The 112,988-nt window shown below is 71.9% G+C and carries 106 protein-coding genes, 1 tRNA gene and 4 pseudogenes (2 of these 111 running past the window's edge); 55 read left to right on the forward strand and 56 right to left on the reverse strand.

Going from position 1 to position 112,988, the window contains the following annotated elements; translation table 11 throughout:
• Positions 1–129 carry the 3' end of a hypothetical protein gene (locus ABD340_RS07890; RefSeq protein WP_344587927.1) on the forward strand. It extends 765 nt beyond the left edge of the window, so 129 of the gene's 894 nt are visible here — the last part of the coding sequence; its start codon lies beyond the left edge, outside the window; the stop codon is at positions 127–129.
• A 128-nt stretch (positions 130–257) separates the two neighbouring features.
• Here ABD340_RS07890 and ABD340_RS07895 read toward each other — a convergent pair whose 3' ends face one another.
• Positions 258–974, reverse strand: a complete 717-nt coding sequence (locus tag ABD340_RS07895) for a helix-turn-helix domain-containing protein (RefSeq protein WP_344587928.1) — start codon at positions 972–974, stop codon at positions 258–260.
• Between the two features lie 71 nt (positions 975–1,045).
• Here ABD340_RS07895 and ABD340_RS07900 point away from each other — a divergent pair, with 71 nt between their 5' ends.
• Entirely contained in the window at positions 1,046–1,600 is a 555-nt protein-coding gene (locus ABD340_RS07900; RefSeq protein WP_344587929.1) for a type 1 glutamine amidotransferase domain-containing protein, read from the forward strand.
• A gap of 119 nt (positions 1,601–1,719) precedes the next feature.
• Complete coding sequence (gene pyk, locus ABD340_RS07905; protein ID WP_344587930.1) at positions 1,720–3,159, forward strand: pyruvate kinase; 1,440 nt, start codon at positions 1,720–1,722, stop codon at positions 3,157–3,159.
• 138 nt (positions 3,160–3,297) lie between these two features.
• Here pyk and ABD340_RS07910 read toward each other — a convergent pair whose 3' ends face one another.
• Positions 3,298–4,080 (reverse strand): helix-turn-helix domain-containing protein, encoded by a 783-nt coding sequence (locus ABD340_RS07910; protein ID WP_344587931.1) that lies wholly within the window; start codon positions 4,078–4,080, stop codon positions 3,298–3,300.
• 61 nt (positions 4,081–4,141) lie between these two features.
• A tRNA-Leu gene (locus tag ABD340_RS07915) sits at positions 4,142–4,216 on the reverse strand.
• Between the two features lie 104 nt (positions 4,217–4,320).
• Between ABD340_RS07915 and ABD340_RS07920 the strand changes: the two genes are divergently transcribed.
• The 6 genes from ABD340_RS07920 (at position 4,321) to ABD340_RS07945 (ending at position 10,432) form a co-directional block, all read left to right on the forward strand.
• Positions 4,321–4,938 (forward strand): ANTAR domain-containing response regulator, encoded by a 618-nt coding sequence (locus tag ABD340_RS07920; RefSeq protein ID WP_344587932.1) that lies wholly within the window; start codon positions 4,321–4,323, stop codon positions 4,936–4,938.
• A 349-nt stretch (positions 4,939–5,287) separates the two neighbouring features.
• Positions 5,288–6,460, forward strand: a complete 1,173-nt coding sequence (locus ABD340_RS07925; protein ID WP_344587933.1) for a branched-chain amino acid ABC transporter substrate-binding protein — start codon at positions 5,288–5,290, stop codon at positions 6,458–6,460.
• Positions 6,461–6,569: 109 nt separating this feature from the next.
• Complete coding sequence (locus ABD340_RS07930; RefSeq protein ID WP_344587934.1) at positions 6,570–7,535, forward strand: branched-chain amino acid ABC transporter permease; 966 nt, start codon at positions 6,570–6,572, stop codon at positions 7,533–7,535.
• Positions 7,532–8,704, forward strand: coding sequence for a branched-chain amino acid ABC transporter permease (locus ABD340_RS07935; protein ID WP_344587935.1), 1,173 nt, complete (start codon positions 7,532–7,534; stop codon positions 8,702–8,704). The genes ABD340_RS07930 and ABD340_RS07935 overlap by 4 nt, the downstream gene beginning before the upstream one ends.
• A gap of 251 nt (positions 8,705–8,955) precedes the next feature.
• Complete coding sequence (locus ABD340_RS07940; RefSeq protein WP_344588091.1) at positions 8,956–9,696, forward strand: ABC transporter ATP-binding protein; 741 nt, start codon at positions 8,956–8,958, stop codon at positions 9,694–9,696.
• On the forward strand, positions 9,686–10,432 hold the full coding sequence (locus ABD340_RS07945) for an ABC transporter ATP-binding protein (RefSeq protein ID WP_344587936.1): 747 nt from the start codon (positions 9,686–9,688) through the stop codon (positions 10,430–10,432). Before ABD340_RS07940 ends, ABD340_RS07945 begins: the two co-directional genes overlap by 11 nt.
• 73 nt (positions 10,433–10,505) lie before the next feature.
• Here the strand turns inward: ABD340_RS07945 and ABD340_RS07950 are convergent, their stop codons facing one another.
• Complete coding sequence (locus tag ABD340_RS07950) at positions 10,506–11,054, reverse strand: DUF4352 domain-containing protein (protein WP_344587937.1); 549 nt, start codon at positions 11,052–11,054, stop codon at positions 10,506–10,508.
• 251 nt (positions 11,055–11,305) lie between these two features.
• Complete coding sequence (locus ABD340_RS07955; RefSeq protein ID WP_344587938.1) at positions 11,306–11,740, reverse strand: PaaI family thioesterase; 435 nt, start codon at positions 11,738–11,740, stop codon at positions 11,306–11,308.
• Between the two features lie 44 nt (positions 11,741–11,784).
• Here ABD340_RS07955 and polA point away from each other — a divergent pair, with 44 nt between their 5' ends.
• From polA to coaE, 6 genes are all read left to right on the forward strand, one after another.
• Positions 11,785–14,496, forward strand: coding sequence for a DNA polymerase I (gene polA, locus ABD340_RS07960; RefSeq protein ID WP_344587939.1), 2,712 nt, complete (start codon positions 11,785–11,787; stop codon positions 14,494–14,496).
• A 290-nt stretch (positions 14,497–14,786) separates the two neighbouring features.
• Positions 14,787–15,911, forward strand: coding sequence for a polysaccharide deacetylase family protein (locus tag ABD340_RS07965; protein ID WP_344587940.1), 1,125 nt, complete (start codon positions 14,787–14,789; stop codon positions 15,909–15,911).
• 256 nt (positions 15,912–16,167) lie between these two features.
• A complete protein-coding gene (rpsA, locus tag ABD340_RS07970) occupies positions 16,168–17,640 on the forward strand; it encodes a 30S ribosomal protein S1 (RefSeq protein WP_344587941.1) in 1,473 nt (490 codons plus the stop codon).
• Positions 17,641–18,338: 698 nt separating this feature from the next.
• Entirely contained in the window at positions 18,339–20,297 is a 1,959-nt protein-coding gene (locus ABD340_RS07975) for an endonuclease/exonuclease/phosphatase family protein (RefSeq protein WP_344587942.1), read from the forward strand.
• Positions 20,294–20,785 (forward strand): GNAT family N-acetyltransferase, encoded by a 492-nt coding sequence (locus ABD340_RS07980; RefSeq protein ID WP_344587943.1) that lies wholly within the window; start codon positions 20,294–20,296, stop codon positions 20,783–20,785. The genes ABD340_RS07975 and ABD340_RS07980 overlap by 4 nt, the downstream gene beginning before the upstream one ends.
• A 27-nt stretch (positions 20,786–20,812) precedes the next feature.
• The gene (coaE, locus tag ABD340_RS07985; protein ID WP_344587944.1) at positions 20,813–21,433 is read left to right on the forward strand and encodes a dephospho-CoA kinase; all 621 of its coding nucleotides are present in this window, start codon (positions 20,813–20,815) and stop codon (positions 21,431–21,433) included.
• A 275-nt stretch (positions 21,434–21,708) separates the two neighbouring features.
• Here the strand turns inward: coaE and ABD340_RS07990 are convergent, their stop codons facing one another.
• Positions 21,709–21,843: a hypothetical protein gene (locus ABD340_RS07990; protein WP_344587945.1), complete on the reverse strand. Its 135-nt coding sequence runs from the start codon at positions 21,841–21,843 to the stop codon at positions 21,709–21,711.
• Between the two features lie 144 nt (positions 21,844–21,987).
• On the opposite strand from ABD340_RS07990, the gene ABD340_RS07995 reads away from it, so the two are divergent.
• Positions 21,988–22,680 carry a hypothetical protein gene (locus ABD340_RS07995; protein WP_344587946.1) on the forward strand — a complete coding sequence of 231 codons (693 nt, stop codon included), beginning with the start codon at positions 21,988–21,990 and terminating at the stop codon, positions 22,678–22,680.
• On the opposite strand, the gene ABD340_RS08000 is transcribed toward ABD340_RS07995, so the two are convergent.
• A complete protein-coding gene (locus ABD340_RS08000) occupies positions 22,677–28,565 on the reverse strand; it encodes a WD40 domain-containing protein (protein ID WP_344587947.1) in 5,889 nt (1,962 codons plus the stop codon). The genes ABD340_RS07995 and ABD340_RS08000 overlap by 4 nt on opposite strands.
• A gap of 91 nt (positions 28,566–28,656) precedes the next feature.
• Here ABD340_RS08000 and ABD340_RS08005 point away from each other — a divergent pair, with 91 nt between their 5' ends.
• On the forward strand, positions 28,657–29,889 hold the full coding sequence (locus ABD340_RS08005; RefSeq protein WP_344587948.1) for an ArsB/NhaD family transporter: 1,233 nt from the start codon (positions 28,657–28,659) through the stop codon (positions 29,887–29,889).
• 30 nt (positions 29,890–29,919) lie between these two features.
• Here the strand turns inward: ABD340_RS08005 and ABD340_RS08010 are convergent, their stop codons facing one another.
• From ABD340_RS08010 to ABD340_RS08020, 3 genes are read right to left on the reverse strand one after another with little or no spacing between them, the layout of a single operon-like run.
• Positions 29,920–30,825: an inositol monophosphatase family protein gene (locus ABD340_RS08010; RefSeq protein ID WP_344587949.1), complete on the reverse strand. Its 906-nt coding sequence runs from the start codon at positions 30,823–30,825 to the stop codon at positions 29,920–29,922.
• On the reverse strand, positions 30,822–31,559 hold the full coding sequence (locus ABD340_RS08015; RefSeq protein ID WP_344587950.1) for a hypothetical protein: 738 nt from the start codon (positions 31,557–31,559) through the stop codon (positions 30,822–30,824). Before ABD340_RS08015 ends, ABD340_RS08010 begins: the two co-directional genes overlap by 4 nt.
• A 33-nt stretch (positions 31,560–31,592) precedes the next feature.
• Complete coding sequence (locus tag ABD340_RS08020; protein WP_344587951.1) at positions 31,593–32,606, reverse strand: hypothetical protein; 1,014 nt, start codon at positions 32,604–32,606, stop codon at positions 31,593–31,595.
• 161 nt (positions 32,607–32,767) lie between these two features.
• Between ABD340_RS08020 and ABD340_RS08025 the strand changes: the two genes are divergently transcribed.
• Complete coding sequence (locus tag ABD340_RS08025) at positions 32,768–33,922, forward strand: sensor histidine kinase (RefSeq protein ID WP_344587953.1); 1,155 nt, start codon at positions 32,768–32,770, stop codon at positions 33,920–33,922.
• Positions 33,923–34,054: 132 nt separating this feature from the next.
• A complete protein-coding gene (gene uvrB, locus ABD340_RS08030; protein WP_344587954.1) occupies positions 34,055–36,172 on the forward strand; it encodes an excinuclease ABC subunit UvrB in 2,118 nt (705 codons plus the stop codon).
• A gap of 163 nt (positions 36,173–36,335) precedes the next feature.
• Here the strand turns inward: uvrB and ABD340_RS08035 are convergent, their stop codons facing one another.
• Positions 36,336–36,902: a TetR/AcrR family transcriptional regulator gene (locus ABD340_RS08035; protein ID WP_344587955.1), complete on the reverse strand. Its 567-nt coding sequence runs from the start codon at positions 36,900–36,902 to the stop codon at positions 36,336–36,338.
• Positions 36,902–37,327 (reverse strand): VOC family protein, encoded by a 426-nt coding sequence (locus ABD340_RS08040; RefSeq protein WP_344587956.1) that lies wholly within the window; start codon positions 37,325–37,327, stop codon positions 36,902–36,904. The genes ABD340_RS08035 and ABD340_RS08040 overlap by 1 nt, the downstream gene beginning before the upstream one ends.
• Positions 37,328–37,538: 211 nt before the next feature.
• Here ABD340_RS08040 and ABD340_RS08045 point away from each other — a divergent pair, with 211 nt between their 5' ends.
• Positions 37,539–38,447: a tetratricopeptide repeat protein gene (locus ABD340_RS08045; protein WP_344587957.1), complete on the forward strand. Its 909-nt coding sequence runs from the start codon at positions 37,539–37,541 to the stop codon at positions 38,445–38,447.
• Positions 38,448–38,458: 11 nt separating this feature from the next.
• On the opposite strand, the gene ABD340_RS08050 is transcribed toward ABD340_RS08045, so the two are convergent.
• Complete coding sequence (locus ABD340_RS08050) at positions 38,459–38,737, reverse strand: hypothetical protein (RefSeq protein ID WP_344587959.1); 279 nt, start codon at positions 38,735–38,737, stop codon at positions 38,459–38,461.
• A complete protein-coding gene (locus ABD340_RS08055) occupies positions 38,716–39,072 on the reverse strand; it encodes a protein kinase domain-containing protein (protein ID WP_344587960.1) in 357 nt (118 codons plus the stop codon). The genes ABD340_RS08050 and ABD340_RS08055 overlap by 22 nt, the downstream gene beginning before the upstream one ends.
• 99 nt (positions 39,073–39,171) lie before the next feature.
• Here ABD340_RS08055 and ABD340_RS08060 point away from each other — a divergent pair, with 99 nt between their 5' ends.
• Complete coding sequence (locus ABD340_RS08060; protein WP_344587962.1) at positions 39,172–39,606, forward strand: hypothetical protein; 435 nt, start codon at positions 39,172–39,174, stop codon at positions 39,604–39,606.
• A gap of 26 nt (positions 39,607–39,632) precedes the next feature.
• On the opposite strand, the gene ABD340_RS08065 is transcribed toward ABD340_RS08060, so the two are convergent.
• Entirely contained in the window at positions 39,633–40,643 is a 1,011-nt protein-coding gene (locus tag ABD340_RS08065) for a helix-turn-helix domain-containing protein (RefSeq protein ID WP_344587963.1), read from the reverse strand.
• A 71-nt stretch (positions 40,644–40,714) separates the two neighbouring features.
• Between ABD340_RS08065 and ABD340_RS08070 the strand changes: the two genes are divergently transcribed.
• On the forward strand, positions 40,715–41,173 hold the full coding sequence (locus ABD340_RS08070; RefSeq protein WP_344587964.1) for a rhodanese-like domain-containing protein: 459 nt from the start codon (positions 40,715–40,717) through the stop codon (positions 41,171–41,173).
• 196 nt (positions 41,174–41,369) lie between these two features.
• On the opposite strand, the gene ABD340_RS08075 is transcribed toward ABD340_RS08070, so the two are convergent.
• The 4 genes from ABD340_RS08075 to ABD340_RS08090 all read right to left on the reverse strand — a co-directional run bounded on the left by ABD340_RS08075 (position 41,370) and on the right by ABD340_RS08090 (position 43,749).
• Positions 41,370–41,801, reverse strand: a complete 432-nt coding sequence (locus ABD340_RS08075) for an SgcJ/EcaC family oxidoreductase (RefSeq protein ID WP_344587966.1) — start codon at positions 41,799–41,801, stop codon at positions 41,370–41,372.
• A 104-nt stretch (positions 41,802–41,905) separates the two neighbouring features.
• Positions 41,906–42,628 carry a hypothetical protein gene (locus ABD340_RS08080; protein ID WP_344587967.1) on the reverse strand — a complete coding sequence of 241 codons (723 nt, stop codon included), beginning with the start codon at positions 42,626–42,628 and terminating at the stop codon, positions 41,906–41,908.
• Positions 42,629–42,703: 75 nt separating this feature from the next.
• On the reverse strand, positions 42,704–42,898 hold the full coding sequence (locus ABD340_RS08085) for a DUF397 domain-containing protein (RefSeq protein ID WP_344587968.1): 195 nt from the start codon (positions 42,896–42,898) through the stop codon (positions 42,704–42,706).
• Positions 42,895–43,749, reverse strand: a complete 855-nt coding sequence (locus tag ABD340_RS08090; RefSeq protein ID WP_344587969.1) for a helix-turn-helix domain-containing protein — start codon at positions 43,747–43,749, stop codon at positions 42,895–42,897. Before ABD340_RS08090 ends, ABD340_RS08085 begins: the two co-directional genes overlap by 4 nt.
• A 156-nt stretch (positions 43,750–43,905) precedes the next feature.
• Here ABD340_RS08090 and ABD340_RS08095 point away from each other — a divergent pair, with 156 nt between their 5' ends.
• Both ABD340_RS08095 and ABD340_RS08100 read left to right on the forward strand, forming a co-directional pair.
• On the forward strand, positions 43,906–44,160 hold the full coding sequence (locus ABD340_RS08095; RefSeq protein ID WP_344587970.1) for a hypothetical protein: 255 nt from the start codon (positions 43,906–43,908) through the stop codon (positions 44,158–44,160).
• A 74-nt stretch (positions 44,161–44,234) separates the two neighbouring features.
• Positions 44,235–45,155, forward strand: a complete 921-nt coding sequence (locus tag ABD340_RS08100; protein WP_344587971.1) for a GNAT family N-acetyltransferase — start codon at positions 44,235–44,237, stop codon at positions 45,153–45,155.
• A 169-nt stretch (positions 45,156–45,324) separates the two neighbouring features.
• Here the strand turns inward: ABD340_RS08100 and ABD340_RS08105 are convergent, their stop codons facing one another.
• Positions 45,325–45,708 carry a peptidase inhibitor family I36 protein gene (locus ABD340_RS08105; RefSeq protein WP_344587972.1) on the reverse strand — a complete coding sequence of 128 codons (384 nt, stop codon included), beginning with the start codon at positions 45,706–45,708 and terminating at the stop codon, positions 45,325–45,327.
• Between the two features lie 326 nt (positions 45,709–46,034).
• On the opposite strand from ABD340_RS08105, the pseudogene ABD340_RS08110 reads away from it, so the two are divergent.
• Positions 46,035–46,439: pseudogene (locus tag ABD340_RS08110) on the forward strand (DedA family protein); the annotation flags it as partial.
• A 114-nt stretch (positions 46,440–46,553) separates the two neighbouring features.
• Here the strand turns inward: ABD340_RS08110 and ABD340_RS08115 are convergent.
• Complete coding sequence (locus ABD340_RS08115) at positions 46,554–47,123, reverse strand: DUF4126 domain-containing protein (RefSeq protein WP_344587973.1); 570 nt, start codon at positions 47,121–47,123, stop codon at positions 46,554–46,556.
• A 123-nt stretch (positions 47,124–47,246) separates the two neighbouring features.
• Between ABD340_RS08115 and ABD340_RS08120 the strand changes: the two genes are divergently transcribed.
• Positions 47,247–48,278: an SGNH/GDSL hydrolase family protein gene (locus tag ABD340_RS08120; protein WP_344587974.1), complete on the forward strand. Its 1,032-nt coding sequence runs from the start codon at positions 47,247–47,249 to the stop codon at positions 48,276–48,278.
• Here ABD340_RS08120 and ABD340_RS08125 read toward each other — a convergent pair.
• From ABD340_RS08125 to ABD340_RS08135, 3 genes are read right to left on the reverse strand one after another with little or no spacing between them, the layout of a single operon-like run.
• A complete protein-coding gene (locus ABD340_RS08125) occupies positions 48,262–49,410 on the reverse strand; it encodes an NAD(P)H-dependent flavin oxidoreductase (RefSeq protein WP_344587975.1) in 1,149 nt (382 codons plus the stop codon). The two genes, ABD340_RS08120 and ABD340_RS08125, sit on opposite strands and share 17 nt — an antisense overlap.
• Before the next feature lie 13 nt (positions 49,411–49,423).
• A complete protein-coding gene (locus tag ABD340_RS08130; protein ID WP_344587976.1) occupies positions 49,424–49,825 on the reverse strand; it encodes a Zn-ribbon domain-containing OB-fold protein in 402 nt (133 codons plus the stop codon).
• Positions 49,826–49,828: 3 nt separating this feature from the next.
• Positions 49,829–50,989, reverse strand: a complete 1,161-nt coding sequence (locus ABD340_RS08135; RefSeq protein ID WP_344587977.1) for a thiolase family protein — start codon at positions 50,987–50,989, stop codon at positions 49,829–49,831.
• Positions 50,990–51,128: 139 nt separating this feature from the next.
• On the opposite strand from ABD340_RS08135, the gene ABD340_RS08140 reads away from it, so the two are divergent.
• The gene (locus ABD340_RS08140; protein ID WP_344587978.1) at positions 51,129–52,394 is read left to right on the forward strand and encodes an MFS transporter; all 1,266 of its coding nucleotides are present in this window, start codon (positions 51,129–51,131) and stop codon (positions 52,392–52,394) included.
• A gap of 67 nt (positions 52,395–52,461) precedes the next feature.
• Here the strand turns inward: ABD340_RS08140 and ehuA are convergent, their stop codons facing one another.
• The 9 genes and pseudogenes from ehuA to pip all read right to left on the reverse strand — a co-directional run bounded on the left by ehuA (position 52,462) and on the right by pip (position 60,467).
• Complete coding sequence (ehuA, locus tag ABD340_RS08145; RefSeq protein ID WP_344587979.1) at positions 52,462–53,334, reverse strand: ectoine/hydroxyectoine ABC transporter ATP-binding protein EhuA; 873 nt, start codon at positions 53,332–53,334, stop codon at positions 52,462–52,464.
• Positions 53,321–53,975: pseudogene (ehuD, locus tag ABD340_RS08150) on the reverse strand (ectoine/hydroxyectoine ABC transporter permease subunit EhuD). Before ehuD ends, ehuA begins: the two are co-directional and overlap by 14 nt.
• Entirely contained in the window at positions 53,975–54,679 is a 705-nt protein-coding gene (gene ehuC / locus ABD340_RS08155; protein WP_344587980.1) for an ectoine/hydroxyectoine ABC transporter permease subunit EhuC, read from the reverse strand. The pseudogene ehuD and the gene ehuC overlap by 1 nt, the downstream one beginning before the upstream one ends.
• 3 nt (positions 54,680–54,682) lie before the next feature.
• A complete protein-coding gene (ehuB, locus tag ABD340_RS08160) occupies positions 54,683–55,576 on the reverse strand; it encodes an ectoine/hydroxyectoine ABC transporter substrate-binding protein EhuB (protein ID WP_344587981.1) in 894 nt (297 codons plus the stop codon).
• Positions 55,577–55,712: 136 nt separating this feature from the next.
• On the reverse strand, positions 55,713–56,621 hold the full coding sequence (thpD, locus tag ABD340_RS08165; protein WP_344587982.1) for an ectoine hydroxylase: 909 nt from the start codon (positions 56,619–56,621) through the stop codon (positions 55,713–55,715).
• Positions 56,618–57,019, reverse strand: a complete 402-nt coding sequence (locus tag ABD340_RS08170; protein WP_344587984.1) for an ectoine synthase — start codon at positions 57,017–57,019, stop codon at positions 56,618–56,620. The genes thpD and ABD340_RS08170 overlap by 4 nt, the downstream gene beginning before the upstream one ends.
• Positions 57,020–57,082: 63 nt before the next feature.
• On the reverse strand, positions 57,083–58,345 hold the full coding sequence (gene ectB, locus ABD340_RS08175; RefSeq protein ID WP_344587985.1) for a diaminobutyrate--2-oxoglutarate transaminase: 1,263 nt from the start codon (positions 58,343–58,345) through the stop codon (positions 57,083–57,085).
• A gap of 141 nt (positions 58,346–58,486) precedes the next feature.
• Complete coding sequence (ectA, locus tag ABD340_RS08180) at positions 58,487–59,095, reverse strand: diaminobutyrate acetyltransferase (RefSeq protein ID WP_344587986.1); 609 nt, start codon at positions 59,093–59,095, stop codon at positions 58,487–58,489.
• Positions 59,096–59,495: 400 nt separating this feature from the next.
• On the reverse strand, positions 59,496–60,467 hold the full coding sequence (gene pip / locus ABD340_RS08185) for a prolyl aminopeptidase (protein ID WP_344587987.1): 972 nt from the start codon (positions 60,465–60,467) through the stop codon (positions 59,496–59,498).
• Between the two features lie 335 nt (positions 60,468–60,802).
• Between pip and ABD340_RS08190 the strand changes: the two genes are divergently transcribed.
• From ABD340_RS08190 to ABD340_RS08210, 5 genes are all read left to right on the forward strand, one after another.
• Positions 60,803–62,341: a coiled-coil domain-containing protein gene (locus tag ABD340_RS08190; RefSeq protein WP_344587988.1), complete on the forward strand. Its 1,539-nt coding sequence runs from the start codon at positions 60,803–60,805 to the stop codon at positions 62,339–62,341.
• Between the two features lie 255 nt (positions 62,342–62,596).
• Positions 62,597–64,282 carry a CTP synthase gene (gene pyrG, locus ABD340_RS08195; protein WP_344587989.1) on the forward strand — a complete coding sequence of 562 codons (1,686 nt, stop codon included), beginning with the start codon at positions 62,597–62,599 and terminating at the stop codon, positions 64,280–64,282.
• Complete coding sequence (locus ABD340_RS08200) at positions 64,279–64,932, forward strand: NUDIX domain-containing protein (protein ID WP_344587990.1); 654 nt, start codon at positions 64,279–64,281, stop codon at positions 64,930–64,932. Before pyrG ends, ABD340_RS08200 begins: the two co-directional genes overlap by 4 nt.
• 76 nt (positions 64,933–65,008) lie before the next feature.
• Entirely contained in the window at positions 65,009–66,088 is a 1,080-nt protein-coding gene (gene xerD / locus ABD340_RS08205) for a site-specific tyrosine recombinase XerD (protein ID WP_344587991.1), read from the forward strand.
• Between the two features lie 181 nt (positions 66,089–66,269).
• Positions 66,270–67,145, forward strand: coding sequence for a ParA family protein (locus ABD340_RS08210; RefSeq protein ID WP_344588092.1), 876 nt, complete (start codon positions 66,270–66,272; stop codon positions 67,143–67,145).
• A 35-nt stretch (positions 67,146–67,180) separates the two neighbouring features.
• On the opposite strand, the gene ABD340_RS08215 is transcribed toward ABD340_RS08210, so the two are convergent.
• A complete protein-coding gene (locus tag ABD340_RS08215; protein WP_344587992.1) occupies positions 67,181–69,571 on the reverse strand; it encodes a serine/threonine-protein kinase in 2,391 nt (796 codons plus the stop codon).
• Between the two features lie 192 nt (positions 69,572–69,763).
• Here ABD340_RS08215 and ABD340_RS08220 point away from each other — a divergent pair, with 192 nt between their 5' ends.
• The 8 genes from ABD340_RS08220 (at position 69,764) to ABD340_RS08255 (ending at position 76,108) form a co-directional block, all read left to right on the forward strand.
• Positions 69,764–70,660: a segregation and condensation protein A gene (locus ABD340_RS08220; RefSeq protein ID WP_344587993.1), complete on the forward strand. Its 897-nt coding sequence runs from the start codon at positions 69,764–69,766 to the stop codon at positions 70,658–70,660.
• Positions 70,653–71,228: an SMC-Scp complex subunit ScpB gene (gene scpB / locus ABD340_RS08225; protein WP_344587994.1), complete on the forward strand. Its 576-nt coding sequence runs from the start codon at positions 70,653–70,655 to the stop codon at positions 71,226–71,228. The genes ABD340_RS08220 and scpB overlap by 8 nt, the downstream gene beginning before the upstream one ends.
• 14 nt (positions 71,229–71,242) lie before the next feature.
• A complete protein-coding gene (locus ABD340_RS08230; protein WP_344587995.1) occupies positions 71,243–71,956 on the forward strand; it encodes a pseudouridine synthase in 714 nt (237 codons plus the stop codon).
• A 33-nt stretch (positions 71,957–71,989) separates the two neighbouring features.
• Positions 71,990–72,352, forward strand: a complete 363-nt coding sequence (aroH, locus tag ABD340_RS08235) for a chorismate mutase (RefSeq protein WP_344587996.1) — start codon at positions 71,990–71,992, stop codon at positions 72,350–72,352.
• A gap of 51 nt (positions 72,353–72,403) precedes the next feature.
• Positions 72,404–73,507, forward strand: a complete 1,104-nt coding sequence (locus ABD340_RS08240) for a prephenate dehydrogenase (RefSeq protein ID WP_344587997.1) — start codon at positions 72,404–72,406, stop codon at positions 73,505–73,507.
• A 178-nt stretch (positions 73,508–73,685) separates the two neighbouring features.
• Positions 73,686–74,369 (forward strand): (d)CMP kinase, encoded by a 684-nt coding sequence (gene cmk / locus ABD340_RS08245; RefSeq protein WP_344588093.1) that lies wholly within the window; start codon positions 73,686–73,688, stop codon positions 74,367–74,369.
• 52 nt (positions 74,370–74,421) lie between these two features.
• Positions 74,422–75,771 carry a ribosome biogenesis GTPase Der gene (gene der, locus ABD340_RS08250; protein WP_344588095.1) on the forward strand — a complete coding sequence of 450 codons (1,350 nt, stop codon included), beginning with the start codon at positions 74,422–74,424 and terminating at the stop codon, positions 75,769–75,771.
• A gap of 133 nt (positions 75,772–75,904) precedes the next feature.
• Positions 75,905–76,108 carry a hypothetical protein gene (locus tag ABD340_RS08255; RefSeq protein ID WP_344587998.1) on the forward strand — a complete coding sequence of 68 codons (204 nt, stop codon included), beginning with the start codon at positions 75,905–75,907 and terminating at the stop codon, positions 76,106–76,108.
• A gap of 28 nt (positions 76,109–76,136) precedes the next feature.
• On the opposite strand, the gene ABD340_RS08260 is transcribed toward ABD340_RS08255, so the two are convergent.
• Positions 76,137–76,847, reverse strand: coding sequence for a hypothetical protein (locus ABD340_RS08260; protein ID WP_344587999.1), 711 nt, complete (start codon positions 76,845–76,847; stop codon positions 76,137–76,139).
• A gap of 100 nt (positions 76,848–76,947) precedes the next feature.
• Between ABD340_RS08260 and ABD340_RS08265 the strand changes: the two genes are divergently transcribed.
• From ABD340_RS08265 to ABD340_RS08285, 5 genes and pseudogenes are all read left to right on the forward strand, one after another.
• Complete coding sequence (locus ABD340_RS08265; protein ID WP_344588000.1) at positions 76,948–78,102, forward strand: nucleoside 2-deoxyribosyltransferase domain-containing protein; 1,155 nt, start codon at positions 76,948–76,950, stop codon at positions 78,100–78,102.
• 73 nt (positions 78,103–78,175) lie between these two features.
• A pseudogene (locus ABD340_RS08270) lies at positions 78,176–78,271 on the forward strand (MerR family transcriptional regulator); the annotation flags it as partial.
• On the forward strand, positions 78,271–79,071 hold the full coding sequence (locus ABD340_RS08275) for an ABC transporter permease (RefSeq protein WP_344588001.1): 801 nt from the start codon (positions 78,271–78,273) through the stop codon (positions 79,069–79,071). The pseudogene ABD340_RS08270 and the gene ABD340_RS08275, both read left to right, overlap by 1 nt.
• A 10-nt stretch (positions 79,072–79,081) precedes the next feature.
• Entirely contained in the window at positions 79,082–80,134 is a 1,053-nt protein-coding gene (locus tag ABD340_RS08280) for an ABC transporter ATP-binding protein (RefSeq protein ID WP_344588003.1), read from the forward strand.
• A gap of 185 nt (positions 80,135–80,319) precedes the next feature.
• A complete protein-coding gene (locus ABD340_RS08285) occupies positions 80,320–82,152 on the forward strand; it encodes a phosphoenolpyruvate carboxykinase (GTP) (RefSeq protein ID WP_344588004.1) in 1,833 nt (610 codons plus the stop codon).
• Positions 82,153–82,233: 81 nt separating this feature from the next.
• On the opposite strand, the gene ABD340_RS08290 is transcribed toward ABD340_RS08285, so the two are convergent.
• Positions 82,234–83,097, reverse strand: coding sequence for a GNAT family N-acetyltransferase (locus tag ABD340_RS08290; RefSeq protein ID WP_344588005.1), 864 nt, complete (start codon positions 83,095–83,097; stop codon positions 82,234–82,236).
• 131 nt (positions 83,098–83,228) lie between these two features.
• Between ABD340_RS08290 and ABD340_RS08295 the strand changes: the two genes are divergently transcribed.
• Entirely contained in the window at positions 83,229–83,825 is a 597-nt protein-coding gene (locus tag ABD340_RS08295) for an HdeD family acid-resistance protein (protein ID WP_344588006.1), read from the forward strand.
• 62 nt (positions 83,826–83,887) lie between these two features.
• A pseudogene (gene soxR, locus ABD340_RS08300) lies at positions 83,888–84,358 on the forward strand (redox-sensitive transcriptional activator SoxR); the annotation flags it as partial.
• Positions 84,359–84,540: 182 nt separating this feature from the next.
• Here the strand turns inward: soxR and ABD340_RS08305 are convergent.
• Positions 84,541–86,973 carry a glycoside hydrolase family 65 protein gene (locus ABD340_RS08305; protein ID WP_344588007.1) on the reverse strand — a complete coding sequence of 811 codons (2,433 nt, stop codon included), beginning with the start codon at positions 86,971–86,973 and terminating at the stop codon, positions 84,541–84,543.
• Positions 86,970–87,746 carry a beta-phosphoglucomutase family hydrolase gene (locus ABD340_RS08310; protein WP_344588008.1) on the reverse strand — a complete coding sequence of 259 codons (777 nt, stop codon included), beginning with the start codon at positions 87,744–87,746 and terminating at the stop codon, positions 86,970–86,972. Before ABD340_RS08310 ends, ABD340_RS08305 begins: the two co-directional genes overlap by 4 nt.
• A 126-nt stretch (positions 87,747–87,872) precedes the next feature.
• Between ABD340_RS08310 and gndA the strand changes: the two genes are divergently transcribed.
• On the forward strand, positions 87,873–89,312 hold the full coding sequence (gene gndA, locus ABD340_RS08315) for an NADP-dependent phosphogluconate dehydrogenase (RefSeq protein ID WP_344588009.1): 1,440 nt from the start codon (positions 87,873–87,875) through the stop codon (positions 89,310–89,312).
• Between the two features lie 55 nt (positions 89,313–89,367).
• Here the strand turns inward: gndA and ABD340_RS08320 are convergent, their stop codons facing one another.
• Positions 89,368–91,071, reverse strand: coding sequence for a hypothetical protein (locus tag ABD340_RS08320; protein WP_344588011.1), 1,704 nt, complete (start codon positions 91,069–91,071; stop codon positions 89,368–89,370).
• 93 nt (positions 91,072–91,164) lie between these two features.
• On the opposite strand from ABD340_RS08320, the gene ABD340_RS08325 reads away from it, so the two are divergent.
• Both ABD340_RS08325 and ABD340_RS08330 read left to right on the forward strand, forming a co-directional pair.
• Positions 91,165–93,678 (forward strand): DEAD/DEAH box helicase, encoded by a 2,514-nt coding sequence (locus tag ABD340_RS08325; protein WP_344588012.1) that lies wholly within the window; start codon positions 91,165–91,167, stop codon positions 93,676–93,678.
• Positions 93,679–93,764: 86 nt separating this feature from the next.
• A complete protein-coding gene (locus ABD340_RS08330; protein ID WP_344588013.1) occupies positions 93,765–94,565 on the forward strand; it encodes a carbon-nitrogen hydrolase family protein in 801 nt (266 codons plus the stop codon).
• A gap of 33 nt (positions 94,566–94,598) precedes the next feature.
• Here the strand turns inward: ABD340_RS08330 and ABD340_RS08335 are convergent, their stop codons facing one another.
• Both ABD340_RS08335 and ABD340_RS08340 read right to left on the reverse strand, forming a co-directional pair.
• Positions 94,599–95,114, reverse strand: a complete 516-nt coding sequence (locus ABD340_RS08335) for a cupin domain-containing protein (RefSeq protein ID WP_344588014.1) — start codon at positions 95,112–95,114, stop codon at positions 94,599–94,601.
• A gap of 34 nt (positions 95,115–95,148) precedes the next feature.
• The gene (locus tag ABD340_RS08340) at positions 95,149–95,523 is read right to left on the reverse strand and encodes a VOC family protein (RefSeq protein ID WP_344588015.1); all 375 of its coding nucleotides are present in this window, start codon (positions 95,521–95,523) and stop codon (positions 95,149–95,151) included.
• A gap of 148 nt (positions 95,524–95,671) precedes the next feature.
• Here ABD340_RS08340 and ABD340_RS08345 point away from each other — a divergent pair, with 148 nt between their 5' ends.
• Together ABD340_RS08345 and ABD340_RS08350 are read left to right on the forward strand one after the other, a co-directional pair.
• Positions 95,672–96,544 carry a helix-turn-helix domain-containing protein gene (locus ABD340_RS08345; RefSeq protein WP_344588017.1) on the forward strand — a complete coding sequence of 291 codons (873 nt, stop codon included), beginning with the start codon at positions 95,672–95,674 and terminating at the stop codon, positions 96,542–96,544.
• Between the two features lie 96 nt (positions 96,545–96,640).
• On the forward strand, positions 96,641–97,432 hold the full coding sequence (locus ABD340_RS08350) for an SAM-dependent methyltransferase (RefSeq protein WP_344588097.1): 792 nt from the start codon (positions 96,641–96,643) through the stop codon (positions 97,430–97,432).
• Between the two features lie 9 nt (positions 97,433–97,441).
• Here the strand turns inward: ABD340_RS08350 and ABD340_RS08355 are convergent, their stop codons facing one another.
• From ABD340_RS08355 to ABD340_RS08375, 5 genes are all read right to left on the reverse strand, one after another.
• On the reverse strand, positions 97,442–98,491 hold the full coding sequence (locus ABD340_RS08355; protein ID WP_344588018.1) for an NAD-dependent epimerase/dehydratase family protein: 1,050 nt from the start codon (positions 98,489–98,491) through the stop codon (positions 97,442–97,444).
• 191 nt (positions 98,492–98,682) lie between these two features.
• Positions 98,683–99,225: a Clp protease N-terminal domain-containing protein gene (locus ABD340_RS08360; protein ID WP_344588019.1), complete on the reverse strand. Its 543-nt coding sequence runs from the start codon at positions 99,223–99,225 to the stop codon at positions 98,683–98,685.
• Positions 99,226–99,232: 7 nt separating this feature from the next.
• A complete protein-coding gene (locus tag ABD340_RS08365) occupies positions 99,233–99,466 on the reverse strand; it encodes a helix-turn-helix domain-containing protein (protein WP_344588020.1) in 234 nt (77 codons plus the stop codon).
• A 58-nt stretch (positions 99,467–99,524) separates the two neighbouring features.
• Positions 99,525–100,544 carry a CNNM domain-containing protein gene (locus ABD340_RS08370; RefSeq protein ID WP_344588021.1) on the reverse strand — a complete coding sequence of 340 codons (1,020 nt, stop codon included), beginning with the start codon at positions 100,542–100,544 and terminating at the stop codon, positions 99,525–99,527.
• A gap of 7 nt (positions 100,545–100,551) precedes the next feature.
• Positions 100,552–101,889 carry a hemolysin family protein gene (locus ABD340_RS08375; protein ID WP_344588022.1) on the reverse strand — a complete coding sequence of 446 codons (1,338 nt, stop codon included), beginning with the start codon at positions 101,887–101,889 and terminating at the stop codon, positions 100,552–100,554.
• Between the two features lie 124 nt (positions 101,890–102,013).
• On the opposite strand from ABD340_RS08375, the gene ABD340_RS08380 reads away from it, so the two are divergent.
• The 3 genes from ABD340_RS08380 to ABD340_RS08390 all read left to right on the forward strand — a co-directional run bounded on the left by ABD340_RS08380 (position 102,014) and on the right by ABD340_RS08390 (position 105,596).
• Positions 102,014–102,973: an MBL fold metallo-hydrolase gene (locus ABD340_RS08380; protein WP_344588023.1), complete on the forward strand. Its 960-nt coding sequence runs from the start codon at positions 102,014–102,016 to the stop codon at positions 102,971–102,973.
• A 15-nt stretch (positions 102,974–102,988) separates the two neighbouring features.
• A complete protein-coding gene (locus tag ABD340_RS08385) occupies positions 102,989–104,551 on the forward strand; it encodes an FAD-dependent oxidoreductase (protein ID WP_344588024.1) in 1,563 nt (520 codons plus the stop codon).
• A 64-nt stretch (positions 104,552–104,615) separates the two neighbouring features.
• On the forward strand, positions 104,616–105,596 hold the full coding sequence (locus ABD340_RS08390) for a hypothetical protein (protein WP_344588025.1): 981 nt from the start codon (positions 104,616–104,618) through the stop codon (positions 105,594–105,596).
• A 19-nt stretch (positions 105,597–105,615) separates the two neighbouring features.
• Here the strand turns inward: ABD340_RS08390 and ABD340_RS08395 are convergent, their stop codons facing one another.
• From ABD340_RS08395 to ABD340_RS08440, 10 genes are all read right to left on the reverse strand, one after another.
• Positions 105,616–106,452, reverse strand: a complete 837-nt coding sequence (locus ABD340_RS08395) for an acyl-CoA thioesterase (RefSeq protein ID WP_344588026.1) — start codon at positions 106,450–106,452, stop codon at positions 105,616–105,618.
• A gap of 57 nt (positions 106,453–106,509) precedes the next feature.
• Entirely contained in the window at positions 106,510–107,271 is a 762-nt protein-coding gene (locus tag ABD340_RS08400) for a DeoR/GlpR family DNA-binding transcription regulator (protein WP_344588099.1), read from the reverse strand.
• A gap of 110 nt (positions 107,272–107,381) precedes the next feature.
• Entirely contained in the window at positions 107,382–107,675 is a 294-nt protein-coding gene (locus tag ABD340_RS08405; RefSeq protein ID WP_344588027.1) for an HPr family phosphocarrier protein, read from the reverse strand.
• A gap of 50 nt (positions 107,676–107,725) precedes the next feature.
• Positions 107,726–108,766, reverse strand: a complete 1,041-nt coding sequence (locus ABD340_RS08410) for a zinc-dependent dehydrogenase (RefSeq protein WP_344588028.1) — start codon at positions 108,764–108,766, stop codon at positions 107,726–107,728.
• On the reverse strand, positions 108,763–109,242 hold the full coding sequence (locus ABD340_RS08415) for a PTS mannitol transporter subunit IIA (RefSeq protein ID WP_344588029.1): 480 nt from the start codon (positions 109,240–109,242) through the stop codon (positions 108,763–108,765). Before ABD340_RS08415 ends, ABD340_RS08410 begins: the two co-directional genes overlap by 4 nt.
• Positions 109,235–109,549, reverse strand: coding sequence for a PTS lactose transporter subunit IIB (locus ABD340_RS08420; protein ID WP_344588031.1), 315 nt, complete (start codon positions 109,547–109,549; stop codon positions 109,235–109,237). The genes ABD340_RS08415 and ABD340_RS08420 overlap by 8 nt, the downstream gene beginning before the upstream one ends.
• Before the next feature lie 39 nt (positions 109,550–109,588).
• Entirely contained in the window at positions 109,589–110,797 is a 1,209-nt protein-coding gene (mtlA, locus tag ABD340_RS08425) for a mannitol-specific PTS transporter subunit IIC (protein WP_344588032.1), read from the reverse strand.
• A gap of 46 nt (positions 110,798–110,843) precedes the next feature.
• Positions 110,844–111,782, reverse strand: coding sequence for a 1-phosphofructokinase (gene pfkB / locus ABD340_RS08430; RefSeq protein ID WP_344588033.1), 939 nt, complete (start codon positions 111,780–111,782; stop codon positions 110,844–110,846).
• A 288-nt stretch (positions 111,783–112,070) separates the two neighbouring features.
• Complete coding sequence (locus tag ABD340_RS08435) at positions 112,071–112,586, reverse strand: HU family DNA-binding protein (RefSeq protein WP_344588034.1); 516 nt, start codon at positions 112,584–112,586, stop codon at positions 112,071–112,073.
• Positions 112,587–112,699: 113 nt separating this feature from the next.
• Positions 112,700–112,988 carry the 3' end of a PucR-like N-terminal domain-containing protein gene (locus tag ABD340_RS08440; RefSeq protein ID WP_344588035.1) on the reverse strand. The gene runs 926 nt beyond the window's last position, so the window shows 289 of its 1,215 coding nt (coding positions 927–1,215); the start codon falls outside the window, past its right edge; its stop codon occupies positions 112,700–112,702.

Raw genomic sequence — 112,988 nt, forward strand, 5'->3', positions numbered from 1 at the left:
AGGCTCGACGACGGCGGCTGGACGGTCGGCTTCCCGTTCTTCACGCCCGTCACCGAACCCGAATGGCGTGGGTACGTCACCGTCGAACGGCTCAAGACCCTCCGCGCCTACGGGAGGCTCGAACCCTGAAAGCCGAGGACGTCGGCAGGGCTCCGCCCTCAACGGCCGCGAGCCGCTCGCTGAGCCGCCGCGGCCTGCCGGCCGCCCCTCGGGTCTGACAAAGTCTGATAGGCGTTGTAAGGCCGTTTCAGCGCGCCCTAGAGCAGCTCCCGGATCGTCGCCCCGGACAATCCGCGCACCTCATTGGCCATATGGGCCTGATCTGCATAGCCCGCGGCATACGCCACGTCCGCGAGCGGCCGGCCCGCCCGCGCCAGCGCCAGCGCCCGCTGGAAACGCAGGATCCGCTGCAACGTCTTGGGGCCGTACCCGAACGCGGCGAGCGCACGCCTGCGCAACTGCCGCTCGCTCACGCCCAGCCCCTCGGCCACCGCGCGCACCGACGCCCCTTCCAGACGCGCCATCAGACCCGGCACGAGCGGATCGGGCCCCTCCGTCATACGAGCGCGCACCGCACCCGCGAGCACCGCGGCACGGTCCCCTGCGTCCACCAGCGCCTCGCCCAGGCGATCCGCGTCCGCGCCCCACAGTTCCCGCAACGGCACCCTGCCGTCCCGCATCGCGTCCGCGGGCACGCCCAGCACCGGCGGCGCCGTTCCGGGACGCAGCCGCACGCCCACCAGCAGCTCGCCCGGCTCCAGCCTCGCCGGCATCGGCCCGGTGTCGGGCCCCGCCACCATCACCTCCGCGCGGCGCGCCCACCAGATCACGTCCACGCACCCGTCCGGCACCACGCGCTGCACCAGCGGCGCAGGCGCCCCGGCCGGATGCCCATGCGTCCACAGGCACGCGAAAACCGTCCCCGGCGGCGCAGCCGACTCGCGATAACGCAGGGCGTCCATGCCTTCCTGCATACCACCCGCCTGGACGGGCAGTCCCCCCAATGAAGACCCCAAGAGGGACCAAAGAGGGAGAGGACACCGACATGGCCACCGACCTGAAGGGAAAGAGCATCGCGTTCCTGGTCGCGCCCGAGGGCACCGAACAGGTCGAGCTCACCGAACCCTGGCACGCCGTCGAGCACGCCGGCGGGCAGGCCCGCCTGGTCTCCACCCAATCCGGCCGCATCCAAGGCTTCCACCACCTCGACAAGGCCGACCACTTCGACATCGACACCACCGTCGACGTCTCCGACCACACCGAGTTCGACGGCCTCGTCCTCCCGGGCGGCGTCGCCAACCCCGACTTCCTGCGCATCCAGCCCAAGGCCGTCGCCTTCGTCAAGGGCTTCTTCGACGCCGGCAAGCCCGTCGCCGCCATCTGCCACGCCCCCTGGACGCTCATCGAGGCCGACGTGGTGCGCGGCCGCCGGCTCACCTCCTGGCCCAGCCTCCGGACCGACCTGCGCAACGCCGCCGCCGACTGGGTCGACGAGGAGGTCGTCACCTGCCGGAACGGCCCCAACACGCTCGTCACCAGCCGCAAGCCCGACGACCTCAAGGCGTTCTGCCAGGCCGCCGTGGAGATCTTCAAGGGCTGAGCCGGAGCGCCCGCGGAACCCGTGGTCTAGACCCTTGAGCTAGACCACCGGGTTAATCTTTCGCGACCGTATCCTGCATGAATATCCGTACTGGCAGGTAACTAAGTAGCGTTGTGCGCGTGACCCGTCGAGCGAAGATCGTCAGCACCATCGGCCCCGCCTGCTCCAGCGACGAGCGGATCCACGCCCTCGTCGAGTCCGGCGTCGACGTCGCCCGGCTCAACATGAGCCATGGTGAGCACGCCGGCCACGAAGAGGTCTACCACCGGATCCGGGCCGCCTCCACCGCCACCGGCCGCGGCGTCGGCATCCTCGCCGACCTCCAGGGCCCCAAGATCCGCATCGGGCGGTTCCCGGACGGGCCGGTACGGCTCACCCTCGGCGACGAGTTCACCATCACCACCGAGGACGTCCCCGGCACCCGCAAGGAGGTCTCCACCACCTACGAGGGCCTCCCCGGCGACGTCGGCGCCGGCGACACCGTCCTCATCGACGACGGCCGCGTCGCCCTGCGCGTCCTGGAGGTCGACGGCCCCCGCGTCCGCACCACCGTCGAGGTCGGCGGCATGGTCTCCGACAACAAGGGGCTCAACCTCCCCGGCGTCCCGGTCAGCGTCCCCGCCCTCACCGACAAGGACGAGGCCGACCTGCGCTGGGCGCTGCGCCTCGGCGTCGACATGGTCGCGCTCTCCTTCGTCCGCACCCCCGCCGACGCCGACATCTGCTACCAGATCATGGAGGAGGAGGGCGTCCGCGTCCCGCTGATCGGCAAGATCGAGAAGCCGCAGGCCGTCGACCTCCTGCCCGAGATCGTCGCCGCCTTCGACGGCATCATGGTCGCCCGCGGCGACCTCGGCGTCGAACTGCCCCTCGAGCAGGTCCCGATCGTCCAGAAGCGCGCCATCGAGCTCTGCCGCGAGAAGGCCCGCCCGGTCATCGTCGCCACCCAGATGCTCGAATCCATGATCTCCGCGCCCCGTCCCACCCGCGCCGAGACCTCCGACGTCGCCAACGCCGTCTTCGAGGGCGCCGACGCCGTCATGCTCTCCGGCGAGACCAGCGTCGGCCAGTACCCGATCGAGTCGGTGCAGACCATGAGCCGCATCGTCTCCACCGCCGAGAAGGCCGCCCTGCAGGCCACCCACACCCTCGACCGCATGCCCGAGACCGTCGGCGGCGCCATCGCCCGCGCCGCCGCCGAGGTCGGCGCCATCATCGAGGCCGAGGCCCTGGTCGCCTTCACCATGTCCGGCGAGACCGCGCGCCGCCTGTCCCGCTACCGCTCCCCGATCCCGCTGCTGGCCTTCACCTCCGTCCCCGCCGTCCGGGGCCGGCTCGCCCACGTGTGGGGCGTGGAGACGCACATCGTCCCGTTCGCCAACCACACCGACGAGATGGTCCGCCAGGTCGAGCAGGGCCTGCTGGAGTCGGGACGCTGCCAGAAGGGCGACAAGGTCGTGATCGTCGCGGGCTCCCCGCCCGGAACCCCGGGCTCCACCAACGCCCTGCGCGTCCACCGGATCGGCGACGCCATAGCCCAGGCCGCCGCCACCTCCTGACCGCACCCTCCTCCGGGACGGCCTCGGCCGCCCCAGAGGAGGCGCTCCGTTGCGGTAGAAAACTGCCACGATGGACGTCCCCGATGCCACGCGGACTCGGGGCATCGTCCGCACACTTCGGTCGGGCGCTCCTCCCGGTCAGTGCTTCGGGCCGACGAACTCGTCCAGCCGAGCGACCGCGTCGCGCTTGGCGATGGAGATGTTCTTGCGGTTCATCTGCGTCCAGGGGATGCCGAGGCGGTCAAGAGCGTCGGTGAAGAGCCGCTGGATGTCGGACGACACATTGGTGAAGTTGTAACGGGGGTACTCGTACCAGTGATCCCCGTCCTTGAGCTTGCGCCGCACCCGATTCGTCCCGCGCCAGCCGTCCGAGTGGAGCAGGCCGCGGACGAACTCTTCGCTGAACTCATCGACGATCTCTTGCTGCCAACCCGCCAGCTCGATCTTCCGCGTGTGCTTCATGCCGGGCCCATGCTGCGGAAACAGGCACGTCCAGTGCTTGGAGTGGCTGTTGACCTCGGTACATCCTTCGCGGGGGATGAAGCGGATCTTGTTTTCGGGGCGTACCGCGCGGATTGAGTCCGCGCATTCTTGCATCAAGCCGGGCCAGGCGTTCGCGCAGATCACCCGGAGGGCCCACACACTCTTCGCGGGATCGCCGACAGGGCTGATGCAGCCGTCGCCGAGGTAGAGGCCCAGAAGGTGGGAGTATGCGCCGGGTGGGTCGGGCGGACGTGGTAGTTCGGCGCAGCGAGGGCAATCTCTGGGGCCACCCACATAGAGGTCACGGCCTTGCTCGACCCTCAACCGCCATTCGCGGATCGCGTAGCGGGAGACACCGGTTCGGCGGCTCACCTCGCTGAGGGTGAGCCCTTGGTCGAGCATGACCAGAACGCGGTTGCGCATCGTGATGTCGTACATGCGCAGAGTGTTGCAGCGGGGGATGACAAAATCGCCGCCCAGTGGGGGCGGGGTCGCCTTGTGCCCCGGGTGGGACTCGAACCCACACTTTACGGTGTTTGAGACCGCTCCCTACTGCCTATTGGGGTACCGGGGCTGGGTATCTAACTTGGGATGAATCGTACATCCCGGCCGTGAAGCGTCCATCGATTTTCAGCGGTGGACCTGACCGAGACCAGGGTAGCGGGTCCCGGTAGTCTCGTGGGCGTGACGGAGAGCGCTCGGCGAGTTGTGATCGCAGAAGACGAGGCCCTGATCCGGCTGGATCTCAAGGAGATGCTGCAGGAGGACGGCTACGACGTCGTCGGCGAGGCCGGGGACGGGGAGGCCGCCGTCCGGCTGGCCGCCGAGCAGCGACCCGATCTGGTCATCCTGGACGTCAAGATGCCCATCCTGGACGGCATCTCGGCGGCCGAGCGGATCTCCGCCGAGCGGATCGCGCCCGTGGTCATCCTCACCGCGTTCTCCCAGCGCGAGCTCGTCCAGCGGGCCACCGAGGCCGGGGCCATGGCCTACCTCGTCAAGCCGTTCAGCAAGACCGACCTGGCGCCCGCGATCGAGATGGCGGTCAGCCGTTACACCGAGCTGCGCGCGCTGGAGGCCGAGGTCGCCGACCTCCAGGACCGGCTGGAGACGCGCAAGGTCGTGGACCGCGCCAAGGGGCTGCTGCAGCAGGCCAACGGTTGGAGCGAGCCGGAGGCGTTCCGGTGGATCCAGAAGACGTCGATGGACCGCCGGCTGACGATGCGCGCGGTCGCCGACGCGGTCGTGGCGGGCGCGCTCGGCAAGCCGGGCGGTGAAGGGTCCGCTCCGTCCTGACCTGGCCGCGAAAGTGCCGTTCTCTGGTGATAACGGGACCGTGCTGTGATCGGGCCGTGACCGCGTCGCGCCGCCCGCAGGGGGGTCCGTGGACGCCCGGGCGCGCCGGTCGCCTTCTCGGCAGGAGTGTTCACCCTCCGTGATCGTCCCTGGCCGGGACCGGATTCGATGAGCACGGAGCCGTAACGAACGAGTAACCCTTCTGCCCGGGGGTGCTGATCTCGGACGGCCTGACGGTGTACGACAGACCTGCTCCCTGACTGACCGGTTTCTCCAGAAGAGACACCGGGCGTCGGGGCATGACTCGTACCCGATCCCCTCCCGGATCCGGATGGAAAGGTTGGGCACCTTGCGGCGCAACATGATGAGGCTTACCGGTGCGGTGGCGGTGAGCGCGATGCTGACGCTCGGCGCCGCCGCGTGCGGCAGTGGCGACGACGGCTCGGGTAGTGGCAACGAGGTCACGATCGGGATGATGGGTGACCTCACCGGTGAGAACTCCGGCCTGGTGATCCCGCCCAAGAACGGCGCTCAGCTGGCGATCGACCAGTACAACGCGACCAACCCCAAGGTCAAGATCAAGCTGAAGACCTATGACAGCCAGGGCAAGCCGGAGCAGGCGACCACCCTGGTGCAGGGCGCGATCAAGAACGACAAGATCGCGGGCCTGATCGGCCCGGCGTTCTCCGGCGAGTCGCAGAGCACCGGCCCCATCCTGGAGGAGGCCAAGGTCCCGAGCGTGTCGCCGTCGGCGACCCAGATCACGCTCGCGGAGAAGAACTGGAAGTTCTGGCACCGCGTGGTGGCGGACGACGCCGTGCAGAGCGCCGGCGCCGGCGAGTTCATCATGAACCAGCTGAAGGCCAAGAAGGTCTACACGGTCCACGACAACCAGGACTACGGCAAGGGCCTGGCCGACAGCATCGGCAAGGCGGTGACGGCTAAGGGCGCCCAGGTCCAGACCGACCCGGTGGACGACAAGGCCACCGACTACTCCTCCACCGTCAACAAGATCAAGCAGTTCAACCCGGACGTGGTCTACTACGGCGGCTACTACTCGGTCGCGGGCCGGCTGTTCAAGCAGCTGCGCGAGGCGGGCGTCAAGGCCAAGCTGATGTCGGGCGACGGCTCCCTGGCGACCGGCCTGATCGAGGGCGCGGGCCAGCAGAACGCGCAGGGCGCGATGCTCAGCTGCGGCTGCCTGATCGACGAGTCGGGCACGACCAACGCCAAGGCGAAGAAGTTCGCCGCCGACTACCAGGCCAAGTTCAACACCCCGGTGGCGATCTACTCCGGTGAGGGCTTCGACGCGGCCAGCGCGTTCATCGAGGCGGTCAAGGCCGGCAACACCGAGCCGGAGAAGATCAACCAGTTCCTCTCCTCGGTCAGCTTCGAGGGCGTCGGCAAGCCGATCAAGTTCGCCCCCAACGGCGAGCTCGCCTCCCAGGACATCTACGTGTACCAGGTGAAGGACAACAAGCTGCCGCTGCTCGGCAACACCAAGGAGGCCAAGGTCGAGTAGGGGACGGTCTCGCCTTCTCGACCATCGCGCGCCTCCACGAGGCGCCCTGTAGGCGCGGGAGCGGGAGCGCCGGGTGCGCTCCCGCTCCTTTTCACAAAGGCGACCAAAGGTGTTCGACGACTTCATTAGTACTTTCTGGCCGTACACCATCGACGGCCTGGCGCTCGGGGCGATCTACGCCCTGGTGGCGCTCGGCTACACGATGGTCTACGGCGTGCTGCGGCTCATCAACTTCGCCCACGCAGAGATCTGGATGGTGGGGACGTTCGCGGCCCTGGGCACCGTCCAGCTGATGGGCGTGTCCAGCGTGGGCGGGTTCGCCCTCATCGGTGTGGTGGTGGTGATGGCGGTGGTGGCCGCCGCGGTCTCCGGCGGCAGCGCGATGTTGCTGGAGATGGTGGCCTACCGTCCGCTGCGCAAGAAGGGCGCCTCCCGGCTGGCGGCGCTGATCTCGGCGATCGGCGCCTCGATCTTCCTGCAGCAGCTGTTCGCCACGGTGATCATCCCGAGGGTGTTCGGCAAGTCCGAGGCGCAGGGCAAGCTGCCGGTGGACGAGCACTTCGTGCAGCGCACCGACGTCATCGACATCGGGCCGATCGTGATCAGCAACGACAAGTTGATCGTGTTCCTCGGCGCGGTGCTGATGATGGTCGCGCTGGACCAGTTCGTGAACCGGACCAAGCTCGGCCGCGGGATCCGCTCGACCGCGCAGGACCCCGAGACCGCGGTGCTGATGGGCGTCAACATCGACCGGGTGGTGTCGGCGACGTTCCTGGTCGGCGGCGCGATGGCCGGTGTGGCGGCGGCGCTGTACTTCCTGCGTTTCGAGCAGGCGTGGTACTTCGCGGGCTTCCTGCTCGGCATCAAGGCGTTCACGGCGGCGGTGCTCGGCGGGATCGGCAACATCCGCGGGGCGCTGGTCGGCGGGTTCGCCCTCGGGCTGTTCGAGATGTACGGCTCGAGCATCTTCGGTTCGCAGTGGCGGGACGTCGTCGCGTTCTCCGTGCTGATCCTGGTTCTCATGTTCCGTCCCACCGGAATCCTCGGTGAGTCTCTCCAGCAGGCGCGCGCATGAACCTCAAGAAGAATGATGGCAAGGGCGCCCTCGGCGGCGGCCTCGGGACGGCGCTGGACACGGTCCGGGACCGGTGGGCGGTGGCGCCCGGTCCGGTTCGGTGGCTGGTGTACGCGCTGCTGATCGTCGGCGCGCTGCTCCTGCCGAGCGAGTCGATCGGCTCGTTCATGGCGCCGTCGGGCGCGGACTGGTCGAGCATGCTGAGCGACCAGATCGGGATCTACATCCTGCTGGCGCTGGGCCTGAACGTGGTCGTCGGCATGGCGGGCCTGCTGGACCTGGGCTACGTGGCGTTCTACGCGGTCGGCGGGTACACGATCGGCATCTTCGGCACCAAGTACGGCTGGAGCTTCTGGGAGGTGCTGGTCCTCGCGATCCTGCTGTCGGCGCTGTCCGGGGTGATCCTGGGCGGGCCGACGCTGCGGCTGCGCGGCGACTACCTGGCGATCGTGACGCTGGGTTTCGGTGAGATCGTCAAGAAGACCGTGAACAACAGCGACTACGTCAACGGGCCCCGGGGCATCCAGGGGATCCCGCGTCCGCCGTCGCTGTCGGAGTTCGAGATCCTCGGCGTGCAGCCGTTGAAGTACGGGTTCCTGGACTCGCGGCCGTACTACTACCTGCTGGTGTTCTTCATCGTGGTCACGATCGTCTTCGTGAAGCGGCTGGAGCACAGCCGGGTGGGCCGGTCGTGGGCGGCGATCCGGGAGGACGAGGACGCCGCCGAGTTGATGGGCGTGCCGACGTTCCGGTTCAAGCTGGCCGCGTTCGCGATCGGCGCGGCGATCGGCGGCAGCGGCGGCGTGGTGTTCGCGGCCAAGCAGACCTCGATCAATCCGGAGAACTTCGTGTTCCTGGTGTCGGCGCTGATCCTGGCGTCGGTGGTGCTGGGCGGTTCGGGCAACATGCCGGGCGTGATCCTGGGCGCGTTCGTGCTGGCCTGGCTGCCCGAGCGGCTGCGGCTGTCGGAGGACTACCGGATGCTGCTGTTCGGCGCCGCGCTGGTGATCATGATGGCGGTCCGTCCGGAGGGGCTGTGGCCGTCGCGGCAGCGCAAGGCGGAGCTGGCCGAGGGCACCGGAGGAATGGGCAGTATGGGAGCCGAGGTGGCCGGTCCCGGCGGGACCGGTGGCGGCGCGGCCGGTTCGGCCACGGAGGTGGGCAAGTGAGCGCGGACGAGAGGCCGGAGGCGGAGCCGGACGAGACCGCCGCGGACGCGACCGCCGCGGACGCGACCGCCGCGGACGCGACCGCCGCGGACGCGACCGGCACGGAGAAGGCCGGCACGGAGAAGGCCGGCACGGAGAAGGCCGGCACGGAGAAGGCCGCCGCGGCCCCGGCCGCCGGCGGCGGGACCGCCCGGGAGACGGGCGCCGAGGGCGTGGCGGGTGAGCCGGTGCTCGACCTGCGCAAGGTGACGATGCGCTTCGGCGGCGTCGTGGCGCTGAACCAGGTCGAGTTGACGATCGGCCAGGGCGAGATCTTCGCGCTTATCGGCCCCAACGGGGCGGGCAAGACCACGGTGTTCAACGTGACCACCGGCGTCTACCGTCCCACCGAGGGGCAGGTCGTCTTCGGCGGCAGGCGCATCGACGGCAAGAAGCGATTCGCGGTGACCAAGCTCGGCGTGGCCCGCACGTTCCAGAACGTGCGGCTGTTCCAGAACATGACGGCGCTGGAGAACGTGCTGGTGGGAGCCGACGCGCACCACCGCACGGGCTTCGTCGGGGCGGGCCTGGGCCTGCCCTGGCATCGCAAGGAGGAGCGCGAGGGCAGGGAGAAGGCCCGTGAGCTGCTGGAGTTCGTGGGCATCCCGCACCGGGTGGAGGAGGCGGCCAAGAACCTGCCGTACGGCGACCAGCGGCGGCTGGAGATCGCCCGGGCGCTGGCCACCGATCCGCGGCTGCTGCTGCTCGACGAGCCCGCGGCGGGCATGAACCCCGCGGAGAAGATCGCGTTGCAGGAGCTCATCCGCAAGATCCGCGACTCGGGCCGGACCGTGCTGCTGATCGAGCACGACATGGGCCTGGTGATGGGGATCAGCGACCGGATCGCGGTGCTGGACTTCGGGCAGAAGATCGCCGAGGGCCGGCCGGCCGACGTGCAGAACGACCCGCGGGTCATCGAGGCGTACCTGGGGGCTCCGGCCGATGCTTCTTGAGATCAGGGACATCCACGTCCACTACGGCAAGATCGCGGCGCTCAAGGGCGTCTCGGTCGAGGTCGGCGCCGGTGAGATCGTCACGCTGATCGGCGCCAACGGTGCGGGGAAGACGACCACGCTCAAGACGATCTCGGGGCTGCGGCCGCTGTCGTCGGGTTCGATCGTGTTCGACGGCGCGGACATCAGCCGGACCCCCGGCCACAAGCGCGTGCTCGCGGGGATCGGCCAGGCGCCCGAGGGCCGGGGGATCTTCCCCGGCATGTCGGTGGAGGAGAACCTCCTCATGGGCGCCTATGCCCGGAAGGGGGACTTCAGCGCCGAGCTCAAGGAGGCCTACGAGCTGTTCCCGCGCCTAGGTGAGCGCAAGGGCCAGGCGGGCGGCACGATGTCGGGCGGCGAGCAGCAGATGCTGGCGATCGGGCGGGCCCTGATGGCCAAGCCCAAGGTGCTGCTGCTGGACGAGCCGTCGATGGGTCTGGCGCCCAAGCTGGTGCAGCAGATCTTCTCGATCATCCAGGAGATCAACCGGCGCGGCACCACGGTGCTGCTGGTGGAGCAGAACGCGCAGCAGGCGTTGCAGATCGCGCATCGGGCGTACGTTCTCGAGACCGGGCGGGTGGTCAAGGCGGCGCCGGCGGCCGAGCTGCTGGACGATCCGGAGGTCCGCGCGGCCTACCTGGGCGGCGACCTGGGCGAGGCGGCGGCGGGCGTGGACGACGACGCGTCCCGCTGAGCGGGCCCGTGCCGGACGCGCGTCGCCGTCCGGCACGGGCCCCGGCCCGGTGCGGCTCCCACGGGGAGTCCGTCTAGGGGAGCTCGATCTCGGCGCCGGGCGGGTCGGAGACCGCGCCGACCGGGGGCGAGCCGAACAGGCGCACGCCCTTTACCGGGGTGTTCCCGGGGACGTCGTACCAGAGGTCGAACTCGGCGCGCATCGCGGCGCCCACCGACAGCCGTTCCGGCTGCCGCTTGATCATGGTGGCGCTCATGTCGGGGACGTGCGCGCGGCCGTCGGTGGTGAGGAGCACCTGCTTCCAGGTGTCGAAGACCTGGATGTCGCGGCCCCGGTTGACGGCCAGCAGCCGTACCCGGACGTACCTGCCCTTGGAACGTCTGTCGGCGTGGGTGCCGAGGATCTCGCGGATGCCGTCCCGGTAGCCGAGGACGGTGAACTCCAGGTCGGCGCTGCGGCCCGTCCGGCCGCGGATGGCCTGTTCGCCGTCGCGAACGCGTTCGGGCGGTACGGCGTAGACGGGCGCGGGGTCGGGCTCGGAGGCGGAGCAGGCCGGCAGCGCGGCCGCCGCCAGCGCCGCGGCGGCGCAGCCGGCCCTGAGGCGTGCGATCGCCGGTCTCATGGCCCGAACGTAAGGCGGTCCGCCGCGCCGGTGAACGGCGTGACCGGATCCGGGCACCCGGGCAGGCGGATACGCGGACGTACAGAGGCCCAGGACCACCTTTGGGGCCGCGCGAACCTTCCCCGGACACGCACGTTGTCTACTCGGTGATCCCGGGCCGTTCCCAGGCACGTTACCGACCGTTCGCCGTCCGACGCAAAGAAAGTCCGATATTCGGTGCAAACCCCACCAAAATCCTGGAACGCTCCTGGTCAGGCCGTCGAGGGCTTGTCGCGGAGCATGCAGGTGATCCTGGCCGTGCAGACCCGGCGGTCCCGGTCATCGCTGATCACGACGTCGTAGGTGGCGAGCGTCCGCCCGCCGTGCGCCCGGGTGGCGACCCCGGTGACCCAGCCCGCCTCGGCCGCGCGGTGGTGGGTGGCGCTGATCTCGATGCCCATCGCGATCCGTTCCGGCCCGGCGTGCAGCGCCGAGCCGACCGACCCCAGGGACTCGGCGAGCACGCAGGACGCCCCGCCGTGCAGCAGCCCGTACGGCTGGGTGTTGCCCTTGACCGGCATCCGGCCGACCACCCGCTCCGGCGAGGCCTCCAGGTACTCGATCCCCATCGCCTCCGCCAGATCGCCGTACGCCCCGCCGCCGGCGCTCTCCACCACCGCGGCGAGATCCCGCTGCTCCTCGGTCATCAAGCCTCCCTCGAACTGTCGTACGCGCAGACTAGAGTCCTGGTGTGGCGACCACAGCAACGACCCCTGACAAGAATGACCGGCTTCTCCTGCTCGACGGCCACTCGCTGGCCTACCGCGCGTTCTTCGCGCTGCCCGTGGAGAACTTCAGCACCACCGACGGCCAGCCCACCAACGCGGTGTACGGCTTCACCTCGATGCTGATCAACGTGCTGCGCGACGAGGAGCCCACCCATATCGCGGTGGCCTTCGACCGCTCCGAGCCCACCTTCCGGCACGAGCAGTACGTCGAGTACAAGGCCGGCCGGCAGAAGACGCCCGACGAGTTCCGCAGCCAGGTCAGCCTGATCTTCGAGGTGCTCGACGCGCTGCGCGTCCCGCGGCTGTCGGTGGCCGGCTTCGAGGCCGACGACATCATCGCCACGCTGTCGGTCCAGGCCACAGAGGCCGGTATGAAGACCCTGATCGTGACCGGCGACCGGGACGCCTTCCAGCTGGTCAACGACGACGTCACCATCCTCTACCCGGTCCGCGGCGTCTCCGAGCTGGCCCGGATGGACCCGGCCGCCGTCCAGGCCAAGTACGGGGTGCCGCCCGAGCGCTACCGCGAGCTGGCGGCGCTGGTGGGGGAGACCAGCGACAACCTGCCCGGGGTGCCCGGCGTCGGCCCCAAGACCGCCGCCAAGTGGCTCACCAAGTACGACGGCCTCGACGCGCTGGTCGAGCAGGTCGAGGAGATCAAGGGCAAGGCCGGCGACAACCTGCGCGAGCACCTCGGCCAGGTGCTGCGCAACCACCAGATCAACAAGCTCGACTGCGAGGTCGGGCTGGAGCTGGCGCCGCCGCAGCTGTCGATGGGCCAGTGGGACCGCGAAGAGATCCACACCCTGTTCGACTCGCTGCAGTTCCGGGTGCTGCGCGAGCGGCTGTACGCCACGCTGTCGCCCGCCGAGCCGGAGGCCGACGAGGGCTTCGAGGTCGACCGGCAGCGGCTGGAGCCCGGCGCCCTGGCCTCCTGGCTGGACGACAACACCGGGCCCGGGCACCGCACCGGCGTGGCCCTCACCGGCTCCTGGGGGCGCGGCACCGGCGAGGTCACCGCCATCGCGCTCGCCTCCACGCGGCCCGGGGAGTCCGGCACGCCCGCCGTCCACCTCGACCCGGCCGCGCTGAACGAGGACGACGAGCGGGCCCTGGCCGCCTGGCTGGCCGACGAGTCCCTGCCCAAGGCGCTGCACGAGGCCAAGGGGCCGATCCTGGCGCTGGCCGCCCGCGGCATGGAGCTGCGCGGCCTGACCAGCGACACCGCGCTGGCCGCCTACCTCGCCCTGCCCGGCCAGCGCACCTTCGACCTGGCCGACCTCGTCCTGCGCTACCTGCACCGCGAGCTGCGCGCCGAGGCCGACGACTCCGGCCAGCTCACCATCGACGGGTCCGGCGAGGAGGAGGCCGCCGACGACCTGGCCGTGCGCGCCCGCGCCGTCGCCGAGCTGGCCGACATCCTCGACCAGGACCTGGAGAAGCGCGGCGCCACCCGGCTGCTGCGCGAGGTCGAGCTGCCGCTGGTGGGCGTCCTGGCCGACATGGAGCGCGCCGGGATCGCCGTCGACGCCGAGCGGCTGGCCTCGCTGGAGGCGACCCTGGCCGGCCAGGAGAAGGAGCAGGAGCAGCTCGCCCACGCGGCCGTCGGGCGCGAGTTCAACCTGGGCTCTCCCAAGCAGGTCCAGCAGGTGCTGTTCGACGAGCTCGGGCTGCCCAAGACCAAGCGCACCAAGACCGGCTACACCACCGACTCCGAGGCCCTCACCAACCTGGCCGCCAAGGACCCGCACCCCGTCCTCGACCACATCCTGCGCTGGCGCGAGGTGTCCAAGCTCAAGAGCATCGTGGCCTCGCTGATCCCGATGGCCGACGACGCCGGGCGCATCCACACCACGTTCAACCAGATGGTCGCCGCGACCGGCCGGCTGTCGTCCACCGACCCCAACCTGCAGAACATCCCGATCCGCACCGCCGAGGGCCGCCAGATCCGCGAGGGGTTCGTGGTCGGCCCCGGCTACGAGTCGCTGCTCACCGCCGACTACAGCCAGATCGAGCTGCGGATCATGGCGCACCTGTCGGAGGACGAGGCCCTCCTGGAGGCGTTCCGGGCCAAGGCCGACTTCCACACCATCACCGCCTCCCGCGTGTTCGGCCTGCCGCCCGAGCAGATCGACCCCGAGCTGCGCGCCCGGATCAAGGCGATGAACTACGGCCTCGCCTACGGCCTGTCGGCCTACGGGCTCTCCCAGCAGCTGCGCATCTCGCCCGACGAGGCGCGCGGCCTGATGGAGGAGTACTTCCAGCAGTTCGGCGGCGTCCGCGACTACCTGCGCGACGTCGTCGCCAAGGCCCGCCAGGACGGCTACACCGAGACCATCCTCGGCCGCCGCCGCTACCTGCCCGACCTCAACTCCGACAACCGCCAGCGCCGCGAGATGGCCGAGCGGATGGCGCTGAACGCCCCCGTCCAGGGTTCGGCCGCCGACATCGTCAAGGTCGCCAGCCTCAACGTCGACCGCGCCCTGCGCGAGCACGGCCTGCGCTCCCGCATGCTCCTGCAGGTGCACGACGAGCTGGTGTTCGAGGTCGCCGCGGGCGAGCAGGGCACGCTGGAGTCCCTGATCCGCGAGCAGATGGCCGGCGCCTACGAGCTCCGCGCCCCCCTGGAGGTGTCCATGGGCACCGGCCAGACCTGGCAGGACGCCGCCCACTGATCCGCGCCCGCGGGTGCTCGGGCAGAGCGTGATGCAAGGCTTGTTGGGGTTCGTCCCCGGGCCGCCGAGACGGCTTCCGCGATGGTCGTGAGAGGTGTTCGCGGCCAGGGGGCCAGCCGCCACGCGGGCCGCTCGGTCAAGGCGTGGATTGATCATGGTCATCGGGCGGTTTCAGTGGGCGCGATACCGGGTTGTGGGAGATCATGTCCGGGTACGGCGAGTCCTGTCCGCTTGGTTCCGGGGCGCCGTGCGCCGTTTCGGCTCTGTTGGCGCTGATCGACGGGAGACCCGTGCCACTCCTACACAAGATCGCCGCAGCTGTCGTGGTCGTCGCCGTGGCCCTCGGGCTCTGGCTGCCGGACGAACGGCCGGGTGCGCCGAGCGCCGGCGCGGCCCGCGCGGGAGACAGGGAACCGGTGCCGGTGGGCCCGGCCGGCAAGGCGCGCCCGGGCGAGCGGCCCGGCGCGTCGCAGCCCGGGCCGCGCCCCACCGCCGCGGCTTCGGCCGTCGGCACGGTCGGCCCGGCGACGCCCGCCGCCGCGGCCGCCAGCGCCAACGAGCTCGGCCAGGTCCCGGTGCTCATGTACCACCGGATCGTCGCCAAGCCCACCCTGACCCTGGACCGCACGATCAAGGAGTTCCGCGAGGAGCTGGTGCGGCTGGCCACGGGCGGGTACGTGCCGATCACCGCCGGCGAGTTCGTCAGCGGCCGGATCAACGTGCCCGCGGGCAAGCACCCCGTCGTGCTGACCTTCGACGACAGCACGCCCGAGCAGTTCGCGCTCGACCCGCAGGGGCGGCCCAAGCCCGACACGGCGGTGGGGATCCTCCAGGACGTCGCCCGACAGTACCCGGGGTTCCGGCCCACCGCGACGTTCTACCTGAACAAGGAGCTGTTCGGCCTCGCCGGGCAGGAGGCCGCGGGGCTGCGGTGGCTGCAGCAGAACGGGTTCGAGCTCGGCAACCACACGCTGACCCACAAGGACCTCTCCCAGCTGTCCAAGAAGGACGTGCAGAAGGAGATCGGCGACATCGAGGCCAAGATCGTCTCCTTGACCGGGCGGAACACCACGACGCTGGCCTACCCCTTCGGGTCCGAGCCCGACAAGCGGTCGTGGGCGGAGAAGAAGGACGGCTCCTACTCCTTCCAGGGCGTCTTCCTGGCGGGATGGAAACCCTCAGAATCGCCCTACGCCGAGGACTTCGACCGGCTGGCCATCGCCCGTGTACGCTCGGAGGGCAAGATCAAGGAGAATGACTGCACGCGGTTCTGCTCCACCGCCTGGCTCGAGGAGCTGGAGAAGAACCCGGCGACGCGGTACACCTCGGACGGTGATCCGAACACGATCACCTTCCCGCGGTCGGAGGAGGACCGGCTGGCCAAGCGACTGCGCGGGAACGGGCGGATCTACTGAGCCCACCGCGGGCGCCGGGCCGGAGGCGCCGGGCGTACCGATTGACCACGCGGTCTCGGTCCCATATGCTGATCGCTGCGCTGTGGGCTTGTGCGCGCTTCGGACGGAGCAAGCTCGCGCTCGGTCAGGTCGACATCGGTTTCTCTGACGCGGCGGTCCCCGCCTCGTTCCTTTTTCCGGTCTTCGGCAGGGCGGATAACGGCCCTCCGCGCAGTACAGGCAACTACGCATGTCCGTATCCGGAGCCAGCCGACACATGACGAGCAGCACCGAGGCAACCTCGACCACCCCGCAGGTAGCGGTCAACGACATCGGGTCCGAGGAAGCCTTCCTCGCAGCGATCGACGAGACCATCAAGTACTTCAACGACGGCGACATTGTAGAAGGCACTGTCGTCAAGGTCGATCGTGACGAGGTCCTCCTCGACATCGGCTACAAGACCGAGGGCGTCATCCCCTCGCGCGAGCTGTCCATCAAGCACGACGTCGACCCGAACGAGGTCGTGACCGTCGGCGATCACGTCGAAGCCCTGGTCCTCCAGAAGGAGGACAAGGAGGGTCGGCTGATCCTGTCCAAGAAGCGCGCCCAGTACGAGCGCGCCTGGGGCACGATCGAGAAGATCAAGGACGAGGACGGCATCGTCACCGGCACGGTCATCGAGGTCGTCAAGGGCGGCCTCATCCTCGACATCGGCCTGCGCGGCTTCCTGCCCGCCTCGCTGGTGGAGATGCGCCGGGTGCGCGACCTGCAGCCGTACGTCGGCCGCGAGCTCGAGGCCAAGATCATCGAGCTGGACAAGAACCGCAACAACGTGGTGCTGTCCCGCCGCGCCTGGCTGGAGCAGACGCAGAGCGAGGTCCGCCAGACCTTCCTCAACACCCTGCAGAAGGGCCAGGTCCGCAAGGGCGTCGTCTCCTCGATCGTCAACTTCGGCGCGTTCGTCGACCTTGGCGGCGTGGACGGCCTGGTGCACGTCTCCGAGCTGTCCTGGAAGCACATCGACCACCCCTCCGAGGTCGTCGAGGTCGGCCAGGAGGTCACCGTCGAGGTCCTGGACGTCGACATGGAGCGCGAGCGGGTCTCGCTGTCGCTCAAGGCGACCCAGGAAGACCCGTGGCAGCAGTTCGCCCGCACCCACCAGATCGGCCAGGTCGTGCCGGGCCGCGTCACCAAGCTGGTGCCGTTCGGCGCGTTCGTCCGGGTCGAGGAGGGCATCGAGGGCCTGGTGCACATCTCCGAGCTGGCCGAGCGCCACGTGGAGATCCCCGAGCAGGTCGTCCAGGTCGGCGACGAGATCTTCGTGAAGATCATCGACATCGACCTCGACCGGCGCCGGATCAGCCTGTCGCTCAAGCAGGCCAACGAGAGCGCCGCGGGCATCGAGGAAGAGGACTTCGACCCGACGCTCTACGGCATGCCCGCCGAGTACGACGAGCAGGGGAACTACAAGTACCCCGAGGGCTTCGACTCCGAGACCGGCGAGTGGCTCGAGGGCTACGACACCCAGCGCGAGACCTGGGAGCGGCAGTACGCCGAGGCCCGGTCCCGCTTCGACGCCCACCGCAAGCAGATCGAGGAGGCCCGCAAGGCCGAGGCGGAGGCCGACACCACCGCCCCGTCCGGCGAGACCTCCTACTCTGGCGGCGGCGGCGAGGAGACCTCCGGCGGGGCCCTGGCCACCGACGAGGCCTTGGCCGCGCTCCGCGAGAAGCTGTCCGGCGGTCAGTGATCCGGACCGCCGCCCGGCGGTGACCGCCCCCGGGCGCGGTCAGCACTGAGGCGCACGCCTTCACGGTCGCGCGCCGTCCCATGAGGGACGGCGCGCGACCGCTGTTTGCGCCACCCGACCACCGAGAGGGCCCACCGCCGAACCGCGCGTCGCGATGCGTTCGCCCCGTAGGCCGGTTCCGCGACCGCGGGGCGCAGGGCGATGATCGCCGGCGGCGAGTCCGGCCGGGTCGGCGACCGCTGTTCTGACGTCGCGGGCACGAGGCTGATGATCAGATGGGCGGCACGCCCGCACGGGTGTGTTCCCGGCCACGGCGCGCTGCGTTCGCTACCGGCTCGCTCGTGTGACGGTGAATGATCGACGACGGCCGGGCGGGTTCCAGTCGGCCGCCGCGACGCGTGTCGCGCGTGTTCGGGGAGATCGTGCCGCGCCGGGGCCGTCCGGGCTCTAGGCTCTGGGACGGGGCTGGGGCCTGGAGCCTGTCCAGGACCGCTCCAGAGCCGATCCAGAGCCGCCATGGACCCGCCGGGGCCGTGCGTCCGCACGGTCTGCGGTACGGTCCGGGAGGTTTGTCCGGACCTGGCGTGAGTTCTGGGAGGTTGCGCGACGCGCGGCCCCGACGCTCGTCTCGCCGCCCGGTACGCGCGATCATTGGGTCGGCTCGCTCGTTCCGCTCGTCCCCGGGAGCATCCGTTCAATTGGCCAGCACAGATACCAGCACAGGAATAAGCAGCAGGACCGGCGAACCGGCCGGGCCGCCCATCGTCCCGCAGGGGCCGGCGCGGCTCGCGCTGATCGCGGTCACGGTGGCGGTGCTCGCGCAGACCCTGCGCTTCGCGCTGCCCCAGTACGACCACTTCGCCGACCAAGCGGGCACCGCTGTCGCGGGCGCCGTGCTGCTGGCGGTCTATCTCGCGGGTCTGACCGGCCCGCTGATCCGGCGCGCCGCCGGGCCGCGCGGCCTGCTGCTGGCCGGGGTCGGCGGGCTGCTGGCCGTCCGGCTGCTGGCGCAGGCGCTGACCCCGCAGACCTGGCTGGCGCTCGTGGGCACCGCCGTCGGCATGATCGCGGTGGGCGCGCTGTACGAGGGCGCCCGCGGCCTGTCGGGTGTGGGCTTCGCCACCGCCACGGTCGCGGGCCTGTCGATCGACGGCGCGGTGCGGATGGCGTTCGCGACGTGGGACGCCTCGTGGCGCTCGGGGATCGCCCCGTGGCTGGCCTGCCTGCTGTTCGTCGGCCTGGGCGCCGCGGCCCTGTACCGGGAGCTGTCCTCGGGGGCGGTGGCGCCGCCGGGGGTCTCGTGGCGGGACGCGTTCGGCGCGGCCGCGTTCGGGCCGTTCCTGGCGTTGCAGGTGCTGGTGCTGTCCAGTCCGGCGTTCGTGGCGTCTTCCGGCTGGCAGTCGCTCACCGGCGCGCACGTGGTGATCGTGATCGGGCAGGGGCTGGCGCTGGCGTTCCTGGCGTCCGGGCTGGCGGTGCGGGCGGTGCCCGGCGGTGTGTGCGTGCTGGGCGGGACGCTGCTGGGCGTGGGCGCCGGGGCGATCGCCGGAACGTACGCGGTCGCCGGCATCGAGGTCGTCCCGGTCGTGATCGTCGGCCAGGTGCTGTCGGCGTGGCTGCTGGCGGTGGCGTGCCGGGCTCCGCTGCGCCGGGCGGGGGCCGGCGGGCCGGTGTGGCGGGTCGACGTGGGCGCCGCGACCGGCGGCCTGCTGGTCGGGCTGATCCTGGTGTCGTACCAGGTGAGCGCGATGGAGCCGCTGCCGTTCCCGAACAACCTGCTGCCCGGCCTGGCGGGCGTGCTGCTCGGCGCGCTGGCCGCGATCGCCGCCGCCCGGGGCGGGCCGCTGCCGGCCCGGGCGCCGCTGCGGGCGCTGACGGCGGGCGCCGCCGCGCTGGCCCTGCTGCTCGGCACGGCGGTCTTCACCGTGGCCGGGCCGGACGGCGAGGCCAAGGCGGCCCCGGCGAACGGCCGGATCCGGGTGGTCAGCTACAACGTCCACGACGCCGTGGGCCCGACCGGGCGCCTGAACCCGGAGGCGATCGCGTCGACGATCGAGGCGCAGCGCCCGGACGTGGTGCTGCTGCAGGAGGCCGGGCGCGGCTCGCTGCTGTCCGGGACGACCGACGTGGGGGTGTGGCTGTCGCGGCGGCTCGGGATGAAGCTGCTGTGGGGGCCGGCCGCCGACGGGCAGTTCGGCAACGCGATCCTGACCTCGCTGCCGGTGGAGCGGTCGGGGACGGGCCGCATGCCCAAGGGCGACTGGTCGCAGATCCGCGGCTACGTGTGGGCGCGTGTCCGGGTCGGTGCGAAGACGCTGGACGTGTGGTCGACGCACCTGGAGGGCGGTTCCGACCAGGGGGACGAGCGCGCCCGGGAGGTCGCGGGGCTGCTGCGGGCCTGGGGCGGCGCGCCCCGGACGATCATCGCCGGCGACTTCAACGCCGAGCCGGGCAGCGCGGAGATCTCGCGGATGCTGGACGGCACCGAGCTGCGCAGCGCCGCGCCGAGCGGGGACCCGTCGCCGACCACCGGGGACGGCCGCCGGGTCGACTGGATCTTCGGCACCGACGATCTGCTGTTCGGCGACTACGACGTGCCGCGGACGCCGGCGTCCGACCACTATCCGGTCACGGTGACCGTCCGGATCGGGCGGTGAGCGGACCGGAGGTCTCGATCGAGCGGGCCGGCCCCGACGACGCGGGCGAGATCCTGACCGTGCAGCGCGCGGCGCACGTGACCGAGGCCCAGCTCTACGGCGACCCGTTCATCCCGCCGCTGGTCGAGTCGTTCGACCAGGTGCGCAAGGTGCTGGCGGGTGACGCGGTGGTGCTCAAAGCAATGGCGGGACGGCGCCTGGTGGGCGCCGTCCGCGCCCGGTTCAGCGACCACACCTGCCTGGTGGGCCGCCTGGTGGTGGCGCCCGACATGCAGGGCCGCGGCATCGGGGAGCGGCTCATGCGGGCGCTCGAGGACGAGGTCGCGGACCGCGCCGACGCGTGCGTGCTGTTCACCGGCCACCTGGGCGAGGACGACCTCCGGCTCTACCGGCGGCTGGGTTACAAGGAGACCCATCGGGAACGGGTCGCGGCCCATCTCACCCTCGTGCACATGCGCAAGGCCCTCGCGCCCCCGGCCGAAGGCTGACCCTCCGCCGCCGCTACTGTTGTGCCCGTGCTGAAAGTGGGACTTACCGGTGGCATCGGGTCGGGCAAGAGCGAGGTGTCGTCGCGGCTGCGCGGGCACGGCGCCGTGGTCATCGACGCCGACCGGATCGCGCGCGAGGTGGTCGAGCCCGGGACGCCCGGCCTGGCCGCCGTCGTGGCCGAGTTCGGCGAGGAGGTCCTGCTGCCCGACGGCGGGCTGGACCGTCCCAAGGTCGGCTCGATCGTCTTCGCCGACCCCCAGCGGCTGACGGCGCTGAACGGGATCGTCCACCCGCTGGTGGGGGAGCGGACACGGGAGCTGATGGAGGCCGCGCCCGGGGACGCCGTCGTCGTCTTCGACGTGCCGCTGCTGGCCGAGAACGGCCTGGGCGAGATGTACGACGTGGTCGTGGTCGTGGACGCCCCGGTCGAGACCCAGCTGGAGCGGCTGACGTCCCGGCGCGGCATGACCGAGGAGGACGCCCGCTCCCGGATCGCCGCCCAGGCGTCCCGCGCGGACCGCCGCGCGATCGCCGACCGCGTCATCGACAACTCCGGCTCCCTGGACGACCTGAAGTCCCAGGTCGACACCCTTTGGGAAGACCTCACCCACCGCGCCGAAACCGCTGAAGCAACACCAGAGCGGTAAACAGGACGTCGATCCCGCCGAACTGCGCGGCGGCGTCCTTGAGCGCCTGGGTGAGCGCGTCGCGGTCGAGCACGTCCGCGGGGAACGCGGCGGCGGTGATGCCCTCGGCGGTGAGCCGGCCGGCGAGGCCGTCGAGTTTGGCGCGGTTGCGGGAGATCAGAGCGAGTCGAAGCCGTGCGAGCCGAAGGTGCGGGCAATGGCCAGGCCCAGCTGGGGGCCGGCTCCGACGATGGCGATGCTGGTCACAGCGATCCTTTCGTGGCCGGTGGGGCCGGTCAGGCGGTGGTGGCGACGGTGACCGCGATCTTGCCGAGGGTGCCGGCGCCCGCGGCGCCCAGGTCGAACCCGTTGACCGACGACGCGGCCACCTTCACCAGCAGCTCACCTGCCTGCGGTACGGGAGGCTTCACCTCGGTCACCTCGACGGTGGGTCCGCGGCGAGCATGGGCGTGTCGGGGATGATGGTGGTTTGAGGGCGAGACTGCGTGGAGGTCGGGATGCGGGTGGCTTGGGCTACCGAGTTGGGAGATCCTCGGCGGGGGAACGAGGACTTCGTGGCGGCGGCGCCGGGAGCCGTTGTGGTCCTGGACGGGTGCGGGCTGCCGCTGGGGACCGATCTCGGCTGCGCGCACGGCACCGCCTGGTACGCCCGCTCGCTCGGCACGCGGCTGCTCTCAAGGCTCGTGGACGGCCTGGGAGACGCGCCCCAGGCCCGACCCCCGGTCGGGCCCCCGGAAGGCGTGCACCGGCCGGATGAGCGGCCTCTGGTGGGGCGCCTGGCGGGGGCCATCGCGGATGTGGCGGCGTCGCATCGGGCGACGTGCGATCTGGGGTACCGGACGACGCCCGCCGCGACCGTGCTGGCGCTGCGGGTGCGCGGCGATCTCGTCGACTACCTCGTCCTGGCCGACTCGACGCTGCTGCTGGACGGCCCAGACGGGCTTCAAGAGATCACTGGCGGCCCGTACTACGCCGCGGCGGATCCGGGTGCGGCGCAGTACGCGATCACCGGCACGGTGCCGCTGGACGGCCTGCGGGGCGCCTATCTGATGACCGACGGCGCGACCCGGCTGGCCGACCTGTTCGGACTGGCCGACTGGCGCGGGCTGGCGCAGACGGTCGAGAAGCAGGGGCCGACCGCGCTGATCGCCCGTACGCGGGAGGCCGAGCGCACCGACCCGCGGGCCATGCGCTGGCCGCGGAGCAAGCCGCACGACGACGCGACCGTCGCCCACTGCGTGTTCTAGAAATCGGCGTCCAGGGGGATCTGGCGCACATCCTGTAGGTGGGCGTCCAGTTCGCCTGGCTCGAAGCGGCACATTCCTATGGCGTACCAGAATTCCCCTGCCGTGTTCCCCTCCCGCTTGTATCGGCCTTCGGGGGAGATGGCGGCCCACCCTTCGGAGAGGCCGAGAAGGGTCGCGCGATGGGTCGGGGCGGTCTGCCCATTGACGTTCCAGAGGACGACCGTTCCATCGTCGCCGGCGCTTGCGAGCAGTGTCCCGTCCGGGCTGAACTCCACAGACCAGACCCGCCGTGTGTGGCCGGGCAGGGTGTGCAGGTGGTGGCCCGTGCGGGCGTTCCACAGCCGGACGACCAGGTCGTCGCCCGCCGTGGCGAGCAGGGTGCCGTCCGGGCTGAACGCGCACGTCCACAGGCGCCCGGCATGGCGCGTGAGGGAGTGCAGGGTGGTGCCGGAGGAGACGTCCCACAAGCGGGCGGTGCCGTCGTTGCTCGCGCTGGCCAGGACGTCGCCGGAAGGGGCGAACGTCACCCGGTACACCCGGTCGGTGTGGCCGCGCAGTTCGCTGTGCAACGTGCCGTTCCGGGCGTCCCAGATGCGTACCAGGCCGTCGTCGCAGCCGGTGGCGACCCGGCCGCCGTCGGGGCTGAAGTCGATGGAGCGGACCCGGCCGCGGTGGTCGGCGAGATTGACGATCTCGCGGCCGGTGGTCCAGTACCACAGCCGCACGCTGTCGTCGTCGTTGGCGGTGGCCAGCACGTCCCCGTCCGGGCTGAATGCCTGCGCCCACACGTGGTCGGTCTCGACGTTCAGCTCGCGTTCGAACGTGCCGGTGCCGGCCTGCCACAGGTGCACGCCGCCGTCGTTGGTGGCGGTGGCGAGCTGGGCCCCGGCGGGGTTGAACGCGGCGGAGGTGAGGTTGTCGGCGACGCCGCGCAGCTCGCGCACCAGGCGGCCGGTGCGCGGCTCCCAGAGGCGGACGAGGCCGTCGTTGCCGCTGGTGGCCAGCAGGCCGCCCTCGGGGCTGAAGACCGCGCAGGTGGCTCGCCTGCCGTGGCCGCGCAGGACGGTGCGGCACTGCCCGGTCTCGGCGTCCCACAGCCGGGCGGTGCCGTCGTTGCTGCTGGTGGCCAGCTGGGCGCCGTCGGGGCGGAAGGCGAACGGCCACACCGCGCCGCGGTGCCCGGCCAGCTCCAGCCGCTGCCGTCCCGTCCCGGGGTCCCACAGCCGTACCGCGCCGGCGCTGTCGGCGGTGGCCAGGCGGCCGCCGTCGGGGCTGAAGGACGCCTGGTAGATGGCGCCGCCGTGGCCCGGCAGGGTCAGCTTGTGGCGCGCGTCCTCCCACAGCCGGACGGAGCCGTCGGTGTCGCCGGTGACCATCAGGCGGCCTTCGGGGTGGAAGGCGATGGCGTAGACGCGTCCGGTGTGGCCGAGCAGCTCTTCGCGGATCTCGCCCGTGCGGATGTCCCACAGCCGTACGACGCCCGCCTCGTCGCCGGCCGCCAGGAACGATCCGTCAGGGTGGAACACGGCGCGGAACACCGCGCCGCTGTGCCCGGTTAGGGTGCGGTGCAGGTCGCCGGTCGTCAGGTCCCATACGCGTAGCGTTCCGCTCGCGTCGCCCGTCACCATGAGGGACGCGCCAGGGTCGAAGACCGCCGTGTACACGGGGGCGGTGTGGCCGGCCAGTTCGTGGCGCAGGTCGCCGGTCGCGGAGTCCCAGATGCGGATCGTGCCGTCCGCCGCCCCTGCCGCGATGAGGGGATCGGGGCCCGGCCCCACGACGACGGGCCAGACGCCTTCGGGGTGGACGGTGAGCGTGTGCGCGCTGCGTCCCGTAGCCAGATCCCACAGGCGGACCGTTCCGTCCGCGGCGCCTGTGGCGAGCATGTTGCCCCGTGCGTCGAACGCCACCGCGTAGGCGCGGTCGCGGTGGCCTTGGAGCGTCCGTAGGGGAGTGCCGGTGACGGCGTCGCAGATGATGACGCCGCCGTCCTCGCCTCCGACCGCCAGGACCGACCCGCCGGGGCTGTAGGCGAGCGGCTGGGGGAGTCTGCTGGTCTGGAAATGGAACCCGTACGGTACGCCGATGGCCGCTGGGGTCACCTGGATGTCGATCGGGCGTCCCGGGGCGATGGCGGCCTCGCGCAGCTCCGGGGCGTGGGCGATGCGGTCGGGGAGCGTGGCGGCGATGAGCGCGGCCCTCGTCCAGCGGCTCCCTTCCAGTTCGGCGTCCCGCAGGTCGGCGCGGGCCAGCCGGGCCCGGGACAGGTCGGCGCCGCGCAGGTCGGCGCCCGTCAGCCGCGCCTCGTCCAGCCGCGCCCCCGCCAGCGAGGCGTCGCGCAGCACAGCCCGCGACAGGTTGGCGCCGACCAGTTGCGCGTCGGTGAGGTCGGCGCCGGTGAGGTCGACCTCTTGCAGGTCGCGGTAGGACAGGTCCTCGCCCTGCAGCCGGGCGCCGCGCAGGTCGGTGCGCGCGGGCGTGCGCAACCGGGTCGTGATCTTGATGGCGTTGGCGCGGGCGACGTCGTCGGCCGCCGGATCGGCCAGCACCTGCGCGACCCACTCCTGGCAGGCCCGGGTGTCGGCCAGGTCGCACAGGAAGTCGACGGTGAGCTGGGACAGCGCGCGATGGGTCAGCGGCCCCGGAGTGCGGCCCTCGGCGAACTGCGCGGCGATGTGCCGTGCCACCAGCCACTCCATCACCGAGCCGTGGATGAACCCGAACAGACCGTCTTCGGTACGGACCAGCAGGCTCCCCGCGCCCATCGCATGCGTCACCTGGTGCGACGACATGCGCCCGTCGGCGAGGTCGCTCAGCGTGCCGGCGACGTCGGCGAGCTCGGCCAGCCTCAGGTACTCCTCGTTGCTCTCCCACAGGCGTAGCGCGAGAGTACCGACCGCCTTCCACATGTCGTCGGCCGTCAGGCCGGAGGGCCCGCCCGTACTGCGGACGCGTTCGGCCTCATAGGCGAGCCAGGACGACAGGATCTCCTCGTAGAGGTCGGCCGGGCTCACCGTCGCGCGCGCTTGAGCGACGGCCCGCAGACGCTCCTCGGGCAGGTCGGCGATGAAACTGAGCATCCGCGGATTACTGGTCAGGCCCAGCAGTTCCCCGATGCTCTCCAGCGCGCGCAACCGCTCCTCGGCGGCCTCCTCGTTCCCGTACCGGCCGACCAGGTACGAACGCACCTGCGACGGCGTGAAGTCCTCCAGGCCCAGGACGCGGCGGTGCGGGAGCACGCCCACCTTCTCGCCCAGCGCCGTCAGCACCTGCGCCTGGGACTTGAAGTGCTGCGTACGGCTGGCCACCACGATCTTCGCCTTGTCCTGCGCCGCCTGCAGCAGCGTGTCCAGGTGGTCGGCCGCCTGGTCGTAGGTGACCCGGGTGACCAGCTCGTCGAACCCGTCGAACAGCAGCACGATGCGGCCCTGCCGCAGCATGTAGTGGAACGCCTTGAGGTCGATCAGCTCTTCGCCGTGGTTGGCCAGGTGCGCGGCGACCAGCCCGTCCACCGAGTGCGCCTTGTCGAGCGCGCGCAGCTCGATGAGGATGGGGATGACGTGCGGCAGCTCGGCCGGGATGCGGCGGGCCAGCTCCCGCAGGGCGAACGTCTTGCCGCGCCCGAAGTCGCCCAACAGCAGCAGGAAGCGCCCATGGTCGGCGGCCAGCAGGCGCAGCATCTTGCCGACGACGTCCTCGTGCACGTCCGAGTCCTGGGGCGTTTCAGGCTCGCCGGACTCGTCCAAGGGACCGGGTTCGTCGCCGGGGGAGCGGGGGGCGGTCATGCGGTCCAGCTCCCGGAACCGCTGCGGGACGTAGAGCGAAGGCGGGTACAGGCCCCCGGCGGCCATGCGCGAGGTCTGGCTCGCCACGTATTCCGACAGGTCGAGAAGGCCCTGGAACTCGGTGAGGCTGCGCACCCGTATGCCGCGGCGCAGTGCGTCCTCGCGCAGTGAACGGGCCGGGGGCGGGCCCAGGTAGACCAGCTCCGAGCCGTAGTCGGCGCCGTCGGCGTGAACGTGCCGTACGAAGGCGTCCACATCGGCCTCCGTCACCTGCCCCACGTGCGCGCCTATGCGGTACTGGCGCACGAACCCGTCCTCCATATGGGCGAGCAGGAGGTGCGGTGGATCGGCGTCGATACGGCGGATGTTGGCCTTTTCGAAACGGGTCTCGCACGCTTCGGAAATACGGTCGAGAAGGCGCTCCGTGGGATCCGGCGCGGGATCGACCGGACCGCCCCCGTTCCCGGAAGGGCCTTCCCCCAGCTCGGGGGTCGGCCCTACGGGGCGTTCCGGCTCGGTTTCCTGCGGTGGGGCCGGGAACGTGCCAATGGCCTTCGTCCAGGTCGCGTCCAGCCGTTCGGGCCCGCGCCGCGCCGCGTCCTGCGCGGTCCACCGTTCCAGGCCGTCGCGCTTCAGGACGAGCACCTGGTGCCTGCCCGCCCCCAGAGCGGGCACCGACGGCACTCCGGACGGCATCAGCGGGATCGCGCCGAATTCCGACTCCGTCCCTTGGAAGAACAGGTTGACATGCCCTCCGAGAAGGGAGTCCACGGTGTCGGCATCACGCAGCACCCCCGGCTCCCCGGGAATGAGGCCGTGCTCCAGCGCCCCCAGCCGCAGCCAGCCTTCGCCCTCGAAATGGCGCAGCCGTTCGGTGAACCATGCGGCCTGGGCTTGGCCTACCTGCCCGTACCGGTCCTCAGGGCGATGCGACTGCGGCAAGGTCGAGTTGAACCCCGCCACCACCACCTTCAGGTCCGGGACGGGGAAGAGCGTCCACGGCTGGGCGCTGTCGAAGATGAGCGAGTCCAGGCCCTGGTAGAACTCCTTGAACAGCCCCGAGAAATGCCGCCACTTGGGCCAGTACGGGGGCTGGGGGTCGATGTCGTCGGCCTCGCAACTGGAGAAGTACGCCTGGCACGCGGCACGGGTCACGTCATGGGTGCCGGGCACGACCACGACACGCTGCGCCTCCAACCCCAGCAGCGCGCGCAGGTTCGTCAGGAACGACAGGGCCTCGGTGAACTCCTTGCGGCTTCCCGAATGCGTCAGGTTGCCCGTGACCACCAGCAGCTCCGGCCGGGGCACGCCCGCGTCCGCCAGAAGCGTCACCTCGCTCCAGATGCGGTTCTGCAACTCCGTGGCGGTGGTGGGCTCGTCCGGCTCGGCGAGCGTACGGCCGAAGCGCGGCCCCGACACGTGCAGCACGCTCAGCGTCTCGCGCGGCCCCTCCCCAGCACCCGCCCCTGCGGGGAAGGCCGGCGCCACCACAGGCGCACGGCGCACAGGACGCTCCCCGGTGGGCTCGGGCAGCCGTGCTGAACGCTCCCCATCATGGGCAGGGTCGTCGACCTGCTCGACCCGTCCGGGCAACGCGGGCCGCCTGGTGGATGACCCGCCCCCGCCGGGGAAACCCGGACCGTGCGACGGTCGCGCGTGCCCTGCGAGCGCATCCTCGATGCGCCGCATCAGCAGCGCGCGCGCTTGGTCGGCGTCCTCGATCCCCACCAGGTCGACGTAGGTGATGGTGGACAGGAGCCCGTCGATGTCGCAGTCCTCGACCCTGACCGTGACCAGCTTGTTGGCGGGGTCGTCCGGGTCGGCCCGCAGCGCCGCCATCCACTCCAGGCGGCCGTACCGCGAACGCAGGTAGTTGCGCGACAGCACCGCCACCACGACCTTGGCTTCCGACAGCCCGCGGTCCATGAAGTCGATGAAGTTCGTCCCCGCCACGAAATCCCAGGCCTGCATCATCGTCCGGTGCCCCGCGGCCTCCAACTGCCAGGCGATCCACGACGCCCAGCGCTCGTCGGCCGGCGAGTAGCTGATGAAGAGGTCGGTCGGGCGCTCCTGCCTGAGGGGGTCACCGGGGGGAGTCATACGCCTTAGTATCGCGCTCCCCGGGTCATCCTTGTGGGGACGACTCCCACGCCCCGGACGGCGCGTCGGGCGGCGCGCGGGCTGTGGGATCATGGCGCGCGTGGTAGCGATCGGCCAGACCCTCCGCCGGCTGTATCTCGCCGCGGGCGTGCTGGACTGGATCCGCGTCGGGCTCCTGCTCCTCGGCCTGCTCTTCGTCGCCTCCGGGGCGCTGCCCGCGCACGAGGCCGAGGCCAGCGTCCGGCGGATCGGGCCGATGCTGGTCTTCCTGTTCGCCGTCATCGTGCTGGCCGAGCTGACCAAAGAGGCCGGCGTCTTCGACGTCATCGCCGAACGGGTGGCGCGCGCCGGGCGCGGCGGCTACGGCGCTCTGTTCCTGCTCTGCGTGGCCTTCGCGTCCCTCACGACCGTCTTTCTCAACCTCGACACCACCGCGGTGCTGCTGACCCCCGTCATGCTCGCCCTGGCGGCACGCACCGGTATCGCGGCTCTGCCGCTCGCCATGACGACCGTGTGGCTGGCCAACACCGCGAGCCTCCTGCTGCCGGTGTCCAACCTGACCAACCTCCTGGCCTCCGACCGCGTGGCACTGGAGACACCCGCGTTCGCCGAACGGATGTGGGCGCCGCATCTGGCCTCCCTGGCCGTCACAATGGCGCTGCTATGGGTCTTCTACTGGCGGCGTGGCGCGCGTGGGGCCGACCGGTACGAGCCGCCCGCGCCTACGCCGATCCAAGACCCGGTGTTGTTCGCCGCGACGGGTTTGGCCTGCCTGGTGTTCATCGGGGCCGTCCTGGCAGGGGCTGAGACGGGTTGGGAAATCGCCATAGCGGCAAGCGTCTCGGCCGTCATCGCAGTGGTCGCCTTCGCCGTGCGCGACTCCTCCCATCTGCGGCCCACGCTCATCCCCTGGCAACTGCTGGTCTTCGTCACCGGGCTGTTCCTGGTGGTGCCGACGTTGAGCCGGTACGGGCTCGACACGGTGATGCGCGGGCTCATCGGAGGCGAGGACGGTACGGGAGGAGCGTTCCGCGCCGTCTTCTCCGGGGCCGGCCTGTCCAACGTGCTCAACAACCTTCCCGCCTACGTGGCGGGGGAGGCCGTGGTCCCCACCGGCAACCACGACCAGCTCCTGGCACTTCTCATCGGTACCAACGTGGGACCGGTCATCACCCCGTGGGGGTCGCTGGCCACGCTGCTGTGGTTCGAGTGGTGCCGCCGCAGGAACGTGCCCGTGCCCATGCGCAGGTTCGTCCTCACCGGGGCCGTTCTGGGCGTGCTGGGATGCGTCGCCTCGACCGGAGCCCTGCTCCTCACAGGTTGACGCCCGGGTGCCCCTCGACAGGCCGTGCGGCTACCAGGCGACGCGCAGTACGCCTTCTGGGCCCGCCTCCCGGGCCAGGCGCGACGCTTTTCCGGTCGTTTCCAGGAGGGTGTCCAAGAACGCCGGACGGGCGGCGACGAAGCTGAGCTCGTCGGGGGAACGGTCGATCCCCGGTTCGTAGGGGGAGCCGTCGAGCGCCCGCAACTCCGCCCCAGCCTCCGCCGCAAGGATCGCACCGGCGGGAAGGTCCACCACCTCCGGCCGGTAGCCGACGATGCCGTCGATATCGCCTCGCGCCAGCATCACCCACGCCACCAGTGGCGCCCACAACTGCAGCAGGCGCCCGCTACTGGCCTCCAGCATCGACCTAAGGGGAAAGGCCACCGGGTCACAGCGGCCCACCTTGTGCCCCTGCGTCCACGCGAACACGGGGTTCTCCTTGCGGCCGGGGCGGATCCGCCCGTTCAGCGCCAACGGGGCACCGGACGGGTCCTGCGCGCCCTCGTCCCGGATCGCCGACCACGTCCGCCCGCTCACCGGGTCGTGCACGACGCCCAGTACCGGGACCGAGCCGGCGCACAACGCCAGGCCCACCGCGTACACCGGCATCCCGATCGCGACGTTGTTGGTGCCGTCCAGAGGGTCCACCAGCCACACCAGGCCGCCGTCACCGCCGTCGCCCTCGCCCGCGGTCACGCCGGACTCCTCGGCGATGACCCGGTGCCCGGGATAGGACTCCCGCAGGCGGCGCAGGATCAGCGACTCGGCGGCCACGTCCAGATCGGTCACCACGTCCCCGGCCGGATCCTTCAGCCGCACGTCCAACGGCCCGTCCATGCGAGCGCGCAGCAGCGCTCCGGCCTCCTCGGCGGCTCGCACCGCCACCCGCCGCGCGGCGGACAGATCGACCGCGGCCGCCGGGGTGCGCGGGCTCATCGGGGACGCTCCGGCCGGCACCCCGCGAGCGTATCCGGATCCGCCGCGCCGCCCGGGTCGGGCAGGACGCGGTGGGCGGCTTCGAGACGGCGGGCCGAGCGCCGCGCCGCCTTCGCCGCCTCATCGGGATCGCAGCGCATCCTGCGGATCTGGTGCGAGGGGGCGTCCAACGGGCCCAGCGACAGGTTGCCGCCGTTCTCGTCCTGCCGTCCCAGCGCCACCGTCGCCGCGTCCGGGCCGCCCGCGATGCAGGTGCTGTGGAACACCCCCGCGGGCAGCGTGTAGACGGCCCCGGTGCCGTGCGCGCCGACGTCGCCCGGCGCGTAGCTGACCGTGCGAGCGGTGGCCTTCAACTCGTCCACCTCACCTCTGCTGACGACCTCGAAGACCCTGTGCGTGGCGCCGTCCGCCCCGGACGGGGGGACATCGGCCACACGCGCGCGGGTGTTGCGCACCTCGCCGTACAACACGAAGCTCACCAGCTCCCAGCTATGGCAGTGCACCCCGGAGGTCGTCGCCGCGACCGGCTCCACCTCCGGGGACCAGATGTGCAGGCAGACGCCCAGTTCGCCGGTCCGTTCCACCGGCAGGCACAGGAAACCCAAAGGATGCCGCACCGCGTCCACGGACACGCGGCCCTCGGCGATGCCGCCGAGCACCCGCCGCGCCCACCGCGGAACGGTCGTCGCCGCCGTGCCCGCGGCGATCTCCCCGTAGATGTCGGCGTAACGCATGTCCCGCCATCCGTCGTCGGCTCGGTCGTCGGCTTATTCGTAGGGGTCCTTGGCGCGCAGCGCCTTGCGGATGATCTCGATCACGTCCCGGTCGGTGTACTCGGACGCCAGCTCGATCCTGATCACATCGAAGAGCTTGCGCACCTCCTCCACGGTCGGCTCGTCGTCCAGCGGCGCCAGCCGGGCCTGCTCCACCGGCACCCGCCGCGCCTGGTCCAGGCTGGTCTGCAGCTCCGCGCTGACCCAGCCGTAGTAGAACTTGCCGCTGTCGACCACCAGCGCCTCGCCGCGCGGGTCGTCGCGGGTCACCACCACCCGGGACGCCGACAGGTCGTACCGCAGCGTCGTCATCGTCCGGGACAGGCCGATGTCGATGTCGAGCATCCCGAACCGCTGCTTGTGCCAGCATGCCGCGAGGATGGTCGCGTACGCCTCCTTGCGGGTGCGCTCCAGCGTCCACGGCTCGCCCGTGGCGTCCGTGCCCTCGGCCACCGACCGCCTGTGCCGCGCATAGTCCTCGCACACGGTCACGTTGGCGGGATCGATGATCTCCATGCGGAACAGCAGGGTGCGCCTCTCCCGGCGCGCCGCGGCCACGCACTCGGGCAGCGTCTTGGCCCTGATGTAGGTCCCGGTCCCTCCTTTGAAGAACCAGCGGTCGGTGCTGCGCCGGGCCTCCGCCAACACCTGCGCCACCTGCGCGCCGCCGATGACCTGCACGACCGAGGTCTCCTCCAGCGCGCGCTTGGTGTCGGCCACCACGCCCTCGAAGGAGTCGATCCGTTCCACCTTCTCGCTCAGCCCGTCCAGCGTGGCCGACGACGACCGCAGCGTGTCCCTGATCTCGTTCTCGACCGGCGTCCTGCGCGCCCGGTCGCGCAGCACCGAGGTGGCGAGCAGGCCCACCACCGCCAGCACCGCACTGTTGGTGATCTCGTCCTCGTTGGGGAGCTGGACGCCCAGGCCCAGCGCGGCGGCCACGATGGCCAGGACCAGGGCGATGACGGCGTCGGCGTTCTTCCCGGCCCAGGTGGCGAAGCGGGTCATCGTAGGCGTAATCCCCGTCCTTGTCGGCGTCGTCATCGTAACCAGCGTGCGTGCGAGGGGCCACCTTACGGGAAGGGCCTCCATCCCCTTGCGCGCAAGGGTTCGCGCCCTTTGGTGACGGCCCGTCATGGAGATCCCTACCAGCGCTATAAGCTCAGTCCATGACCGTGCGGGGCTGGTGGTCGGCACTGTGGCCGACACGACGCTCGCGTGCCCTTGACATCTCCCTGGCCCTCTGCCTGGGCGCGTCCGACGCCATCTGGCTGTACTTCGTGCCACAGGATTTCTACCTGCCGCCATGGGAGGTCTCGGCCGCCAGCGCCGTCCTCGGCCTTGCCCTCATCGTCCGGCGCCGCCACCCCGTGGGCCTGGCCCTTTTCGGGATCGTCTTCAGCGCGGTCACGGGCGGCGGGGGTTTCGCGGCGCTGGTCCAGCTCTATTCGCTGGGCGCCTATGCCGCGTCACGGCGGACGGTCATCACGCTCGCCCTTGCCGGCTACGCCGTGTTCCTCATCGCCCCGGGTCCCACGGCGTCGGAGGAGTCGCTCATTTTGCAAGCGACCGTGGGGTTCGCGTTCACCGCGCCCCCGGTGCTGCTGGGCCTCTACATGGGCACCCGCAAGCAGTTGTTCGCCTCACTGCAGGAACGTGCCGAACGCCTGGAGCGCGAACAGCACCTCCTGGCCGAGCGGGCACGCGCGGAGGAACGCACCCGGATCGCCCGCGAGATGCACGACGTCGTGGCCAACCGGGTCAGCGTCATGGTCGTCCACGCCGGTGCCCTGAAGGCCATCGCCGTCCGCGACCCGGCCCGCGCCGCGGAGACCGCCGCCGTCATCGGCGACATGGGCCGGCAGGCGCTGGAGGAGCTCCGCCAGGTCATCGGCGTGCTGCGGCAGGGCGAGGAGGCGCTGCCGCAGAGCTCGCCCACCCTGTCGGAGATCCGCGAGCTGATCGGGCAGTCCAGCGCGGCGGGGCTCAGCGTGGACCTGTCGGTCGAGGGCGAGGAGCTGCCGATGCCCGCCACCGTCGGCCGCACCCTGTACCGGCTGGTTCAGGAGGCGCTGACCAACGTCCACAAGCACGCCGGGGACGCCGACACCGCGATCGCGCTGAGCCTGGTCCCCGAGGCCGTCGAGGTCGTGATCCGCAATGAGCCGCCCCGTGGCGCCCCCGGGCACGGGCTGCCCAGCGGGGGGAACGGCCTGCTCGGGCTGCGTGAGCGGGTCACCGGCCTGGGCGGCACCTTCGAGGCCGGGCCGCATCCCCACGGAGGCTTCGCCGTCCGCGCCCGGCTGCCGCTGCCCGCCACCTGACCCGCAAGATCGGCCCCGGACCCGGCTGACCTGCGGAAATAAAGGGACGGCCGAGATTGTCACTACCCCTGCATACAGTGGGGGAAGCGGGTCGTCCCGGACCCGCCGGTTCGAGCAGGGAAGAGGCGAGGGATGCGGCCGATCACGGATCTACGGCGCCGGGTGGCGCCGTTCGAGGTGGTCACCGAGATGACGCCGTCCGGTGACCAGCCGCAGGCCATCGCCGAGCTGGGCGAGCGGATCGGCCGCGGCGACAAGGACGCGGTGCTGCTGGGCGCCACCGGCACCGGCAAGACCGCCACGATCGCCTGGCTGGTGGAGAAGCTGCAGCGGCCCGTGCTGGTCATGCAGCCGAACAAGACGCTGGCCGCCCAGTTCGCCAACGAGCTGCGCGAGATGATGCCGGCCAACGCCGTCGAGTACTTCGTCTCCTACTACGACTACTACCAGCCCGAGGCCTACATCCCGCAGACCGACACCTACATCGAGAAGGACTCCTCGATCAACGACGAGGTCGACCGGTTGCGGCACTCGGCCACCAACTCGCTGCTGACCCGCCGCGACACCGTCGTGGTCGCCTCCGTCTCCTGCATCTACGGCCTGGGCACCCCGCAGGAGTACGTCGACCGCATGGTCCAGCTGCGCGTCGGCCAGGAGATCGAACGCGACGAGCTGCTCCGGCAGCTGGTCGGCATGCAGTACACCCGCAACGACCTGGCCTTCACCCGCGGCACCTTCCGGGTCCGCGGCGACACCGTGGAGATCATCCCGCAGTACGAGGAGCTCGCCGTCCGGATCGAGATGTTCGGCGACGAGATCGAGAAGCTGGCCACCCTGCACCCGCTCACCGGCGAGGTGATCACCGAGGACGAGGAGCTCTACGTCTTCCCCGCCTCCCACTACGTCGCCGGCCCCGAGCGGATGGAGCGGGCGATCCGCGGCATCGAGGCCGAACTGGAGGAGACCCTCGCCACCATGGAGGCGCGGGGCAAGCTGCTGGAGGCGCAGCGGCTGCGCATGCGCACCACCTACGACATCGAGATGATGCGCCAGGTCGGCACCTGCTCGGGCATCGAGAACTACTCGCGCCACATCGACGGCCGCGAGGCCGGGTCGGCGCCCAACACCCTCCTGGACTTCTTCCCCGAGGACTTCCTGCTGGTCATCGACGAGTCGCACCAGACCGTCCCGCAGATCGGCGCGATGTACGAGGGCGACGCCTCCCGGAAGCGGATGCTGGTCGAGCACGGCTTCCGGCTCCCCTCGGCGATCGACAACCGCCCGCTGAAGTGGGAGGAGTTCCTGGAGCGCATCGGCCAGTCGGTCTACCTGTCGGCCACGCCCGGGAACTACGAGCTGAACCGGGTCGGCGGCGACGTCGTCGAGCAGGTCATCCGCCCCACCGGCCTGGTCGACCCGGAGATCGTCGTCAAGTCCACCAAGGGCCAGATCGACGACCTCATCCACGAGATCCGGCTGCGCACCGAGAAGGACGAGCGGGTCCTGGTCACCACCCTCACCAAGAAGATGGCCGAGGACCTCACCGACTACCTGCTGGAGCTGGGCATCCAGGTCCGCTACCTGCACAGCGAGGTCGACACGCTGCGCCGCATCGAGCTGCTGCGCGAGCTGCGGGCCGGCGAGTTCGACGTGCTGGTCGGCATCAACCTGCTGCGCGAGGGCCTCGACCTGCCCGAGGTGTCCCTGGTCGCCATCCTCGACGCCGACAAGGAGGGCTTCCTGCGCTCGGAGACCTCCCTGATCCAGACCATCGGCCGCGCCGCCCGCAACGTCTCCGGCCAGGTCCACATGTACGCCGACAGGGTGACGCCGTCCATGGAGCGGGCGATCGAGGAGACCAACCGCCGCCGCGCCAAGCAGGTCGCCTACAACACCGAGCACGGCATCGAGCCCACGGCGCTGCGCAAGCGGATCGCCGACATCCTCGACTCCCTGGCCCGCGAGGACGCCGACACCGAGACCCTGATCGGCGGCGCCGGCCGCCAGCAGAGCCGCGGCAAGGCCCCCGTCCCCGGCCTGGCCTCCCGCACGAGGGAAGCCGGCCGGCACGCCGCCGACCTGGTCGGCGAACGCCCCCGCGAGGAGATGGAGGCCCTGATCGAGCAGATGACCGACCAGATGCACCAGGCCGCCACCGACCTCCAGTTCGAACTCGCCGCCCGCCTCCGCGACGAGATCAAGGAACTCAAACGCGAACTGAGAGACATGAAGGAAGCCGGCGTCCGCTGACGAAGAGCCGCCTGCGGACCGGCCGCGCCGTCCCCCGGGACCGGTGCCAGGAGCCGTCGCGGTGGCGGTCATCCGGTGCGGCCGGGTCGCCGAACCGGCCCTGCCGGCCGACCGCGGAGGGAAGCAGCCGCTCCCGCCGCGCCCTCCCGAATCGGCCTGTGAGTCAGGTGCGCAGGCCGGCGAGGACGGCGTCCACGCACTGCTCCGCGAGCCGCCGCGTCAGCGGCAGATGGCCGAAGAGGACCCGGTAGTACAGCGGGGCCGCCAGCGCGTCGAGGACGAAGTCCATGTCGAAGTCCGCGCGGATCTCGCCGCGGCCGGCGGCCGCGCGCAGCGTGGCGGCGGTGGTGGCGCGCCTGGGGTGGAACACCTGGTCCAGGAACCGTTCCGACAGTTCGGGGTCGGCGGCCAGATCCGCCACCAGCGCCGGCAGGACGCGGCCCAGCGGCGTCCCGGCCAGCGAGTCCACGACCGTCGTGATGCCCGTGACCAGGTCCGCGCGCAGGTCGCCGGTGTCGGGGGTCGGGTCCAGCCCGAGCCTGGCGGCCACCGCGTCGACCACCAGGTGCCGCTTGGACGGCCAGCGCCGGTACACCGCCGGCCGGTGCACCCCGGCGCGCTGGGCGACGGCGCCCATCGACAGCGCGGCGTAGCCGGTCTCGCCGAGCAGTTCGACGGTGGCGTCCAGCACCGCGCGGTCGATGCGCGCGTCCCGGGTGCGTCCGGGCATCAGAAGACCGGCTTGGGTACCAGCACGACGCGCCAGCCGTCGGGATCGGCGAAGGTCAGGGCGCCGTTCGCGGCCCAGTAGGGGTTCTCCGCCGGGACCGGTTCGTGGCCGGCCGCCGCGAGCCGTTCCACCGTGTCGTACATGCGTGCCTCGCCGGCGAAGTACAGCACCAGCAGGTTGTCGTCGGTCGGGGCCGGGCACGGGCTGCCGTCCTCGTGCGAGGTGAACTCCAGGTGGTGGTCCGTGCCGGGCAGGCCGAGCATCACGCCGTCGTAACCGGCGTGGCCGCTGAAGCGGTAGAGCTCGGGCAGGCCCAGCGTGTCCCGGTAGAAGGCGACCACTTCGTCCAGTTTGTCGGTGGGCCGTGCGACCCGTACCTGGGTGACCGCGAGGCCGTCCGGCCACGCGTCCGTCTTCGTTGTCATGACCATAACGGTACACTATGTACCGAAACAAGGGCCCGTGGGGCGGCCCGGATCAAGCCACCCCACGGAAGACGGGCTCCGGTCCTACCGGGGGCCCAGCGGGGCCTCGTCGCTGTGACTGTCACGAGCCCCGCTCGGGTTCCGTGGACCGGACCTCCATGATCGTCCGGGCCTGTTACGTTGAGCGCCGGTATGTCGGCGATGGGAAGGCATGGCGGTGGTGAGGGACGAGGCGGTCCGCAGCGATGCCGTGGAGCAGGCCGGCGAGCTGATGCGGGAGGGCCGGCGCGACGACGCGCGCCGCGAACTGGTGGACGCGTTCGGGTCCGAACTCGTGGCCGACTTCGCGCTCGCCGGGCTGGGGTCGGCCTTCCCCGCGTTCACCGCGGCGCTGGAACGGTTCGGCCCGGACGAGCACGAGGCGGCGGGCAACCTCGGCCTGTGGCTCCACTACCGGCACGCGGAAGCCGGCGACGAGGTCACCGCCCAGGTGATCCTGGAACTGCTCATCGAGCACGGCCATCCGGACGTCGCGGCGCGGGCGATGGTCCCCAGGGCGGTGCACTTCGCCCGGTTCGGGGACCACGAGCGCGCCGAAGACCTGTTCACCCGCGCGATGGACTCCGGCGACGCCGCGTGCTTCGCCCTCGCGGGCTTCTGCATGGGCGAACGCCGTGAGGAGCGCGGCGACGAGGACGGCGCGATCGCCGTGTACCGGCGGGTCCTGGACGCCGGGGACGGGCAGGTGCTGGCCGGCGCCGGTGGACGCCTGGGCGACCTGCTGGCCGACCGCGGCGACGCCGAGGGCGCGCGGGCCGCCTACGAGAGGGCGGCGCTGATCGACCATCCCGACGGCGGCCAGGCGGCCATCTGGCTGATGCAGATGCTGCTGGGGGACCTGAGCGAGGACGAGGTCCGCGCCGCGACCGAGGCGGCGCACCGGACGATCGCCACCTCGCCCAGGCCGGAGGCGGTGGCGTTCGCGTGCAACCTCATCGGCATGGCGGCCAAGGACGCCGGCGACGCCGACGAGGCCCGGCGCTGGCTGAGCCGCGCGGCGGACATGGACCAGCCGATCTCCGAGTTCGCGTCCGAGGCACTGGCCGAACTCCCGCACTGACCTCCGGCCGCTCACGGCGCCTTCAGGCAGGTCGCGCGGTAGTCGAGCGTCGGCAGGGTCGCCTTCCACTCCTGCCGGCTCAGCCCGCCGCAGGTGGTCTGGCACAGCGCCGCGGCCGTCAGCGCCGGGGCGAGTTCGTGTGTGAGGACGTTCCTGCCGTCGGCGGCGCTGTGCAAGGTCCTGCCGCCGGGTCGCCGGGGGAGCGTCCGCAGATCCCAGACGGTGCGCGCCTCGCGGTTGCCCGCCAGCAGCAGGTTCCCGGACGGGCTCAGGTCGATCCCGTCGAACACCGTGGGGCTGTCGCCGGGCTTCCCGATGGGGAGGCGGCCGCGCTCCTTTCCGGCCGCCGTGTCCCGGGAGAGCAGACGTCCGGCTCGGTGTTCAGCACCGCGTGCATCACCTTCGGCAGCGCGTCGCCGCCGAACGGCGCGCGGCCGGCCGCCGCGAACAGGACGGTCGCGCCCCAGGCCCAGATGTCGACCGCGCTCCCGGGGCTGTGCCCGCGGAACACCTCCGGCGCCATGTACCGCGGCGTCCCCTTGATGCCGGTCGCGCTCTGTGACGCGCGACAGTGTGACCGACATAACCGGAGTCGGCAGTGGTCATGCCGCTCGCTCTCGACCATCCGGAAGCCGGGTATGTTCGCCCCCGCGCAGTCCAACGGACGTAACCGGGCGAACGTGGGGGACGGATGGCAGGCGATCGGACCGTTACAGCCGCTGAGGTGCAGGCACGCTGGCGTGCCCGGCAGGCACCGGACGGCGACCTGGTCCTTCTCGGCGACGGCTCCCTGTCCGTGATGGAACTCCAGGTCTACGCAGACCTCGCGCGGTGGGACTGGTGGGAGATCGTCCGGGCGGAGCAGTGGACACCGGCGAACTGGCTCGACGTAGATGTCGCTCTGGCCTCGTGCGATCAGAACGGAAGCCGGGCCCTCGCGGGCGAGTCGTCCGCCCACGGAAGTATCGGCTGGGTGGCACTGACCAGGCTGGACGGCGAGGACACGCTGGAGTGGCTCGCGATCTCACGACATTCCAACCCCTTCTCGTCCGTCGAGCTCGACGACACGACCGTGACCGCGACCAGCACCGCCGGCCAGATCTGGCGCTTCCCGCGCGCCGCGCCCGAACGGGTGAGGATCACCGGGGACCCGGGCTGATAGGGCGCTGAGCGGGTGCCCGCGGGTCAGCCGCCCGGCTCCGGCGGCGGGTTGAAAGAGCCGCCGGGTTCGTCGGCGAATGCGCGGCGGTATCCCGACGGTGTCGTCCGCATCGCACGTACGAAGTGGGAGCGGTAGGTGATCGGGCTGGCGAACCCGACGGTGCGGGCGATCTCCTCGATCGGAGTGGAGGTCTTCTCCAGCAGGGGCAGGCTGGCCTGGATCCGCTGGGCGATCAGCCAGCGGGTCGGGCTGGTGCCGGTGCAGCGTGCGAAGTGACGCAGGAAGGTGCGGGCGGACATGTGCGCGCGGCGGGCGAGGATCTCGACCGTGAGCTCATCTCGCAGGTTGGCCAGCGCCCAGGTCATCGTCCGGGTGATCCGGTCGTCGTCGAGGTCGTGCGGCACCGGGGCTTCGATGAACTGCGCCTGGCCGCCTTCGCGGTGGGGTGGGATGACCAGCCGCCTTGCCACCGCGTTGGCGATGCTCGGCCCGTGGTCGCGGCGTACGAGGTGCAGGCACAGGTCGAGGCCGGCCGCGCTTCCCGCGCTGGTGAGGACCTCTCCGTCGTCGATGTAGAGGACGTCGGGGTTCACCCGCACGAGCGGGTAACGCCGCCGCAGCAGGTCGGCGTGCTGCCAGTGGGTCGTCGCCGGGCGATGGTCCAGCAGGCCGGCGGCGGCCAGCGCGAACGCCCCCGAGCAGATGGACACGATCCGGGCACCCTGGTCGTGCGCCAGGCGGAGGGCGGCGATGAGTTCGGGGGAGCACTCCCCGCGTACGTCGCTCACACCGGGGACGATCACGGTCTGCGCGGCGGCGAACTCCTCCAGGCCGTGCTCGGAGTGGACGGCGGCGCCGCCGATGATGCGTACTGGGCCGGGCCGTTCGGCGCAGACCGTCAGGTGGTACCACGGCACGTCGAGTTCGGGCCTCGGCAGCCCGAACACCTCGGTGACGATCCCGGTCTCGAACGGCGACATGCCCTCATAGGCGAGCACCGCGACCGTCGACCCGGGCTTCGGGAGGACCTGCATGGCGGGATCCTATCGATAGGCGACGTCCACGCCACTTTGGGCTGTCGCGGCGGTCAACGACCATCATCGGCATGTCACGAGTTTCCTCCACCGCTCCGGCTTCGCCCGACGAGGCCGTCCGGCACTTCGCCGCGCGCCTGGCCTTCGAGACCGATGTGTCCGACGTGCACGCCGACCTGCAGGACGAGGTGCCCGGCCTGGTCGTCGTCGACTCCCGCAGCGACGAATCCTGGGAACAGGGCCATCTGCCCGGCGCATTTCACCTGCCGACCGCCCTCGTCACCGAGCGGGCCCACCTCGTCGTCCCCCGGGCCGCCACCGTCGTGACCTATTGCTGGGGCCCGGCGTGCAACGGCGCGACCCGGGCCGCGCTGGCCTTCGCCCAGCTCGGTTACCGGGTGAAAGAGATGATCGGTGGCTATGAGTACTGGGTGCGGGAGGGGTTCGCGGTGCAGACTCCCGGCGGGCGTGCCAGCACGCCCGCCGACCCGCTCACCACCCCGGTCTCCACAGCGGCCTGCGGCTGCTGAACCGGTGGGTTGCAACACCGGCCACCGCTGATCCCGTCCGGCCGGGATCGCCGCCCGCGACGACGCGGGCGGCGAGCCCGGCGATCGCGTTCGCCGGCCGGTGGGCCTGGTCGGTCACCGTGTGCGGTCGCTGTCCGGATCGGCGTTGTCCGGCGCCTCCCCGAAGGGCGCAGGACCGGCCGGCGGCCGGGTGTCATCAGGCGGACGGGGCCTCGATGGCGGTGTTCTGACCGGCCACGATCTTCCAGCCGTCCATGTGCTTGGCGATCACGTAGAGCGCCGCCCCGCGGGTGTCCTCGACGGGATCGCCCGAGCCGTCGGTGGGGGTCTGCGCCACGTTCACAGCGATCACGTCGGGCGCGATTTCCAGCAGCTTGACGATGTCGTAGCGCGCGTACGACTCGCGCAGGAGACCCTTCATCGCCGGGGCGCTGAACTCTGCGATCGCCTCGCGGCCGTCCAGGCGTGTGCCCATGGCGTTCGACCACGAGGTCTTCTGGGCGAACTGCTCGCTCAGGGCGATGGGGTCCTTGGTATTGAACGCCTTCTCCAGCGCCTTCACCACGCCGGTCGCCGCCGCCTGCGTCTCCGGCGAAATGTCTCCCACCACCAAGATCTCGTTCGTCATGACCGTGCCTTTCGCAGCACCGGAGTCCGTCCGGGGCGACGGTGATCGCCGCCATCGGCCACTCAACATCCTCAACTTAGCTTGAGGTCAAGCAAAGTCATTGGTCACCGTGTGGCATGGCGTCCGACCTGGTCCATCCCGTGATCTTCCAGCGGTGGGAGAGCGGGGCGGAAGTGGTCGGCGACGATGTCGGCGACGGCGGCGGCGTCGAGGGTCCCGTCGACCTCGATCACGCGGATGCCGAGGCGTCGCGCGGAGCGGACGGCGTCGTCGGCGACGAGGCGGTCTCGTTCGAGCCGGTTGTGCTGCGCCCGCGCGGGATCGCTGACGTCATGCCCGACGGCGGCGGCCCGGGCGAGCTCGCGAAGTTGCCGCGCGCGGAACGCCTCGGTGGGAACCATGACGACGATCTGCCGGAGCGACCCGGCGATGGGCGCGACCAACTCGGGGCGCAGCCCCCAGCCTTCGGCGATGATCGGGCGCCCGGAGAACATGGCGCGCAGGTCGTCCAGGGCCCACTCGAACCGGACCGGGAAGCCCGCCAGCGTTTCGGCGGCCATGTCCTGCGGGGTGGTGTTCACCCAGGTGACATCGGGATCCGGATCCGCGGGAGGTTGACCGAGTCTGATGCGGCGAGCGATCCGGCGATCGTTGTGGCCCCGGGCGTCGTGGTAGTCGTAGCGGTAGGCGGTCAGCCCGTATCGGAGTGCCAGCAGCTGGGACACGGTGGACTTGCCGGCCCACTGCCCTCCGCCGATCCACAGAGCCCGGCGAAGCGTCCCGAACGGATCCCACACCTCGCCACTGCCGGTGTCGCCCTTGGCCACAGGTCTCCTTCTCGGCTGGGTCAGGTCGTCCGCCGGTGGATCGTCCGGAGGGCGTGCAGCGAGGCCACGTCCTGGTCAGGTGTTCTTGATACTGCTCAGGAGCGATCGCCACGTGGTTGACGGGAGCGTGAGAGTGGGGCCGTTGGGGTCCTTGGAGTCCCGTATGGCGACCGTGTCAGCCAGGCCGGCCGCTTCGACGCACTCGCCTGCTTGGCTGTTGCTGCGGCTGCTCTTACGCCACTTCGGGGCGAACTTGGTCGACTCGCTCATAGGTCCGAGACTATGCGCTGGACCAGCTTCTGGGAGTCCAATTCGCCGAGTGCGGCCGCACTGAGGCGACGGAAGCTCGCGCGGTACGCGGCGATGATTGACTCCTCCTCCATAAACCAGCTCCCGGTCAGATGATCGATGAGCACGGTGCTGAGCACTGCTGGGCGGCCGATATCCAAGATCTGGAAGGACGTGACGTCACCGGGGTCGCTTTCGACATCGAATGGCAGTACTTGCAGCGATATGTCATCCCGCCGGGACTGCTCGATGAGCTTGACCAGTTGTTCTTGCATCACCTGCCTCCGACCGCGTTTCCGTCGTAGCGCGGCTTCGTCGATGACGACATGGAGCCGGGGGGTCCGAGTTCGGTCGAGTATCTGCTGCCGGGCCATGCGATAGACCACGAAGCGTTCCGCTTGGGCTGGGTTGTTTTCCACTTGTCCAGCGTGCATTACGACACGAGCGTAGTCCTCGGTCTGGAGTAGGCCGGGGATGAAACCCATCTCGTAGGCGTCCAGGTGCGTTGCATTGGACTCTAGTGAGGCGTAGTCGCGGGCGGCGGGGGAGATGGTGTCTTTGAATTCTTCCCACCAGCCTAGCTGTTGCTGCTGTTCGGCGAGGGTCATCAGGGCGGCGCGGGTGTCGGGGGCGACGTCGTACACGTCCAGGATGTGTTTGAGGTCGCGCAGTCTGAGCTGCTGAATGCCTTTCTCGATCAGGCTGAGGGATGAGCCCGATCGTTCCATGCTTCGGCCTGCGGCGTTGAGGGTGAGGCCCGCGTCCTCGCGGATCTGCCTCAGGACACGGCCGATCTTGCGGCGGCGGGCGGTCGAGGGGAGCGGTTTCGCCATGTGATCAGACTGTCACGGTGTGCAGTCAAGGGGCTACGGAGTTCCGGGAGGTCTCGAAATCCAGTTACTGGACGTCGCGGGTAAAGCTGAACGTGTTGCCATAGGCGCGGAGCGTGATGAATCTGGCCGGTGACATCAGGACCGAAAGGGGATGTGATGGCGCCGAGCGAGATGCGGTACGCGCTCCTGGCCGGGCTGGCGTGGCGATTGTGGACGGGCTCGCTGGGCTGCCGGCTGGAGTTCCCGAAATGCGCCGAGCCGGTGCTGTACGTGCGGTGCGGGGACGGGCGGTGGGAGCCGGTCGTCGCCGTGGATTGCGGGCACGCGTGGCTGCTGGTGTGGCGGGGCGCGGAGGTTGACGCGGCGGCGCTGGACGAGGCCGCGCGGGTGATCGCGGTGGCTGCGGCATGACCGAGCGGAGCGAGGACATGAGCGCAGCTCTTGCCGGGGGGTGTGGGGGGTCGTCCCCCCAACAGGTGGCGAGCATGAACCGGACGCAGGTCGGGATCACGCTGCCAGGGCTCGAGAGTTCCGCTGGTCGGGTGCGGGGGTTCGTGCGGGATGTGCTCGGGGCAGGGCATCCATTGCTGGACGACGTCCGGACGTGCGTGAACGAGGCGTTCACCAACGCGGTCGAGCACACGGCGTCGGGGCGGGGCGGACGGGTTCGCGTGAGCGTCGTGGACGGGGGCGGGGTGGTCGTCGCGGAGGTGGTCGACGACGGGGCCGGCGGAGAGCGGCCTCGGTTGCGCGACGATCCGCTGGCGGAGGACGGGCGGGGCATGCGGATCATCGACGCGCTGGCCCTGGACTGGGGTGTGCGCGCCGACGGTGATCGCAGTGTGGTGTGGATGCGCTTTATCGGCTCGGCGGACGGGACGGGGCGGTCGTACGATCGCGGAATGGACCTGGAACCGCGTCTTGCCCGTCCCGAGGACTGGCCTCCGCTGCCGGGCATCGAGCAGTCGGCCGACGCCATGTTCGCGCCGCTGGGGATCGTGTTCCCGCCCGGGCCGATGGTGATCGAGACGATGATCGAGAAGCGGGCGGAGGTCCTGGTCGCCGGGGATCCGCCGCTGGGGTTCGCGGCCGTCGAGGAGGTGGACGGCGCGGTTCACCTGGAGCAGATCAGCGTGCATGTCGACCATGTGCGGAAGGGCATCGGGGGCAGGCTGCTCAAGGAGGTCCTCCGGCGTGCCGCGGAGGCGGGGGCGCCCGGGGTGTCGCTGCTGACGTTCCGGGACGTGCCGTGGAACGGCCCCTGGTACGCCGGGCACGGTTTCGAGGAGCTCCCGCAGGAGCGTTGGGGGCCAGGGCTGCGGGCCCACTGGGACGCCGAGGTCAAAGCCGGTCTGCACGAGCTTGGGCCGCGTCTGGTCATGTGGCGGGCTGATCGGAACTTCTAGCGCGGCAGTCACCTCGGGTCTGCCGCAACGTGCGTTCCAGTGCGCCTCGGCGATGTGGCCTCGGGGACCGGACAGAATGATCATTCTGTCCGGTCGGCCTCTCCACTGTGGCTTGCCGTGGCTTCAAGAGCTCTGAGCCGGTGTTCGTGGTCGTGCCACCAGCGGCCGCTCAGCAGCCGGTGTTGTGGATCCCGTAGCTTTCCGCCTCGTTGTCGTAGCCGTTCAACTGAAGGTTCGGCCTCTGGCTTGCACTGCCGGACTTCTGGATGGAGTGCGTTCGGCCCGTCCACCCGTCGTTGGCGTGGAGCACAATGCATTTGCCCGTGTTGTTGATCACGGATGAGATCTCGTTGTCGCCGTTGAACCCGTCGATTTCGTAGCGGCCGTTCTGGTTCGGCTGTTCGACGTACAGGGACCCGGAATAGTTGGGGTCTTCCCACATGCAGACGTAGCCGCTTCGGCAGCTGGCGGCCTGCGCGGGAGGCGCGCTCAAGCCGAGCGCGAGCACGGTCAGCCCACCGGTGACGGCGAGAGCCTTGTGGAGTCGTCGCATACTTCCTCCTGATCTGGACGAGCCCTCCGCGATGAGGGCGAGCACGGCACAGTCAAACGGTGGCCGACTTCAGATCAGCCTCAGATCGGCTTCCCCGCTGGTCATACCGGTCGGCCGGTCTGTGAAGCAGGAACCGCCGGGACTCCGCGAGGCCCGACCAGAGATCCCTCTGGTCGGAATCCCCCGGCCTTAGCCGCGGGAGGAAATCTACTAGGGTTGCTCCGGGCGGCGCGGTCGAACGCGCGGGGGCACGGGTGGAATGGATTGTCGACGGCGTCCAGGCGGTGGCGGGGCTTCCCTTCGCCGTGCTGTTGATCGTCGCGGGGGTGTTGGCGTTCGCGGAGTCCGGGCTCGGGCTCGGCACGCTGGTTCCGGGGGAGAGCGCCGTCCTGCTGCTGGGCGCGGCGGCGGCCGAGCCGGTCCGGCTCGTGCCGATGCTGCTGGTGGTGGGCCTCGGCGTGACGGCGGGCGACCATGTGGGATACGGGATCGGACGCCGGTACGGGGCCAGGCTCGCCGCGACGAGGCCCGTCCGGAGACTCGGCGAGCAGCACTGGGAGCGGGCGATGGCCGCAGTGAACCGGCACGGAGCGGCGGCGGTGTTCCTCACCCGGCTCGTCCCGGTGGTGCGCACGCTCACCCCGGCCGTGGCGGGCGCGTCGCGGCTGCCGTACCGCCGGTTCCTGCCCGCCTCGCTCGCGGGCGCGCTGCTGTGGTCGTCGGTGTACGTGGGGGCGGGCGCGTTCGCGGGCGCCTCGGTGGAAGGGCTGCTCGGACGGGCGGGCTGGGTGCTCGCCGCCGTGCTGGCCGTTCTGGTGGCCGGCGTGATGGTGCGCCGGCGGGCGTCAGGCAGGTTGCCTTCGGCGGAGGCTGAGCAGCCGGTACGCGACGTACCCGAGCATGCCGAGCCCGATCAGCGCGACCACCGGGGCCAGGACGGCGAGCAGGCTCACGCCGAAGGCGAAGGTGTCCTCGACGGTGCTGACCACGGGGGCGCCGGCGCCGAGGGTGCCGGCGTTGACCAGCGGGCGCACGGTGGTCTTGGTCAGGTGGACGAGCAGTGCCGCGGCGATGCCGAGCGTCCAGGCGAGCCACGGGGCGTCCCGCATGAGCGAGGCGTCGGCGCGGGCGGCGGCCTCGGTGGCGGCGAAGACGGCGCCGCCGGAGGCGGGGCGGATCAGGGTCTGGACGATGTCGTTGACGGTGTCGACGCCCGGCACCTTGTCGAGGACGGTCTCGGCGGCCAGCAGCAGCGCGAGCAGCGCCAGCACGGGTCCGTCGGAGAGCCAGCCGAACTCGGCGGGCAGCCGCACGAGGTCGGTGAAACGGTCCAGCAGGCCGATCATGAGAACCGGGATGAAGGCGTTGAGACCCGCCGCGGACGACAGGCCCAGTCCGGTCAGTACCGCGAGCACCGTCCCAGGATTCCGCATCCATGATCACTTCGGCTGGCGGACGGAAAATAATCTACAATGTAAAGGCGGGAACCTGGACGGCGCCCGAGGCGTCTGCCCAAGGGGACGGGTGAGGGAGAGGGCATGCGAATCCCGGGCGGGTTCGGCGAACGCGGCCGCGCGGTCGCCGTGCTGATCGGACTGCTGGCGGTGGCAGTCGCGCCCCTGGTGGCGCTTCCCGCCGTTCGGTGCGAGATCTTCGGCAGCGGTTGTCCCAAACCGGTACAGGCCGCCGTGAACGATCCGGCGCGTCCGCCGCAGCGGACTCCGCTCACCCCGGTCGAGGCCGCCGCCCAGGGCGCCTATGTGGCGCTCGGCGATTCCTATTCTTCCGGGCTCGGCGCGGAGGCCAGTGTCGCCGACCAGAACCCCCTGGCGCGCTGCCAGCGCACGTCCAAGGCCTACTACCACCAGGTCGCCAAGAGCTTCCCGTTCAAGTCCAGCGCGTTCTGGGCGTGCTCGGGCGCGACCACGCGCACCGTCCTGACCGGCAAGTCGGGCGAGCCGTCGCAGCTCAACCGGATCGACGCGAACACCAGCCTGATCACCATCAGCGTGGGCGGCAACGATGTCGGGTTCTCCAAGGTGCTGGCCGGGTGCGTGATCAAGCTGCCGTGGAGCCGGAGCTGCTCCGACCAGGGCCGCGACATCGCCACCCGGATGGCCGCGCTGCGCGGCTCGCTGCCCGACCTGTACGACCGGATCACCGCCAAGGCTCCCCGCGCACGAGTGATCGTGATGGGGTACCCGCGGGTGTTCTCCGAGGCGGACGGGGACGGCGGCGACAACATCTCGGTGGCCGACCAGCAGTGGCTGAACGCCCGGGGCCGCGAGCTGAACGAGGTGATCAGGCAGACCGCGGTCGAGGCCGACCAGCGGATCGCCGGGACCCGCGGGGCCGGCAGCGTCGAGTTCGTCGACGCTTACAGCTCCTTCGCCGGGCACGAGGTGGGCAGGCCCGACCCGTACATGAACGGCCTGTCGGTGAGCGTCTCGGCGCTGGCCGCCGAACCGCGCAGCTTCCACCCGACCGTGCGCGGCCACGAAGCCCTCGCCCGCCTGTTCGTCGACCAGGTGAGGAAGGGCCCGGGCCGCCCCCTCAACCAGTACCGCTGATGGTGTTGAGGCGGTCGAGGGCCTCGGCGAAGTCCTGCATCATGTCGTGGACGACCTGGCGGGCGGGCTTGACGGTGTTCATGAGGCCGACGCACTGGCCGACGTAGTAGTTGGCCAGCGCGCGGGCGCCGGGGTTGCCCGATTCGGCGATCTTCTGGATCTGGTTCATGGCGCCCTGCGACACGATGATCTGCAGCGGCATGCCGAGCGGGCCGGGGCTGCCGGGGCCGTCCCACTCGTCGGTCCAGGACGAGCGCAGCTGGCGGGCGGGCTTGCCGGTACGGGACCGGGAGCGGACGGTGTCGCGGGACGTCGCCGCGAGCATCTTCTCCTTCACCGCCGGGGAGGTCTCGGCCTCCTCGGTGGTGAGCCACACCGAGCCGCACCACGCGCCCGAGGCGCCCAGCGCCAGCGCCGCGGCCAGTTGCCGCCCGGTGGCGATGCCGCCGGCGGCCAGTACCGGGACGGGCGCGACGGTGTCGACGACCTCGGGGACCAGCACCATCGTGGAGATCTCGCCGGTGTGGCCGCCGGCCTCGCCGCCCTGCGCCACGATCAGGTCCGCGCCTGCGGCGACCTGGCGGCGGGCGTGCTCGGCCGTCCCGACCAGCGCGGCGACCGGGATCCCGGCGGACCTGGCCTTCTCCACCATCAGCGGCGGGGGAGTGCCGAGCGCGCCGGCGATCAGCCGGATGGGGTGCGACAGCGACACGTCGATCAGCTCGGTGGCGCCCTCCTGGGTGACGCGGGTGCCGCCGCGGGCGCCGCCGCGCCGGGCCTGGTCGAGGTCGGGCGGCGGGACGTCGTACTTCTCGAACAGCCCGGCCAGGAACCTCCAGTGCTCGTCGGGGATCGCGGCGAGCATGGCGTCCGGGTCGGCCTCGCCGCGCCCGGCCCGTTCCGCGGACTCGTCCAACCTGCCCGGGACGAGCACGTCGACGCCGTAGGGGCGGCCGTCCACGTGGTCGTCGATCCAGCGCAGTTCCTCCTCCAAGCGCTCGGGCGTGTAGGCGACCGCGCCCAGCACGCCCATGCCGCCGGCGTTGGTGACCGCCGCGACGACGTCGCGGCAGTGGCTGAAGGCCAGCAGGGGGAACTCGATCCCGAACCGTTCGCAGATCTCGGTGCGCATGCCGGTGGTCCCTTCAGTCGGCAGGGCGGAACAGGATGTAGGACTCGCCTTCGTCAGGATGCTCGAAGCAGGCCCGGAGGGGGAGGCCCTCGCGGAGGTCGCCTGGGCCGGTCCCGTCGAGCCTGGCGTGCAGCCACGGGCCCTCGTCCAGCTCGACCAGGGCGAGCGCGGCCGGGGGAGGGGCGGTGCCGTCGGCGGCGGGGCGGCCGTGCGTGATCGTCCAAGTGACGAGGGTCGCGGCGCCGCTCGCCTCGGCCCAGGCCAGGTCCTCGCCGCCGCAGCCGGGGCAGCCGCTCTGGTCGGGCGCGAACCAGCGGTCGCACGGCTCGCACCGCTTGACGACCAGCCGGTCGGCGGCGGTGCCGTCGAAGAAGGGGTCGGTGCGGCCGTCCCGGCGCAGGATGCCGATGTCCATGGTTCAGGCCCCCTTCGGGTGCGGGCTGACGATCAGGGTGGCGTGGTGGTCGAGGATGCCGCCGTTCCCGCTGACCAGGATCACCTCGTTGCGGTCGGCCTGGCGGCCGCCGCCGTCGCCGCGGGCCTGGACGACCGCCTCCGACAGCGGCGTCATGCCCCACATGTAGAACGCCGACAGCTGCCCGCCGCCGGTGTTGGTCGGCAGCGCGCCGCCCGGTCCGAGGGCGCCGGAGGCGGCGAGCGCGCCGCCCTCGCCCTTGGCGCAGAACCCGTAGTCCTCCAGGGACACCAGGACGGTGTAGGTGTAGCAGTCGTACAGCTGGCACTGGCTGATGTCGTCGACGGTCACCCCGGCCATCTTCATCGCGGCCGGGCCGGAGGTGAGCGCGCCGGTGGTGAGGCCGAAGCCGCTGCCGCGCTCGTTGCGGTGGCCGGGGTGGCCCTGGCCCCAGCCCCACAGGTGGACGGGCGGGCGGGCGAGGTCGCGGGCCCGGTCCGCGCCGGTGATCACGACCGCGATGGCGCCGTTGGAGACCAGGCAGCAGTCCAGCAGGCGCAGCGGTTCGGCGACCCAGCGGGACGAGCGGTGGTCGTCCAGGGTGATCGGTTCGCGCATCTCGGCGCGAGGGTTGCGGACGGCCCATTCGCGGGTGCTGACGGCGATGGCGCCGAGCTGCTCCTCGGTCGTCCCGTAGCGTTCCATGTGGCGGCGGGCGGCGAGGGCGTAGAAGGCGTTGACGCTGCGGAAGCCGAGTGCCGCGGTCATCCCGCCGAATCCGTACCATTCGGGGGCCTGCCGGTGGTAGGCCGAGCCCGCCGACGTCCTGGGCTTGCGCGGCGCGTCGGCGAACACGCAGGCGACGGTGGTGGCGGCGCCGCTGAGGATGGACATGGCGGCGTACGACACCATGGCGGCCGCGGTGGCGCCGAAGGAGTTCATCTGCGACAGCAGGCGCAGGTCGCGCAGGCCGAGGGTGTCGGCCAGTTCGATTCCGGGCGAGCCGCCCGTGCCGTGGCTGACCAGCAGCCCGTCCAGGTCGCCGAGGGCGAGTCCGGCGTCGGCGACCGCGAGCCGTACCGCGTCGGCCGCGAACCGGCGGGGGCTGCGCCCGTACACCTTGCCGAGCTCGGTCATGCCGAGCCCCACGATGGCCGTGCTCATGGCCGCACTCCCGTCACTTCCGATCGTCTCCTTCGCCGGGGATCTACGCGTCCAACCGTACCGAATCGGATTCTGCTCAAGAAGTCAGCACTAAATCGGATATTGGACATGACATCCCAGGTGCGGTAGCAAGGGTCGGGTGACTCCGAGCGACACTCCCCAGACCGAGCGGGCCGCCCCGGCGGAGCGGACCGTCCAGACCGCAGACGGTTCTGCCGGCCTGGCGGGACGCGACTTCCTGCTCATGCTGGCGGCCTCGTTCGGGATGTTCTCCAACCATGCCGTCCTGCTGTCGGTCGTGCCGCTGTGGTCGGTCGGCGGCGGCGCGGGCCATGGCGGCGCGGGCGTGACCACGGGCACGGTCATGGCCGTCACCGTGCTCGTCCAGGTCTGGATGGGCCGGCTGACCGGCCGGTTCGGGGCGCGGGTCCTGCTGGCGGCCGGGGCGCTGCTGCTGGGCGTGCCGAGCTTCGGGTACGCCGTGTCCGACGCGCTGCCCTGGGTGCTGGCCGTGTCGGCGGTCCGCGGCGCCGGGTTCGGCATCGTCACGGTCGCGGGCGCGGCCCTGGCGGCGGCCATGGTCGCCCCGGACCGGCGCGGGCGCGCCGTCGGCCTGTACGGCCTGGCCGTGGGACTGCCCCAGGTGCTGGTGCTCCCGGCCGGCCTGTGGGCGGCCGAACGGTTCGGCTTCGTCCCGGTCTTCGTCGTGGCGGGGGTGCTGAGCGTCCTGGCCGCTCCGCTGGTCGCCGCCATGTCAGGGCGGACCACCCTCGCCCGGCGCGCCGGTGCGACCCGTGCGCGCGGGCCCGCTCGGGCGTCCGTCTCGGACTCGGTGGGGGCCGCCAGGCGAGTGCTGGCCGGTTCGGCGGGCCCCTGGACGGCGCTGTTCGCCTCGGCGTGCGCGTTCGGCGGCATCGCCTCGTTCCTGCCGCTCGCCCTGGACGACCCGGCCGCCGCCGCGACGGCGCTGCTCGTGCTCTCCGCCGCGATCATCGCGGGACGGTGGGCCGCCGGGGTGTGGAGCGACCGCTGCGGCGCCGGACGGCTGGCGGCCCCGGGCGTCCTGGTGACCGCCGCCGGCATGGCCGGGCTGGCCTTCGCCGCCTCCCCGGCAGGCGGCGGGATCGTGGCCGTCGTCGCCGCGGCCGCCTACGGTCTGGGATTCGGGCTGGTCCAGAACGACACGCTGGTGGTGATGTTCCATCGCTCCGGCCCGGACGGGCACGGCTCGGCCAGCGCCGCCTGGAACATCGCCTTCGACGCCGGCACCGGGGTGGGAGCGGTGGTGCTCGGGCTGGTCTCCGGCGCCCTGGGAATCGCCGGCTCGTTCGCCGTGGCCGCGGCCGGGGTCATCGCCGCGCTGCCCCTCGCCTGGCTCGACGCCCGCGCCCGCCGGGCGGATTGAACCGCCCGCGCCCCCGGGGCGACGGGGACGCGGGCGATCCACGGGGCCCGCGGCACGCCGGCGGGTCCTAGGAGGCCAGGACCGCCTGCAGGAAATCGCGCGTGCGCTGCTCGGACGGCTCGCCGAAGATCTGCTCCGGCGGGCCCTCCTCCACGATCTGGCCCTGGTCGAACATCAGCACCCGGTCGGAGATGTCCTTGGCGAAGCCCATCTCGTGCGTCACGCACAGGATCGTCAGGTCGCTCTCCATCGCGATGTCGCGCAGCAGGTCCTGCACGCCCACGACCAGTTCGGGGTCCAGGGCCGAGGTCACCTCGTCCAGGAGCAGGACCTTGGGCTCCATCGCCAGCGCGCGGGCGATCGCGACGCGCTGCTGCTGCCCGCCCGACAGCTGGGTCGGATGGGCCTCGGCCTTGTCGGCCAGGCCCACCAGGTCCAGCAGCTTGCGGCCCCGGTCGGCGGCCTCCTCCTTGGACACCCCCAGCACGTGCACGGGGCCCTCGGTGAGGTTGCGCAGCACGTTCATGTTGGGGAACAGGTTGAACTGCTGGAACACCATGCCGATCTTCTTGCGCATCTCGTGCAGGTGTTTCTCGTTGGCCGGGACGAGCTTCCCGCCCCGGTCCATGTGCGACAGCGGCTCGTCGCCCACCCGGATCACGCCGTCGTTGATCTTCTCCAAGGTCATCAGCAGCCGCAGGATGGTCGTCTTGCCCGAGCCGCTGGGCCCGATCAGCGTGACCCGCTCCCCGGGCGCGACGGTGAAGTCGAGCTCGCGCAGGACGACGTTCTGGCCGAAGCGCTTGACGACCTTCTCGAAGAGGATCCCGGGGGCCTGGCTGGGCCCCTTCTTCAGCGGCGCCCCGTCACCCTTGGCGAGCGGTGCGCCCGGCGCCTTCTCGGGGGGCGGGGCCGCGGGTGTGGCATCAGTAGGTGGCATAGCGCCTCTCCAGGCGACGGACGAGAATGGAAGACACGACGCTGACGACGACGAACAGCAGGCCGACGACCGTGATCGGCTCAAGGAACTTCAGGCTCTGCGAACCGGTCTGGTACGCCGCGCCGAGCAGTTCCACGACGTTGATCGCCAGCAGCAGCGGCGAGTCCTTGAACATGGCGATGAGGTAGTTCCCGAGTGTCGGCACGACCTTGCGGACGGCCTGAGGCAGGATCACGTCCTGCCATACCCGCCGCTTGGGCAGGTTGAGCGCGACGGTCGCCTCCCATTGCCCGCGGGGGACGTCGTCGATCCCCGCTCGGTACACCTCTGCGGTATAGGCCGAGTAGTGCAGGCCCAGCCCGATCACCCCCGCGGTGAGCGGCCCGAGCGTGATCCCGGCCGAGGGGAGCACGTAGAAGATGAAGAACAGCTGCACCAGCAGGGGGGTGCTGCGGATGAACTCCACCACCCAGCGGGTGGTCTGGCTGACCACGGCGAGGGGGGGAGCGGCGCAGCATCGTCCACACCAGGCCCAGCACCAGCGCGAGCAGGTAGCCCAGCAGGGTGGCCACGATGGTGATGCGCAGGCCGGCGAGCAGATCGGGGAGGAACTCCCCGGTGTAGGTCCAGTCCCAGGTCATCAGCCCTTCACCCCCGCACCGGCGAGTGTGCCGACGGGCTGTTTACCGCTGGGCCGGCGGCCGAGCATCCGGTCCACCCGCCGCTCGGCGTACCGCACGAACAGCTGCAGCAGCTGGGCGATCACGAAGTAGATCAACAGGATGGCCACGTAGGTCCACAGCGTCTCGCCGGTGGAGGACTGGATCTGCTTGGCGCGGAACGTCAGATCGCCGATGGTGATCAGGGACACGATCGCCGAGCCCTTCATCAGCTCGATCAGCAGGTTCCCGAACGGCGGCAGCATCAGCGCCACCGCCTGCGGCAGCAGCACCCGCCGCATCCGCTGCCACGGCGTGAAGTTGAGCGCCACCGTGGCCTCGTACTGGGTCCGGGGCACCGCGTTGACGGAGCCGCGGACCACTTCCGCACCGTACGCGCCGACGTTGAGGCCGAGCGCGAGCACCGCGGCGAACATCGGCGTGAACCGGAATCCGATCAGCGGCAGCGCGTAGAAGAACCAGAACATCAGCACCAGGGTCGCGGTGCCGCGGAAGAACTCCACGTAGACCCGGTTCAGCGTGCGGACGGCGCGGCTGCGGGACGTGCCGGCCAGCCCGAAGATGATCGCGAGCACCAGGGCCAGCGCGCTCCCGTACAGCGTGAGCTGGACGGTGATCAGCGCGCCCCGCAGCAGGAGCTGGTAGCTGTCGAGGACTTCGCCCACGGGTCAGACCTGGCAGAACTTGGCGGCGGTGTCGTCCGGCCCGGGCAACTCGGCTTGGGTGAACCCGAACGGCTGGATGATCGGCAGCAGCTTGTTCTGCTGCTTGAGCTGGGCCAGCTTGTCGTTGAACGCCTTGAGCAGGTCGGCGTCGGCCTTGCGGAAGGCGAAGCCGCCGGCGCCGAGCTGCTCCTTGCCGTCGATGATCGGCGTGAACGCGTCGGTGACCTCGAACGGCTCGTCCTTGTGCTTGGACATCAGGTCGGCGAGCGAGATGCGGGTCAGCGCGATCGCGTCGATCCGCTTGGCCTTGAGGCCCTCGTAGGCGCTGGGCTGGTCGGCGAAGGTCTTGATCTGCCCCTTCGGCACGCCCAGCTTCTCGGCGTAGCCGCCCTCGACCGCGCCGGTGAGCACGCCGATGTCGGCCTTGGTCTTGACGACGTCCTCGAACTTGAGGATCTTCTTCGGGTTGCCCTTGGGCACCATGAACGCGCTCTTGGCCACGTAGTCGGGGTCGGAGAAGGCGACCGAGCCGCACCGCTCCTTGTTGATGAACATGCCGGCCGCGATCACGTCGAACCGCTTGGCGTTCAGTCCGGCGATCAGCCCGCCGAAGTCGACCTGGACTCCCTCGACGTTGGCGATCCCCAGCTCCTTGAAGATCACCTTCGCCAGCTCCGGCGCCTCTCCGGTGAGCTTGCCGGACTTGTCGGTGAACCCGTAGGGCGCCTCGTTGGCGAAGCCGACCTTGATCTTGCCTTCTTGTTTGGCACGCGCCAACGTGCCGCCGCCCTTGCGCTCGGCCTCCGGGTCGGTGGTCGCGCAGCCGGCGGCGGCCAGCGACACGCCGCCGGCCAGCAAGGTCGCGGTGCGCAGAAAATCGCGTCTTGAGGAAGTCATCGTCGAACTCCTTCTGATGCCTTGCGACCGCCGGGGCCACAAGGGCTCCCGGCGGTCGCAAGGTGGTGGTCGGGGACGTGGATCGGGGACGGTGATCGGAAGACTTCTAGGGGAATCGGCGCGGCAGCGCCAGGGGTTACGCCCTGACCGGAGTGAAATCGCGGGCGCCGATGAACGACGGCCGCGGCGCGTCCGCCGAGAACGGCTCTGTGCAGGCGTTCTCCACGCTGTTGAACACGATGAAGACGTTCGAGCGCGGGAACGGGGTGATGTTGCCGTTGGAGCCGTGCATGCAGTTGCAGTCGAACATCGTGGCCGAGCCCGCCGGGCCCGTGAACAGCTCGATCCCGTGCTTGTCGGCGAGGATCGAGAGGCTGTTGGGATCGGGCGTGCCGATCTCCTGGCTCTTCAAGGACTCCTTGTAGTGGTCGTCCGGCGTCTCGCCGACGCACGACACGAACGTCTTGTGCGACCCCGGCATGATCATGAGAGCGCCGTTGTGCACGAAGTTCTCGGTGAGCGCGATCGAGATGCTGACCGCACGCATCCGGGGCATGCCGTCCTCGGCATGCCAGGTCTCGAAGTCGGAGTGCCAGTAGAAGTCCTTGCCTGTGAATCCTGGCTTGTAATTCACCCGGCTCTGATGCACGTAAACATCCGAACCCAAAATCTGCCGGGCCCGGCCCACCACGCGCGGGTCGCGCACGAGCCCGGCGAACACCTCGCTGACCTTGTGCACCTCGAAGATCGAGCGGACCTCGTCCGAGCCGCGCTCGGTCACGGTGCGCTCGTCGCGCAGCACCTCCGGGTCGGCCGACAGCCGGCGCAGCTCGGCCCGGTAGTCCTCGACCTCCTCGGGGCGCAGCAGCTCGTCGACGGAGAGGAAGCCGTTGGCCTCGAACGAGTGGAGCGTGGCGGCGTCGATCGGCCCGTCCTCGGGGGCGCCGTGCACCACCGGGTCCTGCCGGTACAGCAGCGCGGCCTCGGCGCACTTGCGGGTGGGGTAGGGGTCGTCCAGGCTCGGGTGGCTCTCGATGATGCTCATGCGTCCTCCTCGTCCAGGGTGAGCAGGGGGTAGACACCGTTCTCGTCATGGACCTCTTGGCCGGTGACGGGCGGGTTGAAGACGCAGACGACGCGCACGTCGGTCTTGGCGTTCAGGGTGTGGTGCTCGTGCCCGTCGAGCAGGTACATCACGCCGGGCTCGATGCGGTGCTTCTCGCCGTTCTCGTCGTTGACGAGCTCGCCCTCGCCCTCGATGCAGTAGACGGCCTCGATGTGGTTGGCGTACCACATCTTGGTGGAGGTGCCGGCGTACAGGACGGTGTCGTGCAGGGAGAAGCCGACCTTGTCGCCGGCCAGGACGAAGCGGCGGCTGCACCACGTCGGGGCGTGCACATCGCGCTCGGTGCCGATGATGTCCTTGAGAGATCGGACGATCACTGGTGTCTCCTTTCGTTCAGCGGGCCGGATGCGCCGGCCGGGAAGCGTGGGCCGCGGGCGCGGTCAGACCACGACCGTCTCCCGGACGGCGCGCAGCGACTCGGCGATGATCTCCAGGCCCTGGTCGAGCTCGGCCTCGGTGGTGGTGAGCGGCGGCAGCAGCTTGACCACCTCGCTCTCGGGGCCGGAGGTCTCCATCAGCAGCCCGCGGTCGAACGCCTCGGCGCACACCCGCGGGGCCACCTCGGCGTCCCGCATGACCAGGCCCCAGGCCAGCCCGCGGCCCCGGACGCCGTCGACCGCGCCGGCGTGCTCCAGCGCGATCGCGTTGAGCGCCCGCTCCACCCGCTCGCCCTTGGCCAGGGTCTGCTTCTCCATGCCCTCGCCGATCCAGTAGTCCTCGAGGGCGGCGATGGCGGTGATGAAGGCCGGGTTGAAGCCGCGGAAGGTGCCGTTGTGCTCGCCGGGCTCCCACACGTCCAGGTCCCGCCGCATCAGCGTGATCGCGAACGGCAGCCCGTAGCCGCTGAGCGACTTGGACAGGCAGACGATGTCGGGCTTGATCCCGGCCTCTTCGAAGCTGAAGAACGCCCCGGTGCGGCCGCAGCCCATCTGCACGTCGTCGACGATCAGCAGGATGTCGTGCCGCTTGCACAGGTCGGCCAGGCCGCGCAGCCACTCGGCGGTGGCCACGTTGATGCCGCCCTCGCCCTGGACGGTCTCGACGATCACCGCGGCGGGCTTGTCGAGGCCGCTGCCGCTGTCGTCCAGCATCGTCTCCAGCAGCAGGAAGTCGGGAGTGCGGCCGTCGAGGTAGTTGTCGTACGGCATCGCCACGCCGTGGCCCAGCGGCACCCCGGCGCCGTGCCGCTTCATGGTGTTCCCGGTCACCGCGAGCGCACCCAGCGTCATGCCGTGGAAGGCGTTGGTGAAGCTGATGACGCTCTCCCGCCCGGTGTATTTACGGGCCAGTTTCAACGCCGCCTCGACCGAGTGGTTGCCCGCCGGGCCGGGGAACTGGATTTTGTAGTCGAGCCCTCGCGGAGCGAGCACGAGCTCATTGAAACGATCCAGGAAGTCGCGTTTGGCGACCGTGTACATGTCCAGCCCATGGACTACCGCGTCGCTCGCGAAGTAGTCCATGAGCCGCTGTTTAAGCTGCGGGTTGTTGTGCCCGTAGTTGAGCGTTCCCGCGCCGGCGAAGAAGTCGAGGTAGGTCTTGCCGTTCTCATCGGTCATGTGGCTGCCGCGCGCGGTGCTGAACACGGTCGGCCAGCTCCTGCAGTAGCCGCGGACTTCAGATTCCAGGTGAGCGAAAACATCCATGTTTCTGCCTCCGGCAGTCGGGTGGATGGTGCAGTGCGGATGGATTGTGAACATGGTGCGAACGGGTTGCCAACGGGCTGAAAACGGGCAGGCCGCTGCGCACGGAGGGAGCCGGAGGGCCCCGCTCCGTGCCGGTGCGGGTCAGCCGGCCGCTCCTTCTCCGCGAGCGGCGCCGCCGGGCACGGTGCCGGCCGCCTGCCCGGCCTGCGCGGCCTGGGCGGGCGGTGGGAGGGGGCCGATGCGGAAGAGCACCTCGGGCTCATGCCCCTCGGGGAAGTGCTCGGGGCCGAACAGCGGGCTGCGCGCCAAGGCGCAGCCGCGGCCGCGGGCGAAGGACTCGAACATCCTGGTGGAGGCGGTGTTGTCAGGTGTGACGGTGGCCTCCACGTAGCGGCACCCCAGGGCCGCGGCCCGGTCGCCCAGGCCGTCCAGCATGCGCCTGGCCAATCCCTGGCCCCGGTATCCGGGGTCGACGGCGACCTGCCAGACGAAGAGCGTGTCGGGCCGCTCGGGGCGCGCGTAGCCGGTGATGAAGCCGCAGGGCACCGAACCGTCCCTGGCCACCACCGAGGTGCGGGCGAAATCCCGGCACCACAGCACGTAACTGTAGGGGGAGTTCACGTCGAGAACTCGTGAGTCCCGCGCCAGGCGCCACAACTCCGGGCCGTCCGCCAGCGCAGGCTCCTCCAGCCGTATTGTCGGGTCCGGTCCGGATCGGTCAACGGGCGATTGCAGGGGTTGCGCTGCCATGTGCAGGTAATTTAGCGAATCTCCCGCCCTGATCGCTACGGAATGTTATCCACGCGATGTTTAGGGTGACCGGGAGTGGGTATAACCAAATGCTTTGGCATTTTCCAGGTCATTCTGGTGGCATTTCGCGGCGCTCGGAGGGCGCTTTTCCCGGCCGCACGCAGGGGTTACCCGGGTTGGGTGGCAGGCGGCGGGGGACAGTCGATCGGGGGCCACTCTAGTGATTTGTTACGAGCAGATGACGCTTTTTATGTCTCATTTTTGTGACGTGAATCACACGATCTCGTTGTCAACTGACTCTGTGCGGCGGGCGTCACGTTGCGTCACGCGAGGTGGGAGGGTTGCGCCGCCCGGCGGCGCCCGGCAGCGCCGCCTGGCACCGCCGGGCGGCGGTGCCAGGTCAGCCGCCGGAGCGGGCGAACCGGTCGGTGGCCTCGATCAGCCGGTGCAGGATCCCCGGCTCGCTGTAGGCGTGCCCGGCGTCGTCCACGAGGTGGAATTCCGCCTCCGGCCAGGCGCGGTGCAGGTCCCAAGCGGTGGCCGCCGGCGTGCACACGTCGTACCGGCCCTGCACGATCACCGCCGGGATGTGCCGGATCTGGTCCACGTCCCGCAGCAGCTGCTCGTCCTCGAAGAACCCCTCGTTGACGAAGTAGTGGTTCTCGATGCGGGCGAAGGAGACCGCGTAGTCGGCCTCGCCGAAGGAGTCGGCCAGGTCCGGGTTCGGACGAAGCGTGACCGTCCGTCCCTCCCACTGCGACCACGCCCGGCCCGCGGGCACCCGCACCTCCGGGTCGGGGGAGTTCAGCCGCTCGGCGTACGCCGACAGCAGGTCCTCGCGCTCGTCCTCGGGGATCGGCGCCAGGAAGTCCTCCCACAGGTCGGGGAACAGCAGCGAGGCGCCCTCCTGGTAGAACCAGTAGAGCTCGAACGGCCGCAGCATGAAGATGCCGCGCAGCACCAGTTCGGTGACCCGGTCCGGGTGGGCCTGGGCGTACGCAAGCGACAGCGCGCTGCCCCACGACCCGCCGAACACCAGCCAGCGCTCGATGCCCAGGTGCTCGCGCAGCCGCTCCATGTCGGCCACCAGGTTCCAGGTGGTGTTGGCCTCCAGCGACACCGCGGGATCGCTGGCGTGCGGCTTGCTGCGCCCGCAGTTGCGCTGGTCGAACAGGACGATTCGGTACGCCCCGGGGTCGAACTGCCGGCGGTGGTCGGCGCTGCACCCGCCGCCCGGCCCGCCGTGCACCATCACCGCGGGCTTTCCCTCGGGATCGCCGCAAACCTCCCAGTAGATCTGATCGCCGTCGCCGACGTCGAGCAGTCCCGAGTCGTAGGGCTCGATCGGCGGGTAGAGTGTCCGAAGCTCCATGACCGCCGATTGTTCCACCCGGGGCCCGGCGGCACGCGAAGCGGCGAGCCGCGTCCGGCGGCATCCGCCGGGCCGGTGCCGAGTCGGTGTTTCGGGCGCTCAGGAAGCTCCTCGTCGGCGGTCCGGAGCCGATCGATGCGCGCGAATAGACCGCGCCGATCAAGAAAGTAAACCCCAAACTGGGCAAACGCCGTGCTGGTCGGCACTAGAGTGCCTTGGGTGAGCGATGCGACGAGCCGCCGGGCGAACGACGGACGCCGGGCGAGGAGTGCGGCGAACACCATGGGTACGACGCCCCCGCGAACGCGGCACCGCGCCGCCAGGCGAGGAGACACGTGAGCGAGCTGAACGGATCGGGTTCGCGCCCCGTCCAGGACACCGGTACGCCCTGGCCCGCCATGGGCCGGGACGCGGCCGCGCAGCAGCCCATCAAGGCCGTCGCGGGGCAGCCCGGCGACGCGGCCCGGCCCGAGCCCGAGGCCCAACCCTGGGACATCGTCGAGCGGCTGCGCCAGATGGCCGACCTCATCGGCGACGCGCTCGCCGCCGGTGAACGCAAGGTCAGCGAGGCGCAGACCGACGCCCAGTCGCAGGTCTCGGCGATCCAGTCGGAGAAGGAGTCGGCGCAGCGGGACGCGGCGGCGGCCTGGGGCGAGGTGCAGCGTGCGCGGGGTCAGGCCGAGCAGGCCGACCGGCGCGCGGTGGAGGCCGAGCGGCGCATGGCCGAGGCCCAGGCCGAGGCGCAGGCGCAGCTTTCCGCGATTCAGGCGGAGAAGGAGTCGGCGCAGCGGGACGCGGCGGCGGCCTGGGGCGAGGTGCAGCGTGCGCGGGGTCAGGCCGAGCAGGCCGACCGGCGCGCGGTGGAGGCCGAGCGGCGCATGGCCGAGGCCCAGGCCGAGGCACAGGCGCAGATCTCGGCCGTCCAGGCGGAGAAGGAAACGGCGCAGCGCGAGGCCGCGGCCGCCTGGAACCAGGCACAGCAGGGCCGCGCCCAGGCCGACCAGGCCCGCGGCCAGGCCGAGCAGGCCCGGGTCCAGGCCGACCAGGCGCGCGCGCAGGCCGACCAGGCCCGCGCCCAGATGGAGCAGGCGCAGGCCGGGCTGGAGCAGGCCGAGCGCCGGGTCGCCGAGGCCGAGGCGACCGTCCGGCAGGCCATCACCCAGCGGGACTCGATGAGCGAGGCCCGCGACGACGCCCTGCGCGCCGTCGAGGACGCCGTCACCGCCCGCCGCGCCGCCGAGAGCGAGCGCGACCGGCTGGCCGAGCAGGCCGCCGAGCTGTCGCGGGCGCTGGAGACGGCGCACGGCGAGCTGTCGGGGCTGCGCGCCAAGGCCGCCGACGCGGAGATGAAGGCCCAGAACCTCCAGCACACCGCCGCCGCGGCGGCCAAGGAGGCCGAGGACGCCCGGCGCCGCGGCCAGGCCGCCGAGGCCGAGCGCGAGCAGGCCCTCGACACCGCCGCCCAGTCGCTGGAGGCCGCCAAGAAGGCCGAGCGCGAGCGCGACGCCGCCGTCCAGGGCCGGGACGCCGCCGAACGGGGCCGGGAGGCCGCCGTCCAGGCGCAGGCGCGCGCCGAGTCGGAGCTGACGCTGGCCCGCGGCCAGACCGAGCAGGCCGGCCGGGAACGCGACAACGCCGTCACCGGCATGCGCCAGGTCGCCGCCGAGCGGGACGCGGTCGCCGAGAAGCTCAAGGAACGCGACCAGTGGGTCGACCAGCTCGCCCAGGCCGTCACCGAGCAGCGCGCCGCGATCGCCGAGCTGTCCCAGGAGCGCGACGCCGCGCGCCAGGCCGCCGACCAGGCCCGCTCGCTGATCGACGAGCTCACCCGGCAGCTGCGCACGATCATGCCCACGGCCGCGCCGCGGATCTGACCGGCCGGAACCCCGGGAGACGGGGCGCCCGGCCGGCGGGGGAACCCGAACCGCGGCGCTGACCGGCGATTTCGCGGCGCGGGTCGAGGCCCCGCGCCGGTTTCGGTCCCCGCCCCGGCGAACCGGCCGCTGACCAGGGGCCCGACATACCCGCGCGGGCACGACCCGGACGGGCCACGGTGCCGTGCCTGTTATCCTGGTGGCCCGTGGACAGTGCGGTACCGTCCGCCTCGCAACGACCACGGGAGCGACTTCTTGCCTTCGGCAGCCACTGGTAGATCACGTCCCACCAAGCATCTGTTCGTCACCGGCGGTGTCGCCTCCAGCCTCGGCAAGGGTCTGACGGCGTCCAGCCTGGGGCGGCTTCTCGCCCTCCGCGGCCTGCGGGTCACCATGCAGAAGCTCGACCCCTACCTCAACGTCGACCCCGGCACGATGAACCCGTTCCAGCACGGCGAGGTCTTCGTGACCGACGACGGGGCCGAGACCGACCTCGACATCGGCCACTACGAGCGGTTCCTGGACACCGAGCTGCACGGGTCCGCCAACGTCACCACCGGCCAGGTCTACTCCAACGTGATCGCCAAGGAGCGGCGCGGCGCGTACCTGGGCGACACCGTCCAGGTCATCCCGCACATCACCAACGAGATCAAGGACCGGATCCGCGGCATGGCCGCCGACACCGAGGTCGACATCGTCATCACCGAGGTCGGCGGCACGGTCGGCGACATCGAGTCGCAGCCGTTCCTGGAGTCGGTCCGCCAGATCCGGCACGAGATCGGCCGCGACAACTGCTTCTTCCTGCACGTGTCGCTGCTGCCCTACATCGGCCCCTCCGGTGAGCTGAAGACCAAGCCCACCCAGCACTCGGTGGCGGCGCTGCGCTCCATCGGCATCCAGCCCGACGCGATCGTCTGCCGCTCCGACCGGCCGATCACCGACGGGCTCAAGCACAAGATCTCCATGATGTGCGACGTGGACCGCGAGGCCGTCGTCTCGGCCGTCGACGCCGCCAGCATCTACGACATCCCCAAGGTGCTGCACTCCGAGGGCCTGGACGCCTACGTGGTGCGCCGGCTCGGCCTGCCGTTCCGCGACGTCGACTGGGGCGCCTGGGACGAGCTGCTGCGCCGCGTCCACCGCCCCGCCCGCGAGGTGACGATCGCGCTGGTCGGCAAGTACATCGACCTGCCCGACGCCTACCTGTCGGTCACCGAGGCGCTGCGGCACGGCGGTTTCGGCAACGACGCCAAGGTCAACATCCGCTGGGTCAAGAGCGACGAGTGCGAGACCCCCGAGGGCGCCCGCCGCGAGCTCGACGGCGTCGACGGGGTGCTGATCCCCGGCGGCTTCGGCGTCCGCGGCATCGAGGGCAAGCTCGGCGCGATCCGGCACGCCCGGGAGAACCGCGTCCCGCTGCTGGGCATCTGCCTGGGCCTGCAGTGCATGGTCATCGAGGCCGCCCGGTCGCAGGGCGGGCTGGCCGAGGCCGGCAGCGCCGAGTTCGACCCGGCCACCCCGCACCCGGTGGTGGCGACCATGGCCGACCAGGTCGACGTGGTCGCGGGCGAGCGCGACATGGGCGGCACCATGCGGCTCGGCCTCTACCCGGCCGACCTGGCCGAGGGCTCGGTGGTCCGGGAGCTGTACGGGGAGGCCAAGATCTCCGAACGGCACCGGCACCGCTACGAGGTCAACAACGCCTACCGCGAGCGGCTGGAGACCGCCGGGCTGCGGTTCAGCGGCCTGTCCCCGGACGGCCGCCTGGTCGAGTACGTCGAGCTGCCCCGCGAGACCCACCCGTTCTTCGTGGGCACGCAGGCGCACCCCGAGTTCCGCTCCCGCCCGACCCGCCCGCACCCGCTGTTCGCCGGGCTGGTCTCCGCCGCCCTCGACTACGCCGAGCTGCGCGGCGGCGCCGACGCGGTTTCCACCTCGTGAGCGGGCCGGAGGCCGGCGCCCCGGGCGTGGCGGACGTGTGCGACCGGCCCGAGCGCTGGGAGGTCGCCGGCGCCACCCGCGAGTTCGAGGGGCACGTGTTCAGCGTGCGGCGCGACTCGGTCCGGATGCCCAACGGCGCCGCCACCGAGCTCGTCCACCGGGACGTGATCGAGCATCCCGGCTCGGTCGGCATCCTCGCAGTCGACGACGCCGACCGGGTGCTGCTGCTGCGCCAGTACCGGCACCCCGTCGGCCGCCTGCTGTGGGAGGCGCCCGCCGGGCTGCGCGACGTGGCGGGCGAGCCGCTGCGGCGGCTCGCCGAGCGCGAGCTGCTGGAGGAGGCCGGATACCGCGCCGACCGCTGGGACGTGCTGGTCGACGTCCTGCCCTCCTCCGGGATGTCGGACGAGCGGGTCCGGATCTTCCTGGCCCGCGGCCTGACCGAGGTGCCCGCCGAGCAGATCGGCTTCGAGCGGGTGCACGAGGAGGCCGACATGCCGGTGGTGTGGGTGCCGCTGGAGGAGGCCGTCCGCAAGGTGCTCGCCGGGGACGTGCACAACATGATCGCGGCGACCGGGATCCTGGCCGTGCACGCCGCCCGCGCGCGCGGCTACCGGGACCTGCGCCCCGTCGACGCCCCCGAGGGCTGACCCGCCGGCGTCCGGGTGGCCGCCGCCCGGGCGCCGCGGACCGATATCTGGCGACATCTACCCGCGGTGCGTACGGATGGCATCTCCCTGCGTGGCCGGAAGGGGCATGATGGGCTCGTCCCACTCGGCCACCCCGCCCGGAAGAGGTGCGCAACTGTCACCGAGCACGACGACCGGCCGGAGCCCGGCGCGGCCCGGAACCGACGGCGAGGCGCACGACGACACGCCCCTGGGCTCGGCCGTGCGCACCTACCTCGGGCATCTCGCCGTGGAGCGGGGACTGGCCGCCAACACCCTCAGCTCCTACCGGCGCGACCTGCGCCGCTACCTGGCCGCCCTGACCGGCCGCGGCCGCACCGCGATCGACCAGGTCACCGAGGACGACGTGCGCGAGTTCCTGGCCGGGCTGCGGGAGGGCGACGCCGACCACCCGCCGCTGTCGGCCGGGTCGGCCGCCCGCGCCGTGGTCGCCGTCCGCGGCCTGCACCGCTTCGCGCTGCGCGAGGGCCTGACCGGCACCGACCCCGCCCGCGAGGTCAAGCCCCCGACCCCGCCGCGCCGGCTGCCCAAGGCCATCTCGCTCGACGAGGTCGAGCGGCTGCTGGCCGCCGCGGCCGGGGCCGCCGAGGGCGCCGCCGGGGCGGCCCGCGCGCTGCGCGACAGCGCCCTGCTGGAACTGCTGTACGGCTCGGGCGCCCGCATCTCCGAAGCGGTCGGACTGGACGTCGACGACCTCGACCTCGACGAGGGCTTCGCGCGGGTCGCCGGGAAGGGCGGCAAGGCCCGCGTCGTCCCGATCGGCGACTACGCCCGGCGCGCCGTGGAGTCCTACCTCGTGCGGGCCCGTCCCGAGCTGGCCCGCGCCGGGCGGGGCGGCCCCGCGCTGTTCCTGAACGCGCGCGGCGGGCGGCTGTCGCGGCAGGGCGCCTGGATGGTGCTGCGCGCCGCCGCCGAACGCGCCGAGCTGTCGGAGGTCTCCCCGCACACGCTGCGCCACTCGTTCGCCACGCACCTGCTCGACGGGGGCGCGGACGTCCGCGTCGTCCAGGAGTTGCTCGGACACGCCTCGGTGACGACGACACAGGTCTACACTCTGGTGACGGTGCAGCTGTTGCGCGAGGTCTACGCCACCTCCCACCCGCGCGCGCGTGGCTGACCGGAAGCCCGGTGAACGGCCGGGGCCCGCCCGCCGACAAATCGCGACCAACGGCGCGCGTCGGCTTGTGACGGGGGATGTCAAGCCCTAGAGTCCCGATGCTGGATGGCATTTTCGGGCCACCGGGAGGGATCTGGTGACGAGCACGCAGGCCACAGGGGGGGTCCTTTCCTCCGCCACCATTGCGACCGATCCGAGCCGGGCCCTCGGGCCGACTCGGCGTCCCGTGCCCGAGTTCCCCGAACCGGAGCCGCTGGCCGAGCACGGCCCGGCCCGGATCGTCTCGATCTGCAACCAGAAGGGCGGGGTCGGCAAGACCACCACCACGATCAACCTGGGCGCCGCGCTCGCCGAGTACGGCCGCCGGGTGCTGCTGGTCGACTTCGACCCGCAGGGCGCGCTGTCGGTCGGGCTGGGCAAGGGCGACCCGCGTCAGCTCGACATGACGATCCACAACCTCCTGCTGGAGTCGGACACCGACTGGGAGGACGTCGTCATCGACACCGGCGTCGACGGCATGGACCTGCTGCCCAGCAACATCGACCTGTCCGGCGCCGAGGTCCAGCTGGTGCACGAGGTCGGCCGGGAGTACATCCTGGCGCACACGCTGAAGTCGGCGGTGCCGCACTACGACTACATCCTCATCGACTGCCAGCCGTCGCTGGGCCTGCTCACGGTCAACGCGCTGGCCGCCAGCGAGGGCGTGCTGATCCCGCTGGAGTGCGAGTACTTCGCGATGCGCGGGGTGGCGCTGCTGATGGAGACCATCGACAAGGTGCAGGGGCGGATCAACCCCGAACTGGTGATCGACGGCGTGCTCGGCACCATGTACGACTCGCGCACCCTGCACACCCGCGAGGTCCTGGGCCGGATCGTCGAGGCGTTCGGCGAGAAGGTCTTCCACACCGTGATCAACCGGACCGTGCGGTTCCCGGACGCGACCGTCGCGGGCGAGCCGATCACCTACTTCGACCCCAACTCCATGGGCGCCAACGCCTACCGCGGCCTGGCCCGCGAGGTCCTGACCCGCTGGAACGGCACCGGCGACGAGAGCTGACACCGTACGCGGCCATCGCCGGCCGGCGTCGGCCCTCATTCGTCCGGGGATTCGTCCGGCAATCCCTCCAGTAGGAAAGGGAGGAGGGTCCGGCGAGGCGAGTTCGCCTTGTCCCAGCCGGAGCCTTCCCGGTCCTGATGCAGATGCGGCTCCGGTTCGCGGCCGTCGAGGATCTGCGCGATCCGAGCGAGGGTCGTCGCGTGCAGGGACCTGCCGGTGATGGTGGACGCCAGCCGTTCGGCACGGTCCGGGGCCTGGCGGGCCAGTTCCGGGGCGATCCAGCTCAGCGCGTAGTCGCGCCGGCTCGGCTCGGCCAGCCCGTCGGCCAGCCGCGCCGCCCGCTCCGGGTACGCCTCCCGCATGCCGACGGCGACCTCGGAGAGGGCGCCGGGAAAGGGGCGTTCGATGGAGCGGGCTATCGCCTCGGCCCGATCGGGAAAGGCGGGGGCGATGGCCCCGGCGAACTTGCCGAGCGAGTCGCGGCGCTTGAACGATCGCACGATGCGCCGCGCGGATCGGTGCGTCCGCTTGACCAGCCGCTCGGCGCGTTCCGGGTGGTTCAAGGCCATGGCGGAGGCCACCCGGCCGGGCAGCCGGAAATCGCGGGGCGGGCTGTGCTCGACGGCGAGCAGTTGCTCGACCCGCGCGGGAATTGCCGGTGCCAGGTCCGTGATCAGTTTCCACGAGAAGAATTTCAGGTCGTGTTGGTGAAGCGTGCCGATGATCTGGCAGGCGTGGTCCGGATCCGTGGCGGCGACGCGCTCGACCACCAGTTGCAGGCTGAGCGTGGAGCAGTAGGTGGTGAGCCTGTGGCTCTTCCCGCCGGCGAGGAGCAGGATGCGGGCGATCTGCTCGGACCTGCCGGGGTGTGAGCCGGCGACCCGTTCGGCGATGTCGGTCAACATCTGGGCACGCCGTACGACGTCGGCGACGGCGGAGGCGAGCTGCAACGCCTCGTCGGGATCGTCGGGTGCGGCTTCCACGGCGAGTGCCCGGCGCATTTCAAGGCGTCGGCGGTCCGTGTCCAGGGCACCGAGGAATGCACGTTCGCCCTCCGGCGCGGAATGCAGTGCCTGGGCCACGGGAACGAGGATCCGGTGCCGGAGTTCCCACTGTTCGGTACGGGGACTGCCGTCGATGAAGACGGCCGCCTCCTCCAGGAGCCCGGCCGCGTGCGGCGCGTCCAGCGGGACCAGCGCCGCGGCGATGCCGGCCAGCGTCTCGGCTCGGAGGCGCTCCGCGGCGATGGACCGGGCCACGCGCTCGGCCCGGCGGGCGTCCAGGCGGGCCGTCGTCCCGGCGATCCGGCCCAGCTGATCATCGCTGGGGCTGCTCATGTCCCTGCCCCGGATGGGGCGGTCGAGCACCGCCCGTGCCGCCCATTCCAGCAGGTCTCCGGCCCGTAGCGGGTCGGTGTCCAGGAGGGCCGCTCCCACCAGGTTGAGCGTGTCGGGGTCCGGCCCGGGGGAGTCGTCCGACGTCGCCAGCCGCGCGGCCTCGTCGAGCAGCCGTTCCACGGCGCTGCCGATGGCCTCCCCATCGAGTTCCAGCGTGCGGCCTCGCACGGGCGGGGCCGTGTCCCGGGGCCCGCCTGAGGCGGCGGACGGTCCGGCGAAGGCGGCCAGGTCCGCCGCGAGCCGGGCTGCGCCGGCGGGGCGGTCCGCGGGGTCCTTGGCCAGCAGGTCCAGGACGAGCCGGTCCAGCTCGGGCGGGACGTCCGGGCGCAGCGTCCGAGGGCCCTCGGGGAGGTGCTCGCGGTGCCGGATCATCACCTCCAGCGGCGGGCCGGGCGGGAACGGCGGGCGGCCCGTAAGCAGCGCGTGCAGCACGCAGCCCATCGAGTACAGGTCGGACCGCTCGTCGGCGGGCTCGCCTCGGCATTGCTCGGGCGACATGTACGCGGGAGTGCCGAAGACCTGCCCTTTCGCCGTGAGGACGGAGGTGGCATCGGCCGCACGCGCGATCCCGAAGTCGCAGATCTTGACTTCGCCGGCGGCGGTGAGGAACAGATTGGCCGGTTTCAGGTCGCGGTGCACCACGCCCCCGGCGTGCGCGGCGGCCAGCGCCTCGAGGGCGCGGTGGGTCAGGGACGCGGCCCGGGGCACCGGCAGGCCGCCGGGCACGGCGGCCAGCACGGCGGCCAGGTCGCCGCCCTCCAGTAGCTCCATGATCATGAAGAGCAGGTCGCCGTCCTGGCCGATGTCGTGCACGGCGGTGATCCCCGGGTGCCGGAGCCGCGCGGCGATCGTGGCCTCCCGCCGGAACCGCGCCACCGCCTGGTCGTCCGGCCGAACCCCGAGCATGATCTTGACGGCGACCGGGCGCTCCAGGGCCAGGTCGTGGCCGCGCCACACCTCGCCCATCCCGCCCCGGCCCAGCCGCGCGTCCAGCCGGTACCGGCCGTGCAACTCGAACCCAGCGCGCACGCGGGCCTCCGGCGGTCCTGCGGGATGCGGTCGACAAGTTTGACACTTTTCGTGTCGTTCGGGTTCGCGTGGGCGCCCTGTTGGTAAGCGGGTTGGCACGGGCGCTCGCACGCACGTGGGAGCATGGTTCTTTCGACGGTGTACGGGGCGGGAAGGGGAGGAGACCGGGTGGGCTCGGCTACCGTGAGCGACGTGGACGGAACGTCCGGAACGTCGGGGGCGGCCGGGACGGCACCGGAGCCGGAGCAGGGAGCCGAGGAAGCGCGCGGCTTCCAGGTCCACCTGGACAACTTCGAGGGCCCGTTCGACCTGCTGCTGGGGCTGATCTCCAAGCACAAGCTGGACATCACCGAGGTCTCGCTGCACAAGGTCACCGACGACTTCATCGCCCACATCCGCTCGTACGGCAAGGAGTGGGACCTGGACCAGGCCAGCCACTTCCTGCTGGTCGCCGCGACGCTCCTCGACCTCAAGGCGGCCCGGCTGCTGCCCTCCGGGGAGGTCGACGACGAGGAGGACCTGGCCCTGCTGGAGGCCCGCGACCTGCTGTTCGCGCGGTTGCTGCAGTACCGGGCCTACAAGGAGGTCGCCCGGGTCTTCGCCGGGAAGGTCGCCGACCAGAGCCGCCGGTTCCCGCGGATGGTGCCGATGGAGCCGCGGTTCGCCAACCTGCTGCCGGAGGTGCTGCTGGGCCTGGGGCCCGACCAGTTCGCCCGGCTGGCCGCCAAGGCCCTCACGCCCAAGGCGCCGCCGGCGGTGTCGGTCGAGCACATCTACCAGGCGCAGACCACCGTCAAGGAGCAGGCGGCCATCGTCATCGAGCGGATGCGGGAGCTGCGGCAGACCACGTTCCAGGTGCTGATCGACGACTGCGACGTCACCTTCGAGGTCGTGGCGCGGTTCCTGGCGCTGCTTGAGCTGTACCGCGAGCAGGCGGTGGCGTTCGAGCAGCCCGAGCCGCTGGGCGAGCTGCACATCACCTGGACGGGCAGCGAGGACGGCGACATCGCGGTCGGCGAGGACTACGAGGGCGCCCGCCGTCCCGAGGACGGCGCCGAGAACGACCGGAAGGACGGGCGCGATGACTGAGGGACCGGGGAGCGGGGACGCGGAGCTGCCGGGGCTGCGGGCGTCGGTCGAGGCGATCCTGCTGGTCGTGGACGAGCCGGTCGCCGAGATCACCTTGGCCCAGCTGCTGGAGCGGCCGACCCACGAGATCACCGCCGTGCTGCGCGAGCTGTCGGCGGAATACACCGAGCAGGGCCGCGGGTTCGACCTCAGGGAGGTGGCCGGCGGCTGGCGGTTCTACACCCGGGACGTGTGCGCCGCGGTCGTGGAGCGGTTCGTGACCGACGGCCAGCAGGCGCGCCTCACTCAGGCGGCGCTGGAGACGCTGGCCGTGGTCGCCTACCGGCAGCCGGTGAGCCGGGGCCGCGTCTCGGCGATCCGCGGCGTCAACAGCGACGGGGTGATCCGCACCCTGACGCTGCGCGGCCTGATCGAGGACGCCGGGCAGGACCCCGAGAGCCAGGCGCACCTCTACCGCACCACCGGCTACTTCCTGGAACGGCTGGGCCTGCGCAGCCTGGAGGAACTACCGGAGCTGGCCCCCTATCTGCCCGACGAACTGCCAGAAGAGATCATCGAGGACAAGTGAAAGACAACGAAGGTGTGCGTTTGCAGAAGGTGCTGGCCGAGGCCGGGATCGGCAGCCGCCGCCACTGCGAGGAACTGATCGGCGAGGGCCGGGTCACCGTGAACGGCAAGGACGTGTTCCGGTTCGGCGAGCGGGTCGACCCGCGCCGGGACGTCATCCACGTCGACGGCCGCCGGGTCGAGACCCGCGCCGAGATGCGCTACTACGCGATCAACAAGCCGCGCGGCGTGGTGAGCACGATGTCCGACGAGCGGGGCCGCAAGTCCCTGGCCGACTACGTGGAGGTGCCCGAGCGGCTGTTCCACGTCGGCCGGCTGGACACCGACACCGAGGGCCTGATCCTGCTCACCAACGACGGGGAGCTGTCGCACCGGCTCACCCACCCCAGCTACGGCGTGCAGAAGACCTACCTGGCAGAGATCCACGGCCCGATCCCGCGCGACCTGGGCAAGCGGCTGCGGGCCGGGGTGAACCTGGAGGACGGCCCGGCCAAGGCCGACCGGTTCCGGATCTTCGACCAGGTCGGCAGGCGGGTGCTGGTGGAGATCACCCTGCACGAGGGCCGCAAGCACATCGTCCGGCGGCTGCTGAAGGAGGTCGGGTTCCCCGTCCAGCAGCTGGCCCGCATAGAGTTCGGGCCGATCAGGCTGGCCTCGCTGAAGCCGGGCACGATGCGGGCGCTGACCGTGACCGAGATCGGCGAACTGTACAAAGCGGTCGGCCTGTAGCGAAGCGGTGCGAGCGTAGGAGGGACGAACACAGTGGCGGTACGCGCGGTGCGGGGGGCGACGCAGGTCGACGCCGACGACCGGGAGCAGATCCTGGAGGCCACGACCGAGCTGGTCGCCGAGGTGATGAGCCGCAACGGGCTCAGCACCGACGACGTGATCAGCGTGCTGTTCACGGCGACGCCGGACCTGGTGGCGGAGTTCCCGGCGCTGGCCGCGCGCAAGCTCGGCTTCCACGAGGTGCCGCTGCTGTGCGCGGCGGAGCTCGCGGTGCCGCACGCGCTGCCCCGGGTGATCCGGCTGATGGCGCACATCGAGACCGAGCGGCCGCGGTCGGAGATCCAGCACGTCTACCTGCGCGGCGCGACGGCGCTGCGCCTGGACATCGCCCAGTAGGCACCGGCCGGAAGGCACGGACCGGTGCCGCGCTGTCGCTAGGCTGTCAGGGTGGTTGAAAAGGGCATTCCAGGGCGCGTCATCGTTGTCGGGACCGGGCTGATCGGCACCTCGATCGCCTTGGCGATGCGCGAGCGCGGCGCCGAGGTCCTGCTGACCGACCGGGACGACGCCTCGCTGCGGATGGCGGTGGAGCTCGGCGCGGGCGAGCCGCTGCCCGGCGGCCCTCCCACCGGAGTCTCCGGCGGGCCCGCCGATCTGGCCGTGCTGGCCGTCCCGCCCGCCGCGGTCGCGGTCACCCTGCTGGACGCCCAGAAGCGCGGTCTGGCCGCGGTCTACACCGACGTGGCCAGCGTCAAGGCGCTGCCGCTGCGGCAGGCCGCCGAGCTGGGCTGCGACCTGACCTCCTACGTCGCCGGGCATCCGCTGGCCGGCCGGGAACGGTCCGGGCCCGCCGCGGCCCGTGCCGACCTGTTCCTCGGCCGTCCGTGGGCGCTGTGCCCGACCGGCGAGTCCGCGCCCGAGGCCGTCGCGGCGGTCACCGAGCTGGCCCGCGCCTGCGGCGGCGAGCCGGTGGTGGTCGACGCCGCCGAGCACGACCGCGCCGTGGCGCTGGTCTCGCACGCGCCGCACGTGGTGTCGGCCTCGGTCGCCGCCCGCCTCACCGGCGCCGACGACGTCGCGCTCGGCCTGGCCGGGCAGGGCGTCCGGGACGTCACCCGGATCGCCGCCAGCGACCCCCGGCTGTGGATCGGGATCCTGTCGGCCAACGCCGAGCCGGTCGCCGACGTGCTGGAGGCGGTCGCCACCGATCTGGCGGTGGCGTCGTCGCTGCTGCGCGACGGCAGCGAGGAGGCCGCCGCGCACGTGGCCGACCTGCTGCTGCGCGGGAACGCCGGACGCTCCCGGATCCCCGGCAAGCACGGCGGCGAGCCGTCGGCCTACGCGGTGGTGCAGGTGGTCATCCCGGACCGGCCCGGCGAGCTGGCGATGATCTTCCAGGCGGCCGGGATCGCCGGGGTCAACATCGAGGACGTCACCATCGAGCACTCGCCCGGCCGCCCGCTGGGCGTGCTGGAGATCTCGGTCAAGCCCGAGGCCGCCGAGCGTCTGGCGGAGGAGCTGCGCGCCCGCGGCTGGTCGGTCCCCGGCTGATCCCCGCGGAGCGGGCGTGGGTCCTCCCAGGGGACGGTAGCCTGGCACGTCGGGACTTCCCGCCCGGACCCCGGGTCCACGAGGCGGGGACGCGTCCGGGCATCGGCTATCGGGGGCCGCCGCCGCATGCCCGCATCTCGCCGTGAAGAAAGGGAGCATCGTGCCGCTCGTCATCGCCATGGACGGCCCCTCCGGGTCGGGCAAGTCCAGCGCGTCCAAGGGCGTGGCCCGCGCGCTCGGGCTGCGCTACCTCGACACCGGCGCGATGTACCGCGCGATGACCTGGTGGATGCTGCGCGCGGGCGTGCCGGTCGAGGACGCCGCGGAGGTCGCGGCCCGCGCCGGCGACCCGAAGATCGAGTCCGGCACCGACCCCGGCGCGCCCACCATCAGCGTGGACGGCACGGACGTGTCCGGTCCCATCCGCACCCGCGAGGTCACCAACGCGGTGAGCGCGGTCAGCTCCGTCCCGGCGGTGCGGGAGCGCCTCGTCGCGCTGCAGCGGGAGATCATCGGGGCCGGCGGGATCGTGGTGGAGGGCCGCGACATCGGCACCGTCGTCGCGCCCGGGGCCGAGGTGAAGGTGTACCTCACCGCGAGCGAGGCGGTGCGGGCCGCGCGGCGGGCGCTGGAGCTGGCCTCCGATCAGACCGGGGACCAGGCCGCGGACCAGGCCGCGACGGTCACCGTGACGCAGGCCGAGCAGGCCCGCCGCGACCGGATCGACTCCACCCGTGCCGCGTCGCCGCTGGCCAAGGCCGGCGACGCGATCGAGATCGACTCGTCCGAGCTGACCCTGGACGAGGTCATCGGGGCGGTCCTCCGCCTCGCCGAAGAGCGCCGAACCAACGACTTGAGTTGACATTGTGAGCGAGTACGAGATCGAGACCGTCCCCGGGGGGGCCGACGACGTCCTGGACGGGGCGCCGCCCGACGAGCCGGCCGCGCCGCTGGTGGCGGTGGTCGGCCGTCCCAACGTCGGCAAGTCGACCCTGGTCAACCGGGTCATCGGGCGCCGCGAGGCGGTCGTGGAGGACGTGCCGGGGGTCACCCGCGACCGGGTCGCCTATGACGCGACCTGGAGCGGCCGCCGGTTCACGGTGGTCGACACCGGCGGCTGGCTGCCCGACTCCTCCGGCCTGGCCGCCGCGATCGCCGAGCAGGCGCGGCTGGCGGTCGACCTGGCCGACGTGGTGATGTTCGTGGTCGACGCGACCGTGGGCGCCACCGACGTGGACGAGGCGGTGGTGGAGATCCTGCGCCGGGCCGGCAAGCCGGTGGTGCTGGTCGCCAACAAGGTCGACGACGTGGGCGCCGAGGCCGACGCGGCGATGCTGTGGTCGCTGGGGATCGGCGAGCCGCACGCGGTCAGCGCGCTGCACGGCCGGGGCAGCGGCGACCTGCTGGACGCGGTGCTGGAGGCGCTGCCCGAGGAGGCGCCCGAGGAGACGTTCGCGGAGCTGGGCGGGCCGCGCCGGGTGGCGCTGCTGGGCCGTCCCAACGTCGGCAAGTCCAGCCTGCTGAACAAGCTGGCGGGGGAGAACCGCGCGGTCGTGGACGCGGTCGCCGGCACCACCCGCGACCCGGTCGACGAGCTGATCGAGCTGGGCGGCCGGACCTGGCGGTTCATCGACACCGCGGGCATCCGCCGGCGCCACCGGGAGAACCAGGGCGCCGACTTCTACGCCACGCTGCGCACCCGCTCCGCGCTGGAGCGGGCCGAGGTCGCCGTGGTGCTGGTCGACACGACCGAGCCGCTGGCCGAGCAGGACCTGCGGATCGTGTCGATGGTGATCGAGTCGGGCCGGTCGCTGGTGATCGCCTACAACAAGTGGGATCTGCTGGACGAGGAGCGCCGCCACTACCTGGAGCGTGAGATCGACCGGCAGCTGCACAACGCGCGCTGGGCGCCGCGGGTGAACATCTCCGCCCGTACCGGGCGGCACATGGAGAAGCTGGTCCCGGCGATCGAGACGGCGCTGGAGGGCTGGGGCACCCGGGTGCCGACCTCCAAGCTCAACCAGTTCTTCGCCGATCTGGTGAACGCCCATCCGCACCCGGTCCGGGGCGGCAAGCAGCCCAAGATCCTGTTCGCGACGCAGGCGGGCGTGCGGCCGCCGCGCTTCCTGCTGTTCACCTCCGGGTTCCTGGAGGAGGGCTACCGCCGGTTCATCGAGCGGCGGCTGCGGGAGGAGTTCGGGTTCGCCGGCACTCCGCTCGACATCGCGATGAAGATCCGCGAGAAGCGCGGCAAGCGCAAATAGCGTTGATCGTTCGGCCCGCCCGGGTCTTTTCCGGGCGGGCCGCGGCGTGTCACGATGCAGTCAGGCCGAAACGATGTAACCTATCGCTTACTTGGTTGGGTCGGCGCTGCGCCGGATGATCGAGGGGTGCCACGTGAAGCTGCTGCTGCTCATGTCCGTCGCGCTGGCCTGCGTCGCGCTCAGCTTCGCGTGGAAGGAGCCGTGGATAGGCGGTGTCGGCCTGCTGGTCGCTTTCGTGGCCATGTTCACCGATCGCGACGACGTCCGGCTGGACGACGAGAAGGGCAGCTACGAGACCACCAAGTCCGTCCGCAACATGCGCAGCAAGGACCGCTGACCCGGCCCGGAACGATCCGGGGGCAAGATCAGAGGCGCGGCCCGTCGCGGTCTCCGGCGACCCGCCGGTCGGTGGGATGCGGCGGCCACGGCCGGTCGGGCGCGTCCACCTGGTAGCCGGCGCCCCGGCCGCCCGGGCCCTCGGGCGGATCGTTCCGGGGCGAGCGCGAGTACCGGCCGAACGACGGGGCCAGCGGCTGCGTGGTGCCGCTCCCGGAGGCGGGCGACGACGGGGCGTTCCGCGGATCGTCGTAGTCGCTCCCGTAGTCGTCGTACTCCTCGGCCTCCCGCGTGCCGGCGCCGGAGAAGCGTCCCAGCGCCAGCGCGGCCAGGAACACCACGACCACGCCGAGCGCGGCGAAGCCCGCCAGGTCCTCGGCCAGCCGCCGCCCCTCCGCGGTGCCGAGCGGCGCGCCGACCCCCTCCGCGTCCCACAGCGCGGCCACCGGACGGCCCACCACGAACCACGCACCGCCCAGCGCGGCCAGGAACGCGCCCGCCATGCCGAGCATCCGGCCCGCGGCGGCGAGGACGATCAGCCCGCCGAGCCCCGTGGCGATCGCGGGGGCGATGCTCAGCTGCAACCGGTCGGTGGTGTAGAACCAGGTCCGGTCCGGAGTGAAGCCGAAGTCGACGTACGGGCCGGCGAAGGGGAGGAGCCCGCCCCACAGCCCGAGAAGCACGAGCAGGATTCCGCAAACGGCCCCCCGGCTGCGCGGCACTCGCCTTGTCCCAGTCATGACCCTTCTCCTTCTGACCGGGTGAACTGTCGTGTTTTGAAGCCCTTTACCCCGAAGGGTCCGTTCCAAGCGGCCCCAGAGTCACAGGGAGGTACGGCCCATGGCCGCAGAAATGATCATCGTCAACGCGCGCGAGGAGCCGCCGGACGGCTGGGACGCCGCGGTCTTCCTGGCGGGCCCGGCGCCGCGCTCGCCCGAGGTGCCGTCCTGGCGTCCCGCCGCCCATGCCGAACTGCGCGAACGCTGGCGCGGCGGCCGCCTGGTGGTGTTCGACCCGGAGGACCGGAAGGAGGTGCTCTTCGACTACGCCGGCCAGGTCGACTGGGAGGAGCGCTGCCTGAACCTCGCCGACGAGGTGCTCTTCTACGTGCCGCGCGATCTGGAGACCATGCCCGCCTTCACCACCAACGTCGAGTGGGGCATCTGGCACGACAGCGGCCGCGTCGTCTTCGGGGCGCCGCCCGGCGCGCCCAAGAACCGCTACCTGCTGCACTACGCCGAGAAGTTCGGCGTGCCGACCGCCACCGACCTGCCCGGCACGGTGGCCGCCACCCTCGACCGGATCGGCTCGGGGGCGGCGCGGACGGGCGGCGAGTGCGAGGTGCCGCTGCTGCTGTGGCGGACCGCGGCCTTCCAGAGCTGGTACGGGGCGCAGCGCGCGGCGGGCAACGCCCTGCTCGGGGCCCGTGTCGTCTGGCGCTTCGGCGACCAGTGGGGGCTGCGCGTCCGGATCCGCGTGGCGGCGGAGGACCGGATCAAGGACGACGAGATGGTGATCTCCCGGCCGGACCTCGGCGTCGTGGTCCTCTACCGGCCGGGCCCCACCCTGGACGCGACCACGGTCGTGCTGGTCCGCGAGTTCCGCGGCCCGGCCGCGACCCCGGACGGCCGCGTGCACGAGCCGCCCGGCGGCTCCGGTCCCGCCGGCGGCGCCGATCCGCTGCGCGCCGCGCTGGCCGAGCTGGCCGAGGAGACCGGCCTCGCGCTCCCGGCGGACCGGCTGCGCGAGCACGGTTCCCGCCAGGTCAACGCCACCATGTCGGCCCACCGCGCGCACGTGTTCGCCGCCGAGATCACCGAGGACGAGCTGGCCGCGCTGAGCTCGGGCGGCCCGCACGGTGTCGCGGCCGACGGCGAGCGGACCTACGTGGAGATCGCCACGTTCGGCGAGATCCGCCGGGAGCGGCTCGTCGACTGGGCCGCCCTGGGCATGATCGCCGAGGTGCTCACCGAGAGCGGCATCGGCGAGGGGTGATCCGTTCCTGCCCTCGCATTTCGCGGCGAACCCCGCATGTATGCCTGGTATGTGCGAGGGCTAGGCTTTGCCCGTGACGACCTTCCGCATCAGTGCGGCCGCCGCGCTGCTCGGCGTCAGCGCCGACACCGTCCGCCGCCGGGTGGACGGCGGGCTGCCGGCCGGGCGGTGAGCGGAGATCCGGCGCCGCCCGGGCGGCCGCCGTTGATCCTGCTGCTCCCGGCGCTGGTGGGGCTGGGCTTCCTCGTCCTGCCCCTGGCCGGGCTGCTGTTCCGGGCGCCGTGGTCCACCCTGGGGACGCGGCTGGGCGAGCCGCAGGTGCTGGAGGCGCTGCGGCTCTCGCTGGTCACCGCCACCGTGGCCACCGGACTCTGCCTGCTGTTCGGGGTGCCGCTGGCCTGGCTGCTGGCGCGGGTGCCGTTCCCGGGGGCGCGGCTGGTCCGGGCGCTGGTCACGGTGCCGCTCGTGCTGCCTCCCGTGGTGGGCGGCGTGGCGCTGCTGCTGGTGCTGGGGCGGCGCGGGACGGTGGGCCAGTGGCTGGACTCGGCGTTCGGGATCACGCTGCCGTTCACCACCGCCGGCGTGGTGCTGGCCGAGACGTTCGTGGCGATGCCGTTCCTGGTGATCAGCGTGGAGGGCGCGCTGCGCGCCGCCGACCTGCGCTACGAGGAGGCCGCCGCCACGCTGGGCGCCACCCGCTGGACGACGTTCCGCCGGGTCACGCTGCCGCTGGTGGCGCCGGGCATCGCGGCGGGGGCGATCCTGTGCTGGGCGCGGGCGCTGGGGGAGTTCGGGGCCACGATCACGTTCGCGGGCAACTTCCCGGGACGCACGCAGACCATGCCGCTGGCCGTCTATCTCGCCCTGGAGACCGATCCGCAGGCGGCGATCGTGCTGAGCCTGGTGCTGCTGGCGGTGTCGGTGCTGGTGCTCGTCGCGCTCCGCGACCGCTGGGTCGGCACGGGATGAGCGAGCACGCATGAACGAGCAGGGCGGGCTGGAGGCGCGGCTGGTGGTGCGGCGCGGGTCGTTCGAGGTCGACCTGGAGCTGGCGGCGGCGCGGGGCGAGGTCGTGGCGCTGCTCGGACCCAACGGGGCGGGCAAGAGCACCGCGTTGCGCGCGCTGGCGGGCCTTACCCCGATCGCCGATGGGTACATCCGGGTGGACGGGGCCGAGATCCACCCGCTGCCGTCCGAGCGGCGGGGGATCGGCATGGTCTTCCAGGACTACCTGCTCTTCCCGCACCTGAGCGCGCTGGAGAACGTCGCGTTCGGGCTGCGCTGCCAGGGCGCAGGACGCCGCCAAGCGCGCCACCAGGCCGCCGAGTGGCTGGAACGTGTCGGCCTGGCAGAGCATGCCGCGGCTCGTCCCAGGGCATTGTCGGGTGGGCAGGCCCAACGGGTGGCCTTGGCGCGTGCATTGGCCGTGGGCCCGAGCCTGCTGCTGTTGGACGAACCCTTGTCGGCCCTGGACGCGCATACCCGGTTGGAGATCCGCGCGGCGCTGCGCCGCCATCTGGCCGGTTTCGAGGGGGCCGCCGTCCTGGTCACCCATGATCCGCTGGACGCTATGGTGCTGGCGGACACGCTGGTCGTCCTGGAGGGCGGCCGGGTCGTCCAGCGGGGCGAGCCCGCCGAGATCGCGCGGCGTCCCAGGACCGACTACGTGGCGCGCCTGGTCGGCCTGAACCTGTATCGCGGGCGCGCGTCCGGCGGGACTGTCATGCTCCAGGACAGTGCTATCCGACTGGATACCATTGACCAGCTCGAAGGCGATGTTTTCCTTGCCTTCGCGCCATCCTCGGTGGCGATCCACCGGTCCCGGCCGGACGGCAGCCCCCGCAACCTGTGGCCCGCCCGGGTCGGTGCGATCGAGCGGCACGGCGACCGGGTCCGCGTTCGCCTCGACGGCCCGCCGCTGTCCGCCGCCGCCGACGTGACGCCAGGCGCCGTCGCGGAACTTCAATTGGCCGAAGGCAGCCGGGTATGGGCTGCAGTGAAGGCCACGGAAACCCACGTTTACCCGGCCTGAGCTCCACCAGGCGAAAACCGCATGGCCGACCGTGCCGCACGCCGACTACGAGCGGCCAGGTGACATCAGTCACAGAAACCAACCGCAACCGCCAAAAGCCGGGGCGATTGGTCCAGACCAAATGGCATAGACGTTCGCTTTTGTTCATGATGCAGAGATCCTGCGAACTTCTGAAGGAGATGCCCGTGTCCAACCAGGTCACCGCGTCGTCGGCCGCGGCCGTCGACCAGGCCCCCACCAGTCACACCGCACTGATCGACTGGGTCCGCGGGATCGCCGAGCTGACCCAGCCCGACCGCATCGAATGGTGCGACGGCTCGGATTCGGAATGGGAGCGCCTCACCGGGCTCCTCGTGGAGCAGGGCACGTTCAAACGGCTTAACCCCGAGAAACGGCCCAACAGCTTCTACGCGGCCTCCGACCCCAGTGACGTCGCCCGAGTAGAGGACCGTACGTACATCTGCTCCGAAAAGGAAGCGGACGCCGGTCCCACCAACAACTGGATCGCGCCCGCCGAGATGCGGGCCACCTTCGGAGAGCTCTTCAAGGGCTGCATGAAGGGCCGCACCATGTACGTGGTGCCGTTCTGCATGGGCCCGCTCGGCGGCAAGATCTCCCAGCTCGGCGTCGAGATCACCGACTCCGCCTACGTGGCGGTCTCGATGAAGGTCATGACGCGGATGGGCACCGAGGCGCTGCGGCTGATCGAGGAGCGCGGCACCTTCGTCAAGGCGGTGCACTCCGTCGGCGCCCCGCTGGAGCCCGGCCAGCAGGACGTGCCGTGGCCGTGCAACTCCACCAAGTACATCTCGCACTTCCCCGAGACCCGGGAGATCTGGTCCTACGGGTCCGGCTACGGCGGCAACGCGCTGCTGGGCAAGAAGTGCTACGCGCTGCGGATCGCCTCGACCATGGCCCGGGACGAGGGCTGGATGGCCGAGCACATGCTGATCCTCAAGCTGACCCCGCCGCAGGGCGAGACCCGGTACGTGGCCGCCGCGTTCCCGTCCGCCTGCGGCAAGACCAACCTGGCCATGCTCGAGCCGACCATCCCCGGCTGGAAGGTCGAGACGATCGGCGACGACATCGCCTGGATGCGGTTCGGCGAGGACGGCCGCCTCTACGCGATCAACCCCGAGGCCGGGTTCTTCGGCGTCGCCCCCGGTACCGGCGAGGCCACCAACGCCAACGCGGTCAAGACGCTGTGGGGCAACAGCGTCTTCACCAACGTCGCGCTCACCGACGACGGCGACGTGTGGTGGGAGGGCCTCACCGACGAGCCGCCCGCGCACTTGACCGACTGGAAGGGCAACGACTGGACCCCCGAGTCGGGGACCCCGGCCGCCCACCCGAACGCCCGGTTCACCACCCCGGCCGGGCAGTGCCCGATCATCGCCGACGAGTGGGAGGACCCCAAGGGCGTCCCGATCTCGGCGATCCTGTTCGGCGGCCGCCGGGCCAGCGCGGTGCCGCTGGTCACCGAGTCCTTCGACTGGCAGCAGGGCGTGTTCCTGGGCGCCAACGTCGCCTCCGAGAAGACCGCCGCGGCCGAGGGCAAGGTCGGCGAGCTGCGCCGCGACCCGTTCGCGATGCTGCCGTTCTGCGGCTACAACATGGGCGACTACTTCGGCCACTGGCTGAAGATCGGCCGTTCCACCGAGACCGAGAAGCTGCCGCGGATCTACTACGTCAACTGGTTCCGCAAGAACGCCGACGGCAAGTTCATCTGGCCCGGCTTCGGCGAGAACAGCCGCGTCCTGAAGTGGATCGTGGAGCGCCTCAACGGCCAGGCCGACGCGGTCAAGACGCCGATCGGCCACCTGCCCACCCGGCAGGCCATCGACACCGACGGCCTGGAGATCGACGAGGCCGACCTCGACACCCTGCTGTCGGTCGACACCGAGGTCTGGAAGGAGGAGGCCGCGCTGGTCCCCGGCCACTTCGAGACCTTCGGCGACCACCTTCCCAAGGAGCTGTGGGACGAGTACAACGCCCTGGTGAACCGCCTGGGCCACTGAGCCCCCGGGCAGTCCCTTGACGGGAGAGCGGGCCGCGCCGTCCCACGGCGCGGCCCGCTCTTCCCGCTGTTCAGGGGGCCGTCAGCGGGTGAAGGCCACGTTCCGCGCGGCCTGCCGGAAGCCCACGGACCGGTACGTCGCCCGCGCCGACGGGTAGTCGTCGTCGCCCCGGGCCGCGACCCGCGCCGTCTCCGCCCCCAGCCCGCGCGCGGTGTGCAGGGCCGCCAGGATCGCCGCGCTCGCCAGCCCGCGCCGCCGGTGCCCCGGATCGGTGCCGACCGGCTCCAGCACGGCCTCCCGGGTGTGCTCGTCCAGCCACACCAGGCAGAACGCGGCGGGCGTGCCGTCGGGCGCCTCCACCATCCAGTCCAGGCCGGCCCGGTACGGCCACACGCCCATCAGCCGCTCGTAGACGGTGCCGGTGACCTTCGACGGCGCGTCCGGACGCGAGAACGCGGCCCGGTGCACCGCGGCCCTGGCCGGCGCGTCGGCCGCGCCCCGCACGGGGCGGAGCACGTACCCCTCGGGCACCTCCGGCTCCGGCAACTCCCGGAGATCGCGGCGCAGGTGGATGAAGAACGGCCCGGACGCCGTCTCCTCGTACCCGTGCCGACGCAGTCTCTCGATCAGGGCGGTCTCGTCGTCCAGCACCGTGACCGCGCGGGATCCGCGCTCGGCGACCTTGTCGAACCAGCGCAGGACGTCGTCGAACAGGTCCGCGTGGGCGGGATCGAGGTGCAGGTCGAGATTGCCCGGCGGCACCACCCAGGCCCACGCGACCGGCTCCCCGCCGCGCTCCCACAGCGCGGTGGGCCAGGACGAGTGCTCGCCGTGCTGGTGGCGGTACCAGACGAGCTCGCCGATGTGCCAGCGGGCCCGCGGCCCCAGCCGGCTGGTCAAGGACTGCATGGCGCGCAGGTCCGCCGGGCCCGAGTAGAGGCGCATTCGCAGGACGCTAGCCGAACTTTGCCCGGAAGTGGGGTGATTTTTTCCCGTTGGGGGACCTGCTCCTCCTTTGGGCGGGCACGCATGAGAAAGGTGCCCGGCAGGGTGCCCACGCGCGGAGGGAGGCCGACGTGTTCGATCTCATCACCCGGCACTGGTGGGTGCTGGCGGTACGCGGCGGATTCGCCGTCCTGTTCGGGCTGGCCGCGCTGATCTGGCCTGGCATCACGGTGGTGGCGCTGGTGCTGCTGTTCGGTGCGTTCGCGCTGGTGGACGGTGTGATCGCGCTGGTCGGCGCGATCCGCGGCGGGTTCGGCAGATCGCGGGCCTGGGCGGCCGTGACCGGCATCGCCGGGATCGTGCTGGGCCTGGTCGCGCTGATCTGGCCCGGTATCACCGCGTTCGCGCTGCTGATGCTGATCGCCGTCTGGGCGATCGTGGTCGGCGTGTTCGAGATCGTCTCGGCCATCGCGCTGCGCCGCGAGATCGAGGGCGAGTGGCTGTACGTGGCCACCGGCACGATCTCGGTCCTGTTCGGCGTGGTGCTGTTCGCCTGGCCGGCCGCCGGGGCGCTGGCGGTGGTCTGGCTGATCGGGCTGTTCGCGATCGTGCTGGGCGCGCTGCTGCTCGGCGCCGCGTTCCGGCTGCGCAAGATGGGCAAGGAGGCCGAGCGGCGGGAGCGGCCCGCGGGCGGCATGGGCGCAGGCGGCGCCCCCGCGGCGGGCTGACCCGGGCCCGCCCGCGAGGCGGAAACCTCAACTCATGTTGAGGATGCTTTACGCTGGTGCGCATGACGCGGTTGGAATTCAGAGTGCACGAGCTGACCGTCGGGCAGCTCGCCGAACGCAGCGGGGTCGCGGTTTCCGCGCTGCACTTCTACGAGTCCAAGGGGCTGATCAGCAGCCGCCGCACGCCCGGCAACCAGCGGCGCTTCCCGCGCGACACGCTGCGCCGGGTGTCGTTCATCAAGATCTCCCAGCGGGTCGGGATCCCGCTCAGCGACATCAGGGACGCCCTGGCCACCCTGCCCGAGGGGCGCACCCCCACGGCCGACGACTGGTCGCGGCTGTCGCAGACCTGGCGGGCCGACCTCGACTCCCGTATCGACCAGCTCGAACGCCTCCGCGACGACCTCACCGACTGCATCGGCTGCGGCTGCCTGTCCCTGAAGACATGCGCCCTGGCCAACCCGTACGACCGGCTCGGCGACCAGGGGCCCGGCCCGCGCCGCCTCATGGTCGAGTGCGAGCGCGACACCGGGGCCGTCCGCCGCGGGGACGACGGCGCCGGCGACTGCACCGTGCCCGCCCCGTCCCAGCCCGCCCCGTCCGAGCCCGCCCCGTCCGAGCCCGCCCCGTCCGAGCCCGCCCCGTCCGACGCATGCGACCCGTGCGTCCCCTCCGACGAGGTCGCGGGGGACGGCGCCGTCCCCCGCGACACGCCCTAGGGCAGGCCGTCGGACTCGGCGGAGCCGAACGCCGCCGCGGGCACCTCGCGCTGGTGCGGATCGGTGCGCCGCGGGGTCGGCTCCCGGCCCGGCGGCTGGACGGGCCGGGGCATCGCGGGCAGCGGCTTGATCGGGAACTGGGCCGGCTCGTCGCCGAGCGTGAACTCCTCCCCGTGGTGGTACAGCCGCAGGCCGGGCCCCTCCAGCAGCTCGTAGACGGCGCTCTCCGCCCGCACGGTCACCCGCAGCCGGTTGCCCCGGTACCGCATCCGGAACGACAGGCGGCTGATCCCGCCCGGCAGCCGGGGCGCGAACGACAGGCACCCGTCCGCGGCCCGCATCCCGCCGAAGCCCGCCACCAGCCCGCTCCACGCGCCCGCCATCGACGCGATGTGCAGCCCGTCGCGGGTGTTGCGGGCGAGATCGTGCAGGTCCATGAGCGCGGTCTCGCCCAGGTAGTCGTGGGCCAGGTCGAGCTGCCCCACCTCGGCGGCCATCACGGCCTGGCTCTGCGCCGACAGCGAGGAGTCCCGTACCGTCAGGCCCTCGTAGTACTCGAAGTTGCGCCGCTTCTGCTCGGACGTGAACGCCTCCCCGCACATGTGCATCGCCAGCACCAGGTCGGCCTGCTTGATGACCTGCTTGCGGTACAGGTCGAAGTACGGGAAGTTCAGCAGCAGCGGGTAGTGGTCGGGCTTGGTGCTCGCGAAGTCCCACTTGGCGTGGTTGGTGAATCCCTCGCTCTGCGGATGGACGCCGAGCCGCTCGTCGTAGGGCACCAGCATCGCCGCGGCGGCGTTCCGCCAGGACGCGGCCTCGTCCGTGCTCACCCCGAACCGCTCGGCCAGATCGGGATGGCGCATCGCCATCGACGCGGCCTCCTGGAGGTTCCGGCGCGCCATCAGGTTGGTGTACACGTTGTTGTCCACGACCGCGCTGTACTCGTCCGGCCCGGTGATGCCGTCGATGCGGAAGACGCCCTCCACGTCGTGGTGGCCCAGGTCGCGCCACAACCGCGCGGTCTCCACCATCAGCGGCAGGCCGATCTCGCGCTCGAACCGCACGTCCTGGGTGGCGTCGACGTATCGCACCACCGCGTCGGCGATGTCGGCGTTGATATGGAACGCCGCCGTCCCCGCTGGCCAGTACCCCGAGCACTCCTGCCCCCGGATCGTCCGCCACGGGAACGCCGCCCCCGCCAGCCCCAGCTGGTGGGCGCGCTCGTGCGCCAGCCCCAGCGTCATGTGCCGCCAGGCCAGCGCGTCGGCGGCCGCCTCCGGGTGGGTGTAGGTCAGCACCGGCAGGACGAACGTCTCGGTGTCCCAGAAGGTGTGCCCGTCGTACCCCGGCCCGGTCAGGCCCTTGGCCGGGATCATCCGGCGCTCGGCGCGGGCGCCCGCCTGCAGGATGTGGAACAGCCCGAACCGCACCGCCTGCTGGATCTCGGCGTCCCCGTCGATCTCGATGTCCGCGCCGCGCCAGAACTCGGCCAGGTAGTCGCGCTGCTGCTTCAGCAGCCCGTCCCAGCCGGTGTGCCGGGCCGCCGCCAGCGCCGCCACCACCTGGTCGTGCAGCGCGGGCCGGGACCGCTGCGACGACCACCCGTAGGCGATGTACTTCACGATCCGCAGCTTCTGACCCGGCTCCAGCTGCGTCGCCACGGTCATCCGGCCCACGTCGGGGAAGCTCTCGGCGTCCACCGCCATCCGCCCCGGGCCCTCGATGTCGTGCGACATGCCGGCCGCCATCCGCAGCCCGCTCTTGCGGGTGGCGTGCACCAGGATGGCCCTGGTGCCGTTGTGCACGTGCTCCTCGCTGACCAGCGGGGCCTCCAGCACGGCCGCCACCCGCGGGTCGTCGCCCAGGTCGGGCAGCGACTCGTTGGCCACCAGCTCCGACTGCGCCACCAGCCGCAGCGTCTCGTCCACCGGCTCGACCTCGTAGCAGATCGCCGCGATCGCCCGCTGGGTCAGCGACACCAGCCGGGTGGAGGTGATCCGCACCCGGTCCTTGGCCGGGGACGTCCACTCCACCTCGCGGGTCAGCGTCCCCGCCCGCATGTCCAGGATCCGCTCGTGGCGGTGCAGCCTCCCGTACCGCACGTCGAACGGCTCGTCGTCCACCAGCAGCCTGATCAGCTTGCCGTTGGTGACGTTGATGATGGTCTGCCCCTGCTCGGGGTAGCCGTAGCCCGCCTCCGCGTACGGCAGCGGCCGCTGCTCGTAGAAGGAGTTGAGATAGGTGCCCGGAAGCCCGTGCGGCTCGCCCTCGTCGAGATTGCCGCGCAGCCCCACATGCCCGTTGGACAGGGCGAACACCGACTCGCCCTGGGCCAGCCGGTCCAGCCGCAGCTCCGGCTCGCGCACGCACCACGGCTCCACCGCGTACACCGGCCGGTCCGAGACCCCCCGGATGTCCTGATCGGTCACCGATCCCCCTCCAGCAGTTCGGACAGGTCGTCCACCACCACGTCGGCGCCGTGCTCCTTCAGCGCCCGGGCGTGGTCGCCGTCGACCCGGTTGACGCCCACCACGTAGGCGAACCCGCCCGCCCGGCCCGCCGCCACGCCGGCCAGGGCGTCCTCGAAGACCACGGCGTGCGCCGGATCCGTGCCGACCTCGCGCGCCCCCTCGACGAACATGTCGGGGGCCGGCTTGCCCGGCAGGTCGCGCTCGGCGGCGACCAGGCCGTCGACGCGGGCGTCGAACAGCTCGGTGATGCCCACGACCCGCAGCACCTGGGGGGTGTTCGCGCTGGACGACACCACGGCCGTCTTCAGCCCCGCGGCCCGCGCCCGCCGCACGTAGTCGATCGAGTCCTCGAAGGTCTCCACGCCCTTCTCCTCGATCAGCTTGAGCACCAGCGCGTTCTTGCGGTTGCCCAGCCCGCGCACGCTCTCGGCGTCGGGCGGGTCGTCGGGGGAGCCCTCGGGGAGCGTGATCCCCCGCGACTCCAGGAACGAGCGCGTGCCGTCCTCGCGCCGCTTGCCGTCGACGTACCGGCCGTAGTCGCGGACGGGGTCGAACGGCTTGAACGGCTCGCCCGCCCGCTCCGCCCGGGCCCGCAGGTACTCGTCGAACATCTCCCGCCACGCCGCCGCGTGCACGGCGGCGGTACGGGTCAGCACCCCGTCCAGGTCGAACAGGCACGCCTCGGTCTCATCCGGAAGCCCCAGCATCGCTCCCCTCTCCGCGATGGGCATGAGATCTACAACCATGGGTCCCGTTCCCGCGCGGAACAAGGACATGCCGCGCCGAGTTGCCCGAACGGGACCGCGTTCTCCCTCGTACCAACGAGGGTAGGGCGCGAGATGAGGAGGAGACAGCCAATGGGGAACCTGGACAAGGGCGGGGCGCGGATCGGGGTCACCGGCCTGGCGGTGATGGGCCGCAACCTGGCCCGCAATCTCGCCCGGCACGGCCATCCGGTCGCGGTGCACAACCGCACCCCGGCCCGCACCAAGGCGCTGGTGGAGGAGTTCGGCCACGAGGGCGCCTTCCTGCCGGCCGAGTCCGCCGAGGACTTCGTGGCCGCCCTGGAACGGCCGCGGCGGCTGGTGATCATGGTGAAGGCGGGCGGGCCCACCGACGCCGTGATCGACGAGTTCGCGCCGCTGCTGGAGCCCGGCGACATGATCGTCGACGGCGGCAACGCGCACTACGCCGACACCCGGCGGCGCGAGGCCGCGCTGCGCGAGCGCGGGCTGCACTTCGTCGGCACCGGCATCTCCGGCGGCGAGGAGGGCGCGCTGAACGGCCCCAGCATCATGCCGGGCGGTTCCGCCGCGTCCTACGACGCGCTCGGCCCGCTGCTGGAGGACATCGCGGCCGACGTCGACGGCACGCCCTGCTGCGTGCACGTCGGCCCCGACGGCGCCGGGCACTTCGTGAAGATGGTGCACAACGGCATCGAATACGCCGACATGCAGCTGATCGCCGAGTCCTACGACCTGCTCCGGCACGCCGCCGGGCTGTCCCCGGCGGAGATCGCCGAGGTCTTCCGCACCTGGAACACCGGGCGGCTGGAGTCGTACCTGATCGAGATCACCGCCGAGGTGCTGGCACACACCGACGCCGCCACCGGCAAGCCGTTCGTGGACGTCGTCCTGGACCAGGCCGAGCAGAAGGGCACCGGCCGCTGGACCGTGCAGACCGCCCTCGACCTGGGCGTCCCGGTCGGCGGGATCGCCGAGGCGGTGTTCGCCCGGTCGGTCTCCGGCCACGCCGCGCTGCGGGAGGCCGCGCAGGGGCTGCCCGGCCCGGCCCGGACCGCGGCCGCCGGATCCGGCTTCGCCGACGCGGTGGAGAAGGCCCTCTACGCCTCCAAGATCGTCGCGTACGCGCAGGGCTTCCACCAGATCCAGGCGGGCAGCGCCGAGTACGGCTGGAGCATCGACCCCGGCGCGATGGCCACCATCTGGCGCGGCGGCTGCATCATCCGGGCCCGCTTCCTCGACCGCATCCGCGCCGCGTACGAGGCCGACCCGCGGACGCCGACCCTGCTGACCGACGACCACTTCGCCGAGGCCGTGGGCGACGCCCAGGATGCCTGGCGGGAGGTGGTCGCCATCGCCGCCCGCGCCGGCATCCCGGCGCCCGGCTTCGCCACGGCCCTGGCGTACTACGACTCGCTGCGCACCCGGCGCCTGCCCGCCGCGCTCACCCAAGGCCAGCGGGACTTCTTCGGCGCCCACACCTACCGGCGGACCGACCGCGACGGCTCGTTCCACACCCTCTGGGGAGGCGACCGCACCGAGCACCCCGCCTGAGCGCGGCCTCCTCGACGCGGAACATACCGGAGACGGGCGGGGCCGGGGCGGCCGTTCAGGCGCCGTCGGCCTCGTCGGTCTCGATCTCGACCTCCAGGTTGAAGAGGTAGCCGACGGTCTCCCTCGGGATCGTCTCCTCCATCAGGACGTACGAGCCGACCACCGCGTCCACGAAGGTCTCGTTGGGATCGTCCCCCAGCAGCCACAGGCTCGCCGGCAGGGCGTCCTCCCTCGCCAGGTGTTCACGCCACACGAGGTCGAGGACGCTGAGCAGCACGTGGTGCTCCACTTCCCGCAGGAGCTCCGAACCGAGTTCGCGCTCGCGGCGACCGTAGGCCTCGGCGATGGCGGCCCGCAGCCGTCCGGCGACGGCGGCCCGCTTGGGCGTGCGCATCAACTCGTCCACCGTCACCGAGATCGGGCACACCTCCCCGACGAGGGCGAGGACGGCATCCAGATCGTCGCGGCCGCACGACCTGGGCAGCCCGAGGACGGCCTGTTCGGCGAACTCGTCGAACAGGCCGTCGATCCGCGCGGTGCGACCCTCGCCCGACATGATCGCGGCCCGCTCGGCCGCCCACTCCGCGCGTTGCAGGTCCAGCGCCCGCTCGAGGTCGGCCCGCCGCTCGAAGCGCTCCGGATCGAGAACGCGGCGGCCGGGCTCGTCCACCGGGCGGCGCGAGGGGATCGTGACCACCGTCAGGGCGTGGCCGCGCTGGAACACCTCGTGATCACACGCGGCGTCGGCCGACGCGCCCGACAGACTTCCGTACGCGCTCAGCAGCCCCGCGACGGTGATCCTCGCGAGCCTGACCTGCCGGTCGGGGCCCGGCGCCTCTTCGCCGGACTCCCGCGCCGCCAGCACGTCGGCCACCAGGCCCAGCCCGACCGCGTCCTCGACCGGGTGGAGCTCGTCGACGCCCAGCAGGTCCTGGAGCCTGCCGATCCCCGGCTCCAGGAGGCGGACACGGCGCGTGGACCGGTCGAAGGAGTAGTCGCCCGCCTCCCTGCTCAGCGACTCGGCGATCCCGGCCCAGGCGGTGCGCCGTTCGACCTCCTCCTCCGGCGCCGGGCCGCTGATCAGCATTTCGAGGTCGCGGTTCTCGATGAACAGGTTCCTGGCGTCGTCCACGATCCCCACGTCGAGCCCGCGCTGGACGACCTCGTCCGGTGACCACGCCATATCGCCCCGGAGCAGGTCGTAGCCGATCTGCGAGACCGAGCCGTAGACGACGTCGGCCGCGTACACCGCTCGCCGCGCGGTGTACGCCTCCGGTTCCGGCCGGAGCAGGCCGACCTCGATCCCGAGCGCCCGGTAGACCGGGCCCATCCAGCCGGCGGCCCGTTCGGCCTCCCGGTCGTCGGCGTTGATCACGTGCACGGCGCCGCCCTCCAGGGCGGCCAGGTACGCGGGGAGCACGCAGGCGAGGGTCTTCCCCTCGTGGTCCCGCATGTCGGCGATCATGCCGAGGGCCATCGCCGTCCCGCCCATGATCTGCTCGTCGTGATGTCGCAGTCCCAGCGTCCGCCGCGCCGCCTCCCGGACGGCGGCGAACGCGTCGATCATGAGGTCGAACGCGTCCTCCCCGGCCGCGAGCCGGGCCCGGAACGCCTCGGTGCGGGCGCCCAGCTCGGCATCGGACAGGGCGCGGAACCCCGGCTCGGCCGCGGTGACCTCGCCGGCGGTCTCCCGGCAGATGTTCAGCGCCTTGCGGCCGGCGAACCGGCCCGTCCATCTGCCGACCGCCGCAGCCGCCATGGCCCGCCGCCCCTCCGCCGCCCGTCCCTGACCGACGATGATAATCAACCGGCCGTGGCGCGGGCAGTCGTCGAACGGGGGCAGGATGGAACGGTGAACCTCATCGATCAGCTCCCCTCCGCCGACGACGCCGACGCCGACGCGCTGTACGAGGCGTTCGAGCGATGGGTGTCCGGGCGCGGCATCACGCTGTACCCGGCGCAGGAGGAGGCGCTGATCGAGGCGGTGTCCGGCGCGAACGTGATCCTGTCCACCCCCACCGGCTCCGGGAAGAGCCTGGTGGCGGCCGGGGCGCTGTTCGCCGGGCTGGGCCGCGACCGGGTCGGTTTCTACACCGCGCCGATCAAGGCGCTGGTGTCGGAGAAGTTCTTCGACCTGTGCGAGATGTTCGGCCGCGAGAACGTCGGGATGATGACCGGCGACGCCAGCGTCAACGCCGACGCCCCGATCATCTGCTGCACCGCGGAGGTGCTGGCCAACATCGCGCTGCGGGACGGCACCGACGCCGACATCGGCCTGGTCGTGATGGACGAGTTCCACTTCTACGCCGAGCCCGAGCGCGGCTGGGCGTGGCAGATCCCGCTGCTGGAGCTGCCGCAGTCCCAGTTCCTGCTGATGTCGGCGACGCTGGGCGACGTCGCCTTCTTCCAGAAGGACCTCACCCGGCGGACCGGGCGGCCGACCGCGCTGGTCACCTCGGCGGAGCGGCCCGTCCCGCTGATCTACGATTACCGGGTCACGCCGCTGCACGAGACGATCGAGGAGCTGCTGGGCGAGCGGAAGGCCCCGATCTACCTGGTGCACTTCACCCAGGCCGCGGCGATCGAGCGGGCCCAGGCGCTGATGAGCATCAACGTGTGCTCCAAGGAGGAGAAGGCCCGGATCGCCGAGCTGATCGGCAACTTCCGCTTCACCACCCGGTTCGGCCGCAACCTGTCGCGGTTCGTCCGGCACGGCATCGGCGTCCACCACGCCGGGATGCTGCCCAAGTACCGGCGCCTGGTCGAGCGGCTCGCCCAGGCCGGGCTCCTGAAGGTCATCTGCGGCACCGATACGCTCGGCGTCGGCGTGAACGTCCCGATCCGCACGGTGGTGTTCACCGCGCTGAGCAAGTACGACGGGCACCGGGTGCGGCGGCTGCGGGCCCGCGAGTTCCACCAGATCGCGGGCCGCGCCGGCCGGGCCGGGTTCGACACCGTCGGGTTCGTCGTCGCGCAGGCCCCCGAGCACGTGGTGGAGAACGAGAAGGCCCTGGCCAAGGCGGGCGACGACCCCAAGAAGCGCCGCAAGGTGCAGCGGAAGAAGCCGCCGGAGGGCTTCGTCGGCTGGGACGGGGACACCTTCAAGAAGCTGCAGGAGGCGGAGCCGGAGATGCTCCGCTCCCGGTTCGAGGTCAGCCACGCGATGCTGCTGTCGGTGATCGCCCGTCCTGGGAACGCGTTCCAGGCGATGAAGCGGCTGCTCACCGACAACCACGAGGATCCGGCCGCGCGCCGGCGGCACATCTCCCGGGCGGTCGCGATCTACCGGTCGCTGCTGTCCGGCGGCGTGGTGGAGGCCCTGGCGGAGCCGGACGAGCAGGGCAGGTACGCCCGCATCACCGTCGACCTCCAGGAGGACTTCGCGCTCAACCAGCCGCTGTCGACGTTCGCGCTGGCCGCCTTCGAGGTGCTCGACCCGGCCTCGCCCTCGTACGCGCTGGACGTGCTGTCGGTGATCGAGGCGACGCTGGACGATCCGCGGCAGATCCTGGCCGCCCAGCTCAACAAGGCGCGCGGCGAGGCCGTCCAGGAGATGAAGGCCGAGGGCATCGAGTACGAGGAGCGGATGGAGCTGCTCCAGGACGTCGACTACCCCAAGCCCCTGGAGGAGGAACTGGAGGCGGCGTACGAGATCTACCGCACGGGCCATCCGTGGGTGGGCGACCATCCGCTGCGGCCCAAGTCGGTGGTGCGCGACATGTACGAGCGGGCGATGACGTTCACCGAGTACATCGCCTACTACGAGCTGGCGCGCGGCGAGGGACTGGTGCTCCGCTACCTGTCGGGGGCCTACAAGGCGCTGCAGCAGACCGTGCCCGAGTCGATCAAGACCGATGATCTGATCGACCTGATCGAGTGGCTGGGCGAGCTGGTCCGGCAGGTCGACTCCAGCCTGCTGGACGAGTGGGAGCAGCTGGCCAACCCGCAGGACGACGATCTGGAGGAGGCGATCGCGGAGCGGGTCACCAAGGTCACCGCGAACGCCCGCGCGTTCCGGGTGCTGGTCCGCAACGCACTGTTCCGCCGGGTGGAACTGGCCGCGCTGGAGCGGTACGCCGAGCTGGGCGACCTCGATCCCGACTTCGGCGCCGGCGGCTGGGCGGACGCCATGGCGGGCTACTGGGAGGAGCACGACGACCTCGGCACCGGCCCGGACGCCCGCGGTCCCAAGCTGCTCCAGATCGAAGAGGTCCCCGACGAGCTTCTGTGGCGCGTGCGGCAGGTCTTCGACGATCCGGAGGGCGACCGCGACTGGGGCATCACCGCCGAGGTCGACCTGGCGGGATCGGACGAGGCGGGCGAGGCGGTCATCAAGGTCATCGCCGTGGACCGGCTGGGCGGCTGACCGTTCGCCCGGCCGGGCGGGCCCACGCTTATCGCCGACGTAACGGGGCAGGCCGTAGCGGGGGAGCGCGGGACAAGGAGAATGACATGGTGCAGGTTGCGGTGGCGCAGTTCGCGTCCGGGCGGGACAAGGCACAGAACCTGGCCGACGCCCAGAAGTTCGTGGTGGAGGCGGCCGGCCGCGGGGCGCGGCTGGTGGTGCTGCCCGAGTACGCGATGTTCAACGCGCTGACGATGGACGAGCGGCTCGTCGAGTCGGCCGAGCGGCTGGACGGGCCGTTCGTCAGCGGTCTGGGCGAGACGGCCGCGCGGCACGGCGTGCACGTCGTCGTCGGTGTGAACGAGGTCGTGGACGAGCCCGGCCGCATCTCCAACACCCTGGTCGCCCTCGCCCCGTCCGGCGAGCCGGTCGCCCGCTACAGCAAGGTCCACCTGTACGACGCCTTCGGTCTCAAGGAGTCCGACGTGGTGCGGCCGGGCGCCATCGACGCGCCGCAGACGTTCGAGGTCGAGGGCGTCACCTTCGGCATGCAGACCTGCTACGACCTGCGGTTCCCGGAGATGACCAGGCAGCTGGTGGACGCCGGGGTCGACGCGCTGGCGCTGCCCGCCCAGTGGGTGCCCGGCCCGCTGAAGGAGGACCACTGGCGCACCCTCGTCCGGGCCCGCGCGATCGAGAACACGATCTACGTCGTCGCCGCCGACCAGTGCGCGCCGAACGGCGCCGGCAACAGCATGATCATCGATCCGATGGGCGTGGTGGTCGCGTCCCTGGGCGAGGGGACGGGCACCGCGGCCGGGGAGGTCTCGCCGGACCGCGTCGCCGAGGTCCGCGAGAAGAACCCCGCCCTCCGGCTCCGCCGCTTCGGCGTCATCCCGCTCGGCTGACGTTCCCGCGCCGCCTGGCCGGGGGCGGCTGGATCAGACCATGTACTGGTCGTGGCGCTCGTACAGCTCGGTCCACTCCTCCTTCGACGGCTGCCGGCCGCTCATCACGATGTCGGCCAGCTCCTCGAAGTAGCCCTCGCGCGGCGCGCCCGGCGTGAACAGCAGCAGCATCGACGCGGGCTCGCCCGACTCGTTGCGGAAGGCGTGGATCCCGCCCTCGGGTATGTGGAGGAAGTCGCCGGGCGCGCCGTCCACCCACTCGGCGCCGTCGTACAGGCGCACCGTCCCGGAGATGATGAAGAACGACTCGGTGATCGTCCGGTGGAAGTGCGGGGCCGCCCCGGACGCGGGGCGGCCCATGTCCCACCGGTAGAGCCCGAAGCGGCCGCCGGTCGAGCCGCCGGTGCCCAGGTAGTGCACCTGGGTACTGGGCTCGGGCCGCCCGTCGACCTCCTTGGTGATCGTCAGGTCGGGACCGGTGCCGGCCCGCCGCAGCACTCCGCTGATCTCACCGTTCTCACCCAGGTACCGGGCCTCTGGATAGGACATAGAGCCTCCTCGTTCCCCGGGCAGGCTCTCATGATCAGCCGCCGTACGGGACGGTGAGCACCTCCATGGCATGTCCGGACGGGTCGTCGAAGTAGACGCCGCGCCCGCCGTCCCGCGTGTTGATCTTCCCGGTGCCGCCGCCCCCGGGGTCGGCGTAGTAGCGGGCGCCGGATTCCTTGATGCGGGTGAGGATGCCGTCGAACTCCTCGTCCGGGACCAGGAAGGCGCAGTGGTGCCGGCGGAAGTCGTCGGAGTCCATGAAGTCGAGGGTCACCCCGTTCCCGGTCCGCACCGGGACGAACGGGCCGGTCCGGGCGCCGGCCTCCAGGCCGAGGACGCGGGCGAGGAACTCGGCCGAGGCCTGCTTGTCCTTGGCGGGGACGATGATGTGGTCAAGCTGGATGGACATCGTGTTCCACCTCCTCTTTCACCGAGTCTGCGACCTCGAGTGCGGATGAGGTCAACCCGCCGGGTCGGCGCCCTCATCCGCCCAGACTGCGCATAGCGCCCCTCTTGTGAGATTCTCAGTAGATCGGCGGTGTGTGTGGGAATGGGACATGACCATAGAGCGGACGGCTGACGGCTCCGGACGGGCAGGGCCCACGGTGGCGCGGATGCTGCTCGGCGGGCGGCTGCGCCGGCTGCGCGAGGCGCGGGGCATCACCCGCGAGGCGGCGGGCGACGCGATCCGGGGCTCGGATTCCAAGATCAGCCGGTTGGAGCTGGGCCGTACCGGCTTCAAGCGCCGGGACGTCGACGACCTGCTCACCCTCTACGGCGTGACCGACGAGGCGGAGCGCTCGGAACTGCTCGACCTGGTCCGGCAGGCCCGCGCGGCCGGCTGGGTGCACGACTACGGTGACGTCGTCCCGGGCTGGATGGCCACCCGGCTGGAGTTGGAGCAGGCGGCGGCGCTGATCCGCGGGTACGAGATGCAGTTCGTGCCGGCGCTGCTGCGCACCGAGACCTACGCGCGGGCGGTGCTGTCGTCCGAACCGGAGGACGGCGGGCCGCAGGTGGAGCGCAGGCTCGAACTGCTGGAGCGGTGCCGGCGCTTCCTGACCGGCCCGGAGCCGCCGCGGGTGTGGATGGTCATCGACGAGGCGGCGCTGCGCCGCCGGGTCGGCGGCCTGGAGACGATGCGGGCGCAGCTGCGGCACCTGATCGACCTGGCCGGGCTGCGGCACATCACCGTGCAGGTGATGCCGTTCAGCACGGGCGTCGCGGCCGGCGGGGCGATCACCCTCCTGCGGTTCGGGGAGCCGGAACTGGGCGACGTGGTCTACCTGGAGCAGCTCACGAGCACGCTCGTCCTGGACAAGCCCACCGACATCTACCACTACCGGCAGGTCATGGACCGGCTCAGCGCCCGCGCCGAGCCGCCCGCCTCGACCGTCGATGTCCTGCACGAGATCCTCAAAAGCACTTGAACCCGGCACCACACCATCTTCTGGACCCAACCGGCGGAGGTTTGCGTGACTAGAGGCGAGACGTCGTTCTCCTGGGACGACGCGGAGAAGGACCTGATGGAGGGGATCGACACCACCGTCCCCCATTCGGCACGGGTCTGGAACTACTGGCTCGGCGGCAAGGACAACTACCCCGTCGACCAGGAGCTGGGCGAGCAGTTCCGCGAGGTCTTCCCCGGCATCGTCGACCTGGCCCGCACCTCGCGGGCGTTCCTGGCGCGCGCGGTCACCCGCCTGGCCGCAGAGCACGGGGTCCGGCAGTTCCTCGACGTCGGCACCGGCCTGCCGACGCTCGACAACACCCACGAGGTCGCGCAGCGGGCCGCCCCCGACGCCCGGATCGTGTACGTCGACAACGATCCGCTGGTGCTGGCGCACGCCCGCGCCCTGCTCACCAGCACCCCCGCGGGCGCCACCGCCTACATCGACGCCGACCTGCACGACCCCGAGGCGATCCTGGAGCAGGCCGGGCGGACGCTCGACCTCACCCGGCCGGTCGCGCTCATCGTGGTCCAGATCCTCGGGCACATCCCGCCGGAGAACGAGGACGCCGAGGCGCGCGGCATCCTGCGCCGCCTGCTGGACGGGCTCCCGCCGGGCAGCTTCCTGGCGCTCAACGACAGCGCCACCACCAACCAGGCCAACGTCGAGGCCACCACCAAGGCCTACAACGAGAGCGGCGCGGTTCCGTACCACCTGCGGACCCCCGAGCAGATCCGCCGGCTGTTCGAGTGCGTGGAAACGCTGCCGCCCGGCGTGGTGCCGATCGAGCGGTGGCATCCGGACACGCCCCCCTGGGGTGCCGAGGAGGAGGTGGGCGCCCTGGGCGGCGTCGGCCGCAAGCCCTGATCGGCCGGGTCAGGGCCGGCGGCCCACACCCGTCATCAGCTCGCGCAGCCGCAGCGGCCCGCTCGTCCGCGGTGCCAGCGGCGGGGTGTCCATGCCCGCGTCGGCGCGCAGCCCGTCCAGGAACTCGCGCATCGCCTCCATGCCGGTGTGCGTGGGCGACCAGCCCAGTTCCGCCCTGGCCCGGGTGGTGTCCATGATCGGGATGTGCAGGGCCAGGTCGAGCAGATCGGGCGAGGCGGGCACCATGCCGAGCGTCCACGCGGCGCGCAACACGGCGCGGGCGCCGCGGGCGGGCACCGGCACCTTGCGGGCCTTGAGCAGGTCGGCCAGCTCGTCGGCGCCGATGACCGGCTCGGCCGCCAGGTTGAACGGGCCGCGCACGTCCTGGAGGACGGCCAGCCGGTAGGCGTTGCCCGCGTCGACGGCGTGCAGCGCCTGGAACCGGAGCCTGGGGATGTCCGGGACGACCGGGATCAGCCACGGCCGCATCAGCGGGCTGGGCAGGAACGGCCCGGCGACGAGGCGGCGCTGCTCGGCGGCCGCCTCGCGCTTGAAGACGAGCCCCGGCCGCATCCGCACGACGCGGCAGTGCGGATGGTCGGTCTGGAAGCCGTCCAGCAGCCGTTCCACATAGGACTTCTCGCGGCTGTAGGCGGCGGCGGGCCAGCCGTGCGTGGGCCACGTCTCGGTCACGCCGCGGTCCTTGGGGCCGGGGGAGTACGCCCCGACGGACGAGGCGTACACGAGGGCCGGCACGCCCGCCTCGGCGACGGCCATGAACACCCGCGCGCTGCCGAGCACGTTGGCGCGCCAGGTCACCATGGGCGCGTGCGTGGGCTGGAACAGCCAGGCCAGGTGGACGACCGCGTCCGCGCCCCGGAAGTGCGGGACCAGGTCGGTCTCCCGCACGTCGGCCACGGCCCACCGGGTCTTGTCGATCTTCAGTGCCGGGCGCCGGCGGGCGAGCCCCAGGATCGAGGTGACCCGGGAGTCGGCGGCCAGCGCCTGCACGGTGCTGGTGCCCACGTTGCCGGTGGCGCCGACGACCACGACGCGCATGCCTGCCTCCGTCGGTTTGCGGGAACGATGGCATCCGCCTACCCGCGCGCCCGGGTGCCAAGCGGTCAGGACGAGGGGTCGCCGAAGACTTTGCCCAGATTAAAGATCCCCGCGGGGTCGAGGGCGTTGGCGCCGCCGGAGCGCGGCCACCGGATCGGTCATCCACCCGACATAATCCACCCGACATGAGGTCAGGCGGCCGCGGCGTTGATCAGCCGGGTGACGTCGGCGCGCAGGGCGTCGACGTCCACGCCCTCGGCCACCAGCACGCGCACCGCCTCGGTCTTCTCGTCGTGCAGGACGCCCAGCAGGATGTGGCCGTCGTCGATGCGGTCGTGCTTGAGCCGGATGGCGTGCCGCAGGCTCAGTTCCAGCGCCTTCTTGCTCTCCGGCGCGAAGGGGATGTGGCCTTTGCGGAAGCGGCCGGCCGGCGCGTCGAGCGCGCCCTCGCCGAAGGTGCCCTCGGCGGCCTCCCGGACGGCGTCCAGGTCGATGCCCAGGGTGCGCAGCGCCTCGGCGTCGAGGTCGCCCTCGCCCGCCCTGCGCGCGACGCTCGCGCGCAGGGCGCCGATCTCCAGGCCGCGGCCGCGCAGGGCCCGGGCCGCCGGTCCGTCGCCGCGGAGGAGGGCCAGCAGGAGGTGCCCGGTGCCGATCTTGCGCCCGGACGTCGCGCGGCACTCCTCCTGGGCCCCGGTCACCGCGGCCCTGGCCGCCTTGGTGAAGCGTTCGAACATCCCCCTGTCACCTTTCCTTCTTGAGGACACGGCGCCCGCCGCCGTGCTTCTTGTGGACGGCCTGCCTGCTCACGCCGAGGCAGACCGCGATCTCCTGCCAGGACCAGCCCCGCTCGCGCGCGCCGGCGACCTGCAGCGCCTCCAGCCGGTCGGCCAGTTCGCGCAGCGCCCGCACGGCGCGCAGCCCGACGGCCGGGTCCCGGCTGCCCGCCTCCTCGGCGAGCCTCACTCCGTCGTCCATGATGTCAATGTAGGTTGACAGAGCGCTGATGTCAACCGAAGTTGACATCAGCGTTGGGTCAGGCCGGGCTGAGCAGCGTGGTGAGGAGATCGTCCAGGTTGATCAGGCCGGCGATCCGCCCGTCCGCGTGCCGCACCAGGCCGAGCTGGCTGTGCCGGGCGCGCAGCGTCGTCACCGCCTCCGCGACCGGGGTCGCCGCCACCAGCACCGGCACCGGATGCGCCAGCTCCCCGGCCGTGGCCGCACGGCCGCGCGCCCGCGCCAGGTAGGCGTCCCGCACATGCACCATCCGCGGCGGCTCCCCCTCCGCCGCGCCGCTCAGCATCAACCGCAGCCGGCCGGTGCCCGCCGCGATCCCCACCACCTCGTCCGCGGTCGCCGCGGGCGGCACCGTATCGATCTCCGAGAGCGGGATGACCAGGCCCTCCAGCGGCGTCCGCGGCGCGTCCAGCGCGGCGGTCAGCAGGTGCAGATCGGTCTCCTCGATCAGCCCCAGCCGGCGCGACTCCACCGCCAGGCTGCGCAGCTGCTCGGGCGTCCGGGACACCCGCGGCGAGTCGCGCGGCGGTACCCCCGCCATCCGCAGCAGCAGGTTCGTGGTCGCGTTCAGCGCCGCCAGCACCGGCCGCACCACCGCGGTGAACGCCCGGAACGGCACCGCCAGGATCATCGCCGACCGCTCCGGCCGGATGATCGCCCACGACTTGGGCGCCATCTCCCCGACCACCATGTGCAGGAACGTCACCACCCCCAGCGCCAGCACGAACGCCACCGCGTGCGCCGCCCCGTCCGGCAGCCCCGCCGCGTGGAACGGCGGGACCAGCGTGTCGGCGATCAGCGGCTCGGACACCAGGCCCAGCCCCAGCGAGCACATCGTGATCCCCAGCTGCGCCCCCGCCAGCATCAGCGACAGCTCCTCGATGCCCGCCACCGCCGCGGCGGCCGTGCGGCTGCCCCGCGCCGCGGCCCGCTCCAGCCGCGGCCGCTTGGCCGCCACCAGCGCGAACTCCGAAGCGACGAAGAACCCGTTGGCGGCCAGCAGCCCCACGGTCAGCGGCACCCCGGACGACAGGTTCACGGAACGATCAGCCGCCTTCCCCATCGCCGCCGGCGGCCCGCAGCCGGATCAGCTCCGGCACGTGCCGGCGCACCGTCAGCACCTCCACCACCGCCCGCCGCGGCGGCTCGTCCAGCCTGCGCCGCGGCAGCTCGACCGCCACCACGTCGCCCGGCTCGGCGATCCGGCCCAGCCGCTTGAGCAGCAGCCCGGCGACCGTCTCGTAGTCCTCGCCCGCGGGCAGCTCGATCCCGGTCTCGTGCTCGACCTCGTCCACCCGCAGGCCGGCGTCGACCGTCCACCAGTCGCCGCGGCGCACCGCCAGGTCCTCGTCCACCTCCTTCTCGTCGGCGATCTCACCGACCAGCTCCTCGGCCACGTCCTCCCAGGTGATCAGGCCCGCGAAGCCGCCGTACTCGTCCACCACGCAGGCGATCGAGCGCTCGCCGTCGCGCAGCCGCGCCACCACGTCCGGCAGCGGCAGCGTCGTCGGCAGCAGCGGCGCGGGACGGGCGATGTCGCGCACCGGCGTGCGGGCGGCCTCCTCGGGCGGCAGCCCGACCAGCTCCTCCAGGCCGACCACGCCGACCAGGTCGTCCACGCTCTCGCCGACCACCGGGTAGCGGGTGTGCCCGCAGGCGGTGATGATCTCGCTGAGGTCGGCCGCCCACGCCGCGGCCGGGACGGTCACCACGTCCACCCGGGGCACCATCACCTCCTCGGCGGTGCGCTCGGAGAACACCAGCGCCCGCTCCAGCAGGTCCGCGTGGCCCTCCTGCAGCTCCTCGCCGGACTCGCCGATGATGTGGCCCAGCTCTTCCAGCGTCGCGCCGTGGTGCAGCTCCTCCACCGGCTCGATGCCCACCGCCCGCAGCAGCCGGTCCGCCGCGGTGTCGAACAGCCGGATCACCGGTGCCGCCACCGCCAGGTAGACCAGGGTGGACGGCGCCAGCGCCCGCGCCAGCGGCTCCGCCCGGGCCAGCGCCAGGTTCTTGGGGAACAGCTCGCCCAGCAGCATCTGCACGATCGTGGCCAGCGCGAACCCGGTCGCCACCGCGATCCCGCCGGCCGCCGCGTCCGGCACCCCGGCCGTCGCCAGGCCCGGCGCGATCAGGTCGGCCAGCGCGGGCTTGGCGATGAACCCGACGACCAGGGCGGTCACCGTGATGCCGAGCTGGGCGCCGGACAGCATGAACGACACCCGCTCCATCACCCGCACCGCGCGGGCGGCGTTCCGGTCGCCCTCCCGGGCCAGCCGCTCCAGCTCCGGCCGGTCGGCGGTGACGAAGGCGAACTCCTGTGCGACGAACCATCCCGTCGCGGCGGTCAGCAGCACGACGGCCAGCAGTCCGAGCGCTACGTCCACGCTCAATCCCTTCCCCGCGCAAGATCCTTTCTCACCCGGGATTGCCGGGCGCCTCGCGGTGGAATGAAACCCTGCGCCGCCGTTGACCGCCGTGATCCACGAACCGGAAGGTGAGGGGGCAACGATGCCCAGGCCGTTCGCGTCGTCCGCCGATCTGGCGGACAAGGAGCAGACCCTCGAAGTACTCGCCGACGGGGTGTACGCGCTCACCGCCGAAGGGGATCCCAACGTCGGGGCCGTCGAGGGCGAGGACTTCCTGGTCTGCTTCGAGGCGCTCGCCACCCCCGCCGCCGCCCGCGACTGGCTCGCGGTGCTGCGGCAGCACACCGACAAGCCGATCCGCTACCTGGTGCTGTCGCACTACCACGCCGTCCGCACGCTGGGCGCGAGCGCGTTCGGCGCCACCACGATCATCGCGCACGACCGCACCCGCGCGCTGATCGCCGAGCGCGGCCGGGAGGACTGGGAGTCGGAGTACGGGCGGATGCCGCGGCTGTTCAAGGAGCCCGAGGGCATTCCGGGGCTCACCTGGCCGGCGGTGACCTTCGCCGGCACCCTCACCATCGACCTGGGCGGCGACCGCGGCGACCTCGACCTGGCCTACTGCGGGCGCGGCCACACCGAGGGCGACATCGTGGCCTGGCTGCCCCGGCGGCACATCCTGTTCGCCGGCGACCTGGTCGAGACGCAGGCCGCCCTCTACACCGGCGACGCCTTCCACCGCGAGTGGGCCGCCGGCACCCTCGACCACGTCGAGTCGTTCGGCGCCCGCACACTGGTCGGCGGGCGCGGCGCGGTCGCGCACGGGCGGGAGGCGGTGCGCGCCGCCATCGCGCAGACCCGCGACTTCCTGGACGTGATGACCGCCGAGGTCGGCCGGGTCCACGACCGCGGCGGCACGCTCAAGGACGCCTTCGAGGCGGTGCACGCCGTGCTGGCCCCCGCCTACGGCCCCTGGCCGATCTTCGAGCACTGCCTCCCGTTCAACGTCTCCCGGCTCTGGGACGAGCTGGACGGCGTCGAACGCCCCCGGATCTGGACCGCCGACCGCGACCGCGAGGTGTGGGCCGAACTGCAGAGCTAGGGCGTGGACCAGCCGATGGACAGGGTGGTGGTGATCGGGGCCGGGCCGGTGGGGCTGACCGCCGCGCTGCTCCTGGCCCGCTGGGGGCTGCCCGTGCTGGTACTGGAACGGCATCGGGCGCGGGAGCCGATCGGGTCCCGCTCGATCTGCCAGCAGCGGGACGTCCTGGACATCTGGTGCCACGCGGGCGCGGGCGCGGTGGCCGCGGAGGGGCTGGCCTGGACGACCGCGCGCACCTACTACCGCGACCGGGAGCTGTTCTCGTGGCAGTTCGCCGAGGCGGGGACGCTGCCGCCGTGCGTCAACATCTCGCAGTCCCGCACCGAGGAGATCCTGGACGCGTGCGCCGCCGCCCGCCGGGACCTGATCGAGGTGCGGCGGGGATGCGAGGTGACCGGGCTGGAACAGGACGCCGACGGCGTCACCCTGCGCTGCGCCGACGGCCGGGAGGTCAGGGCCCCGTACGTGGTGGCGTGCTCGGGCGGGCGGTCCGGCGCCGTCCGGGACGCGCTCGGCATCGGCTTCCCGGGGGAGAGCTTCGACGACCGGTTCCTCATCGTCGACCTGGAGGCCGAGCTGCCGGGCTGGGAGCGCGAGCGGCGGTTCTACTTCGACCCGCCCTGGAACCCCGGCCGCCAGGTGCTCATCCACCCGTGCCCCGGCTCCCGCTACCGGATCGACTGGCAGGTCCCGCCCGAGTTCGCGCTGGACGAGGAGGAGGCCGGCGGCCTCGACCGGCGGGTGCGGCAGATCATCGGGGACCGCCCGTACACGCTGGTGTGGCACTCGGTGTACCGCTTCCAGTCCCGCGTCGCCGACCGGATGCGGGCCGGGCGGGTGCTGCTGGCGGGCGACTGCGCGCACCTGTACGCGCCGTTCGGCGCGCGGGGCCTCAACTCCGGGGTGCCGGACGCGGAGAACGCCGCCTGGAAGATCGCGTTCGTGGCGCGCGGCTGGGCGCCGCCCGCACTGCTGGAGACCTACCACGCGGAACGGCACGCGGCCGCCCGGGAGAACCTCGACGTCACGGCCGCGACCATGCGCTTCCTCGTGCCGCCGGACGAGTCGGCGCGGGCGCACCGGGTCGCCGCGCTGGACCGCGCGGCGGCCGACCCCGCGGCGATCGGCGGCGTCGACTCGGGCCGGTTCGCCGAGCCGTACTGGTACGACGCGTCCCCGCTCACCACCGCCGAGCCGTCCCGGCCGCCGCCCGCGGGCCGTCCGCCGAAGGGCGCCGTGCAGCCGCCCGCGCCCGGGGTGATCGTGCCGGACGCGCCCCTCGGCGCGACCCGCCTCCGCGAGTCGCTCCGCGACGGATTCACGCTCCTCCTCGCCCCCGATCTGGGCGCCGGGGACGAGCTCGCCGCCGCGGCCCGGGCCGAGTCGGAGGCGCCGCTGCGCGTCCTCGACCTGGCCCGGATCGACCCGCGCGGCGAGCTGGCCCGCGCCCTGGACGTGCGGCCCGGTGAGGCGTGGCTGGTCCGTCCGGACGCGCACCTGGCCGCGATCCTGCCGCGCCCCCGCCCGGAGACGCTTGCCGCCGCCTACCGCACGGCCCTCGGTGTGCGGGAATCGTGAAGATCGCGGAGACGCCCTGGAGCGCTCCTCGTCCCCGTGATAGGCACAAGTGATGGGAGTGCCCTTGAGCAAAGACGGATGCCCCCGTGCCGTCTTCGACCCCGAGATCCCGGCCGCCGACCGCGCGCTGCTGGACACCGCCCCCGAACGGCTGGTCGCCGCCCACCTGCCGGTCCCGCCGCGCCCGCGGCCCGGCCGCGCGACGATCGCCGCGCGCGTCCTGTGGATCCCGCCGTTCGCCTTCTTCTACGGCGTGCTGCCCGGCGGCTGGATCCGCGCGTTCTTCATCGCCTCGCTCGACCAGGACGACGACAACGTCTTCCGGTGGGGCCGCGCCTCCATGCTGGCGATGATGGTCACCCCGGCCGTCCAGTTCGCGCTGATCCTGCTCGGCCAGGGCGAGGCCGCGGCGCTGCTGGCCGCGGCGAGCTTCACCGGCTGGGTGGCGGGGACGCTGCGGCACCTGCGCGAGCCCGCCGCCGCGCGCGCCGCCCGCGAGCGGCACGGCCGCTACCTGCTGCCGGGCGACTTCGACCGGCCCGCCGCCCGGCTGCTGCTGCGCGCGCAGCGGGCGAGTGACGCCGTACTGGGCTCGGCGGCGCATACCGAAGGGCTGCTGGACGACGTCGAGAACACGGTCGTGCTGCCCCGTCAGGAGTGGGCGATCGCGAGCGCGCTGGCCGAGCAAACCCGCCTGCGCCGCGCCGAGCGTCCCGAACGGCTCTCCCCGCGGGTGCGGGCGCTGCTGGAGCCGCAGCGCCGCGCCCTGGAACTGTCGGTCGCCTCCATCGTCGAACGCATCGAGGCGCTGGAGGCGTACGCGGAGCACACACGCGAACTGGACGACGCCTACCGCGAATGGGAGTTCGTGCGGCGGTTGCCCGAGCAGAACGAACGCTACCGCGAACTGCTGGCCGCGACCGTGCGCGACGATCTGGCCCGCGAGGAGATCGAGCGCCTGGACGACGGCGCCCGCACGGCCCGGGACATGCTCCGCGAGGCGGTCGGCGGCGCCGTGCGCGCCGGACACGCCCTGGCCCCCTGAACAGCCCCGCGCCTTCCCCTCAGAAAGTGGAGTCGCGGGCGGGGCGCAGCAGGGCCTCTTGCGCGATCGAGGCGACCAGCGTGCCGTCCTCGGCGTGCAGCGTGCCGCGGGCCAGTCCGCGCGCGCCGAAGTTGCTCATCGGCTCGACGGAGAACAGCAGCCATTCGTCCACGCGCGCGGGCCGGTTGAACCAGAGCGCGTGGTCGATGCTGACGGCCGCCGCCAGCTCGCGCGGCGAGCCCGGCGCCCGCGCGCTGCTGACCACGGCCATGTCCGACAGGTAGGTGATCAGGCACGCGTGCAGCGCCAGATCGTCGCCCACGGGGCCGCGGCACCGGATCCAGAACGGATGCGGGATCGGGAAGCCGTGCGGCCGCGGCGGCTTCACCGCGCGCACGTCGAACCCGGCCGGGTGGCGGATCAGCGCGGGCAAGGTGGGCGTCGGCAGCTCCTCGGGCGGCGGGACGTCCGGCAGGCCCGCGGGCTGCCAGTCGAAGCCCGGCTCCGGATCGTGGAACGAGGCGATCATCTCGAAGATGGGCTTGCCGCCCTGGCTCGCCGTGACGTGCCGGGTGGCGAACGACCGGCCGTCCCGGGTGCGCGCGACCTCCAGCCGCAGCGGCTCATCGGGCATGCCGGGCCTGATGAAGTAGGCGTGCAGCGAGTGGGGGAGCCGCCCGGGCGGGACGGTCAGGCAGGCCGCGCGCAGGCTCTGCGCCGCCACCTGCCCGCCGAACAGCCGCTCCCGGCCGGCCACCGGGCGCGCCGTGACCAGGTAGGTGTCCTCGTCCAGCGGGGTCAGGTCGAGCATCCGCACGATCTCGGGCGGGGACTCCCCGTCCGTCCGATGGCTCACAGGGGTGCCTCCCACGCGCGATCCTCCGCAAAGCCCCTCCAACCGTACAGAGGTGGTTCAGGCGCGGACGACCTCGGGGCCCGCGGCGGCCAGCTCGGCGGCCACCTCGGTGTCCAGCCCGGTGTCGGTGATCAGCACGTCGATCTCCGACAGCGCCGCGAACCGCACCAGGTTGTCATTGCCGATCTTGGTGCGGTCGGTCAGCAGCACCCGCCGCCGGGACGAGGCGATCATCGCCCGCTTGACCGCCGCCTCCGCCTGGTCGGAGGTGGTCAGCCCGTGCGCGGCCGAGCAGCCGTTGGTGGCCATGAACGCCACGTCCACCCACAGGTCGGCCAGCGGGCGCAGCACCCAGTCGTCCACCGTGGCCAGGGTGCGCGCCCGCACCCGCCCGCCCAGCATGATCACGGTCAGGTTGGCGCGGGCGGCCAGCGCGGTGGCGTGCGGCGGCGAGTTCACGATCACGGTCAGCTCGCGGTCGCCGGGGAGCAGCTGCACCAGCCGGGCCGTGGTGGTCCCGGCATCGATGATCACCGAGCCCTCGTCGGGCAGCTCGGCGAGCGCGGCCTTGGCGATCCGCTCCTTCTCCTCGGTGAGCACGGCGTCGCGCGCCGCCAGCGCGGGCTCGAAGCCCAGCCGCTCCACGGGGATCGCGCCGCCGTGCACCCGGCGCAGCGTGCCCGCCCGCTCCAGGACGGTCAGGTCGCGCCGGATCGTCTCGGTGGTGACCGCGAACTCCTCCGACAGCGCGACCACGTCGACGCGGCCGTCGGCGCGGGCCCGCGCCAGGATCGCCTGCTGCCGTTCCTCGGCGTACATGGTCGGCTCACCCGTTCCGGACGTCGTCATGACGTCCCTCATTGTCGTACACCGCGGGGCCCGGCGCGCGGCCGCACGGGCCGATCAGGCGGGCCGGTCAAGCGGGCCGATCAAGCGGGCTCGGCGTGATCGGGCTCCTCGGCGTCCAGATCGCGGGCGATCAGCGCGGCCAGCTCGTCCAGCACCCGCTCGGCCTGCTCGCCCTCGGCGCTGAGGGTCACCTCCGCGCCGTGGCCGGCGCCCAGCGCCAGCACCGCCAGGATGCTGGCGGCCGGCACTGGCGGCTTGCCGCCGGTGCTGATGAGGACCGGCACGGGCTGCCGCGCCGCCTCTCCCACGAAGATCTTGGCGGGCCGCGCGTGCAGTCCCTGCGCCGACCCGACGACGACGGTGCGTTCGGCCACGTTCTCCCTGCCTTCCGGGGATCCTCCCCGCTCGTGCCGGACCCCGGGGCTCAGGGCTCGACGGTCACCTTGATCGCCTCGCCGCGCGCGACGAGGTCCAGCGCGCGGTGGACGTCCGCCAGCGGCACCCGGTGCGTGACCAGGTCCTGCACGGGCACCTCGGCCGAGCCGATCAGCTCCAGCGCGCGGGCGTTGTGCGCCGGGCTGGAGCCGTTGGCGCCGACGATGGTCAGCTCCCGGTAGTGCACCTGGTTGGAGTCGCAGGAGATGACCGGGTCGTCCTTGGGCAGGCCGCCGAAGAAGCTGATCCGGCCGCCCGGCGCGGCCATCCACTGCGCCTGCGTCTGCGGGGCGTGCGCCGCCGCCGCGGTGATGACCACATCGGCGCCGCGGCCGCCGGTGAGGTCCTTGACCGCCTCCACCGGGTCGGTCTCGCCGGCCAGGATCGCCGCGTCCGGCTTGACCAGCTCGGCGGCCCGGCCCAGCCGGTCGCGGTTCAGCTCGACCAGGAACACCCGGCCCGCGCCGCGCGCCCGCGCCACCCGCACGTGCAGGCAGCCGATCGGGCCGGAGCCGAACACCACCACGTCGTCGCCCGCGCCGACCCGGGCCAGCTCCTGCCCGTTCAGCACGCACGCCAGCGGCTCGGCCACCGACGCCTCGGCGAACGAGACGCCCTCGGGGATCCGGTGCACCCCGTCGACGGCCAGGACCTTGGCCGGGACCGTCATGTACTCGGCGAAGCCGCCGTCGTAGTGGTAGCCCATCGACTCCTGCCGGGAGCAGACGGTCATCCGCCCGCGCGAGCACTCCGCGCAGCTCCCGCACGGGATCGCGGCGATCACCTGGACCCGGTCGCCGGGCGCCCAGCCGGCCGTCCCGTCCCCGGCGGCCACCACCTCGCCGGCGATCTCGTGCCCCATCACCCGGGGCGGCACGATGTGGTGGTGCCCGAACCTGGAGATCTTGACGTCGGTGCCGCAGGTGGAGCAGTTGCGGACGCGGATCTTCAGCTCGCCCGGGCCGGGCTCGGGCTCGGGGGCGTCCTCCAGGCGGATGTCCCCGGGAGCGTGGAAACGGGCGACCTTCATTGAGCGGCTTCCTCTTCCTTTTCGGGTGCGTGTGCTGCTTCGTCCGGTCCGGCCGGGCGGAGCAGCCGGACGATCTCCTCGGCGGTGGTGGCCTCGCGCAGGTCGCGGGCCCGGTCGGCATCGAGCAGGATCTGCGCCAGCTCGGTCAGGACGGCGATGTGGCCGTCGCCGCGGGCCGCGATCGCGATCGCGAGGGTGACTTCGTCGCCGTTCCAGTCGACCCCGTCCGGGAAGCGCACGACCGCCAGCGCGTCCCGCAGCACCGAGTCCTTGCTCGCGTTCGTCCCGTGCGGGATGGCCACGCCCTCGGCCAGGTAGGTCGAGATCGACCGCTCCCGGTCGAGCATGCCGGCGATGTACTCCTCCTCGACCGCGCCGATCTCGACCAGCAGCCGGCCGCACTGCCGGACGGCGTCGTCGCGGCCCTCGGCCCGGGCGTCGAGCCGGATCGCGGCGGGCTCCACGTCGCTAGGCACCGACCGCACCGCCGTCCTTGATCGCCTTGACGACCCGGTCGACGGCGGGGTCGCCGATGAAGACCTGGAACGGGACGACCACGGCGCCGTCGGGCGCGCCGCGCCGGGCCCGCTCGGCCAGCCCGGCGTGGCAGACGATCACGTCGGCGTCCGCCGGGATGGCGTCGACCGGGGTGTGCTCGACCGCGACCGGCTGCTTCTTCAGGGTCTTGCGCAGCTGCCCGGCCAGCATCACGCTGCTGCCCATGCCCGCGTCGCAGGCGATGACGAGCTTGCGGATGTCCTTGCCTTCGATGGTGCTGCCCATGTCGGGTCCTCCGATGGGGTGGATTGAGGGGTGGGCGGCCTAGCGTGCCGCCGGTTGCTGGGCGGTGCCGTCGCCGCCGGTCCCGGCGGTCTCCGCACCCGTGCCCTTGCTCTCGTCGGTGATCGCGTCGCCGGCGTCCTTCTCGTTCCCGGCGTCCCCCGCGTCGCCGGAGCCCTGCTCCTCGGCGCCGTCCTCGGCGAGCCTGCCGAAGCCCAGCAGCGCCGCGCCGACCGCGAACGAGACCGCGGCCGAGGCCAGCAGCCCGGTGTAGACGCCGATCCAGTTGCCCGCACCGCGCGGGGTCTGGGCGAGGTAGGCGAAGATGCTGCCGGGCGAGGGCGTGGCGACCAGCCCGGTGCCCGCGGCCAGGAAGATCGCGATGCCGGTGGCGCCGCCGGCCATGGCGGCCAGGATCATCCGCGGCTTCATCAGGATGTAGGGGAAGTAGATCTCGTGGATCCCGCCGAAGAAGTGGATGATCGCGGCGGCCGGGGTGCTGGGGCGCAGCCGGCGCGGCCCGAAGAACATGTAGGCCAGCAGCACCCCGAGCCCGGGACCGGGGTTGGACTCCAGCATGAACAGCACCGACTTGCCGGTCTCGGCGGCCTGCTGGACGCCCAGCGGCCCGAGCACGCCGTGGTTGACGGCGTTGTTCAGGAACAGCACCTTGGCCGGCTCGATCAGCACCGAGGTCAGCGGCAGCACGTCGTGGTCGACCAGCCAGCCGACCGCCTCCCCGGCGGCGTCGGTGCAGGCGCGCACGACCGGGCCGATCGCCAGGTTGCCCACGACCGCCATCGCCGCGGCCAGGATGCCGGCGGAGAAGTTGTCGACCAGCATCTCGAAGCCGGTGCGCACCCGGTCCTCGATCAGCCCGTCGAACAGCTTCATCAGGTACGCGGCCAGCGGGCCGATGATCATGGCGCCGAGGAACATCGGCACGTCGGCGCCCGCCACCAGTCCCATGGTGGCCACGGCGCCGACCACCGCGCCGCGCTGGCCGTGCACCATCCGGCCGCCGGTGTAGCCGATGAGCAGCGGCAGCAGGACCTTGATCATCGGCTCGGACAGCTCGCCCAGGTCCTTGTTCGGCAGCCAGCCGGTCGGGATGAACAGCGCGGTGATCAGGCCCCAGGCGATGAACGCGCCGATGTTGGGCATGACCATGCCGGCCAGATGACCGCCCAGGCGCTGGACGCGCGCCCTGGCTCCGTCGCCGGTCGGTTCGGGGGTGTACGCAGTGGCCATGGCGGCCTCCTGATGGTCCGGGGGGTGTGACGTTCGGGGCTGGGGGTCAGGTCACGAGGGGCTTGTCGAGGTCGGGCCGGGAGCGGATGCGGACGATGTCGTGGCGGATGTCGGAGTGCCGCGGCATCCGGCTGGCGGGCAGCCGCACCGCGGCGGCGCCCCAGGCCAGCGCCGCGGCGAGCGCGCGGGGCCCGCGGGCGCCGGCGGCCAGGAACCCGGCGAGCAGGGCGTCGCCGGCGCCGACCGTGCTCCGCGGCCGCTCGACCGGGGCGTCGCCGGCGATGACGCCGTCGTCGTCGACGAGCAACGCGCCGTCCGCGCCCAGGCTCACCAGCACGCCGCGGGCGCCGCGGGCGCGCAGCTCGTGCGCCGCCTCGACGACGTCGGCCAGCCGGTCGACCGGACGGCCGACCGCCTCGGCCAGCTCCTCCCGGTTGGGCTTGACCAGGTCGGGACGGGCGGGCAGCGCGGCCAGCAGCGCCGGGCCGCTGGAGTCGATCGCGACCCGGATCCCGGCCGCGGCGACCCGGCGGCACAGCTCGGCGTAGATCCCGTCGGGCACGCCCGGCGGCAGGCTGCCGCAGCCGGCCACCCAGCTCGCCGCCGCCGACTCGGCGGCCACCGCCTCGGCCACCTCGGCCAGCTCGGCGTCGGAGAGCCGGCCGCCGGGCTCGTTCAGCTTGGTGACCACCCCGCCCGGCTCGGCGATGGTCACGTTGGAGCGGGTGCGCCCGGCCACCGGCACCGCGCGGACGGCCAGCCCCTCGGCGGCCAGCAGCCGCCTCAGCTGGTCGCCCTCGGGGCCGCCGACGGTGACGACCGCGGTGGAGGTGACGTGCCCGGCCAGCAGCGCGCGGGAGACGTTGACGCCCTTGCCGCCGGGGTCGAGCCGCGCCGACCGCGCCCGGATCATCTCGCCCCGGGTCAGGACGTCGACTTCGATCGTCCGGTCCAGGCTCGGGTTGAGGGTCACCGTGACGATCATGTGGAGGCCGTCCGCCGCTCCGCACCCGGCATGTTGTTTCCTTCCCGTTTGCGTGGGTTCCCTTTTGTTTACGCCCGTGCATGTCCGGGGTCAAGACCCGAACGGCAATAAAGGTGGGGCGGATCACACAGGAACGCGCGCGCCGGAGGACGGCCGGCGGAAGGAGGGCATGCGAGAAGGGCGGCCGGTGAGGGGGCGTCAGAGACGGACGGCGGGCCGCGTCAGGGAGTCGCCGGGCGCCTGCGCGTCACGGAGCGCGGCCGGGCCCGGAAGTCGGTGGCAGGACGGTCAGCGGGTCTTGGCGGCCTTCTTCCCGGTACCGCTCTTCTTGCCGCCCTTCCGGCCGGGCTTCTTGGCGGAGTCCTTCGTGGAGACCTTGGCCTCCTTGCGGGCCTTCTTCCCGGCGGCGGCGTCCTTCTTGCCGTTCTTGGCCTTCTTCGGCGGCTTGGGCTCCTCCACCTCGACGGCCGTCGCCGCCGTGCTCTTCTCGGCGGCCTTCGCCTTCGCCGGTGCGGGTGCGACCTCGCCGCCTTCGGCGACGCGGTTGCGGAAGGTCTGGCCGAACCGGAACGTCGGCACCTCGCCGGCGGCCACCTCGACCGCCTGGCCGGTGCGCGGGTTGCGGGCCGTCCGGGCCGGCCGGGCGTGCCTGTCGAAGGTGCCGAACCCGGTCACCAGCACGCGCTCACCTGCGGTGACGCTGTCGATGATGGCGTCGAACACCGCGTCGACGTGGCGGCGCGCCACGGCGCGCTCGCTGCCCGTCCGCTCCGCCACGGCCTCGATGAGTTCGCTCTTGTTCATCCGCTGTTCCCTTCCCCGCAACCCGATAGGTGCTGGTCAGGCTAGACCAGCGGGATCGGCCCGACCACCCGGTCGATGCCGGTCGATGGCGGGCATGCCCGCCCGGCGACCGGTCATTCGGCGCGCGGCCCGACCAGGTGCTGCCAGCTGTGCAGCAGCAGGAGCAACTCCAGATGGCGCTCGGGGGCGTTCAGCTCCCCGGAGAACAGCTCCTCCAGGTTGGACAGCCGGTACCGCACGGTCTGCGTGTGGACGTTGAGGTGCTGGGCGGCAGCGGCGGCGTTGCGGCCGTGCTCCAGGTAGGCGAGCAGCGTCGACACCAGGCGCCGCCGCTGGTTGGGGTTGAGTTCCAGCAGCGGGCCCAGCCGTTGCGGGATCGCCGCCTCGATCAGGTCGAGTCCC

The organism is Actinomadura vinacea, from assembly GCF_039532545.1.
In the GTDB taxonomy this organism is placed as follows: domain Bacteria; phylum Actinomycetota; class Actinomycetes; order Streptosporangiales; family Streptosporangiaceae; genus Spirillospora; species Spirillospora vinacea.

Excerpts from the sequence above, each read along its gene's own strand:
- ABD340_RS07895 (WP_344587928.1), bottom strand. The coding sequence starts at position 974 with ATGCAGGAAGGCATGGACGCCCTGCGTTATCGCGAGTCGGCTGCGCCG.
- ABD340_RS07900 (WP_344587929.1), top strand. The coding sequence starts at position 1,046 with ATGGCCACCGACCTGAAGGGAAAGAGCATCGCGTTCCTGGTCGCGCCC.
- ABD340_RS07910 (WP_344587931.1), bottom strand. The coding sequence starts at position 4,080 with ATGTACGACATCACGATGCGCAACCGCGTTCTGGTCATGCTCGACCAA.
- ABD340_RS07935 (WP_344587935.1), top strand. The coding sequence starts at position 7,532 with ATGAACCTCAAGAAGAATGATGGCAAGGGCGCCCTCGGCGGCGGCCTC.
- ABD340_RS07940 (WP_344588091.1), top strand. The coding sequence starts at position 8,956 with ATGCGCTTCGGCGGCGTCGTGGCGCTGAACCAGGTCGAGTTGACGATC.
- ABD340_RS07945 (WP_344587936.1), top strand. The coding sequence starts at position 9,686 with ATGCTTCTTGAGATCAGGGACATCCACGTCCACTACGGCAAGATCGCG.
- ABD340_RS07950 (WP_344587937.1), bottom strand. The coding sequence starts at position 11,054 with ATGAGACCGGCGATCGCACGCCTCAGGGCCGGCTGCGCCGCCGCGGCG.
- ABD340_RS07955 (WP_344587938.1), bottom strand. The coding sequence starts at position 11,740 with ATGACCGAGGAGCAGCGGGATCTCGCCGCGGTGGTGGAGAGCGCCGGC.
- rpsA (WP_344587941.1), top strand. The coding sequence starts at position 16,168 with ATGACGAGCAGCACCGAGGCAACCTCGACCACCCCGCAGGTAGCGGTC.
- ABD340_RS08000 (WP_344587947.1), bottom strand. The coding sequence starts at position 28,565 with ATGACTCCCCCCGGTGACCCCCTCAGGCAGGAGCGCCCGACCGACCTC.
- ABD340_RS08005 (WP_344587948.1), top strand. The coding sequence starts at position 28,657 with ATGGCGCGCGTGGTAGCGATCGGCCAGACCCTCCGCCGGCTGTATCTC.
- ABD340_RS08010 (WP_344587949.1), bottom strand. The coding sequence starts at position 30,825 with ATGAGCCCGCGCACCCCGGCGGCCGCGGTCGATCTGTCCGCCGCGCGG.
- ABD340_RS08015 (WP_344587950.1), bottom strand. The coding sequence starts at position 31,559 with ATGCGTTACGCCGACATCTACGGGGAGATCGCCGCGGGCACGGCGGCG.
- ABD340_RS08020 (WP_344587951.1), bottom strand. The coding sequence starts at position 32,606 with ATGACCCGCTTCGCCACCTGGGCCGGGAAGAACGCCGACGCCGTCATC.
- ABD340_RS08025 (WP_344587953.1), top strand. The coding sequence starts at position 32,768 with ATGACCGTGCGGGGCTGGTGGTCGGCACTGTGGCCGACACGACGCTCG.
- uvrB (WP_344587954.1), top strand. The coding sequence starts at position 34,055 with ATGCGGCCGATCACGGATCTACGGCGCCGGGTGGCGCCGTTCGAGGTG.
- ABD340_RS08035 (WP_344587955.1), bottom strand. The coding sequence starts at position 36,902 with ATGCCCGGACGCACCCGGGACGCGCGCATCGACCGCGCGGTGCTGGAC.
- ABD340_RS08040 (WP_344587956.1), bottom strand. The coding sequence starts at position 37,327 with ATGACAACGAAGACGGACGCGTGGCCGGACGGCCTCGCGGTCACCCAG.
- ABD340_RS08045 (WP_344587957.1), top strand. The coding sequence starts at position 37,539 with ATGGCGGTGGTGAGGGACGAGGCGGTCCGCAGCGATGCCGTGGAGCAG.
- ABD340_RS08055 (WP_344587960.1), bottom strand. The coding sequence starts at position 39,072 with ATGGTCGAGAGCGAGCGGCATGACCACTGCCGACTCCGGTTATGTCGG.
- ABD340_RS08065 (WP_344587963.1), bottom strand. The coding sequence starts at position 40,643 with ATGCAGGTCCTCCCGAAGCCCGGGTCGACGGTCGCGGTGCTCGCCTAT.
- ABD340_RS08070 (WP_344587964.1), top strand. The coding sequence starts at position 40,715 with ATGTCACGAGTTTCCTCCACCGCTCCGGCTTCGCCCGACGAGGCCGTC.
- ABD340_RS08075 (WP_344587966.1), bottom strand. The coding sequence starts at position 41,801 with ATGACGAACGAGATCTTGGTGGTGGGAGACATTTCGCCGGAGACGCAG.
- ABD340_RS08085 (WP_344587968.1), bottom strand. The coding sequence starts at position 42,898 with ATGAGCGAGTCGACCAAGTTCGCCCCGAAGTGGCGTAAGAGCAGCCGC.
- ABD340_RS08090 (WP_344587969.1), bottom strand. The coding sequence starts at position 43,749 with ATGGCGAAACCGCTCCCCTCGACCGCCCGCCGCCGCAAGATCGGCCGT.
- ABD340_RS08095 (WP_344587970.1), top strand. The coding sequence starts at position 43,906 with ATGGCGCCGAGCGAGATGCGGTACGCGCTCCTGGCCGGGCTGGCGTGG.
- ABD340_RS08100 (WP_344587971.1), top strand. The coding sequence starts at position 44,235 with ATGAACCGGACGCAGGTCGGGATCACGCTGCCAGGGCTCGAGAGTTCC.
- ABD340_RS08105 (WP_344587972.1), bottom strand. The coding sequence starts at position 45,708 with ATGCGACGACTCCACAAGGCTCTCGCCGTCACCGGTGGGCTGACCGTG.
- ABD340_RS08120 (WP_344587974.1), top strand. The coding sequence starts at position 47,247 with ATGCGAATCCCGGGCGGGTTCGGCGAACGCGGCCGCGCGGTCGCCGTG.
- ABD340_RS08125 (WP_344587975.1), bottom strand. The coding sequence starts at position 49,410 with ATGCGCACCGAGATCTGCGAACGGTTCGGGATCGAGTTCCCCCTGCTG.
- ABD340_RS08130 (WP_344587976.1), bottom strand. The coding sequence starts at position 49,825 with ATGGACATCGGCATCCTGCGCCGGGACGGCCGCACCGACCCCTTCTTC.
- ABD340_RS08135 (WP_344587977.1), bottom strand. The coding sequence starts at position 50,989 with ATGAGCACGGCCATCGTGGGGCTCGGCATGACCGAGCTCGGCAAGGTG.
- ehuA (WP_344587979.1), bottom strand. The coding sequence starts at position 53,334 with ATGCCACCTACTGATGCCACACCCGCGGCCCCGCCCCCCGAGAAGGCG.
- ehuB (WP_344587981.1), bottom strand. The coding sequence starts at position 55,576 with ATGACTTCCTCAAGACGCGATTTTCTGCGCACCGCGACCTTGCTGGCC.
- thpD (WP_344587982.1), bottom strand. The coding sequence starts at position 56,621 with ATGAGCATCATCGAGAGCCACCCGAGCCTGGACGACCCCTACCCCACC.
- ectB (WP_344587985.1), bottom strand. The coding sequence starts at position 58,345 with ATGGATGTTTTCGCTCACCTGGAATCTGAAGTCCGCGGCTACTGCAGG.
- ectA (WP_344587986.1), bottom strand. The coding sequence starts at position 59,095 with ATGGCAGCGCAACCCCTGCAATCGCCCGTTGACCGATCCGGACCGGAC.
- pip (WP_344587987.1), bottom strand. The coding sequence starts at position 60,467 with ATGGAGCTTCGGACACTCTACCCGCCGATCGAGCCCTACGACTCGGGA.
- xerD (WP_344587991.1), top strand. The coding sequence starts at position 65,009 with ATGGCATCTCCCTGCGTGGCCGGAAGGGGCATGATGGGCTCGTCCCAC.
- scpB (WP_344587994.1), top strand. The coding sequence starts at position 70,653 with ATGACTGAGGGACCGGGGAGCGGGGACGCGGAGCTGCCGGGGCTGCGG.
- cmk (WP_344588093.1), top strand. The coding sequence starts at position 73,686 with ATGGACGGCCCCTCCGGGTCGGGCAAGTCCAGCGCGTCCAAGGGCGTG.
- ABD340_RS08260 (WP_344587999.1), bottom strand. The coding sequence starts at position 76,847 with ATGACTGGGACAAGGCGAGTGCCGCGCAGCCGGGGGGCCGTTTGCGGA.
- ABD340_RS08265 (WP_344588000.1), top strand. The coding sequence starts at position 76,948 with ATGGCCGCAGAAATGATCATCGTCAACGCGCGCGAGGAGCCGCCGGAC.
- ABD340_RS08280 (WP_344588003.1), top strand. The coding sequence starts at position 79,082 with ATGAACGAGCAGGGCGGGCTGGAGGCGCGGCTGGTGGTGCGGCGCGGG.
- ABD340_RS08290 (WP_344588005.1), bottom strand. The coding sequence starts at position 83,097 with ATGCGCCTCTACTCGGGCCCGGCGGACCTGCGCGCCATGCAGTCCTTG.
- ABD340_RS08310 (WP_344588008.1), bottom strand. The coding sequence starts at position 87,746 with ATGCCCATCGCGGAGAGGGGAGCGATGCTGGGGCTTCCGGATGAGACC.
- gndA (WP_344588009.1), top strand. The coding sequence starts at position 87,873 with ATGGGGAACCTGGACAAGGGCGGGGCGCGGATCGGGGTCACCGGCCTG.
- ABD340_RS08320 (WP_344588011.1), bottom strand. The coding sequence starts at position 91,071 with ATGGCGGCTGCGGCGGTCGGCAGATGGACGGGCCGGTTCGCCGGCCGC.
- ABD340_RS08330 (WP_344588013.1), top strand. The coding sequence starts at position 93,765 with ATGGTGCAGGTTGCGGTGGCGCAGTTCGCGTCCGGGCGGGACAAGGCA.
- ABD340_RS08335 (WP_344588014.1), bottom strand. The coding sequence starts at position 95,114 with ATGTCCTATCCAGAGGCCCGGTACCTGGGTGAGAACGGTGAGATCAGC.
- ABD340_RS08340 (WP_344588015.1), bottom strand. The coding sequence starts at position 95,523 with ATGTCCATCCAGCTTGACCACATCATCGTCCCCGCCAAGGACAAGCAG.
- ABD340_RS08345 (WP_344588017.1), top strand. The coding sequence starts at position 95,672 with ATGACCATAGAGCGGACGGCTGACGGCTCCGGACGGGCAGGGCCCACG.
- ABD340_RS08350 (WP_344588097.1), top strand. The coding sequence starts at position 96,641 with ATGGAGGGGATCGACACCACCGTCCCCCATTCGGCACGGGTCTGGAAC.
- ABD340_RS08355 (WP_344588018.1), bottom strand. The coding sequence starts at position 98,491 with ATGCGCGTCGTGGTCGTCGGCGCCACCGGCAACGTGGGCACCAGCACC.
- ABD340_RS08360 (WP_344588019.1), bottom strand. The coding sequence starts at position 99,225 with ATGTTCGAACGCTTCACCAAGGCGGCCAGGGCCGCGGTGACCGGGGCC.
- ABD340_RS08365 (WP_344588020.1), bottom strand. The coding sequence starts at position 99,466 with ATGGACGACGGAGTGAGGCTCGCCGAGGAGGCGGGCAGCCGGGACCCG.
- ABD340_RS08380 (WP_344588023.1), top strand. The coding sequence starts at position 102,014 with ATGCCCAGGCCGTTCGCGTCGTCCGCCGATCTGGCGGACAAGGAGCAG.
- ABD340_RS08385 (WP_344588024.1), top strand. The coding sequence starts at position 102,989 with ATGGACAGGGTGGTGGTGATCGGGGCCGGGCCGGTGGGGCTGACCGCC.
- ABD340_RS08400 (WP_344588099.1), bottom strand. The coding sequence starts at position 107,271 with ATGTACGCCGAGGAACGGCAGCAGGCGATCCTGGCGCGGGCCCGCGCC.
- ABD340_RS08410 (WP_344588028.1), bottom strand. The coding sequence starts at position 108,766 with ATGAAGGTCGCCCGTTTCCACGCTCCCGGGGACATCCGCCTGGAGGAC.
- ABD340_RS08420 (WP_344588031.1), bottom strand. The coding sequence starts at position 109,549 with ATGGGCAGCACCATCGAAGGCAAGGACATCCGCAAGCTCGTCATCGCC.
- mtlA (WP_344588032.1), bottom strand. The coding sequence starts at position 110,797 with ATGGCCACTGCGTACACCCCCGAACCGACCGGCGACGGAGCCAGGGCG.
- pfkB (WP_344588033.1), bottom strand. The coding sequence starts at position 111,782 with ATGATCGTCACGGTGACCCTCAACCCGAGCCTGGACCGGACGATCGAA.
- ABD340_RS08435 (WP_344588034.1), bottom strand. The coding sequence starts at position 112,586 with ATGAACAAGAGCGAACTCATCGAGGCCGTGGCGGAGCGGACGGGCAGC.